This window comes from Sphingobium agrisoli (assembly GCF_041877245.1).
GTDB lineage: Bacteria > Pseudomonadota > Alphaproteobacteria > Sphingomonadales > Sphingomonadaceae > Sphingobium.
The window spans coordinates 55755-154454 of the sequence record NZ_JBHDJI010000011.1 but is presented as its reverse complement, the minus strand read 5'-3'; the positions used below and the strand labels follow the sequence as shown (position 1 = coordinate 154454).

The 98700-nt window shown below is 65.8% G+C and carries 96 protein-coding genes, 1 other RNA gene and 1 pseudogene (1 of these 98 cut by a window edge); 47 read left to right on the top strand and 51 right to left on the bottom strand.

Annotated elements, in window-relative coordinates; all coding sequences use genetic code 11:
* Positions 1–75: 75 nt before the first annotated feature.
* The 6 genes from egtD to gluQRS all read right to left on the bottom strand — a co-directional run bounded on the left by egtD (position 76) and on the right by gluQRS (position 5332).
* Positions 76–1032 carry an L-histidine N(alpha)-methyltransferase gene (gene egtD / locus ACETPF_RS17015; RefSeq protein ID WP_373935737.1) on the bottom strand — a complete coding sequence of 319 codons (957 nt, stop codon included), beginning with the start codon at positions 1030–1032 and terminating at the stop codon, positions 76–78.
* A gap of 3 nt (positions 1033–1035) precedes the next feature.
* The gene (gene egtB / locus ACETPF_RS17010) at positions 1036–2304 is read right to left on the bottom strand and encodes an ergothioneine biosynthesis protein EgtB (protein ID WP_373935736.1); all 1269 of its coding nucleotides are present in this window, start codon (positions 2302–2304) and stop codon (positions 1036–1038) included.
* 85 nt (positions 2305–2389) lie between these two features.
* Complete coding sequence (locus ACETPF_RS17005; RefSeq protein WP_373935735.1) at positions 2390–3244, bottom strand: GGDEF domain-containing protein; 855 nt, start codon at positions 3242–3244, stop codon at positions 2390–2392.
* A gap of 130 nt (positions 3245–3374) precedes the next feature.
* Positions 3375–3944 (bottom strand): cob(I)yrinic acid a,c-diamide adenosyltransferase, encoded by a 570-nt coding sequence (locus tag ACETPF_RS17000; protein WP_373935734.1) that lies wholly within the window; start codon positions 3942–3944, stop codon positions 3375–3377.
* A gap of 199 nt (positions 3945–4143) precedes the next feature.
* Entirely contained in the window at positions 4144–4380 is a 237-nt protein-coding gene (locus tag ACETPF_RS16995) for a twin transmembrane helix small protein (protein WP_373935733.1), read from the bottom strand.
* 10 nt (positions 4381–4390) lie between these two features.
* Complete coding sequence (gluQRS, locus tag ACETPF_RS16990; RefSeq protein WP_373935732.1) at positions 4391–5332, bottom strand: tRNA glutamyl-Q(34) synthetase GluQRS; 942 nt, start codon at positions 5330–5332, stop codon at positions 4391–4393.
* Positions 5333–5428: 96 nt separating this feature from the next.
* Here gluQRS and ACETPF_RS16985 point away from each other — a divergent pair, with 96 nt between their 5' ends.
* Together ACETPF_RS16985 and ACETPF_RS16980 are read left to right on the top strand one after the other, a co-directional pair.
* Complete coding sequence (locus tag ACETPF_RS16985) at positions 5429–5995, top strand: HNH endonuclease (protein ID WP_373935747.1); 567 nt, start codon at positions 5429–5431, stop codon at positions 5993–5995.
* The gene (locus ACETPF_RS16980) at positions 5992–6255 is read left to right on the top strand and encodes a hypothetical protein (RefSeq protein WP_373935731.1); all 264 of its coding nucleotides are present in this window, start codon (positions 5992–5994) and stop codon (positions 6253–6255) included. Before ACETPF_RS16985 ends, ACETPF_RS16980 begins: the two co-directional genes overlap by 4 nt.
* Positions 6256–6266: 11 nt before the next feature.
* On the opposite strand, the gene ACETPF_RS16975 is transcribed toward ACETPF_RS16980, so the two are convergent.
* The 8 genes from ACETPF_RS16975 to ACETPF_RS16940 all read right to left on the bottom strand — a co-directional run bounded on the left by ACETPF_RS16975 (position 6267) and on the right by ACETPF_RS16940 (position 16331).
* Entirely contained in the window at positions 6267–7796 is a 1530-nt protein-coding gene (locus ACETPF_RS16975) for a TadA family conjugal transfer-associated ATPase (RefSeq protein ID WP_373935730.1), read from the bottom strand.
* A gap of 97 nt (positions 7797–7893) precedes the next feature.
* Entirely contained in the window at positions 7894–9465 is a 1572-nt protein-coding gene (locus ACETPF_RS16970) for a hypothetical protein (RefSeq protein ID WP_373935729.1), read from the bottom strand.
* A 74-nt stretch (positions 9466–9539) separates the two neighbouring features.
* Positions 9540–9794, bottom strand: a complete 255-nt coding sequence (locus tag ACETPF_RS16965) for an ATP synthase F1 subunit epsilon (RefSeq protein ID WP_373935728.1) — start codon at positions 9792–9794, stop codon at positions 9540–9542.
* A 139-nt stretch (positions 9795–9933) separates the two neighbouring features.
* Positions 9934–11379, bottom strand: a complete 1446-nt coding sequence (gene atpD / locus ACETPF_RS16960) for a F0F1 ATP synthase subunit beta (RefSeq protein WP_373935727.1) — start codon at positions 11377–11379, stop codon at positions 9934–9936.
* Between the two features lie 98 nt (positions 11380–11477).
* Entirely contained in the window at positions 11478–12362 is an 885-nt protein-coding gene (locus ACETPF_RS16955) for a F0F1 ATP synthase subunit gamma (protein WP_373935726.1), read from the bottom strand.
* Between the two features lie 131 nt (positions 12363–12493).
* Positions 12494–14023 carry a F0F1 ATP synthase subunit alpha gene (gene atpA / locus ACETPF_RS16950; RefSeq protein ID WP_373935725.1) on the bottom strand — a complete coding sequence of 510 codons (1530 nt, stop codon included), beginning with the start codon at positions 14021–14023 and terminating at the stop codon, positions 12494–12496.
* Positions 14024–14025: 2 nt separating this feature from the next.
* Positions 14026–14580, bottom strand: coding sequence for a F0F1 ATP synthase subunit delta (locus ACETPF_RS16945; protein WP_373935724.1), 555 nt, complete (start codon positions 14578–14580; stop codon positions 14026–14028).
* A 203-nt stretch (positions 14581–14783) separates the two neighbouring features.
* Positions 14784–16331: a S1C family serine protease gene (locus tag ACETPF_RS16940; protein WP_373935723.1), complete on the bottom strand. Its 1548-nt coding sequence runs from the start codon at positions 16329–16331 to the stop codon at positions 14784–14786.
* Positions 16332–16447: 116 nt separating this feature from the next.
* On the opposite strand from ACETPF_RS16940, the gene ada reads away from it, so the two are divergent.
* Together ada and ACETPF_RS16930 are read left to right on the top strand one after the other, a co-directional pair.
* Positions 16448–17509, top strand: coding sequence for a bifunctional DNA-binding transcriptional regulator/O6-methylguanine-DNA methyltransferase Ada (gene ada, locus ACETPF_RS16935; protein ID WP_373935722.1), 1062 nt, complete (start codon positions 16448–16450; stop codon positions 17507–17509).
* 70 nt (positions 17510–17579) lie between these two features.
* Positions 17580–19082, top strand: coding sequence for a hypothetical protein (locus ACETPF_RS16930; protein ID WP_373935721.1), 1503 nt, complete (start codon positions 17580–17582; stop codon positions 19080–19082).
* Here the strand turns inward: ACETPF_RS16930 and ACETPF_RS16925 are convergent.
* Together ACETPF_RS16925 and ACETPF_RS16920 are read right to left on the bottom strand one after the other, a co-directional pair.
* Positions 19012–19206 (bottom strand): DUF1289 domain-containing protein, encoded by a 195-nt coding sequence (locus tag ACETPF_RS16925; RefSeq protein WP_373935720.1) that lies wholly within the window; start codon positions 19204–19206, stop codon positions 19012–19014. The genes ACETPF_RS16930 and ACETPF_RS16925 overlap by 71 nt on opposite strands.
* Complete coding sequence (locus ACETPF_RS16920; protein ID WP_373935719.1) at positions 19206–21374, bottom strand: primosomal protein N'; 2169 nt, start codon at positions 21372–21374, stop codon at positions 19206–19208. Before ACETPF_RS16920 ends, ACETPF_RS16925 begins: the two co-directional genes overlap by 1 nt.
* An 82-nt stretch (positions 21375–21456) precedes the next feature.
* Between ACETPF_RS16920 and fsa the strand changes: the two genes are divergently transcribed.
* Positions 21457–22110, top strand: a complete 654-nt coding sequence (gene fsa / locus ACETPF_RS16915) for a fructose-6-phosphate aldolase (RefSeq protein WP_373935718.1) — start codon at positions 21457–21459, stop codon at positions 22108–22110.
* 12 nt (positions 22111–22122) lie between these two features.
* Here the strand turns inward: fsa and ACETPF_RS16910 are convergent, their stop codons facing one another.
* Positions 22123–23298 carry a vWA domain-containing protein gene (locus ACETPF_RS16910; RefSeq protein WP_373935717.1) on the bottom strand — a complete coding sequence of 392 codons (1176 nt, stop codon included), beginning with the start codon at positions 23296–23298 and terminating at the stop codon, positions 22123–22125.
* Positions 23299–23434: 136 nt separating this feature from the next.
* On the opposite strand from ACETPF_RS16910, the gene ACETPF_RS16905 reads away from it, so the two are divergent.
* Positions 23435–24799 (top strand): methyl-accepting chemotaxis protein, encoded by a 1365-nt coding sequence (locus ACETPF_RS16905; protein ID WP_373935745.1) that lies wholly within the window; start codon positions 23435–23437, stop codon positions 24797–24799.
* Here ACETPF_RS16905 and ACETPF_RS16900 read toward each other — a convergent pair.
* The 6 genes from ACETPF_RS16900 to ACETPF_RS16875 form a co-directional block, all read right to left on the bottom strand.
* Positions 24787–25641, bottom strand: coding sequence for a DUF817 domain-containing protein (locus tag ACETPF_RS16900; protein WP_373935716.1), 855 nt, complete (start codon positions 25639–25641; stop codon positions 24787–24789). The two genes, ACETPF_RS16905 and ACETPF_RS16900, sit on opposite strands and share 13 nt — an antisense overlap.
* Entirely contained in the window at positions 25638–26489 is an 852-nt protein-coding gene (locus ACETPF_RS16895) for a sterol desaturase family protein (protein WP_373935715.1), read from the bottom strand. Before ACETPF_RS16895 ends, ACETPF_RS16900 begins: the two co-directional genes overlap by 4 nt.
* Positions 26490–26558: 69 nt before the next feature.
* The gene (locus ACETPF_RS16890) at positions 26559–27593 is read right to left on the bottom strand and encodes a hypothetical protein (RefSeq protein WP_373935743.1); all 1035 of its coding nucleotides are present in this window, start codon (positions 27591–27593) and stop codon (positions 26559–26561) included.
* 90 nt (positions 27594–27683) lie between these two features.
* A complete protein-coding gene (locus ACETPF_RS16885) occupies positions 27684–28097 on the bottom strand; it encodes a GFA family protein (protein WP_373935714.1) in 414 nt (137 codons plus the stop codon).
* A gap of 3 nt (positions 28098–28100) precedes the next feature.
* Positions 28101–28946: an AAA family ATPase gene (locus ACETPF_RS16880; RefSeq protein ID WP_373935713.1), complete on the bottom strand. Its 846-nt coding sequence runs from the start codon at positions 28944–28946 to the stop codon at positions 28101–28103.
* 74 nt (positions 28947–29020) lie between these two features.
* The gene (locus ACETPF_RS16875) at positions 29021–29701 is read right to left on the bottom strand and encodes a DUF6975 family protein (RefSeq protein ID WP_373935712.1); all 681 of its coding nucleotides are present in this window, start codon (positions 29699–29701) and stop codon (positions 29021–29023) included.
* Between the two features lie 408 nt (positions 29702–30109).
* Between ACETPF_RS16875 and ACETPF_RS16870 the strand changes: the two genes are divergently transcribed.
* The 5 genes from ACETPF_RS16870 to msrA all read left to right on the top strand — a co-directional run bounded on the left by ACETPF_RS16870 (position 30110) and on the right by msrA (position 35339).
* Positions 30110–30976: a UDP-2,3-diacylglucosamine diphosphatase gene (locus tag ACETPF_RS16870; RefSeq protein WP_373935711.1), complete on the top strand. Its 867-nt coding sequence runs from the start codon at positions 30110–30112 to the stop codon at positions 30974–30976.
* A 117-nt stretch (positions 30977–31093) separates the two neighbouring features.
* Entirely contained in the window at positions 31094–32122 is a 1029-nt protein-coding gene (locus tag ACETPF_RS16865) for a glycosyltransferase family 4 protein (RefSeq protein ID WP_373935710.1), read from the top strand.
* 114 nt (positions 32123–32236) lie between these two features.
* On the top strand, positions 32237–32920 hold the full coding sequence (locus ACETPF_RS16860; RefSeq protein WP_373935742.1) for a DUF1013 domain-containing protein: 684 nt from the start codon (positions 32237–32239) through the stop codon (positions 32918–32920).
* 138 nt (positions 32921–33058) lie between these two features.
* On the top strand, positions 33059–34765 hold the full coding sequence (locus ACETPF_RS16855; protein ID WP_373935709.1) for a long-chain-fatty-acid--CoA ligase: 1707 nt from the start codon (positions 33059–33061) through the stop codon (positions 34763–34765).
* A 40-nt stretch (positions 34766–34805) separates the two neighbouring features.
* On the top strand, positions 34806–35339 hold the full coding sequence (gene msrA / locus ACETPF_RS16850; protein WP_373935708.1) for a peptide-methionine (S)-S-oxide reductase MsrA: 534 nt from the start codon (positions 34806–34808) through the stop codon (positions 35337–35339).
* A 42-nt stretch (positions 35340–35381) separates the two neighbouring features.
* Here msrA and ACETPF_RS16845 read toward each other — a convergent pair whose 3' ends face one another.
* The 4 genes from ACETPF_RS16845 to ACETPF_RS16830 all read right to left on the bottom strand — a co-directional run bounded on the left by ACETPF_RS16845 (position 35382) and on the right by ACETPF_RS16830 (position 39982).
* Complete coding sequence (locus ACETPF_RS16845) at positions 35382–36737, bottom strand: amidohydrolase (protein ID WP_373935707.1); 1356 nt, start codon at positions 36735–36737, stop codon at positions 35382–35384.
* An 86-nt stretch (positions 36738–36823) separates the two neighbouring features.
* Entirely contained in the window at positions 36824–37942 is a 1119-nt protein-coding gene (locus tag ACETPF_RS16840; protein ID WP_373935706.1) for a hypothetical protein, read from the bottom strand.
* A 73-nt stretch (positions 37943–38015) separates the two neighbouring features.
* The gene (locus ACETPF_RS16835) at positions 38016–38807 is read right to left on the bottom strand and encodes a 3-hydroxybutyrate dehydrogenase (RefSeq protein WP_373935705.1); all 792 of its coding nucleotides are present in this window, start codon (positions 38805–38807) and stop codon (positions 38016–38018) included.
* Positions 38804–39982 carry a patatin-like phospholipase family protein gene (locus tag ACETPF_RS16830; protein WP_373935704.1) on the bottom strand — a complete coding sequence of 393 codons (1179 nt, stop codon included), beginning with the start codon at positions 39980–39982 and terminating at the stop codon, positions 38804–38806. Before ACETPF_RS16830 ends, ACETPF_RS16835 begins: the two co-directional genes overlap by 4 nt.
* Positions 39983–40128: 146 nt before the next feature.
* Here ACETPF_RS16830 and ypfJ point away from each other — a divergent pair, with 146 nt between their 5' ends.
* Positions 40129–41010: a KPN_02809 family neutral zinc metallopeptidase gene (gene ypfJ, locus ACETPF_RS16825; RefSeq protein WP_373935703.1), complete on the top strand. Its 882-nt coding sequence runs from the start codon at positions 40129–40131 to the stop codon at positions 41008–41010.
* Between the two features lie 6 nt (positions 41011–41016).
* Here the strand turns inward: ypfJ and ACETPF_RS16820 are convergent, their stop codons facing one another.
* Positions 41017–41346 carry a hypothetical protein gene (locus tag ACETPF_RS16820; protein WP_373935702.1) on the bottom strand — a complete coding sequence of 110 codons (330 nt, stop codon included), beginning with the start codon at positions 41344–41346 and terminating at the stop codon, positions 41017–41019.
* Between the two features lie 364 nt (positions 41347–41710).
* On the opposite strand from ACETPF_RS16820, the gene ACETPF_RS16815 reads away from it, so the two are divergent.
* The 6 genes from ACETPF_RS16815 to xth all read left to right on the top strand — a co-directional run bounded on the left by ACETPF_RS16815 (position 41711) and on the right by xth (position 47766).
* Complete coding sequence (locus ACETPF_RS16815) at positions 41711–44395, top strand: bifunctional [glutamine synthetase] adenylyltransferase/[glutamine synthetase]-adenylyl-L-tyrosine phosphorylase (RefSeq protein ID WP_373935701.1); 2685 nt, start codon at positions 41711–41713, stop codon at positions 44393–44395.
* A gap of 2 nt (positions 44396–44397) precedes the next feature.
* Positions 44398–44859 (top strand): thioredoxin-dependent thiol peroxidase, encoded by a 462-nt coding sequence (bcp, locus tag ACETPF_RS16810; protein WP_373935700.1) that lies wholly within the window; start codon positions 44398–44400, stop codon positions 44857–44859.
* Positions 44856–45665 carry a ferritin-like domain-containing protein gene (locus ACETPF_RS16805; RefSeq protein ID WP_373935699.1) on the top strand — a complete coding sequence of 270 codons (810 nt, stop codon included), beginning with the start codon at positions 44856–44858 and terminating at the stop codon, positions 45663–45665. Before bcp ends, ACETPF_RS16805 begins: the two co-directional genes overlap by 4 nt.
* Positions 45666–45771: 106 nt before the next feature.
* A complete protein-coding gene (locus tag ACETPF_RS16800; RefSeq protein WP_373935698.1) occupies positions 45772–46488 on the top strand; it encodes a M23 family metallopeptidase in 717 nt (238 codons plus the stop codon).
* Between the two features lie 80 nt (positions 46489–46568).
* On the top strand, positions 46569–46895 hold the full coding sequence (locus tag ACETPF_RS16795) for a HesB/IscA family protein (protein WP_373935697.1): 327 nt from the start codon (positions 46569–46571) through the stop codon (positions 46893–46895).
* Positions 46896–46989: 94 nt separating this feature from the next.
* Entirely contained in the window at positions 46990–47766 is a 777-nt protein-coding gene (xth, locus tag ACETPF_RS16790; protein ID WP_373935696.1) for an exodeoxyribonuclease III, read from the top strand.
* Between the two features lie 63 nt (positions 47767–47829).
* Here the strand turns inward: xth and rpoH are convergent, their stop codons facing one another.
* Together rpoH and ACETPF_RS16780 are read right to left on the bottom strand one after the other, a co-directional pair.
* On the bottom strand, positions 47830–48741 hold the full coding sequence (gene rpoH / locus ACETPF_RS16785; RefSeq protein WP_373935695.1) for an RNA polymerase sigma factor RpoH: 912 nt from the start codon (positions 48739–48741) through the stop codon (positions 47830–47832).
* Between the two features lie 75 nt (positions 48742–48816).
* Positions 48817–49770 carry an RluA family pseudouridine synthase gene (locus ACETPF_RS16780; RefSeq protein ID WP_373935694.1) on the bottom strand — a complete coding sequence of 318 codons (954 nt, stop codon included), beginning with the start codon at positions 49768–49770 and terminating at the stop codon, positions 48817–48819.
* A 17-nt stretch (positions 49771–49787) separates the two neighbouring features.
* Here ACETPF_RS16780 and ACETPF_RS16775 point away from each other — a divergent pair, with 17 nt between their 5' ends.
* On the top strand, positions 49788–50189 hold the full coding sequence (locus tag ACETPF_RS16775; RefSeq protein ID WP_373935693.1) for a M67 family metallopeptidase: 402 nt from the start codon (positions 49788–49790) through the stop codon (positions 50187–50189).
* Positions 50190–50282: 93 nt separating this feature from the next.
* A complete protein-coding gene (locus tag ACETPF_RS16770; protein WP_373935692.1) occupies positions 50283–50936 on the top strand; it encodes a histidine phosphotransferase family protein in 654 nt (217 codons plus the stop codon).
* A gap of 239 nt (positions 50937–51175) precedes the next feature.
* Here the strand turns inward: ACETPF_RS16770 and glnA are convergent, their stop codons facing one another.
* From glnA to map, 3 genes are all read right to left on the bottom strand, one after another.
* Complete coding sequence (glnA, locus tag ACETPF_RS16765; RefSeq protein WP_373935691.1) at positions 51176–52588, bottom strand: type I glutamate--ammonia ligase; 1413 nt, start codon at positions 52586–52588, stop codon at positions 51176–51178.
* Between the two features lie 98 nt (positions 52589–52686).
* Positions 52687–53025 carry a P-II family nitrogen regulator gene (locus ACETPF_RS16760; RefSeq protein ID WP_155179550.1) on the bottom strand — a complete coding sequence of 113 codons (339 nt, stop codon included), beginning with the start codon at positions 53023–53025 and terminating at the stop codon, positions 52687–52689.
* Between the two features lie 241 nt (positions 53026–53266).
* The gene (gene map, locus ACETPF_RS16755; RefSeq protein ID WP_373935690.1) at positions 53267–54097 is read right to left on the bottom strand and encodes a type I methionyl aminopeptidase; all 831 of its coding nucleotides are present in this window, start codon (positions 54095–54097) and stop codon (positions 53267–53269) included.
* Positions 54098–54177: 80 nt separating this feature from the next.
* Between map and ACETPF_RS16750 the strand changes: the two genes are divergently transcribed.
* A complete protein-coding gene (locus tag ACETPF_RS16750; RefSeq protein WP_373935689.1) occupies positions 54178–54939 on the top strand; it encodes a competence/damage-inducible protein A in 762 nt (253 codons plus the stop codon).
* 6 nt (positions 54940–54945) lie between these two features.
* On the opposite strand, the gene ACETPF_RS16745 is transcribed toward ACETPF_RS16750, so the two are convergent.
* On the bottom strand, positions 54946–55332 hold the full coding sequence (locus ACETPF_RS16745) for a c-type cytochrome (protein ID WP_373935688.1): 387 nt from the start codon (positions 55330–55332) through the stop codon (positions 54946–54948).
* 232 nt (positions 55333–55564) lie between these two features.
* On the opposite strand from ACETPF_RS16745, the gene ACETPF_RS16740 reads away from it, so the two are divergent.
* Together ACETPF_RS16740 and ACETPF_RS16735 are read left to right on the top strand one after the other, a co-directional pair.
* Complete coding sequence (locus tag ACETPF_RS16740; protein ID WP_373935687.1) at positions 55565–56650, top strand: DUF3182 family protein; 1086 nt, start codon at positions 55565–55567, stop codon at positions 56648–56650.
* The gene (locus tag ACETPF_RS16735; RefSeq protein ID WP_373935686.1) at positions 56647–57390 is read left to right on the top strand and encodes an alpha/beta hydrolase family protein; all 744 of its coding nucleotides are present in this window, start codon (positions 56647–56649) and stop codon (positions 57388–57390) included. Before ACETPF_RS16740 ends, ACETPF_RS16735 begins: the two co-directional genes overlap by 4 nt.
* 55 nt (positions 57391–57445) lie before the next feature.
* Here the strand turns inward: ACETPF_RS16735 and ACETPF_RS16730 are convergent, their stop codons facing one another.
* Positions 57446–58732 (bottom strand): citrate synthase, encoded by a 1287-nt coding sequence (locus tag ACETPF_RS16730; RefSeq protein ID WP_373935685.1) that lies wholly within the window; start codon positions 58730–58732, stop codon positions 57446–57448.
* 20 nt (positions 58733–58752) lie between these two features.
* Positions 58753–60174 (bottom strand): glutamate--tRNA ligase, encoded by a 1422-nt coding sequence (gene gltX, locus ACETPF_RS16725; protein ID WP_373935684.1) that lies wholly within the window; start codon positions 60172–60174, stop codon positions 58753–58755.
* Positions 60175–60243: 69 nt separating this feature from the next.
* Here gltX and ACETPF_RS16720 point away from each other — a divergent pair, with 69 nt between their 5' ends.
* A complete protein-coding gene (locus ACETPF_RS16720; protein ID WP_373935683.1) occupies positions 60244–62406 on the top strand; it encodes a ComEC/Rec2 family competence protein in 2163 nt (720 codons plus the stop codon).
* A gap of 20 nt (positions 62407–62426) precedes the next feature.
* On the opposite strand, the gene lexA is transcribed toward ACETPF_RS16720, so the two are convergent.
* The 5 genes from lexA to trpD all read right to left on the bottom strand — a co-directional run bounded on the left by lexA (position 62427) and on the right by trpD (position 66600).
* Positions 62427–63098 carry a transcriptional repressor LexA gene (lexA, locus tag ACETPF_RS16715; RefSeq protein ID WP_373935682.1) on the bottom strand — a complete coding sequence of 224 codons (672 nt, stop codon included), beginning with the start codon at positions 63096–63098 and terminating at the stop codon, positions 62427–62429.
* A 76-nt stretch (positions 63099–63174) separates the two neighbouring features.
* Positions 63175–64356 (bottom strand): molybdopterin molybdotransferase MoeA, encoded by a 1182-nt coding sequence (locus ACETPF_RS16710; RefSeq protein WP_373935681.1) that lies wholly within the window; start codon positions 64354–64356, stop codon positions 63175–63177.
* Positions 64353–64826: a cyclic pyranopterin monophosphate synthase MoaC gene (gene moaC, locus ACETPF_RS16705; protein ID WP_373935680.1), complete on the bottom strand. Its 474-nt coding sequence runs from the start codon at positions 64824–64826 to the stop codon at positions 64353–64355. Before moaC ends, ACETPF_RS16710 begins: the two co-directional genes overlap by 4 nt.
* Positions 64823–65611 carry an indole-3-glycerol phosphate synthase TrpC gene (gene trpC, locus ACETPF_RS16700; RefSeq protein ID WP_373935679.1) on the bottom strand — a complete coding sequence of 263 codons (789 nt, stop codon included), beginning with the start codon at positions 65609–65611 and terminating at the stop codon, positions 64823–64825. Before trpC ends, moaC begins: the two co-directional genes overlap by 4 nt.
* Entirely contained in the window at positions 65608–66600 is a 993-nt protein-coding gene (gene trpD / locus ACETPF_RS16695; protein ID WP_373935678.1) for an anthranilate phosphoribosyltransferase, read from the bottom strand. Before trpD ends, trpC begins: the two co-directional genes overlap by 4 nt.
* 170 nt (positions 66601–66770) lie before the next feature.
* Here trpD and ACETPF_RS16690 point away from each other — a divergent pair, with 170 nt between their 5' ends.
* The gene (locus ACETPF_RS16690; protein ID WP_373935677.1) at positions 66771–67334 is read left to right on the top strand and encodes a fasciclin domain-containing protein; all 564 of its coding nucleotides are present in this window, start codon (positions 66771–66773) and stop codon (positions 67332–67334) included.
* 63 nt (positions 67335–67397) lie between these two features.
* Here the strand turns inward: ACETPF_RS16690 and ACETPF_RS16685 are convergent, their stop codons facing one another.
* The 3 genes from ACETPF_RS16685 to ACETPF_RS16675 all read right to left on the bottom strand — a co-directional run bounded on the left by ACETPF_RS16685 (position 67398) and on the right by ACETPF_RS16675 (position 70521).
* Positions 67398–67745 carry a GFA family protein gene (locus ACETPF_RS16685; RefSeq protein ID WP_373935676.1) on the bottom strand — a complete coding sequence of 116 codons (348 nt, stop codon included), beginning with the start codon at positions 67743–67745 and terminating at the stop codon, positions 67398–67400.
* Positions 67746–67837: 92 nt separating this feature from the next.
* Positions 67838–69421, bottom strand: a complete 1584-nt coding sequence (locus ACETPF_RS16680) for a cisplatin damage response ATP-dependent DNA ligase (RefSeq protein WP_373935675.1) — start codon at positions 69419–69421, stop codon at positions 67838–67840.
* A gap of 107 nt (positions 69422–69528) precedes the next feature.
* A complete protein-coding gene (locus tag ACETPF_RS16675; protein WP_373935674.1) occupies positions 69529–70521 on the bottom strand; it encodes a ligase-associated DNA damage response exonuclease in 993 nt (330 codons plus the stop codon).
* A gap of 146 nt (positions 70522–70667) precedes the next feature.
* Between ACETPF_RS16675 and ACETPF_RS16670 the strand changes: the two genes are divergently transcribed.
* Both ACETPF_RS16670 and ACETPF_RS16665 read left to right on the top strand, forming a co-directional pair.
* A complete protein-coding gene (locus ACETPF_RS16670) occupies positions 70668–71888 on the top strand; it encodes a BtaA family protein (RefSeq protein ID WP_373935673.1) in 1221 nt (406 codons plus the stop codon).
* Positions 71885–72529 (top strand): class I SAM-dependent methyltransferase, encoded by a 645-nt coding sequence (locus tag ACETPF_RS16665; protein ID WP_373935672.1) that lies wholly within the window; start codon positions 71885–71887, stop codon positions 72527–72529. Before ACETPF_RS16670 ends, ACETPF_RS16665 begins: the two co-directional genes overlap by 4 nt.
* Here ACETPF_RS16665 and ACETPF_RS16660 read toward each other — a convergent pair.
* Positions 72526–72879, bottom strand: coding sequence for a YbaN family protein (locus ACETPF_RS16660; protein WP_373935671.1), 354 nt, complete (start codon positions 72877–72879; stop codon positions 72526–72528). The genes ACETPF_RS16665 and ACETPF_RS16660 overlap by 4 nt on opposite strands.
* An 85-nt stretch (positions 72880–72964) precedes the next feature.
* Between ACETPF_RS16660 and ACETPF_RS16655 the strand changes: the two genes are divergently transcribed.
* The 5 genes from ACETPF_RS16655 (at position 72965) to ACETPF_RS16635 (ending at position 77360) form a co-directional block, all read left to right on the top strand.
* Positions 72965–73663 carry a VIT1/CCC1 transporter family protein gene (locus ACETPF_RS16655; RefSeq protein ID WP_373935741.1) on the top strand — a complete coding sequence of 233 codons (699 nt, stop codon included), beginning with the start codon at positions 72965–72967 and terminating at the stop codon, positions 73661–73663.
* A 38-nt stretch (positions 73664–73701) separates the two neighbouring features.
* Positions 73702–74247: a glutathione peroxidase gene (locus ACETPF_RS16650; RefSeq protein ID WP_373935670.1), complete on the top strand. Its 546-nt coding sequence runs from the start codon at positions 73702–73704 to the stop codon at positions 74245–74247.
* Entirely contained in the window at positions 74244–75569 is a 1326-nt protein-coding gene (locus tag ACETPF_RS16645) for a M20/M25/M40 family metallo-hydrolase (RefSeq protein WP_373935669.1), read from the top strand. Before ACETPF_RS16650 ends, ACETPF_RS16645 begins: the two co-directional genes overlap by 4 nt.
* 75 nt (positions 75570–75644) lie before the next feature.
* A complete protein-coding gene (locus tag ACETPF_RS16640; protein ID WP_373935668.1) occupies positions 75645–76298 on the top strand; it encodes a trimeric intracellular cation channel family protein in 654 nt (217 codons plus the stop codon).
* Between the two features lie 141 nt (positions 76299–76439).
* The gene (locus ACETPF_RS16635) at positions 76440–77360 is read left to right on the top strand and encodes a glucokinase (protein ID WP_373935667.1); all 921 of its coding nucleotides are present in this window, start codon (positions 76440–76442) and stop codon (positions 77358–77360) included.
* Positions 77361–77362: 2 nt separating this feature from the next.
* Here the strand turns inward: ACETPF_RS16635 and hemA are convergent, their stop codons facing one another.
* Together hemA and murI are read right to left on the bottom strand one after the other, a co-directional pair.
* A complete protein-coding gene (gene hemA, locus ACETPF_RS16630; protein WP_373935666.1) occupies positions 77363–78589 on the bottom strand; it encodes a 5-aminolevulinate synthase in 1227 nt (408 codons plus the stop codon).
* A 175-nt stretch (positions 78590–78764) separates the two neighbouring features.
* Positions 78765–79568: a glutamate racemase gene (gene murI / locus ACETPF_RS16625; RefSeq protein ID WP_373935665.1), complete on the bottom strand. Its 804-nt coding sequence runs from the start codon at positions 79566–79568 to the stop codon at positions 78765–78767.
* A gap of 358 nt (positions 79569–79926) precedes the next feature.
* Between murI and plsY the strand changes: the two genes are divergently transcribed.
* Both plsY and dprA read left to right on the top strand, forming a co-directional pair.
* Positions 79927–80526, top strand: a complete 600-nt coding sequence (gene plsY, locus ACETPF_RS16620; RefSeq protein ID WP_373935664.1) for a glycerol-3-phosphate 1-O-acyltransferase PlsY — start codon at positions 79927–79929, stop codon at positions 80524–80526.
* On the top strand, positions 80523–81605 hold the full coding sequence (gene dprA / locus ACETPF_RS16615; protein ID WP_373935740.1) for a DNA-processing protein DprA: 1083 nt from the start codon (positions 80523–80525) through the stop codon (positions 81603–81605). Before plsY ends, dprA begins: the two co-directional genes overlap by 4 nt.
* A 33-nt stretch (positions 81606–81638) precedes the next feature.
* Here dprA and ACETPF_RS16610 read toward each other — a convergent pair whose 3' ends face one another.
* Both ACETPF_RS16610 and ACETPF_RS16605 read right to left on the bottom strand, forming a co-directional pair.
* Complete coding sequence (locus tag ACETPF_RS16610; protein WP_373935663.1) at positions 81639–81908, bottom strand: hypothetical protein; 270 nt, start codon at positions 81906–81908, stop codon at positions 81639–81641.
* Entirely contained in the window at positions 81898–82137 is a 240-nt protein-coding gene (locus tag ACETPF_RS16605; protein WP_373935662.1) for a hypothetical protein, read from the bottom strand. The genes ACETPF_RS16610 and ACETPF_RS16605 overlap by 11 nt, the downstream gene beginning before the upstream one ends.
* A gap of 218 nt (positions 82138–82355) precedes the next feature.
* Here ACETPF_RS16605 and ACETPF_RS16600 point away from each other — a divergent pair.
* From ACETPF_RS16600 to topA, 3 genes and pseudogenes are all read left to right on the top strand, one after another.
* A pseudogene (locus ACETPF_RS16600) lies at positions 82356–82644 on the top strand (GIY-YIG nuclease family protein).
* A gap of 109 nt (positions 82645–82753) precedes the next feature.
* On the top strand, positions 82754–83395 hold the full coding sequence (locus tag ACETPF_RS16595) for a YoaK family protein (RefSeq protein WP_373935661.1): 642 nt from the start codon (positions 82754–82756) through the stop codon (positions 83393–83395).
* Between the two features lie 72 nt (positions 83396–83467).
* On the top strand, positions 83468–86023 hold the full coding sequence (gene topA / locus ACETPF_RS16590) for a type I DNA topoisomerase (protein ID WP_373935660.1): 2556 nt from the start codon (positions 83468–83470) through the stop codon (positions 86021–86023).
* Positions 86024–86070: 47 nt separating this feature from the next.
* Here topA and ACETPF_RS16585 read toward each other — a convergent pair whose 3' ends face one another.
* Positions 86071–88746, bottom strand: coding sequence for a coiled-coil domain-containing protein (locus ACETPF_RS16585; RefSeq protein WP_373935659.1), 2676 nt, complete (start codon positions 88744–88746; stop codon positions 86071–86073).
* 79 nt (positions 88747–88825) lie between these two features.
* Between ACETPF_RS16585 and ACETPF_RS16580 the strand changes: the two genes are divergently transcribed.
* From ACETPF_RS16580 to ACETPF_RS16565, 4 genes are all read left to right on the top strand, one after another.
* Positions 88826–89128 carry an Hpt domain-containing protein gene (locus ACETPF_RS16580; protein ID WP_373935658.1) on the top strand — a complete coding sequence of 101 codons (303 nt, stop codon included), beginning with the start codon at positions 88826–88828 and terminating at the stop codon, positions 89126–89128.
* An 87-nt stretch (positions 89129–89215) separates the two neighbouring features.
* A complete protein-coding gene (locus ACETPF_RS16575) occupies positions 89216–90382 on the top strand; it encodes a hypothetical protein (protein WP_373935657.1) in 1167 nt (388 codons plus the stop codon).
* Positions 90383–90438: 56 nt separating this feature from the next.
* Positions 90439–91524 (top strand): DUF2336 domain-containing protein, encoded by a 1086-nt coding sequence (locus ACETPF_RS16570; RefSeq protein ID WP_373935656.1) that lies wholly within the window; start codon positions 90439–90441, stop codon positions 91522–91524.
* The gene (locus tag ACETPF_RS16565; RefSeq protein ID WP_373935655.1) at positions 91521–92897 is read left to right on the top strand and encodes a sensor histidine kinase; all 1377 of its coding nucleotides are present in this window, start codon (positions 91521–91523) and stop codon (positions 92895–92897) included. Before ACETPF_RS16570 ends, ACETPF_RS16565 begins: the two co-directional genes overlap by 4 nt.
* An 83-nt stretch (positions 92898–92980) precedes the next feature.
* Here the strand turns inward: ACETPF_RS16565 and ACETPF_RS16560 are convergent, their stop codons facing one another.
* Positions 92981–93637, bottom strand: a complete 657-nt coding sequence (locus ACETPF_RS16560) for an alpha/beta hydrolase (RefSeq protein WP_228166973.1) — start codon at positions 93635–93637, stop codon at positions 92981–92983.
* 153 nt (positions 93638–93790) lie between these two features.
* Here ACETPF_RS16560 and ACETPF_RS16555 point away from each other — a divergent pair, with 153 nt between their 5' ends.
* The 6 genes from ACETPF_RS16555 to ACETPF_RS16530 form a co-directional block, all read left to right on the top strand.
* Complete coding sequence (locus tag ACETPF_RS16555; RefSeq protein ID WP_373935739.1) at positions 93791–94900, top strand: cysteine desulfurase family protein; 1110 nt, start codon at positions 93791–93793, stop codon at positions 94898–94900.
* Positions 94897–95991 carry a cysteine desulfurase family protein gene (locus ACETPF_RS16550; RefSeq protein WP_373935654.1) on the top strand — a complete coding sequence of 365 codons (1095 nt, stop codon included), beginning with the start codon at positions 94897–94899 and terminating at the stop codon, positions 95989–95991. The genes ACETPF_RS16555 and ACETPF_RS16550 overlap by 4 nt, the downstream gene beginning before the upstream one ends.
* 17 nt (positions 95992–96008) lie before the next feature.
* Positions 96009–96344 (top strand): 2Fe-2S iron-sulfur cluster-binding protein, encoded by a 336-nt coding sequence (locus ACETPF_RS16545; protein WP_373935653.1) that lies wholly within the window; start codon positions 96009–96011, stop codon positions 96342–96344.
* An 8-nt stretch (positions 96345–96352) separates the two neighbouring features.
* Positions 96353–97312, top strand: a complete 960-nt coding sequence (gene blaSGM, locus ACETPF_RS16540) for an SGM family class A beta-lactamase (protein ID WP_373935652.1) — start codon at positions 96353–96355, stop codon at positions 97310–97312.
* Between the two features lie 44 nt (positions 97313–97356).
* Positions 97357–97452, top strand: an RNA gene (gene ffs / locus ACETPF_RS16535) — signal recognition particle sRNA small type.
* Positions 97453–97504: 52 nt separating this feature from the next.
* Positions 97505–98700 carry the 5' portion of a DNA polymerase III subunit gamma/tau gene (locus ACETPF_RS16530; protein WP_373935651.1) on the top strand. It continues 415 nt past the right edge of the window, so 1196 of the gene's 1611 nt are visible here — the first part of the coding sequence; the start codon lies at positions 97505–97507; its stop codon lies beyond the right edge, outside the window.

Genomic DNA, 98700 nt, shown 5'->3' with positions numbered 1-98700 from the left:
GATACCTTCAGTCCCGCCGAATGCCGCAATTATCTCACCAACTCGGGGTACGGATCAATCTAATGTCATCCGACTCTAGGCGGACTTCGCCAGCATCAGCGAAAACAGACCCTCTGCGTCGGTCCATTCCTCGACCGGCTCCCATCCACCCGCGCGTAACAGCAAACGTTCGTCGCGCGGGCCATACTTATGACTGCTCTCGGTATGGATGGTCTCGCCCGCGTCCATGAGGAAACATTGGCCGGCAACGTGGAAGTGGAGCGGCCGCACCGCCTCCAGATGCATTTCGATTCGCGCCTTTTCGTCGTTCCAGCGCGCCCGGTGGGCAAAGCCGTCGATCGGCAGGTCGCCCTCCAGCTCGCGGTTGATCCGCTCGATGAGGTTCAGGTTGAACGCCGCCGTCACCCCGGCCGCATCGTCATAAGCAGCGATCAGCCGGTCCCGATCCTTGATCCGGTCCATCCCGATCAGCAGCATAGCGTCATCGCCGAGCAGCGCGCGCATCGCGCGGAGGAGGTCGACCGCGGCATCGGGCTCCATATTGCCGATGGTCGATCCGGGGAAGAAGCCGAGCCGCGGCTGCCCCTCGATCGCAGCCGGCAGATTCAGCGGTCCGTTGAAGTCGCCCACCACGGGAAGCACCGGCAGTCCCGGAAAGGCGCTTGCCAGCTGCGCGCTGCTGGCGTGCAGGAAGTCGCCGCTGATGTCGATCGGCACATAGGCGGCGGGTTGAATCGCGCGCAGCAGGTGCGGCGTCTTGCGCGAGGAGCCCGCGCCAAATTCCACCACGGCGCGGCCTTCACCCACCGCCGCCGCAAAGTCAGGCCCATGGCGTTCCAGCAGCGCGGTTTCGGTGCGCGTGGGATAATATTCGGGGAGCTCGGTGATCTGCTCGAATAGTTCCGATCCCTTGCGGTCGTAGAACCAGATCGGCGGCGTCGCCTTTGGGCTGCGCGTCAGCCCTTCCAATATGTCGCGGCGAAAGGCCGGGTCGATGCGGCTAACGGAAGGGGCTTCATCGGTCAGCAGCATCGCTCAAAGATCCTTCGCCAGCCGCAGCCCGGTGAACTGCCAGCGTTGATGGGGGTAGAAGAAATTGCGGTAGCTCGCCCGCACATGGCCTCGGGGGGTGGCGCAGCTGCCGCCCTTCAGCACGAACTGGCCGGACATGAATTTGCCATTATATTCGCCCACCGCGCCCGGTGCGGCGCGGAAACCGGGATGGGGGCGATAGGCGCTGCCGGTCCATTCCCATACGTCGCCGAACATCTGCGTCAGCGCCGATCCCGTTTCGGCGGGGCGAGGCCGGGGGCAGCCGGGGCCGTCAAGCTGATTGCCGCTCACCGCCGCGATATTTTGAGCGCCGCATTCCCATTCCGCCTCGGTCGGCAGCCGCGCGCCCGCCCAGCTGGCATAGGCATCCGCCTCATACAGGCTGATATGCGTGACCGGCGCGGCGGGATTGACCGGTTGGCGCCCGTCGAGGCCAAAGCGGGTCCAACCCTGCTCGCCCTGTCTCCAATAGAGCGGCGCGTCGATCCCCTCGCTCTGCACCCAGGCCCAGCCATCCGACAACCAGTGGGCCGCGGTGCGGTATCCGCCATCCTCGATGAAAGCGATCCATTCGCCGTTGGTTATCGGGCGATGCGCCAATGCGTGCGGCCGCAGCACCGCCTTGTGACGCGGCCCCTCGCAATCGAAGGTGAAGCCGGAGTGCCCGTCATCGCCGATCTCGACCAGCCCCTCGCGCCCTTCGATCCAGTGAAGCGGCCCTGGAAGGTCGACAGGTGTCGCCGGCGGAGCATTGAACAGCGCGGGCTCCAGCGGATTGAGCGAGAAAAGATGGAGGAGGTCGGTCAGCAGCAATTCCTGATGCTGCTGCTCATGATGGAGCCCCAGCGTCACCAGGGCCCGAGCCGGTTGCGGCAACATGCCCATCGCCGCCATCATCGCGGAGTCGACATGGGCGCGATAGGCGCGCACCTCGGCCAGCGTCGGGCGCGTCAACATGCCCCGCAACGGGCGGGCGTGCCGCGCGCCTTCCGCCTCATAATAGCTGTTGAAGAGGAAGGCGAAGCGCGGATCGAAAGGGTGATAGGAAGGCACATGGTCGCGCAACACGAAGGTTTCGAAGAACCAGCTGACATGGGCAAGGTGCCATTTGGCGGGCGATGCGTCGGGCATCGATTGCACCGTCGCGTCGGCGTCCGACAAGGGCGCGGCCAGCGCTTCGGTCAACGCGCGCACGGCACGGTAGCGATCTGGCAAGTCGTCTTGCCAGGCATCTGTCCAGCTTTTCGCCACGCCCGCCCTTTCCCGACAGGGTTGCGCCCCTCTCGTAAGGACAAAAGCGCATGAGACGGCGGGTGGTTCCGTTATGCCCCTTCGGTCATGCGGCGGTCAGGGCAGGGGCGGCGCGGCAGATGCGGTCGCGCCCTGCTTGCTTGGCATCGTAAAGTGCCTCGTCGGCTTGGGCGAACGCTTCGTCCAACGGCCCGCCCACCCAGCGGCTGATGCCGGCGGAAAAGCTGATCGGGCGGCCATGGATTTCGCCGATTGGGTCGCTACGCAGCCGCGCCGCGATCCGCGCCAGCGACCAACTCGCCTCATCCTCGATACAGTCCTGGAAAAAGACCGCGAACTCCTCGCCGCCCCAGCGCGCGACGATGTCGGCGCGCCGCACCAGCGCCGCCAGCCGCGCCGCGAAGGCAGCGAGCACCCGGTCGCCTTCCTCATGCCCCTTAAGGTCATTCACCCGCTTAAAATAGTCGATGTCGATGATCGCAACGCACCCCTTGCGCCGATCAGCGGGCAGTGCGTCGAGCGCCGCCAGGAAGCCGCGCCGGTTGGCGATCCCGGTCAGACTATCCTCGTGTGCGGCCTGATACAGCGTGTCCATCCGCGCTTGCGTGGTGTCGGCGGCGCGCTGCACCCCGGCATAGAGGGTGCGGATGACGTCGCCGACCTGGGGCAGGGCAGGGGGGGCGCCTTCTTCGTCGTGCAGCGCGTCGGCAAGCGCATGGATGGGGCTCAGCAGCGCGCCGATGCCGACCAGCGCGATGCCGGTCCCGATCACCGTCATCGCGGTCAGCAGCACGAACTCCGCCAGCATGATCCGCCCGGTGGCAAAGCCCCAGCCAACATAGCCGATCAGCGGCAGGTGCGTGGCGACGAAGCAGAGCGCGAACAGCCGCAGCCGCAGCGAACGCGGGAAGATGAAGGATGTGGTGAGGTAGAATTGCACGGTGGTCCCCCCTTTATGATGCGACGCCGCGCAAATTTGGCCGGGTGCCTCAACAGCGCCTTACCAAGCAGGGTTAACGCGGCGCTACCGGTCGAACCGTGCATCGGGTGAGTCGAATTGACGCGCCGGATCAGCGTGACGCACCCGGCACCCATTTGACGTCGCCCGCGCCGTCACCGTTCAGCCGTCGCGCGAGCACGAACAGCAAGTCGGACAGGCGGTTGAGATAGGCGAGCGCCTGCGGGTTGAGCGCCACGTCGACCGTTGCCGCCGTCGCGCTGCGCTCGGCCCGGCGCGTGATAGCGCGGGCGAGGTGGACCGATGCCGCCGCCGCCGACCCGCCGGGCAGGATGAAGCTGTCCAGCGGGCTCAGCGTCTCGTTCATCAGATCGATCTGCGCCTCCAGCCGCGCGACCTGGCTCGCGACGATCCGCAGCGCCCAGGGCTCGTCCGGCCCATCGGGGATCGGTGTCGCGAGGTCTGCGCCCAGATCGAACAGGTCGTTCTGGATCGTCGTCAGCCAGTTCGCTTCCTCACGCGCGCCCATCGCGACGATCGCGACGCCGATGGCGCTGTTCGCTTCGTCCACGTCCCCGACTGCCTGCATCCGAGGCGCGTGTTTGGCGATGCGCGATCCGTCGACGAGGCCGGTGGTGCCGTCGTCCCCGGTGCGGGTGTAGATTTTGTTCAGCTTGACCATGTTCGCCCTAAACATTCCTCCCCTGCAAGGGGAGGGGGACCACGAAGTGGTGGGGGGGTGAGCAGGTTCAGATTTCCCCCGGCAATCTGAAGGTCATGCCGGGGGCATGACCGACCTGCTCAACGCTATCGAGGGGGTGACACCCCTCCGTCACGGCTTCGCCCTGCCACCTCCCCTACTAGGGGAGGATCAACTCAGGTTACCCATTCCCCTTCGCCAGCAGCAGGATCGCAACGATGATGATCGCCGCCGCCTGGAACAGCACGCGGTTCATCATCATCTTGTTCTGCTTGAGGCGCGAGGGGCTGGGGCCGCTGCCTTCGGGCATGTTCAGATCCTCCTTGGTGGTCTGGAGGAAGGCGATGATGCCCCGCACCAGCGCCACCAGAGTCGCGATCATGGCAAGGATGAGGGCAATGACGAGGATCGTGTTCATGTCCGCCAAGCTAGGCGTTTGCGAGGCGGATTCCAACCGGAAAGCGCCTGTCTCTTAGGGCATCGGCCAGCGCCTGCGGCGCCATGCCCTGCGCGCGCAGATCGGCGATCGCGATCGACCCGTCGCGCTTGGCGAGCCGCCGCCCGTCCGCGCCCACCAGCAGCGGATGGTGGATGTAAGCTGGGGAGGGGAGGTCGAGCAGCGCCTGGAGCAGCCGATGAATGTCGGTTGCCGCGCGCAGATCCTCGCCGCGCAGGACATGGGTCACGCCCATGGCCGCATCGTCCAGCGTGCAGGAGAGATGATAGCTCGCCGGCGCATCCTTGCGCGCCAGCACCACGTCGCCATGGGCGAGGGGGTTGGCCATGACCTCCGTTCGGTTCGAGCTTGTCGAGAACCCGCGCGCAAGGTTCTCGACACGCTCGAACCGAACGGGGAGAGGCAAAGCACTCCACTTCACCACCCCTATCTTCGCCACCGCCGCCGCCATGTCGATCCGCCAGGCATGTGGCTCCCCCGCCGCGATCCGCCTCGCGCGCTCATCCTCGCTCAGGGCTCGGCACGTCCCCGGATAGACCGGCCCCTCCGGTCCATGCGGCGCGGTGAGGCTGGCCTGAATGTCCGCCCGCGTGCAGAAACAGGGATAGAGCAGGCATTGTGCCCGCAGCCGCGCCAGCGCCGCTGCATAGGCATCCAGCCGAGCAGACTGGAAGACGATCTCTCCGTCCCATTCCACGCCCAGCCAGCGCAGATCCTCGATGATCCCCGCGACATGTTCGGGCCGGCTCCGGGTGCCGTCGATATCCTCGATACGCAGCCTGAACGCCCCGCCTGCCGCCCGCGCCATATCCATCGCCATCAGCGCCGACCAGCCATGGCCGACATGCAGCCGGCCGGTCGGGCTGGGTGCGAAGCGGGTCACAATATGCTGTGGCGCGACGGGCGGAGTCATACAGGCTCTTGACGGGTCATATTCGTTAATGCTGTCATGGCGCTGTCACGTTGCTGGGTGAAGAGCGGCGTCGGCAAGGGGGTAGAAGGCGTTTCTATGTACCATCCCGACCTCATACGACATCCGGAAAACTGTCCGGCGCTTGTTCTGAACGCAGATTACACGCCGCTCAGCTATTATCCCTTGAGCCTCTGGCCCTGGCAAACCGCCATCAAGGCGGTTTTTTTGGATCGGGTGGACATCATCGCCAGCTACGAGCGGGAGGTGCACAGCCCCAGCTTCCAGATGAAAATCCCGTCGGTCATCGCGCTCAAACAATATGTGAAGCCGTCCGAACATCCCGCCTTCACGCGCTTCAACCTGTTCCTGCGCGACAAGTTTGCCTGCCAATATTGCGGATCGACCAACGACCTGACTTTCGACCATGTCGTACCGCGCCGGGCCGGCGGCCGGACTACGTGGGAAAATGTCGCGACCGCCTGTTCGCCCTGCAACCTCAAAAAGGGGGGGCGGACGCCGAAGGAGGCGCATATGCATCTTCATGTCCAGCCGATCCGCCCGACGAGCTGGCAGTTGCAGGAACATGGCCGCGCTTTCCCGCCCGGCTATCTGCACGAAAGCTGGCACGACTGGCTCTATTGGGATGTCGAGCTGCTGGCGTGAGGGCGTGGCTCCTCCCGCTCGCGCTGCTTCTGCCAGGGGTGGTGCAAGCGCAGGAGGATCATAGCGGCCTTACCCGCGCCCGCTATGTGCAACGCTGCCTGATGTGCCACAACCGTGCCGCGCCCGAAGGCATATCGCCCGCAGTCCTGGCGCGACTGCTCCCCGAACGCGGACTGACGCCAGCCGCCGCCATGCCCGGCGTCACCTGCTGGCGTCGCTGCGAAAGCTGCTTTCCGCCGGATGGGAAAGCAGCGAAGTAAGCGCCGAATATCTACAGGCAGGCTTCCAGGAAAGGCTGGTCGAACCCGAACTGCCGCGCCTTGTCGAGCGTGTACGGACGCAGGCCCATGGAGCGATATTCGCCCACGATCTTCCCGCTGTCGTCTTCGTCATGATATTCGAACTTGAACAGTTCCTGCGTGACGATGACGTCGCCTTCCATGCCGATCACCTCTGTGATGTTGGTGACGCGGCGCGAGCCGTCGCGCAGGCGCTTCACCTGCACGATGAGGTCGACCGAATCGGCGATCTGCTTGGAGATCGCCTCCTTCGGGATCTTGATGTCGCCCATCAGGATCATGTTTTCCATACGGCCCAGGCACTCGCGTGGCGAGTTGCTGTGCAGCGTACACATGGAGCCGTCATGGCCGGTGTTCATCGCGGCGAGCAGGTCGAAGCATTCCGCGCCACGAATTTCGCCCAGGATGATGCGGTCGGGGCGCATACGCAGGGCGTTCTTGACGAGGTCGCCGATGGTGATCGCGCCCTGGCCCTCCAGGTTCGGGGGGCGGGTTTCAAGCGGCAGCCAGTGCGGCTGTTGAAGGCGAAGTTCCGCGGCGTCCTCGATCGTCAGCACGCGCTCGCCAGGGTCGATCATCTTCGACAGGGCGTTGAGCATCGTCGTCTTGCCCGAGCCGGTGCCGCCTGAAATGACGATGTTGAAGCGGCAGGCGCCGGCAATTTTGAGCGCCGTCGCCATCTTCTGGTTCATCGCACCCCATTGGGCGAGCATGTCGATGGTGATCGGCTTGGCGGAGAATTTACGGATCGAGATGGCGGTGCCGCGCAGCGAAAGCGGCGGCACGATCACGTTGACGCGGGAACCGTCGGGCAGGCGGGCGTCGGCCAGCGGCGTGGTCTGATCGACGCGGCGGCCGACCTTGTTCACGATGCGCTGCGCGATCTGGAACAGATGCTCCTCGTCGCGGAACTTGATCGGCGCGATCTGGAGCTTGCCCTTCTTTTCGATATAGGTCTGTTCCGGACCGTTGACCATGATGTCGGTGACATCCGGGTCGGACAGCAGCTCCTCGAGCGGACCCAGGCCAAGCAGCTCGTCCACCAGCACCTTTTCCAGCGCGAACTGCTCGCGCCGGTTGAGGGTGAGCTTCAGCTCGGCGAGCACTTCCATGATGATCGGGCGGAATTCTTCCGCCAGCTCGTCTTTGGTCAGCGTCGCCGCCGCTTCGGGGTCGACGCGCTCCAGCAGGCGGGGAAGCACCTGCTCCTTGATCTTGTGGACGCTCGCCTCGAACCCCTGCGGGCCATTGTCAGCCACATGCTCGGCATTGGCGCGATCGGACAGGCGCGCCATCGCATCGGCATTGCGCTGCATCTGGCTGGTCGGCGCGGAAAGCGGATCGAAGGGCGTTTCACCAGGCAGGGACGCTATATCCAGCGGCGGGAACTGGTCGCCGCCGCGCGGCGCTTCCTGCGCCGCGCCGCCGCCCTGCATCGGCTTGGCCACGCCAAAGCCGGCTTTCATGCCGGCAGGTCCATTCTTCCGTCCAAAGGCGCTCATAGGTCTCCGCCACCAAGTCGCGACCGGGCGATCGGCATCATGCAACGCCCCCGATCTGATCCATGAAGGTGAATAAGCCGGAAACTTTGACAAATGGCTAATGGGCGGACGCGCGCCTTTCCGCCAATATCCCCGCTTCGTTGGGATGATACCAGTGGCCGTCCCAGCAATGGCCCGGCGGGTCCGCGCGCACCGGGGCGGGGTGCGCCGGGCGGATGATCCGGGGTAGGCCGCCGAGTGGCGCAAGATAGGTGCCCTTAGGCGAAGGCGGATCGCCCGCCACGCGCATTCCCAGTTCCAGCGCCTGAAAGTCCCAGGCGGTGACGAGGTTGCAGCGCACCGCAGGCGCGGCCGGATGAAGGAAGGCGCGCCTGATCTCATGCCAGCCTGTCACCGATCCGGCGAGCAGGACGACCGCCAGCCAGACCCGCAGGCGGGGGACAGTGAGCAGCGCCTCCGCCGTCAGCACCGCAAGGATGGCAAGCGCGCAGATCGAGGCGCGCATCATGAAGTCGATCGACCAGCCGACCTGGATGAAGGGCGCCGCCAGCAGGCACAGGATCGCGAGGAGCAGACTGTCCCGCCCGAAGCGGCCGCCGGGCGCGGCGAACAGCAGCGGCAGCGCGTAGATGCCGACCTCCAGCAGTTCGAACAGGCCCCATTGCGCGGGCGGCAGCGGAACGATGTGCAGCCCCACTCCGTCGCCGGCGCCGGCCGACAGATAGAGCAACGACGGGATGCTAAGCAGGGTCGCAAGCGCAGGCAGGAGGATGTCGGCCGGGCGCAGGCTGCGCGACAGCAGGCTCCGCAGCCCCGCCAGCGCCACGAACGGCAGGCCGCCCGCAAGGCCCAGCGGCGACCACAGCGCCGCGAGCGGCATCAGCGTGAGCCAGGGAGCGAGTGCTATCCTGCCGCTGCGCCACAGCAGGAAGCCCAGCGCGCCGACCCACCCCGCCAGCGCATGCTGCGGCACCCAGAACAGCAAGGTGATCGTGGAGGAAAATTGCAGATAGGCCCAATGTTCCAGATGATCGGACAGCGATCCATGCACCAGCAGGCGGCCGATCGCGTCGAGCCCGCTGAAGGCGAGGAACAGCGCCAGCGCGATCCATCGGGCGCGCCGGCCGTCGAACAGCATCGACCCCAACGCCAGCATCGTGCCGATCAGCAGCGCGTTCTGGACCAGCAACGCGATGTCTGCCGCGGCTGGCCCCGCCGCCTTGCCGATGACGGCGGGCAGCAGGAACATCCCGATCGGCGCGCGCAGCATCAAGCCCCCGTCCGCGCCGGGATAGACGAAGGGCCACGGATTCGATTGCAGGTCGCGCAGCACCGCGAAGCGGACCTGCCAGTCGATATTGGCGTAGAAGAAACGTCCCTCGCCGCTCAGCAGCAGCAGCAGCGCGGTGACCCCGACGCAGCAGAGCAGCGTGCCGATCGGGACGCGCTGTTCCGCCGCGACGCTCCGCACCGTCGCCCGGCAGAGAAGGGCGATCGCCAGCGCGCCCGCGCCATAGGCCCAGAGCGGCATCGCATCCAGGAAGCGCCACAGCAGAAGCTGGTCGACGCCCAGCCAGCCGACCAACAGCGCAAGCAGCCAGGACGCAGGGACGGTGCGCTGGAGCGGCCGGCTCCAAGGACGCGGAATGGGAAGGGCAGCCCCGCTCATCGCGCCATCATGGCAAAGAAAAAGGGGCACGGAAAGCGCCCCTGTCTCTCGTCATCTGTGCGGACAGGCGGGCGTCAGCCGGCCTTTTCGGCAAGGACGGTCAGGCCCTTCTCATTGACTTCGGCAAAGCCGCCCTGGACCGGGATGACTTCCGGCGCGGCGCCGGCGCTGGCAAAGACCTGAATGCTGCCGTCGCGAACGGTCGACATGAAGGGCGCATGCCCTTCCAGCACGCCGAAATCGCCGTCGGTGCCGGGCACGACAACCTGCCACACCTCCTGCGATCGGACGAGTTTCTCGGGCGTCACCAGTTCAAAATGCAGTGCCATTTTTTCTTCCTAACTCCCTATCCCCATCAGGGGAAAGGGCCGGGGAGAGGGAGCTGGAGTGATGCTGGCTCTACGGCCCCCACTCCCGCCTTCACTTCGCTCGGCACCCTCTCCCCTGGGAGGGGAGAGGGAATATCGCTTATGCCGCCTCTGCCGCCAGCTTCTTGGCCTTCTCGACCGCTTCGTCGATGCCGCCGACCATGTAGAAGGCGTTTTCGGGCAGGTGGTCATATTCGCCCTCGACCACCGCCTTGAACGAGCGGACGGTGTCCTCGATCTGGACGAACTTGCCGCTGATGCCGGTGAAGACTTCGGCGACGTGGAAGGGCTGCGACAGGAACTTCTGGATCTTGCGCGCGCGGGCGACGGTCAGCTTGTCCTCTTCGGACAGCTCGTCCATGCCCAGGATCGCGATGATGTCCTGAAGCGACTTGTACTTCTGCAGGATCGACTGGACCGCGCGGGCGGTGTCGTAATGCTCCTGCCCCACGGTGCGCGGCTCCAGAACGCGGCTGGTGGAGTCGAGCGGATCGACCGCCGGATAGATGCCGAGTTCCGAGATAGCGCGGTTGAGCACGGTCGTGGCGTCAAGGTGCGCGAACGAGGTCGCCGGCGCCGGGTCGGTCAAGTCGTCCGCGGGGACGTAGACGGCCTGCACCGAGGTGATCGACCCCTTGTTGGTCGAGGTGATGCGTTCCTGAAGCGCGCCCATGTCGGTCGACAGGGTCGGCTGATAGCCCACGGCCGAGGGAATACGGCCGAGCAGCGCCGACACTTCCGCGCCCGCCTGGGTGAAGCGGAAGATGTTGTCGACGAAGAACAGCACGTCCTGGTTCTCGACGTCACGGAAATATTCGGCGATCGTCAGGCCCGACAGCGCCACGCGGGCACGCGCGCCCGGCGGCTCGTTCATCTGACCGTAGACGAGCGCAACCTTCGACCCTTCGCTGATCGCGTTGCCGTCGGCGTCCTTGGCGATGACGCCCGCGTCGAGGAACTCGTGATAGAGGTCGTTGCCCTCGCGGGTCCGCTCACCCACGCCCGCGAACACCGACGTGCCGCCATGGCCCTTGGCGATGTTGTTGATCAGCTCCTGGATCAGCACGGTCTTGCCGACGCCCGCGCCGCCGAACAGGCCGATCTTGCCGCCCTTGGCGTAAGGAGCGAGCAGGTCGATGACCTTGATGCCGGTAACCAGGATCGATGCATCGGTCGACTGATCGATGAACTCGGGGGCCTTGGCGTGGATGGGCGACTTGAGGTCGGTCGCTACGGGTCCGCGCTCGTCGATGGGCTCGCCAACGACGTTGAGGATGCGGCCGAGCGTTGCCGGGCCGACGGGCACGCTGATCTGCGCGCCGGTGTCGGTCACTTCCTGCCCGCGGGTCAGGCCGTCGGTCGAGTCCATCGCGATGGTGCGGACGGTGTTTTCGCCGAGGTGCTGGGCGACTTCCAGCACGAGGCGCTGGCCGTTGTTGCTGGTTTCCAGCGCCGAAAGGATCGCCGGGAGCGCATCGGGGAAGGTCACGTCGACGACGGCGCCGATGACCTGCGAAATGCGGCCTACATTGTTGGTGGTTGCCATTGCTTCGTTCCTTGCCTTCTTCGTCTCTTCCGTGCTCCCGCGAAAGCAGGAGCCTAGGGCCCTGGGCTCCTGCTTTCGCAGGAGCACGCGGCATCCGGTTACAGCGCCTCCGCGCCCGAAATAATTTCGACCAGTTCCGTCGTGATCGCAGCCTGGCGGCTGCGGTTATACTGGATGGTCAGCTTGTTGATGAGGTCGCCGGCGTTGCGGGTCGCATTGTCCATGGCGGTCATCGACGCGCCCTGTTCCGACGCATTGTTTTCCAGCAGCGCCTTGAACAGCTGGATCGCGACGTTGCGCGGCAGCAGGTCGTCCAGAATCGCTTCCTCGCTCGGTTCATATTCCACCGTCGCGCCGATGGCGTTGCGGTCGGCGGTCGCGGGGATCTTCACCGGAATAATCTGCTGCTCGGTGGGAATCTGCGCCAGCGCGGACTTGAAGCGCGAATAGAAAAGGTGCGCGATGTCGAACTTGCCGTTCAGATACATGTCGGTCAGCTCGTGCGCGATCGCCTGCGCCTGGGCGAAGCCCGGCTCCTTGACGCCCGTGGTGTCGAACTGCGCGACGATCTTCCCCGGATAGGTGCGGTTGATGACCGGACGGCCTTTGCGCCCAATAAGATAGAACAGCACCTTCTTGCCATCGAGTTCCAGCTCACGCGCCTTGGCGAGCGCGGCCTTGACGATATTGGCATTGAACGCGCCGGCGAGGCCACGGTCGGAGTTGGCGACGACCAGCAGATGCACGTCATCCTTGCCGGTGCCGGCCAGCAGCGGGGAGGCGCCTTCGCCTGATCCACCCGCGATCTTGCTGGCGAGGCTCGCGACCACCGCTTCCAGACGCTCGCTGTAGGGGCGTGCGGCTTCGGCGGCGGCCTGCGCCTTGCGCAGCTTCGCGGCGGCGACCATCTGCTTGGCCTTCGTGATCTTCTGGGTCGATTTGACCGACCCGATCCGAATTTTCAGTTCCTTGAGGCTGGGCATGACGAACCTTTTGGTTCGTCATCCTGACGAAGGCTGAAACGAGTCACTTGCCTCATTTCAGGATCTCGTGCCGCCAGGTCGGACCTGTGTGGCCTGAGATCCCGGCCTTCGCCGGGATGACGGATTAACTGTTACGCAAACGTCTTGCCGAAGCTGTCGAGCGCGGCTTTCAGCTTGCCCTTCGCGTCGTCGCCCAGATCCTTGCTGTCGCGGATCGCAGCCAGCACATCGGGGTGATCGTGGCGGAGGTAAGCCAGCATCAGTTCCTCGTAGCGATTGACGTCCTTGACCGGGATCGCGTCCAGATAGCCGTTCGTGCCCGCGAAGATCGACGCGGTCTGCTCCTCGAAGGGCAGGGGCGAGAACTGCGCCTGCTTGAGTAGTTCGGTCAGGCGCGCGCCGCGGTTCAGCAGCTTTTGCGTCGAAGCGTCGAGGTCAGAGCCGAACTGGGCGAAGGCCGCCATTTCGCGATACTGCGCCAGCTCCAGCTTGATGCTGCCCGACACCTTCTTCATCGCCTTTGTCTGCGCGGCCGAACCGACGCGCGACACCGAGAGGCCGACGTTGATGGCCGGGCGGATGCCCTGGTAGAAGAGGTTGGTTTCGAGGAAGATCTGGCCGTCGGTGATCGAGATCACGTTGGTCGGAATATAGGCCGACACGTCGCCCGCCTGCGTCTCGATGATCGGCAGCGCGGTCAGCGACCCGGCGCCATTGGCGTCGTTCATCTTGGCCGCACGCTCCAGCAGGCGGCTGTGCAGGTAGAAGACGTCGCCCGGATAGGCTTCGCGGCCCGGCGGGCGGCGCAGCAGCAGCGACATCTGGCGATAGGCGACCGCCTGCTTGGAAAGGTCGTCATAGACGATGACCGCGTGCATCCCGTTGTCGCGGAAGAACTCACCCATGGTGACGCCGGTATAGGGCGCCAGATACTGGAGCGGAGCCGGCTCCGAAGCGGTCGCGGCGACGACGATCGAATATTCCATCGCGCCATTTTCTTCGAGCTGCTTGACGATCTGCGCGACAGTCGAGCGCTTCTGGCCGACCGCGACGTAGATGCAGTAGAGCTTCTTGCTCTCGTCGTCGCCCGCGTTGATGCCCTTCTGGTTGATGAAGGTGTCGATCGCGACGGCAGTCTTGCCGGTCTGGCGGTCGCCGATGATCAGCTCGCGCTGGCCACGGCCGACGGGGACCAGGGCGTCGATCGCCTTCAGGCCCGTCTGCACCGGCTCATGCACCGACTTGCGCGGGATGATGCCGGGCGCCTTCACCTCGACGCGCTTGCGTTCGGTATACTGGATCGGGCCCTTGCCGTCGATCGGGTTGCCAAGGCCGTCCACGACACGGCCCAGCAGGCCCTTGCCCACGGGCACGTCGACGATGGTGCCGGTCCGCTTGACGGTGTCGCCTTCCTTGATCTCGGCGTCGGAGCCGAAGATCACGACGCCGACATTGTCGGCTTCGAGGTTGAGCGCCATGCCCTGAACGCCGTTGGCGAACTCGACCATTTCGCCCGCCTGGACATTGTCAAGGCCATGGACGCGGGCGATGCCGTCACCCACGGTCAGCACGGTGCCGACTTCGCTCACCTGCGCTTCGGTGCCGAAATTGGCGATCTGGTCCTTGATGACCTTCGAAATTTCTGCGGCGTTGATATCCATTTTCAGCCTTTCATCGCCAGGGCGAGCGTATTCAAACGGGTGCGGATAGAAGAATCGATCATCTGGCTGCCGATCTTGACGACCAGCCCGCCCAGGATCGCGGGGTCGACCTTCGTTTCGAGCGAGACGTCGCGGCCGACGCGGGCGCGAAGGCTGCGCTGCAGCGCGGTGACTTGGTCGCTGTCGAGCGGATGGGCGCTCGTCACTTCGGCCCGCGCCTCGCCCTTGTGATTCGACAGCAAAGTCTCATAGGCGCGGATGACCGAGGGCAGCTGGGCGAGGCGGCGGTTGGTCGCCAGCACGCCCAGGAATTTCGTGGTGAGATCGTCCAGTCCCATAGAGGATGCGACCGCGCCGATCGTCTTGCCCGCTGCATCGCGGCTGAGGACGGGGCTGTTGATCAGCCCCTTGAAGTCCGCCGACTGCGCGATCGCGGCCTTCAAGGCTGCAAGGCTGCCAGCCACCGTGTCGAGCGCGTTCGAATCGCGCGCCAGATCGAACAGCGCCACTGCGTAGCGGCCGCTGAGACTGGCCTGAATACCGCCGCTCGTCTCCACGCTTTACCGTCCTCCAATTGACGGACCGACCCTGTCGTTCATGCCGGTCATGCAAAAAGGGGGCGCGGTCTGTTGCCGTCCCGAGCCCCTGTCGCCCGGCCGGTTAGCAGCGCGATTATGACTATGCAAGTCATGTGACGCGATTCGATCTTAAGTACCAAATAGCCTGTGTTTAGTGGGCTGGCGCGGCGGCCGGATGCCAATCAGGGCGCAGAATCGGCCGGAGCGAGCCGGCCCTTCTGACATAGGTAGACGATCCGTTCGTTGGGCTGGGCCGGAAGCAACGCTGTCACGTCCCCGCGCAGCGCCGCCACGCGCGCCAGCAGCGTGGCGTCCGCGCTACATCCCTCGACCGGCTTGTCCCTGGTCAACGCGCGCAGCTTTTCCATCGTGTCGAGATCGGGCAGCCACCGCTTGACGCGCAGCGTGCCGCTCGCCGGGTCGAACTGGCTTGCCGTCGCATAATTGCCCTCGTCCGGGATGGATGTGCGCTGCCACTGCGATCCGATGGCGACATATTGTGTGTCCCCGTCCACGCAGCCGCCGTCGGACCAGTTGAAGCCTATATCGTTGGGCTGCGACACGGTGAGGCGGCTGCGGTTAAGGTCCACCTTGCAGACATTGTCGCCAGCCCATGCGAACGCCCCGTTGCTGGTGACCCCGTCGTCATCGGGCAGCTTCACCCGCTCGTCGATGCTGGCGAAGCTCGGCCTCAGAAAGAAGAGGCCCAGCGCCGCCAGCAGCGCCACGCCGCCGCCGGCCAAGAACCACGTCGCCTGCTTTTCCTTGCCCTGGGTGTAGAATAACCCGCCCGCGCCCAGGCCCAGCGCCGCGAGCGCCAGCAGCACCGCTGCGCCCGCCATCGCATTTTCGCGCGCGGTGATGACATCGCGCTCGGCATCGTCGCGCGCTTTTGCCAGCGCCTGGTCGCGCGCCTGGCTCGCTGCCCGGTCCTTCTGCTCGCTCGCCTGGGCTTGCCGCTGGGTCAGCGCCGCCTCGGCCGCGTCCGCTTCCGCCATTGACCGGCACGGAACGACCGTATGCAGCGAAGAGACGCCGGCCTGCCGCAGGAAGGAGGCGATCTCGCGCCATGACACGGCGAAGCCGAACTCGGCGTCGTTGCCATCCGATACCGACCCGAAGCTGTTGACCCCCAGCACCCGCCCGCAATCATCCACCAGCGGCCCGCCGCTGTTCCCCGCCGCAAGCGGCGCGGTATGCAGGATCGTGTCGAAGCTCTGGCTCGCCCGGCCCGACGAGATATTGCCGCTGGTCTTGACCGTAGCCAGCGGCTCGACCAGCTGCTTGAGGCCAAGCCCCTGCGCTCGGTCGACCGCACCGGGATAACCGATCGCGGTGACGTGGCTGCCGTCGCTCACCGCGCCGGCGAAGAAGGTGCTGACCGGCAGGCGCCCCTCTTCCAGCTGGATGAGGGCCAGGTCGTTGCCCGGCGAATAGGCGATGATGCGCCCGCCATAGGTCTTGGTGCCCTCGGACGGGATGACGCCGATGACGAGGTTCTTCTCCTCGCGTGCGAGTTCGACGACATGGGCGTTGGTCAGCACCTTGTCAGGCGCGACGGCAAAGCCGCTGCCATGGCCGACGAAATAGGCGTCCGATCCGTCCGTCGCAACCAGCGCCACGCGCACCACGCCGCGCGCGGCGGCAGCGATATCCTGTTGCTCGGCCCGCGCCATGGCGGGCGCGATCAGGGCGAGAAGCAGGGCGAAACGGCGAAGGAGGGCGAGCATCGTCGCGCAGTCATAGGCAAAGCAGCCGCGCGCGCAATCGGGAAAAAGGGCAGCGGTTTGCTTTGACCGCAAGGCGCGGGAGGCATGGCGCGCGGGCGCGGTTTATAGCATAGCGCATGAACCAGATGACCGCCTTTGCGCCCCCTCCGCCTGTCCCGCCGGATGCCGACACCTGCTGGGACGCCTTCCTGCGCCGCGACCGCGCGTTCGACGGGCTGTTCGTCGGCTGCGTCGCTTCGACCGGCATCTACTGCAAGCCGAGTTGCGCCGCCCGGCACCCCAGGCGGGAAAACATGACCTTTCTGCCCGATGGCGCGGCGGCGCGCGCGGCGGGATATCGCGCCTGCCTGCGCTGCCGCCCGGACGAGCTTGGACGCGACAGGCGCGCGATTGAGGCCGCGATCGCATTTTTGCGGCAAGCGGAGGAAACGCCTGCGCTCGACGCGCTCGCCGCTCATGCCGGCTATGCCCCGCACCATTTCCACCGCCTGTTCAAGCGCGAGACCGGCCTTACTCCCGCCGCCTATGCGCGGGCTCTCCGCGCCGACCGATTGAAGACGGCGCTGACAGGGGAGGGCAATGTGACCGACGCTATTTACGAAGCGGGCTACAACGCCCCCAGCCGTGCCTATGCCGACGCGCGCGCGCATCTCGGCATGACGCCCAGCGCGTGGAAGGATGGCGGGCGCGGCGTCGTCATCCGCTGGCGGGTTGTGAACAGCAGCCTCGGCCCGGCGCTGGTCGCCGCGACCGACAAGGGACTGTGCCGCATCAGCTTCGGCGAAGGCGAGGCGGAATTGCGCGCGCGTTTCCCGAAGGCGGAACTGCGCTGCGCCGACGCCGCGCTCGACGCCATGGCGGCGGCGGTCGCCGCGCTGATCGATGATCCGGTGGCTGTGCCCGACCTGCCCATGGACGTCGCCGGCACAGCCTTCCAGCAGGCGGTCTGGGCCGCGCTTTGCGCCATTCCGCCCGGCGAGACGCGCAGCTATGCTGAGCTCGCCGCCGCCGTCGGCCGCCCTGCCGCCACCCGCGCGGCGGGCAGCGCGTGCGGCGACAACAGCCTCGCCGTCCTCATCCCCTGCCACCGCATCCTGCGGAGCGATGGCACTTTGGGCGGCTACGCCTGGGGGCTGGAACGCAAACAGGCGCTGCTGGATCGGGAAAGGGGTGGCTGAGACTCACATAAGCTCTTCTCAATCCCCAATTTTTGCGTCACCTTGGCGAGCGGGCAAGGGGGAGAGACGCATGGGCGATTGGACGAAGCTGCTAGTCGGCGTGATGCTGGCCTCCGCTATGCCTGGAGCCGCCCGCGCGGCTTGGTATCAGGCGCGGACCCAGCATTTCACGGTATATGCCGAAGGCAATGACCAGAAACTTCGCGGTTTCGCCGAGCGGCTCGAGAAGTTCGACTATCTGCTGCGGAAGCTTACCGGCGTCGATGATCCGCAAGCGGGCGCACCGGTGAAAGTGTTTCTGCTGTCGAGCGAAGACAAGGTGAAGAAGCTCGCACTCAATCCCAACATCGCCGGCTTTTACTCCACGTCCGACCGCAACGCTTTTGCGGTGCTTTCGCGCGAGGCAAAAAATGGCGAGTTCGATTTCGGCGCGGAAGAGGTGCTCTTTCACGAATATGCGCATCATTTCATGCTGCATCATTTGCCGGCAGCTTACCCCGCTTGGTATGTCGAGGGCTTTGCGGAATTCTTTTCCGTCGTGAAATTTCCGCGGGACGGGTCGATCCAGTTCGGCAATGTGCCGATGGCTCGCGTGCCAGGTCTGGTTCTGGCGTCGCCCTATCCGGTGAAAAACCTGTTCGCGCGCGACGCCGATGGTCTCAGCCTGCGTGATGGTGACCGCTACTACGGTACGGCTTGGCTACTGACCCATTATTATCAGTATAACAAGACCGGGCGGCGCCCGGAAATTCAGCGCTATCTTGATGACGTGGCCAAGGGCACGCCAAATTTGCAGCCGGACAGCTATTTTGCCGGAGGCCTCGACGGTCTTGAGAGGGATCTCAAGGCCTATATGCGTCACCGCCTGTCCGCGTCGAAATTTACCAGCAACGAAATGAAGATCGGCGCGATTGACGTGCAGCCGGTTGAGGCTTCGCAAGGCGCGCTGATCGAGGACGAACTTCGCCTGATCGACCGGCCGCGCAGTGAAGACTTGCCCGGCATCGTCACCGCCATTCGCGCCGCAGCCGCGCGCTATCCGTCCAGCCCCTATGCGCTCGCGCTGCTGGCGGAGGCGGAATGGGCGGCCGAGCAGAAGGACGCTGCACTTGCAGACGCAGACCGAGCCATCGCGCTCGACCCCAAATCCGCCCGCGCGCAGGCCGTCCGCGCTGAAGCGCTGCTCGACAAGGCACAGGGCAGCGACAGGGCCGAGGACTGGAAGGCGGCGCTCACCGCCATCGTGCGCGCCAATCGCGCCGATACCGAAGATCCTGTGCCGCTCGCGCTCTTCTATCGCTATCACGCGATGCGGGGCGGCAAGATGCCCGACATCGGCTATGACGGGCTCTACAAGGCCCATATGCTGCTGCCGCAGAACCCCACCTATCGCATGAAACTCGCCCACGCTCTTTCGGTGCGTGGCGACTATGCGCAGGCATCTGCGCTACTCGATCCGATAGCCTATTCGCCGCACGGCTCCGACATGAGCGAGACGGCGCTCAGGCTGAAGGCGGATCTGGACGCGCAGGCGGCAGCGAAGGCGAAGGGAAATCCCGCACCCGCGCCATGACCGCCGCGCGCTGTGCGTCGGTCATGCTGCGCCAGTGTACGATCTCGGTCATGGTGCGGCCGCAGCCCGTGCAACTGTCTCGCTCGCTGTTCAACGCACAAAGATTGCGGCACGGCGTTTCCATCACATGAAGCTGTAGGGATCGACGTCCACCGCGACGCGCGTGCCCGATTTCCAGGCGATATTGCCGAGCCACTCGCGGATCGCGCCCTGCACGTCCACCTGCCGGCCGGCGTGGATCAGCAGCCTGTGGCGGTGCCGCCCGCGCAGCACGGCGAGAGGAGCGGGCGCGGGGCCATAGACGCGCATCCCCTCGATCGCCGGCGCGGACTTGCCGATCAGGCGCGCGGTCTGTGCGGCCTCGTCGGCATCTTCGCTCGACACGATGATCGCGGCGAACCGGCCGAAGGGCGGGGCGTTGGCGCGCCGCCGGTTCTCCGTCTCGACCTCGTAGAATCGCTCCGTATCCCCGTCGATCAGCGCCTTGATGACCTCGCTCTCGGGCATCCGCGTCTGGATATACACCCGCCCTGGTTTCTGCCCGCGCCCGGCGCGCCCGGCGACCTGCACGATCTGCTGGAAGGTTCGCTCCGCCGCGCGCAGGTCGCCGCCCTCCAGTCCCAGGTCCGCGTCGATCACGCCCACCAAAGTCAGGTTGGGGAAATGGTATCCCTTCGTCACCAGCTGCGTGCCGATGATGATGTCGACATCGCCGGCCTCCACCGACTTCACGAAGTCCGCGACCTTGGCCGGCGACCAGAGCGTGTCGGAGGTGACGATGGCGGTACGCGCGTCGGGCCATAGCGCCTTCACCTCGTCCGCAATTCGCTCGACGCCGGGACCGCAGGCGACGAGGCTGTCGTCCTCCTTGCATTCCGGGCAAAAGCGCGGCGCGGGGATCACGTGGCCGCAATGGTGGCAGGCGAGGCGGTGGGTCAGCCGATGCTCGACCATCCAGGCGGTGCAGTTGGGGCACTGAAAGCGATAGCCGCAATGGCGGCACAAGGTCAGCGGCGCATAGCCCCGCCGGTTGAGGAACAGCAGGCTTTGTTCGCCCTTCGCCCGCGTTTCGTCGATCGCCGCCACCAGCTCCGGCGCGATCCAGCGGCCTCGTTCGGGCGGATCGGTCAGCAGATTGATGCCGTGGATGTCAGGCATCTCCGCCCCGCCATAGCGCGAGGGCAGCTTGATCTCGGCATAGCGGCCGAGGTCCACCTGATGCCGCGTCTCGATCGCCGGGGTGGCGGACGCCAGGATGACCGGGAACTTCTCGATCAGGCCGCGCATCACCGCCACGTCGCGCGCGTGATAATGGACGCCGTCCTCCTGCTTGAAGCTCGCCTCATGCGCCTCGTCCACGACGATGAGGCCAAGGTTCGGGTAGGGCAGGAACAGCGCCGATCGCGCGCCCACCACCACCTGCGCCTGCCCGCTGGCGATGGCGCGCCACGCCCGACGCCGCTCGCTCTGTCGCAGCCCGCTGTGCCAGTTCACCGGGATCGTCCCGAACCGCTTCTCGAACCGCTCCAGGAACGGCTCGGTCAGCGCGATCTCGGGCAGCAGGACCAGAACCTGCCGCCCGGCGCGGATCGCCGCGGCGATCGCCTCGAAATAGACCTCGGTCTTGCCCGATCCGGTCACGCCGTCGAGCAGGAAGGGCGCGAAGTCGTGGGCGCACACCGCATCCGCCATCTGGGTCGCGGCGGCGCTTTGCGCTTCCGACAGGGCAGGTGGCGCATGGTCGGGATCGGGCATGGGGAAAGGCGTGTCAACGCTCACCTCCACCGCCTCGAAAATATCCTGCTTGATGAGACCGCGTATCACCGCGTCGCTAACCCCGCCGATCATGGCCAGCTCGCGGATCAGCCCCTGCCGCTCGCCGATCCGCTCCAGCGCCTGCGCGCGCTGCTCGGTCATCCGCTCGGGAACCGCCCCGGTGGCCTTATATTCGATCACCGTCCGCGCGCCCTCCAGCGCCGACATGGACGACAGCGCCATGCGGAGCACGGCGGCGGGCGGCGAGAGATAATAGTCAGCCGTCCATTCGATCAGCCGCCGCAGCGGCTCCGGGATCGGCGGCGCGTCCACCACCTCCAGCAGGTTGCGCAGGCGATTGTCGCCCACGCTCTCCACATCGGGGAAGCGATCCTCCTCCCAAACCACGCCGATCAACTGACGCGGCCCAAGCGGCGCGACGACGATGCTGCCCGGCTCCACCCGCATCCCGTGCGGGACGCGATAGTCGAGCGGGCCGAGGGCGGCGTTCAGGAGGAGGACACGGGCGCGGGACATTTGCCGCCCCATGTAGGACATGGGGGGCGGGGGACGCTATAGGCAGCGCCAACGAATCACTTTGCCGTCAGGGGACCGCGCCATGAAATTCTTCGTCGACACCGCCGACATCGCCGAAATCCGCGAGTTGGAGGCGACCGGCCTGCTCGACGGCGTCACCACCAACCCGACCCTGATCCATAAGTCGGGCCGCAAGTTCCTGGAGGTGATCGAGGAAATCTGCGGCGTAGTGGATGGTCCGGTTTCGGCGGAAGTCGTCGCTCTCGACCATGAGACGATGATGAAGGAAGCGGAAATCCTGCGGAAGATCGCCGACAATGTCTGCATCAAGGTGCCTCTCACCATTGACGGCCTTAAGACCTGCAAGGCGCTGACCGGCGAGGGGACTCAGGTCAATGTCACGCTCTGCTTCTCCGCCAACCAGGCGCTGCTGGCGGCGAAGGCGGGCGCGACCTTCATCTCGCCCTTCGTCGGTCGCCATGACGATAACGGGTTTGACGGCCTTGCGCTGATCGAGGACATCCGCCTGATTTACGACAATTATAGCTTCAAGACCGAAATTCTTGCTGCCTCGCTGCGCCACCCGATCCACGTGCTGGATTGCGCTAAGATCGGCGCCGATGTCATCACCGCGCCGCCTTCGGTCATCAAGATGCTGTCGAAGCATGTGTTGACCGACAAGGGGCTTGAGGGCTTCGCTGCCGATTGGGCCAAGACGGGCCAGACGATCCTCTGACCTACGGCGCGCTCAGCGCTTGCGCGTGAGTTCCCGCATGGCCGCGTCGATCCCGGCGATGGTCAGCGGGAACATGCGGTCGTTCATAAGCTCGCGGATTATCTTGGTCGATTGGCTGTAGCTCCAATAGCCTTCCTGGGTCGGATTGAGCCACACCGTAGCAGGATAGGTGTGGGCAACGCGCTGGAGCCAGACGGCGCCCGGCTCCTCGTTCATATGCTCCACCGATCCACCCGGATGGCTGATCTCATAGGGACTCATCGCCGCGTCGCCGACGAAGATGACCTTGTAATCATGCCCATATTTGTGGAGAATGTCCCAGGTCGGCGTCCGCTCTGAAAAGCGGCGGCGATTATCCTTCCAGACGCCTTCGTAGAGGCAGTTGTGGAAGTAGAAGAATTCCATATTCTTGAACTCGCCGGTCGCGGCGGAAAATAATTCTTCCGTCAGTTTGATGAACGGGTCCATCGATCCGCCTACATCCAGAAAGAGCAGCAGCTTGACCGCATTATGCCGCTCGGGCCGCATTCGGATGTCGAGCCAGCCCTGCCGCGCCGTGCCCCGGATCGTCTCATCGAGGTCCAGTTCATCTGCCGCACCCTCGCGCGCGAACCGGCGCAACCGGCGCAGCGCCACCTTGATATTGCGCGTCCCCAGTTCCCGGCTGTTGTCCAGATTGGCGAATTCGCGCTTTTCCCAAACCTTGATCGCACGCTTGTGGCGGCTTTCTCCGCCGATCCGCACCCCTTCGGGATTATAGCCGCCATTGCCAAACGGCGATGTGCCGCCGGTGCCGATCCATTTGTTGCCGCCCTGGTGCCGCTCTTTCTGTTCTTCCAGACGCTTCCTGAGCGTTTCCATGATCTCGTCCCAGTCGCCGAGCGACTTGATCTTCTCCATCTCCTCGGGACTGAGAAATTTTTCTGCGACAAGGCGCAGCCATTCATCGGGTATCTCGACGTCGATTCCCTCTCCGCCGATCACGCCCTTGAACACCTTGGCGAACACCTGGTCGAAGCGGTCGAGCAGCCCTTCGTCCTTCACATAGGTGGCGCGGGCGAGATAATAGAAATCCTCCGGCCGCCGGGCGATCACTTCGTGGTCGAGCGCTTCGAGCAGCAGCAGATGTTCCTTGATCCCCGCCGGGATACCGGCGGCGCGCAGCGCGTCGAGGAAGTTGAGCAACATGGCGCCGATTGTCGACCAGCATCGCCACGGATGCAAGCCACGCCGGTTGTCCGAATATTAAGTGTTGCAGTGCATGGTTAATACGTCACTATCCGCGTGACGGGGCAGCGGCGGGGCGAGCTTGGAAAACAGGGATTTGCTGGCGGACTTGGGGGAACGGTCCGGCGACATCGCATTGCAGTGCAGCGAAACGGCTGGCTATCTCAGCGAGCTTAACCGCCGGATTCAGGGCGACCGCGCGCATCTGGACGAATTGCAGGCGCATATGGATCGGCTGGCCGCCAGTCAGGCGGAAAGCGTCGCGGCGGCGCAGGAATTGAATCTCACAGCCCGCCGCGCCGGCCGCATCATCGCCGAAGGGCATGATGTCGTCGGCCTGTCGATCAACGAAATCGCCGGGCTGGTCGATCATGTGACGGGGCTGGAGGGGCATCTGCGCCAGTTTCTGTCGGTCATCGAGGCAGTCGGCGGCATATCCGACCAGCTGAGCGCCATCGCCCGCCAGACGCGCCTGCTGGGCGTCAACGCGGCGATCGAGGCAGCGCGCGGCGGCGAGGCGACGCAGGGTTTCGCCGTGGTCGCCGACGAAATCCGGCGGCTGGCGGGGCAGGCGGGCGATTATGCCGCCTCGGTCGGGGACAAGCTCGTCCAGCTCGATCAGGACGCCCGCACGCTGATCGGCGGAGTCGAATCGAACATCGTGCGCGGTCGCGACGTCGGCACCCATATCGACCGATTGCGGCTCAGCATGACGGAAATAGCCTCGCTCGTGTCCCAGTTCAGCGACCGGTCGCAGGCCATCGTATCCTGCACCGATGCAGCCGATGGCGACATTGCGGCATTGCGGCACGGGCTGGGCAGCTTCAGCCGCTCGGCGAATGAGAGCGCGACGCGGGTCGACGGCGCGCGCCGGCAGCTCGAACAACTGGAGGGCATGGCGAACGCGATGCTCAACGGGTCGGCGCACGGGCAGCAGAAAACGCGCAACAGCCGCTATATCGCGCTGGCCGAAGAGGGCGCGGCGGAGGTTGGGGCCGTGATCACGCAGGCGCTGGCGGAAGGGGCGCTGACGCTCGACGCTCTATTCGACACCGATTATCGCCCGATCGGCGGTGCTGACCCTGTGCAATATCTGAACGACTTCACCGCCTTTGCCGACCGGCGGATTCAGCCGCTGCTTGATCGTCACACGGCGCAGGATGCGGCAGTGGTGGGATGCTGCGTCATCGACATGAACGGCTATCTCCCGACCCATATCACCCCCCGGTCACAGCCGCAGCGGCCTGGCCAGTCGGTCTGGAATATGGAGCATGCGCGCAACCGGCAGATTTTCATGGACAGTCAGACCCGCCGCGCTTTGGACGGAGAGGGCGATTTCTTCCTCTTCACCTACCGGCAGGATCTGGGCGAGGGGCGTTATCGGGCGCTGCGCAGCGTGTTCGTGCCGCTGATGTTCGCCGGGCGGCGCTGGGGACTGTACGAGGTCGGCTATCTGATCTGATCGTCGCGGCTGATGCCGTGCACCAGCGACACGAGCACGAAAGAGATGATCATCAGCAGATACCAACTGCCGAGCTTGGCGATGCTCACCATCTGCCAGCCATGGCGCTGGTCCGGGTAGGTCCAGGCATTGGCGAAGGTGCCGATATTCTCCGCGAACCAGATGAACAGCGCGACCAGGAAGAAGCCGACGAGCAGTGGCATCCGGCGCGGGTGCCGCCAAGGCGTGTAAATGACCCAGGTCCGGCCGAACAGCAGGATCGCCGCTCCGAACAGCGCCACCCTTATGTCGGGGAACCAGTGATGGGCGAAGAAATTGACGTAGATGGCGGCCGTGAGCAGGATCGTCATCCAGACCGGCGGGTAATGGGCGAAGCGGAAGCCAAAGATGCGCCAGATGCGGGCGATATAGCTGCCCACCGCCCCATACATGAAGCCCGAGAAGAGTGGCACCGCCCCGAGATGCAGCAGGCTTTGTTCGGGGTAGATCCAGGAGCCGGACTGCGTCTTGAACAATTCCATGATCGTGCCTATGACATGGAAAGCGAAGACCACCTTCGCTTCCGCCCAGCTTTCGAGCCGGCAAGCCAGCATCGCCGCCTGAATGGTGAGCGCCGCGATCGTCAGGAAATCATAGCGGTGCAACGACACATCGGATGGGTAGAAAAGATGCGTCGCCAGTAACAGCGCCAGCATCAGCCCGCCGAACAGGCATGCCCACCCCTGCTTGAAGCCGAACAGCAGGAACTCGAATGCCCATGCCTGCGGCCCTGGCGTGACATGTAGTCCCTCCAACCGTGCGCGAATGCGCGCAAAGCGGGTCGCCCCGTGTCTTCGGCTCACGCGGGGGTTGGCGCCTGCGCCGGTGATTCGACCGCATTTTTATCCCGGCGAAAGGGCAAGATGATCGCTTCCCAAACCGACCGAACTTCGTGCTGACCATCGACGCCGGTAGGGGGGAACTCGCCAGGGGCGGGGTGATGATAGGTTCCGAACAGCCGATCCCACACGGGAAAGAAGGCCGCGAAGTTGCGGTCGTGATGCATTTTGAGGCGGCTGTGGTGAATGCGGTGAACCTGCGGCCCGGCAACCAGCAGGCTGGCCCAGCCGAATTCGAAACGCAGATTGGCGTGGATGAAGGCGGTCCAGAAGGTGACGACCACCGCGATAAAGCCGGCATGGACAGGCAGGTTGAACAGGAAGGCCATGGGCAGGAAGATGGTCGCGGTGCGGCCGATCTCCTCCAGCCAGTGCACCCGCATGTTTGTCGACACCCCCAGCGTCTCGTCCATATGGTGAAGGCTGTGAATACGCCACAGCGGCCTCCAGCTATGCTGCCAGCGGTGCCACCAATAATAGAAGAAGTCCCAAATAAAAATCGTGAGGATGCAGCCGCCGATCATCGCGACTAAGCCCGCCGGATAAACGAAAGGCGCGGCATCCCACAGCGCCCCTCCGCCATAATGGCGAGCCTCGGCCACCAACGCCTTTATCCAGACGCCAAGCATCGTGGGGATGCTGAGATAAACCAGCATCAGCCGGAGGTTGAGCCACCATCCCTGCGCCGACTTCAGTGGCCCGGCGGGAACCAGCCGCTCAAGGATGCCGAAGAAAAGAAAGGGCAGGAGCAGCGGAGCCAGAGCCTTCGCCACAAAGAAGAAGCCTTCAATCCCGGTATTAACGCTCGGCATTGGCTCCTCGGCGCTGTTGCGCGGCGCTGTCTAGCACCCGGCGCGGCCTTTGTCGCGCCGGTTTTTGCGTCAGCGCGGCGCGGCAGCGGTGTATCGGCTGACCGTGACTTGGCCGCTTGCGGCATATTCGGCCGTGGCCTGCGCCTGTGCCGTCTGCGGGTCTTTGCCGTCGATGATCGCGGCGATCTGACTTGGGCTCGGCACCTTGTCATAGGTGCCGTAAAGATCGGTCTGTCCGACCATGTGGATGGCAAGGCTGTAGCCGCGTCCGTTAGCGGTAGGGTCGAAGGCCAGGACAGTGCCACTGTCATCGACTGGCACGATCACCGCGCCGTCACCGCGCCCCGTCTGCTGGAGCATGTCGAACCGTCCTTCGCCACTCGCTACCGTCCCGCGAATGCACAGGCTGTTCTTGCCGTCGCGCGGGATGCGTGGTTCCTGCGCGGCTGCCGATGCCGCTATTTTGCTAAGCCGGGCTTCGCCGCGATCCGTGCTTGGGCAGGCGGCGAAGCTGGCAGGGGCGGCGGTATGGAGCGACGCCCTATCATCGAACGCCAACCGCGCCAGCATCCCATCGAGCCCGGCGAGGACCTCCGCCCGGCGTTCGGTCGGCCCGGTCACCCGCAGCTTGACGATCCAGCGACCGGCATGGACGAAGCCCGCCGCCGTGGTCAGCGCGCCGTCGGCTGCATCGTCATAGACCGCGCGGATGGCGCGTCCCGGCTGGCCGGCCGCTGGCGCGCTCTCATAAGCGGTGCGGCGGGTTTTCGCCCCGAACCGCTCCATCACCGCCTTGTCAGTCATGTAGGCCGCCAGCGACGCATCGGCATAGGTCGGCATATACACGTAGAAGGTCGCCTGGATTGCGCCATCTTCCGAAAGATATTGCGCGTAATTGTCGACCGCCCGCCCACCATTGGAGGCTTCGCCGCTCTTGCTCAGCGACAGGCCTGCCACCGTCTGCGGCAGCGAAACGCCGGCCCCATTGGCGCGAATCATGGTGTCGCTCGGCGTCCACGCCTCTGCATCCCCGGCCGCCTGCGCCAGCGATGGCGCCGCAAGGTCGAGGAGGGCAAAAAGCAGGATCAAGGCGCGCTTCAGCATCGGCATCCCTCTCCAGATCAGACCGTCTTGGCGCGGCCTTGAACTATGAGAGGGAGGCTATCGCCTAAACCGGCGCGCGCAAGCGGCTTTTCAGCCGACCGGCGGAATTTGCGCGGGATAATGCGGCAGATCGGGGTCGAGATGCGCCCATTCCGGCGCGGCGCTGGTCCAGATGATTGCCTGCGGACCGATCAGCGACGGGTCGTCGAGCGCGCCTGCGCGGATGAAAGTCAGGTGCGGACGCGATTCGGCGAGGCTGAAGACAGGCGTCCCGCATTCCGGGCAGAAGCCGCGCCGCATCGGCGTGCCACTGTCAGCGGTGCTGGCATGCCAGCTCAGCTTGCCATCCATCGTCACCTTGTCGGAGGGAAAGGCGACATTCACCGTTGCCGATCCGCCGCCAAGATATTGGCACAGCCGACACCAGCACATGCGCGCGGCAATCGGATCAGCATCAATGGTGATGCGGACCTGGCCACAGAGACATCCTGCCATATGGGCCATCCGTCAGCGCCCCTGTCGGCGCGCCATGAAGGCGAGGCGCTCGAACATCATGACATCCTGCTCATTCTTGAGCAGCGCGCCGTGCAACGGTGGGATCGCCTTGGCGGGGTCGCTGTTCTGGAGCACGTCCAGCGGCATGTCCTCGTTCAGCAGCAGTTTAAGCCAGTCGAGCAGTTCCGACGTGCTCGGCTTCTTCTTGAGGCCCGGCACGTCCCGGATCTCGTAGAATATGTCCATCGCACGCGACACGAGGATCTTCTGGATGCCCGGAAAATGGACCGAAACGATCCGCTCCATCGTCTCGCGGTCGGGGAATTTGATATAATGGAAGAAGCATCGGCGCAGGAAAGCGTCGGGCAGCTCCTTCTCGTTGTTGGAGGTGATGACGACCACTGGCCGTTCCGCCGCCGCGATCGTCTCGCCCGTTTCATAGACGTGGAAGGTCATGCGATCGAGTTCCTGCAACAGGTCGTTGGGGAATTCGATGTCGGCCTTGTCGATTTCGTCGATCAGCAGGACGGGAAGGCGCGGCGAGGTGAACGCCTCCCACAATTTGCCCTTGCGGATATAGTTGGAAATATCGTGGACGCGCGGATCGCCGAGCTGCCCGTCGCGCAGCCGAGCGACGGCGTCATATTCGTAGAGCCCCTGATGTGCCTTCGTCGTGGATTTGACGTTCCATTCGATCAGGGGGGCGTTCAGCGCATGGGCAATTTCCTGCGCCAGGACCGTCTTGCCGGTGCCCGGTTCGCCCTTCACCAGCAGCGGGCGGCGCAGCAGCACGGCGGCGTTGACCGCGACCTTCAGGTCGTCAGTGGCGACATAATCCTGCGTGCCTTCAAAGCGCATATTCGCTAGTCCACTCCGTTGCCGATGGCAACCGGACTAGGGAAAGCGGCGGAGTGGCGCAATAACGAAAGGGTTTAGCCCTGCCTGGCGCGCAGGTCGGCGCGGGCGGCGAGCAGATCCCAGAGGCCGCGATGCTGGTTCAGAAGCTGACGCGCGCCGAACTGGATCGCGCGATCGATGGCGTCGTCTCCGCCCACCGCGCGCGCCACCGCCAGCGTGGCGGCGCGGTCGGGCAGGGTGCAGGTCTGCGGCTCCAGCCCTGCGCGGATCGCCGCCATGTCGAGCACATGGCGCACCGCGCGCCAGTCGAGCACCAGCGCCATCGCCGCGCCCATGGCGCAACCGCGCCGGTCCGACTGGGCCAGCATGTCGAGCGCGTGGCGCTGCTGGCTGACCACCGTCTCGCAATCGGCCTGACCTGCAGTGCTGGGAGCGGGGCCGGCCGCAACAGTTACCTGCGTCAGATAGGACCGCTCGCGTGCAAAGCCGTCCGCCGCCTCGATCAGCCACTGACGCGCATCATTGTCGGCGGATCGGGTTGCGGCGTGGTCGATAACGCCTGGATGCCGCCCATGGAGCAGGCAAAGATAATAGGCCGCGTCGGCCAGATCGGCCAGCGACAGCAGCGCTTCGCGCGATACGCCGGTGCTGGCCCGGGTGGCGTAGGCGTGCGCGGCAGTGCCGTCAGCGGCGACCAGTGCCTCCAATATGCGCGCGATGTCGCCGAACTGATATCGCGGTGCCGCTTCACTCATGCCGAACCCCTGTGCTGCCCCACGCAAGCGGGGTTTAGGCGGCACCATAGGCGGTCTGAGTAAACGTCCGGTGTATAAATGCTGATCGGGCGGCCGTGTAAGCCGCGCTTTTGCGTCGAGCTTGGTTAATTTGGCTTTACCGGTTTGAATTATTCCGCCGATCGCATGAAGCTGCCGTTAGCGATTCTGCTGCGACTGCCGCTGCGCCGCGTTGTGACGGTGCAGTCATCGATCCCCCGCCCGCCCGGAAGGCAGCATGGCCGAAATGTGGTTTGGGGTTTTGCCTAAGCTTGTTTGCTTGGTGCGCAAGGCCCGAAACGTCGCATTTCCGTCACATATGGTGCGGAGTTGTAACATTGCGGCGCTAAGGATTCGTTCCCGAGGATAGAGTATTCCGGGGAACGCATCATGAATGCCATCACGCGCCTGCCCTTCCTGGCGGACATGGACGAAGGTGCCGATGACAGGCTCCACATTCCCGAGCGGGAAGGGCAACGGCGGCGTTTTCGCACGATCTGGATTTCGGACATCCATCTGGGCACGCGCGGATGCAACGCGGCGATGCTGATCGATTTTCTCGACAGCGTCGATAGCGACACCATGTATCTGGTCGGCGACATCATCGACGGATGGCGGCTGAAGAAGCGTTTCTACTGGCCGCAGACGCATAATGACGTGGTGTGGCGAGTGATGAAGCGGGCGAAGCGCGGCACGCGCGTCGTCTATATTCCCGGCAATCATGACGAGATGTTCCGCCAGTTTACCGGGATGAGCTTTGGCGGGGTCGAGATTAGGCGCAAGGCGATCCATGTCACCGCCGATGATCGCAAGCTGCTGGTGCTGCATGGCGACGAGTTCGACACGATCATGCTGGCGCACCGCTGGCTCGCCTTCGTGGGCGACGCGGCCTATACGATGATGATGCGCCTCAACGTCGCTGTAAACGCGGTGCGGCAGCGCATGGGGCTTCCCTACTGGTCGCTGAGCAAGATGGCCAAGCACAAGGTCAAGAACGCGGTCGAATTCATTTCCAAGTTCGAGGATGTGGTGGCGCACGAGGCGGCGATGCGCGGCGTCGATGGCGTGGTGTGCGGCCATATCCACAATGCCGAGATGCGCCAGATCGCCGGGGTCGATTATTATAATGACGGGGACTGGGTGGAGGGCTGCACCGCGCTGGTCGAGCATTTCGACGGGCGCATGGAAGTGCTGCACTGGGCCGACGAGATCGCCAAGCGGGACAAGGTGGAAGAGCCGGCCCGGATCGCGGCATAAACTTTCCGTCACCCAGAGCTTGCCCCGGAGGCGCGCTGCTTCCCTCGTGGCACGAAGGAAGCGGGACCCCGGATCAAGTCCGGGGTGACGGTGGAAATGAATTGAAGGACTGAACCGATGCGCATCGCCATCGTCACCGACGCCTGGAGCCCGCAGGTCAATGGCGTGGTGCGCACGCTCCAGACGATCCGGGCGGAGGTGGAGCGGATGGGGCATGTGGTGCAGGTGATCTCGCCCGACCTCTATGGCTCCATTCCCTGCCCGACCTATCCTGAAATACGGCTGGCGCTGGTGCGGCCGGCGGTGGTGGGGCAGGCGATCGCTGCATTCCGGCCCGATGCGGTGCATCTGGCCACCGAAGGGCCGCTTTGCCTGGCCGCGCGGCGCTGGTGCCTGCGAGGGAAAGTGCCGTTCACGACAGCCTATCACACCCATTTCCCGGACTATGTGGCGCAGCGCACCGGGCTGCCCGCTGCCTGGTTCTGGCGCTATATACGTTGGTTCCATGGGCCGGCGCAGGCGGTACTGGTGTCGACGCGGTCGGTGCGAGAGCAGTTGCGCGCCCATGGCCTGCCCAACGTGCGACCATGGGGCCGGGGGGTGGACCTGAGCGCCTTCACGCCTGACGCGACACCGCCGGAGGTCTTCGCCGGCCTGCCGCGCCCGATCATGCTTTATGTCGGCCGGGTAGCGGTAGAGAAGAATCTGGAGGCGTTCCTGGCGACCGACCATCCTGGGACCAAGGTGGTGGTGGGAGACGGGCCCGCGCGTGCCGCGTTGGAGCGGGCTTATCCGCAAGCGCGGTTCCTGGGGTCGATGTTCGGCACGGAGTTGGCGGGGGCCTATGCAGGGGCGGACGTGTTCGTCTTTCCCAGCCGCACCGATACCTTCGGACTGGTGATGATCGAGGCGCTGGCGTGCGGCACGCCGGTTGCCGCCTATCCGGTCTCGGGGCCGGTGGACATCGTCACGGCAGAGACGGGCGCTCTGTCCGAGCAACTCGGCGGGGCGATCGGCGCGGCGTTGGCGAAGGATCGCGCGGCATGCGCTGCATATGGCCGTAGCTTCAGTTGGGAGCGCAGCGCGCAGGAATTCCTGTCCGGTCTGCATGCGATAAATCCTGAGGTGATGGACAGCGCCGCCTGACGCTTTTTCTTGCCGGAAAGGCGGGGATGGACTATCTCAGCAGCGTCACGGCCGCCCTGCTTGGGCGGCCCTTATCGTTTTTACGCCGGAGAGGTCCCTGTGTCCCAGCCCCTGATGCCCCATGCCACCGCCAGCTGGCTGGTCGACAATACCGCGCTCAGCTTCGACCAGATCGCGGAATTCTGCGGGCTTCACATCCTTGAAGTGCAGGCGATCGCCGATGATACCGCCGGCACCAAATATACCGGCCGCGATCCGGTGCGCGCGCACGAAATCACAATGGAAGAAATCCACAAGGGTGAAGCGAACCCGGATTACAAGCTCAAGATGCTGAAAGGCCCCGAGCCTGTCCGCCGCACAAAGGGGCCGCGCTACACGCCGGTCAGCAAGCGGCAGGACAAGCCAGACGGCATCGCCTGGATTCTGCGTAACCATCCCGAAGTGTCCGATGGCGCGATCGGGAAACTGATCGGCACCACGCGCACGACCATTGCCGCGATCCGCGACCGGACGCACTGGAACATCAGCAACATCACTCCGAAAGACCCGGTGACGCTCGGCCTCTGCTCGCAGCGCGAGCTGGATGCTCTGGTGGCGAAGGCGGCGAAGAAGGCGGGGATCGAGGCACCGACCGATTCGCGACTGGACGGCGACCGCGAGGCGCTGATCGAGGAACTGCGGCGCGAGCGCGAGGACAATGCCCGGCGGGCTGAAGAGGCGCTGAAGGGCGAGTCCGAATTTATTTCCGGCGCGGCAACCATTCTCGATCCGTTCAGGAGCAGCAACAGCGACGCTTGATGCCGTAGCGTTATCGCGGACACCGCCAATAGGCCGCAACAAAGCGGCAATTATTAAGGGGCCGGGCCAGCAGATGGCACGGCCCCTTCGCTTTGCTTGACGCTTGCGTAAAGCACCAAGCCTTCATAGACTTCACCCATGGAGAGCATAGAAAAAATCTGGAGAGAGCGGTACCAGCACCCGACGGCCTGGGACCAGACATTCCCCCCTTTGTCGATGGGCGAAATGGTGAGCGCGAGCGCGGCCGCCCACCCTAACGCTCATATGATCGACTTTATGGGCCGGAAGTTCAGCTATGGCGACATGATGGCGCAAATCCGCCGCATTGCCTGCGGATTGCAGAGCATGGGCGTGAAGAAGGGCGACCGGGTCGGCCTTTATCTGCCCAACACGCCGCATTATGTCGCGGCCTATTATGGCGCGCTGATGGCCGGTGCCATCGTCGTAAACTTCTCGCCACTCTATACCGCCGCAGAGCTGGAGCATCAGGTAGAGGACAGCGGGACTAAGATTCTCTTCACTCTGTCGGCCAAGGCGCTACTGCCTACCGCACTCAAGGTGCTGAACGAAAGCAGTCTCCAAAAGCTGGTCGTGGGATCGGTGGCCGAGGTGCTCTCGCCCGTCAAATCGCTGCTGTTCCGTTGGTTCAAGGCGAGCGAGAGCGTTCCAATACCGGACGATCCGCGGGTGCTGCGCTACGACGCGCTGATCGCCAATGCCGGCGATTGCGTGGTGGCGGACATCGACCCGGTCAACGACGTCGCGCTGCTGCAATATACCGGCGGGACGACCGGCACGCCCAAGGGCGCGATGCTGACTCACCAGAATCTCACCGCCAATGCGCGGCAGGCGCAGGCGATCGATCCCCATCAGCATGAGCCGGACCGCATCATCGCGGTGCTGCCCTTCTTCCATGTGTTCGCCAATACCTGCACGCTCAACCGCACGGTGGTGAACGGGGGCGAAATGGTCATGCTGCCGCGCTTCGACGCGGCGCAGGTGCTGGCCGCCGTGCAGCGGGTCAAGGCGACCTCCTTGCCCGGTGTGCCGACCATGTTTCAAGCATTGCTCGATCATCCGGCGATCCGCAACATCGACTTCTCCTCGCTGCGCGCGTGCATTTCAGGCGGCGCGCCGCTGCCGATCGAACTCAAGCAAAGGTTCGAGGCGGCCACGGGGGCGCAACTGATCGAAGGCTATGGCCTCACCGAAACCAGCCCGATCGTGTGCACCAATCCCTATGAGGGTCTGAACAAGAGCGGCACGGTAGGCCAGCCGGTGCCTGGGACGCGCGTCAAACTGGTGGATCGCGAAGACCCCACGAAGCCGCCGCCGGACGGCGAGCCGGGCGAGCTGCTGTTCGCCGGGCCGCAGATCATGAAGGGCTATTGGAACCGGCCAGATGCCGACGCCGAGGTGTTCATCGGCGAATATGTCCGCACCGGCGACGTCGGCCTGATCGACGAGGACGGCTATGTGAAGATCGTTGATCGCCTGAAGGACATGATCGCCGTTGGCGGCTTCAAGGTGTTTCCGAGCCAGGTCGAGCAGGTTCTCTACCATCACCCGGCGGTCAAGGAGGCGCTGGTGATCGGCGTGCCCGATCGCTATCGCGGGGAACAGCCCAAGGCGTTCGTGACGCTGAACGAAGGCTTTGAGATCGACGGCGCGGCGCTCAAGGAATGGGTCAACCCGCAACTCGGCAAGCACGAGCGGGTGTGCGACGTGGAAGTGCGCCTCAACCTGCCCAAGACGCTTGTGGGCAAGTTGTCGCGCAAGGAACTGGTGGCGGAGGAGCGGGTCAAGGCGGAACTGCGCGCGCGTGAGGCTGGAACGGCGGCTTGAGCCTTCCTATCTCTGCGGTCAATCGAACGAAGGAATGACGATGGCGCAAGAGATCGCAACGCTGGCGGGTGGCTGCTTCTGGTGCACCGAGGCGGTGTATCAGAATTTGAGGGGCGTAAGCTCGGTCGAGAGCGGTTATATCGGCGGCGCGAAGCCGAACCCGACCTATGAGCAGGTCTGTTCGGGCAGCACAGGCCATGCCGAGGCAATCCGGGTGACCTTCGACCCCGATGTTATCTCCTATGCGGACCTGCTGGATATCTTCTTCGAGACGCATGACCCCACGACGCTCAATCGCCAAGGCAACGACATCGGCACGCAGTATCGATCGGCGATCTTCCCTCATTCACCGGAGCAGGAAGCGCAGGCGCGCGCCGGCATCGAGCGTGCGCAGGCAAACCAGAGCGCGCCGATCGTCACAGCGATCGAGCCGGATGCACCATGGTATCCGGCGGAGGATTATCACCAGAAATATTGGGAACGGGTCGGTGACCGGAATCCCTATTGCATGGCGGTGATCCCCCCCAAGCTGGCAAAGCTGCGGAAGGGATTTGCGGAGCGAATCGAGGGGTGACGGCTGCACTCTGACCCGATCCGCTGCGGCCGATCGGCGTTTTCAGTCCTTCTTCAATATGTCGAGCGCCAGCAGCGTCATCGCTTCGCTGGCGGTCGCGATGACGGCGTCGGCCTGGGGCGCCCAAAAGGGGCTGTGGAGCGAGGGAAGGGCGGTCTGGCCAGCCTGTGCCGCCGCCATCTTGTCCACAGGCACGCCGCCGACCCAGAAGATGAAGCTGCTGATGCCCTTGTCGGCGCGATAGAAGCGGCCGAAATCCTCGCCGCCCATGACGGCGGGGGTCTTGACGACACGGCCTTCGGGGAAGTTCGCCTTCAGCAGCGTCGCCATTTTCTCTGCGAATTCCGGCGGGTTGTAGGTGGAGGGGGTGAATTCGTCCTTGACGGTGACGACCGGCATCCGGTCCTCCGGCACGCCCGCTGCGATCGCCTCGCCGCGTGCGACGCGCCTGATGCCCTCGATCAGCTTCGTGCGGGTCTCGTCGGAATAGCTGCGGACGGTGAGCAGTAGCTTCGCTTCGTCGGGGATGATATTGTGCTTGGCCCCGCCCTGGAAGCTGCCGACGGTGACGACGGCGGGATCCTGCGGCTCCTGCTCGCGACTGACGAGGGTCTGGAGCGTCGTGACGATCCGCGCGCCCAGCACGATCGGGTCGCGGGTCGTCTGCGGATAGGCGCCATGGCCGCCTACGCCCTTCACCAGCACATCGACGCTGTCGACATTCGCCAGCGCATAGCCGGGTGTATAGCCGATCGTGCCGGCGGGCAGATTGGCCGCGTCGTGAAAGGCGATGGCGTGGGTCGGGCGTGGGAAGCGGGTATAGAGCCCGTCCTCCAGCATGTCGCGCGCCCCTTTGCCGACTTCCTCGGCGGGCTGGAGGATCATGACGAGCGTGCCCTTCCACCGGTCTTTCCACGCGGCGAGCAGGCGGGCAGTCTCGATGAAGGCGGTCATGTGCGTGTCATGACCGCAGGCGTGCATGACGCCGGTTTCGACGCCTTCGGGCGTCTTGGTGCGGACCTTCGACGCGAAATCGAGGCTGGTCTGCTCGACCACCGGCAGCCCATCCATATCGGCGCGGATGAGGAGGGTCGGGCCGGAGCCGTTCTTCATCACCGCGACGACGCCGGTGCCGCCGACCTTTTCCGTCACGTCATATTTGAGCGCCTTCAGCCTCTTGGCGAGCTTGGCGGCGGTGTTGACTTCCTGGAGGGAGAGTTCGGGATTGGCGTGGAGGTCGCGGTAGAGGGTCATGAGCCCGTCCATGTCCTTCGCCACGGCCGCGCCGATCTCGCTCTGAGGGGTCGGCGCTGGCGGCGGCGCGGAAGGCGGCGTTTGCGCGGCGGCGATGGACGATAGGCTGGCGGCGGCCAGAACGGCCGTGAGCGCGTGGCGCATGTTGCGGTGTCTCCCTTGCTGGCCGGGGAGCATAAGGGGATTTTGCAGGCGGGGAAGGGGTCACGTGCCTAAGGGGCGCGAAGGCTCTATCGATTAGGCGCCACGCCGACCGAGATCGACTGATAGCCTGACCAGGCTGGCGGTTCGAAAGCGATGGTTTTGACTGCGTCCGCGGGCTTGGCAGCGAGTGCGGCCACGTCCCTAACCCGGATTGCCCGAACCTCGTTTGAGAACATAACCAGCGTGTCGGCATCCAGCTTTGACAACTCGGCAATCACAGCTCCGGTAGCGACCTTGCTTGACCGCCCCCACAGGGGACTTGTTTCAACCGGATTATCGGCCCCCCAACTCGAAAAACGATGATGTATGATCTTCAACTCGTCGTTCGAAGGCTGTGCTGCTGGTGGGGTGGAAAGATATAGCCACCACAGGTAACCGGCCTCATCCAACGTGACCGGTGGTTGATTGTAGAGTTTCCCCAAGGCCAACAAGACGTTGGCATGATCACGGACGCTGGTTCCCAGCATGGATGCTCTGGTTTCGCGCGCAGCGATCCTGCCGGCCTGGATGGCATCGCGGCTCAGCGCCAGTATGTGGACTGGCCTGCAAAGGGCCTGATGATCGGTGAGGTGAAGGATTACGCTGTCAAATGTCCGAGGATCGGTCTTCAGCACCGCCGTTCGATGCTCAGACAGCGCGTCCATGGTGAGACTTCGGACGGCGTCGATATTGTCCGCGCCGAACAGGAAATGCTCTTCATATATGTCGATAGTTGCGCCCGCTGCTGCAGAACCTAATGCTATGTATTTCAGATAGTTTTGCAAAGTGTCCGGCTTGTCCGACAATAAAGCCAAGACCCCGCTAGTTAGCGTGACGAGGGGTGGCAGAGCGCTGCGCCCCAATCTCGCAAAGGTCTGGTGTCTGGATTTTGCCCAGAAAAAATCGTCACATCGCAATTGAGCCAATGCAAAGCCAGTCGTAAGCAGACGCCGTGCAGCAATGACATCGTCTGGCGCGGCTGCCGATGTACACAGCGCCCTATGGAACACCCTATTTATGCTGGTGTCGGATACTGCGATGGGACATGCGCCGTCGTCGCCCTTGTCAAGGCTGGCCCCTTGCGGCGTGACTAAAGATGATGGACCACTAAAACCCGCGCAACCACTTAAGCACAGCAAAATAGCTCCAGTCGTTAAAAAACGCATTCATCCGATCCCCCGAGCAAATATTGTCGGAAGTTAGAATGAATTTAGTTCATGCGCAAAGCTATTTTTGCTGTTACTGCGCCGTCCAGCCGCCGTCGATGCTCATATTGGCGCCGGTGATGTTGGCGGCGGCATCGCTGCACAGGAACAGCGCCATGGCGGCGACCTGCTCGACGGTCACGAACTGCTTGGTCGGCTGACCGGCAAGCAAGACGTCGTTCATCACCTGCTCACGGGTCATGCCGCGCGCCTTCATCGTGTCGGGAATCTGGTTTTCGACGAGCGGCGTCCAGACATAGCCGGGCGAGATGCAGTTGGCGGTGATGCCGTCGGTCGCGACTTCCAGCGCAACCGTCTTGGTTAAGCCGGCGAGGCCGTGCTTGGCCGTCACATAGGCGCTCTTGAAGGGCGAGGCGGTGAGCGAATGGGCCGAGGCGGTCTGGATGATGCGGCCCCATTTCTTCGACTTCATATAGGGAATGGCAAGCCGCGTGGTGTGGAAGGCGCTGGTGAGGTTGAGCGCGATGATGAGGTTCCACTTGTCGACCGGGAACTCTTCGACCGGGGCGACATGCTGCGTGCCCGCATTGTTGATGAGGATATCGACGCCGCCGAACGCGTCGGCCGCTTCCTGCATCATCGCCTCGATCTGATCGGCCTTCGTGAGGTCATGGCCGGAATAGAGCGCCTTGCCGCCCGAGAGCGCTTCCAGCCCGACCCTTTCCTTCTCGATCGCGTCCGCGTCGCCGAAGCCGTTGATGACGATGTTCGCGCCCTCGCCGGCCAGCGCCTTGGCATAGGCGAGGCCGATGCCCGAGGTCGATCCGGTGATGAGGGCGGTCTTGCCGGACAGGGTCTTGCTCATGCGGACTTCTCCTTGAGGTGATCGGGTGAATCGAGGTCGAAGGTGGAGCTTTTGCCGCTCAGGATATTGCGGGCAATGAGGTCGCCCTTGTGCATCACTTCCTCCACCGCTTCGCGGCCCTGGCTCCAGTGATCCAGCATGGTCGAGCGGGAGAATTCGAAGTCCTTCGCGCCGCTTTCCCAGTTGCGGGTGCGGTAGATCAGGTGAACAATGTTGACCGACCCCCGGTCCAGGCACTGTCGGAGCGCTTGCGCTTCCGGCGCGTCCTGAAGATCGGGCGGCAGTTTGTCGAGCAGCGCCTTGATCGCGCCATGCTCGCGGCGCAGGCGCAGATACTGGTCGGTCACCTGGCGGGTGCGGCTGCTATACTGAATGTCCTTCTGGCGCGAATAGACGTCGGTCATCTGGCGCGGCATCGGCCCTTCCGCAGGGAAAAGATCGACCTGGAACACCAGCATGTCCTCGCTCTGATGGTCGAGAACATGGGCGAGCGGAGTGTTGGAGACGATGCCGCCGTCCCAGTACCAGCGCCCGTCTATCTCGACCGGCGGAAGGCCCGGCGGCAGCGCGCCAGAGGCCATGATGTGGCGGGCGTCGATGCGCGTGTTGCCGCCGGGGCCGCGCGTGTCCCAATAGGCGAAGTTGCCGGTTTCCACATCCACTGCCCCTACTGAAAGGCGGACGGGGCCTTCGTTCAGCAGATCCCAGTCCACGCAGGCGTTGAGCGTTTCCTTGAGCGGGGCGCTGTCATAGAAGCTGATTGCGCCGGGCGAGCCTTCCGGCATCAGCACAGCGGGCCAGAGACGCGGGCGGAACATGCCCGGCACCCCGAAGCCGGCAACCACGCCAGCCGCCGTCAGATGCGCGACTTCGCGGACCGGATCGATATCCGGCAGGATGACATTGGGCATACCGCCCGAGACGGTGTACCAAAATTTCTTAAGCCGGCTGAGGCGACGATGGGGCGGGTTGCCGGCGATGATCGCGGCGTTGACCGCGCCGATCGAGATGCCCGCAACCCAAGTGACGTCGATCGCCAACTCGTCCAGCCGTTCATAGACGCCCGCCTGGAAAGAACCGAGCGCGCCGCCGCCCTGCAACAGCAAGGCGACTTCACGGGGAAGCGGGAGCGGGGTGCGGGCGCGGCGCGGCGGGCGCGGATCGGTATCTGCCATGTCGCAGTGCAATATAGGCTTTGGAGATGGCATTCCAATGTTAAGTCGCCGGCAAATTCATTGCGCGGCGGCAACCTTCGCGCGACTGGGCGGTTCCCCGATCGAATGGAATCGCCTAGGTAACGACCGGGACAAGGGAGGGCGCGATGCGGCTCGACGACGAACAGGAAAGCAGCCATTTCGAAGTGCAGGACGGCCGGGGCGGAGGCGGCTTCGGCGGCGGTCTGGGCGGCGGCTTGGGGATGTTGCTGCCGCTGATCGGCAGCCGGTTCGGCTGTGGCGGGATCGTGGTCGTGCTGGTCATCATGGTCGTGATGGGCATGAACCCGCTGAGCTTGATCGGCGGCGGTGGCAGTGGTCCGCAGGTGCAGACCGAGCGCCCGGCCACCAGCGAGCTCAGCGACGTTCAGCGCACTTCCCTCAAGGTGCTGGGATCGACCGAGCGGCGATGGGCCGACATCTTCAAGGCGGAGGGGCAGCAATATCCACCGCCGACATTGGTTTTCTACAAGCAGAACGGCCAGTCGGGCTGCGGCGCGGCGATGTCCGCCATGGGGCCATTCTATTGCCCGGCCGACCAGCGCATCTATCTCGATACCGACTTCTTCAACGAGATGAAGACGCGCTTCAACGCGCCAGGGGATTTCCCGATCGGCTATATCATCGCGCATGAGGTGGGCCACCATATCCAGACGATCACCGGTGAGGCCGACCGAATCCGCAAGGCGCAGCAGCGCGCCAGCGAGGCGGAGGGCAACGAACTACAGGTGAGGATGGAATTGCAGGCGGACTGCTATGCCGGAGTGTGGGCCGCTAGGGACGAGAATCTGATGGAGGCGGGCGATCTGGAGGAAGGTATGCGCGCGGCCGAAGCGATCGGCGACGATACGCTGCAAAGGGCGGCGGGGCGACGGCCGGTGCCGGAAAGCTTCACCCATGGGACGAGCGCGCAGCGGATGGAATGGCTGCGCAAGGGGCTATCGACCGGCGACCCGGCGCGGTGCGATACGTTCAAGGGGGCGATCTGAGCCGCGCTAGATTTCGGCGTTGGGAGAACCGGGGGGCGCGTCGGCTGGGTTCACCGGCATGGGTGCCGTGACGCTATCGGTTCCGCTGGTCGTCAGCATTGGTTCGCCCGCGCCTGACACCGGCTTTCCGGCGTCATTGGGGGCGCTGTAGGCAGGCGCCGCGGTCGGAGCGACCGGGACGACTGGCGGCGGCGTTCCGGGAGTCGGCGGCGCCGCGATCTGTTCGGCCGCTCCAAGCTGCTCGCCCGGCGGGGTCTGAGGTACGAAATTCTGGATCGCCATGACGATGAGCGGCGCGGCGATCAGCGTTCCGATGGCGAAGGTGCGATACATCATGGCCCTGGCTTTACGACAATATGCGAAGTTTCGGGCCGGAATTTACCCAAAAAGGGTAAACGAAACGCTGCGCTATTGATGCGCGTCAAGTTTTGACAGCAGCGCTATCATATCGTCGGGCAGTGCGTCGCGACCGGGCGCGAAAGTGGAGCGGAGCGCATTGCCGACCCCCTCATAGGGGTTTGGCAGAGCGATGTTCACGATCCGGGCGTTGCCGGTATCGCGCCCATTTGCCGATCGGCCAAAGGGTTTGCGCTGCATTTCCATAAGCCGATAACGGGTGAGGCGACCAAAAGTTTCTGGCCTTTGTCCCAAACGGGGGCGATAGGATCGATAACCGGAGCCCGGCGAGCGGAGGAGAGGCGTGATCGGGTGGACTGAAACAGAAGCGCAAATCCGGGGCCACTCGCCGTTTCTCTCGCGCGCGCTCGATCGCTATCCCGATGTTGCGGCGCTGCTGGCGGGCGGCGATTTTGATGCGGCGCTCCGGCGCGCGCAGGCGTTGGGCGGCGCGGACGAAAGCGTCGCTCGATCGCTGCGTCGGCGGCGCGGGGCGATCGCGCTGACGGTCGCGGCAGCCGATCTGGCGGGCGCGTGGAACCTTGATCGGGTGACGCGCACCCTGTCCGACTTCGCCGATCAGGCGCTGGAGGAAGCGCTGAGCGCCGCGATGCATGAACGCTATCCCGATGCTGATCCGGGCGGCTTCGTCGTGCTGGCGCTAGGCAAGCATGGTAGCCGGGAGCTGAATTATTCGTCGGACATCGATCCGATCCTGCTCTACGATCCGCGCACCATGCCGCATGGCGCGCGTGAGGATGCGGCCGACGCCGCCGTGCGGATCGGGCGGCGGGTCAGCGAATTGCTGACGACGCGCGACGGCGACGGCTATGTCTTTCGCGTCGACCTCCGGCTCCGTCCCTCGCCAGAGGCAACGCCGATCGCGCTGCCGGTGGAGGCGGCGATCGGCTATTATGAATCGACGGCGATGGGATGGGAGCAGGCGGCCTTCATCCGCGCGCGGCCGGCGGCGGGCGACATGGCGCTGGGCGACTATTTCCTGCGGCAGATACGCCCGTTCGTGTGGCGGCGAAGCCTGGACTTTGGCGCGATCGATGCGATCGTCGATATCAGCCGTCGTATCCGCGATCATTATGCCCAGGGGCAGGCGTTCGGGCCGGGCTATGATTTGAAGCGCGGACGTGGCGGGATACGCGAGGTCGAGTTTTTCGCGCAGGTGCATCAGCTGATCCATGGCGGACGCGATCCGGCGCTGCGGTCGGGCAATACGCGCGAGGCGCTGCGGGCGTTGGCAGTGGCGGGTGTGATCGAGGGCGAGGTCGCAGAGCGGCTGGACGACGCCTATGTGCTGTTCCGCACGATCGAGCATCGGTTGCAGATGGTCGAGGACCGGCAGACGCATGAGTTGCCTAAATCGCCGGGCGCGTTGGATAATGTGGCGCGACTGCATGGGCTCAGCGATGGGTCAGCGCTGCTCGACCTGCTGTGGCCGAAGGTCGAGTGGGTCGGCCTCAATTATGACCGGCTGACCCCGGACAAGGCCGACACGTCGCTGTCGCAGGATGAGGATCGGTTGAAGGCGCAACTGGCGGAGATGGGATTTGCCGACGCCGACACGCCGGTGGCGCGCATCGGGCGGTGGCGGAGCGGCACGATCCGGGCGCTCCGCAGCGCGCCTTCGCGCGAGGCGCTGGAAGCGCTGCTGCCGGGACTGATGCGGACGCTGGCGAAGGCGCCCGATCCCAGCCGGGCGCTCAACCGGCTGGACGATATGATCGCGCGACTGCCGAGCGCGATCAATTTCTTCAAGCTGCTGGCCGCGCGGCCGGCGTTGCTGGAACTGCTCGCCGAGATATTGAGCCATGCGCCGACGCTGGCCGACGCTCTGGGGCGGCGGGCGGAGTTGATCGACGGGCTGATCGACGCGTCGGCGTTCGATCCGCCGCCGGCGGTGCCGGCGCTGGCCGCGCAACTCGCCGCGCTGGAGCCTGGGGAGGATTATCAGGCGCTGCTCGACCGGGTGCGGCAGCGTGTGGGCGACCGGCGCTTTGCCTTGGGCGCGCAGATCATCCGGGGCGGCGATCCGCTGAAGGCGGGGCGGGGCTATGGCCGGGTCGCGGAGGCGGCGATCGAGGTGCTTGCCAAGGGCGCGGTGCGCGAGTTCGAGGCGGTGCATGGCCGCGTGCCGGGTGGCGAAATGCTGATCCTGGCGCTGGGACGGCTGGGCGGCGGGGTGCTGACCCACGCGTCGGACCTTGACCTCGTCTATCTCTTTACCGGCGATTTTGCGGCCGAATCCGACGGCGCAAAGTCACTGGGCGCGACGCAATATTTCAACCGACTGGCGCAGCGCATCACCAACGCGCTGTCGGTGGCGACGGCTTCCGGCCCTCTCTACGACGTGGATACGCGGCTGCGGCCTTCGGGGGCGCAGGGCTTGCTGGCGGTCAGCCTCGACAGTTTCGCGCGCTATCAGCGGGAAGAGGCATGGACATGGGAGCATCTGGCGCTGACGCGGGCGCGGCCGGTGTTCGGATCGGCGGCGGCGCGCGAGGCGCTGGCGGCGGTGCTGGAGGAGGTGCTGCAACGGCCGCGGGACATGGACGCGCTGGCGCGGCAGGCGGTGAAGATGCGCGGAGACATTGCCCGGCACAAGCCGCCGGCGGGCGATCTGGACGTGAAACTGGTGCCGGGTGGATTGGTCGATCTGGAGTTCCTGATCCATGTCACCCAGTTCCGGCATCGCATGGCCTTCCATCCCGACCTGTCGCTGGCGTTGGGTGAGTTGGTGCGGGCGGGACACTTGCCGCGCGATCTGATCGCCGCGCACGACCTCATCACCCGCTTCCTGATCGTATCGCGGCTGGTTTCCCCCGGGTCGACCGAGCCGCCCGAAGCAACGCGGCCGCTGGTCGCGCGCGCCTGCGGCGCTGACACTTGGGACAGGCTGCTTGCAAGCTATTCAGAGGCGCGGCAAAGCGTGGGTGAGGCCTGGGCTGCGCTCGCCGCGCCCTTCGAGGAGGAATGACCATGCTGGAACAGGGAGACGCGCTTCCCGCCGTCGCGCTGAAGGATGCGGACGGCGCGGACATTGCTTTGGACAGTTACCATGGCAAGCCGCTGGTGATCTATTTCTACCCCAAAGCGGATACGCCTGGCTGCACCAACGAAGCGAAGGATTTTACCGAGCAGCACGACGCCTTCGTCGCCGCCGGCGCGAGCGTGATCGGGGTGTCGAAGGACAAGCCGGGCAAGCTCAAGAAGTTCGCCGACAAATATGGGCTGCGGGTGATCCTCGCCTCCGACGAGGAGGGCGGGGCGTGCGAGGCGTTCGGCACCTGGGTCGAAAAGTCGCTCTATGGCCGCAAATATATGGGGATAGAGCGTGCGACGTTCCTGTTCGATACCGACGGCAAGGTCGCGAGGGTGTGGCCCAAGGTCAAGGTGAAGGGGCACGCGCAGGAGGTGCTGGAGGCGGTGCGGGCACTTTGAGCCTGTCTGGGGCCATCGATAGCGTGGGTGCTGCGTGCGTCCATGTGCTGACGACGCCCGATCCGGTGCCCAAGCTGATGGCAGCGCGGGCGGTGGCGCGGGCCTGGCGGCAGGGAGGCATGGCGCATCGCTTTGATGTAGCGATGCCCGATCGTCCTGCGCGTCCGCATGCGCCTGCGCTGCTGCCGCCCAATCAGATGCCCAAGCGCGGAAAAATGGGGTCGGAGCGCGCGCGGATCGCGATGCTCCATGCGCTCGCCCATATCGAGTTCGTCGCGATCGATCTGGCGTTCGACCTGATCGGGCGGTTCGGCGGCGAATTTCCGGTCGCCTTTACCGACGAATGGATGCGGGTGGGGGCGGAAGAGGCGATGCACTTCGCGCTGCTTGACCGGCGGCTGCGACAGATGGGCAGCCATTACGGCGCGCTGCCGGCGCATGACGGCCTGTGGGAAGCGGCGGAGGAGACCGGGCGCGATGCCCTTGCCCGGTTGGCGATCGTGCCGATGGTGCTGGAGGCGCGGGCGCTTGACATCACGCCTGGAACCGTCGCGCGGTTCGAAGCGGCCGGCGACGCCGTATCCGCCCGGATGCTGCGGCGCATCATGCAGGACGAGATTCGCCATGTGGCGGCGGGGACGAACTGGTTCGGCTGGGCGACGAACAGAGCGGGCGTTAACCCTGTCGAATCTTACCAAATCCTTGTGAAACGCCATTTTCGGGGCAGCCTGAAGCCACCGTTCAACGACTCGGCGCGTCGACAGGCCGGTTTGACTGAAGAATTCTACGCTGCGCTTGCAAGCTGAGCGGCAATTTGCAGTCTGCCCTCAGCGGGGGCGATCAAGGTCGCCAAAAGGTTAACACGGGAAGCGCCGAGAAACACAAGTTTCCGGTGACATAGTCGGGGTCTGCATGTCGGTTCTTCATACGAGTAATGCGCGCGGGTCGCTTCGGTTCCAGCCCGCCAAGATTTTCGCCAGCATCGGACTTTTCGGCGCGCTCTGCGCGGCCGCACCGGCGCAGGCCACCGAAAGCGACGATCCTTACGGCGACGCTTCGGAAATCAACACCAGCGCGCTCGGCCCGGCTGATGTCGGGTTCGCCAACCTTTTCTCCAGCCTCCAGCGGATGGACGGCAATGCGAAGACCGCCGCTTACATCCCCTCGGGCCGGCCGGTCGAGAAGCTGACCCTGACCTCCAATTTCGGCGTCCGGTCCGATCCGTTCAACCGCAGCGCGCGGATGCACAAGGGCATCGACATTCCGGGTCCGATCGGCACCCCGATCCACGCGACCGCCGATGGTATCGTCAGCCGTTCGGGCTGGGCCAGCGGTTATGGCAACCTGGTACAGATTTCGCACGGTAGCGGCATGGAAACGCGCTACGGCCATATGTCCAAGCTGCTCGTCGCCGAAAACAGCTATGTGCGGCGCGGCCAGATCATCGGCCTGATGGGGTCGACCGGCCGCTCCACCGGCAGCCATCTTCACTATGAAGTGCGCGTCGACGGCGCGGCGATCAATCCGCTGCCCTTCGTCGCTGGCCCAGATTATCTGGTGGCGATGAACACCAAGCCGCCGGTTGCCATGGGTGGCCCGACCGGCGCGCAGGAAAAGGCGGTCGACTGATCCTTCCGCATTCCGGTAGTTTGCAAAGGCTCGGCAGCAGTGCTTGCCGGGCCTTTTGCTTGACCCTATCTAGGGGGTATATGGCTGACATCGATCTTTCCCCCTCTGCTGCCGCGCGCGTAGCGGCTATCGCCGCCAAGCAGGGCAAGCCCGCCATCCTCCGCTTGTCGGTGGAAGGAGGCGGCTGTTCGGGTTTCCAATATCGGTTCGGCTTGGCTGATGGGATCGAGCCGGACGATGTCTCGGCCGAGCGCGATGGCGTCACCCTGGTGGTGGATGATGTGTCGATCGACCTCGTGCGGGGATCGGCGGTGGATTTCGTGTCGGACTTGGGCGGGCAGGCTTTCAAGGTGACGAACCCCAATGCGACTGCCGGGTGCGGTTGCGGCACGAGCTTTTCGGTGTAGAGCCCCATCCGTGCGGGCTGAACTTGCTTAAGCCCTTTAATTGCTGGAGAAGGTGGATCCTCGACAGGCTCAGGGCGGACAGGGTTAGTTTTTCATGCGCATCGCCACCTTCAACATCAACGGCATCAAGGCGCGGTTGCCCCGGCTGCTGGAATGGCTGGACGAGACGCGGCCCGATGTCGCCTGCTTGCAGGAGATCAAGACCAGCGACGAGACCTTTCCGGTGAAAGATATCGAGGATGCCGGCTATGGTGCGATCTGGCACGGGCAGAAGGGGTTCAACGGCGTCGCCATCCTGGCGCGCGGGGAGACCCCGGTCGAGGTGAGGCGGGGGCTGGAAGGCGAACCCGAGGATGAGCACAGCCGATATCTGGAAGCCGATGTGAAGGGCGTGCGGATCGCCTCCATCTATCTGCCCAACGGCAATCCGCAGCCTGGCCCAAAGTTCGACTACAAGCTGCGCTGGATGAAGCGGCTGCGCGCGCGGGCGGCTGAAATCTGGGCGGAGGAAGTGCCGGCAGTGCTGGCTGGCGATTATAATGTCATCCCGCGCGATGTGGACGTCTATTCGGTCAAGGCGATGGCCGACGACGCTCTGATGCAGCCGGAAAGCCGGGCCGCCTATCGCCGGATGCTGGGCGACGGATGGACCGACGCGATCCTGTCGCGCCATCCGGCGGGTGGGGTGTGGACCTTCTGGGATTATCAGATGAACGCCTGGCCACGTGATGCGGGTTTCCGCATCGACCATCTGCTGCTCAGCCCCGCCGCCGCCGACCGGATGATCGACGCGCAGGTCGACCGCGATTTTCGCGGGCGGGAAAGGGCCAGCGACCATGCGCCGACATGGGTGGAATTGCGGCCTGAATGATTGTCGTGGACAAAAGAAAGCCCCGGATCGCTCCGGGGCTTTTTGTTTTGGGTCGAGATTCTGTCAGGCGACCGCGAGGCGCGCCATTTTTTCGAGGCGACCGCCGGCGATCCGCATCATCGCCTTTTGCAGCTTCTCGAAAGCACGGACCTCGATCTGGCGAACGCGCTCGCGGCTGACGCCATAGACCTGGCTCAGTTCCTCCAGTGTCTTGGGTTCCTCGGCGAGACGGCGCTCGGCCAGGATATGCTTTTCCCGGTCATTCAGATCGGTCATCGCCTCGACCAGCATCTCATGACGCTGTGTCTTCTCCTGCTCGTCGGCGACGCGCTCGTCCTGGAGCGGATCATTGTCCTGCAACCAGTCCTGCCACTGACCCTCGCCATCCTCGCGCATCGGCACGTTGAGCGACGTGTCGCCGCCCATCGCCATGCGACGGTTCATCGACACAACGTCATCTTCCGACACGCCGAGGTCGGTCGCGATCTTGGTCACGTCCTCGGGGCGAAGATCGCCATCCTCGAACGCTTCGATGCTGTTCTTCATCCGGCGAAGGTTGAAGAAGAGCTTCTTCTGCGATGCCGTGGTGCCCATCTTCACGAGGCTCCACGAGCGCAGGATAAATTCCTGGATCGAGGCGCGAATCCACCACATGGCGTAGGTCGCCAGGCGGAAGCCGCGATCCGGCTCGAACTTCTTTACGCCCTGCATCAGGCCGATATTGCCTTCGCTGATGAGTTCGCTGACGGGCAGGCCATAGCCGCGATAGCCCATCGCGATCTTCGCCACGAGGCGCAGGTGCGAGGTCACAAGCTGCGCCGCAGCCTCAGGGTCCTGATGCTCCTGATAGCGCTTCGCCAGCATATATTCCTGCTCAGGCGTCAAAAGCGGAAATTTGCGGATTTCCGACAGATAGCGGTTGAGGCTGGCTTCACCGCCCAGCGCCGGAACCGCGGGGACATTGCTCCTGGCCATGTCGTCACCTTTCCCTTTCATGCGCGGCGGGACCCAGAAGAGGCGTCGCTGCGCCGTCGCAAAACTTGTCCAAAACTATACGTGAAGCTCGCTTAACAGTTCCTGCATGTCGGGGGGCAGTGCACTTTGGAACAGAAGGGGCTCGCTTGATACAGGATGTATGAACCCCAGCGTTTTCGCGTGCAATGCCTGCCTTTTGAAACCCAGCGTTTCCAGTATCGATTTGAAACCTTTTCTCTCTCTACCGTATAGCGGGTCACCAATCAAGGGGTGGCCGATATGCGCCATATGCACGCGAACCTGATGCGTACGGCCGGTTTCCAGCCGGCATTCCACCATGGCCGCGCCGCGAAGCCGGTCGGTCATCTGATAATGGGTGACGGCATGTTTGCCGCGCCCTTCCCGATGAACCGCCATCTTCTTTCGATCAGCGTCCGATCGTCCGATCCAGCTGTCCACCGTGCCGGTGGGGGGCAGGGGATGGCCATAGACGATCGCGGCGTAGAGCCTAGCGATGCTGTGGTCCTTGAACTGGCGGGCGAGGCCTTCATGAGCCTTGTCGGTCTTCGCAACGACCAGAAGCCCGGACGTATCCTTGTCGATGCGATGGACGATGCCGGGCCGCGCCACGCCGCCGATGCCGGAAAGCTGCCCGGCGCAATGGTGGAGCAAGGCGTTGACCAGCGTGCCGTCGAGGTTGCCGGCGGCGGGATGAACGACCAAGCCGGCGGGCTTATCCACGACGATGAGGTCGGCATCCTCATGCACGATCGTCAGCGGTATGTCCTGCGCCACCGTGCCGAGTGGGGTGGCTTCGGGCAGGGCGACGGTGAAGGACTGCCCTTCGGTCACCTTCATCGAGCCGCTGATCCGGCCCGGCTGCTCGCTGCGGACATGACCATCGGCGATCAGCGCCTTGAGCCGCTCGCGCGACAGATCGGGCAGAAGGTCGGCCAGTGCGCGATCCAAGCGAAGGCCGTGCTGGGCCTCGCCGATCGCTGCTTCGATGATGGAAACCCCCGAACCCATGTCCTACAGATGTAGGCATGCGGGTAGCGGTATCAAGGGCAGTGCTGGAACAGATAATGACCCTGTGCACTGGACGGGACGCGGAGGCGTGCGGGTTGTTGCTCGGGGTGGCGGGGCGGATCGAGGCGATCCTGCCGGCCGCCAATGTCGCGCCGGACCCTGCGCGCCATTTCGAACTCGACCCGGCCGTGCTGATCGCCGCCCATCGGGCAGCACGACGTGGCGGGCCGGTGGTGTTGGGTCACTATCATTCGCATCCTTCGGGCGTCGCGGAGCCGTCGTCGACCGACGCAGAAAGTTCGGCGCCCGATGGCAGTCTCTGGCTGATCGTGGCGGGCGGTGTGGCGCGTTTGTGGCGGGCAGAGCCGCATAGCGCGGTAAAGGCGCGGTTCACCGAAATTCCGCTCGACCATGAGTGACGGAAAGGCGGCGGACCGGGCTTGCATCGCGGGTCACGGAGGCGCATTAGCCCTTCATTCCCCTATCGATCCAATCCGGTGACACGCCACATAATGACCAATCCGACCGACAGCATCGAATTTGCCAGCCTGCTCTGCTCGCGGCTCTGCCACGACCTGTTGAGCCCGGTCGGGGCGCTCAACAACGGCCTCGAACTGATGGCGGACGAAACCGACCCGGACATGCGGGCGCGTTGCCTGGAACTGCTGGGCGACAGCGCACGGACATCGGCCAACAAGCTCAAATTCTTTCGCCTGGCGTTCGGATCGGCGGGCGGCTTCGGCGACGCGGTGCCGCCGCACGAGGCGCGAGTCGCGATCGAGGGCATGTTTTCCAGCGCCGGCCGGGTGAAAATCGGCTGGATGGTCGAGGAGCAGCTGCTCGACAAGCTGGCGGCGAAGATCCTGCTGAACCTGGCGCTGATCGCGGGCGATGCGCTGGTGCGCGGCGGGCAGCTCGACATCGGCGCGGAAACGCGGCCGGGCGTGACCGAGATCGTGGTGCGCGCCGAAGGGCCGAAGCTGGTGCTGGACCCCGACCTGCGCGCGGCGCTGGCCGGCACGCTGCCGATCGAGGGGCTGGCTTCGCGCACGGCGGCCGCTTGGATGGTGCGGCAGCTGGTGGAAGAGGTTCGCGGCGAGATCGCTTTGTCGCCGCCGGGCGAGCCGGTGTTGTTGTTCGGAGCGTCTATTCCCGACCGGGGGTAAACGCAGACCTGTGAGCTTAGATGTTGAGCTGAACTCTGGTTGTCTTTACCATGTGAGCAGCCTCCGGTCCTGGGCCTCATTCCCAGGGTAGCTGGAGGCAACTTTTCTTTTCCTGAAGCCTTTCCCAATGCTTTCGGCCGGCTGCACGTTTGGCAATGGGGAGTATCAGGCAGACATAAATTAAAAAAGGCCCGGCCGCATCGCTGCGACCGGGCCTCCTTCATTGCCTGAGAAAGGGTTCAGGCGCTGTAATACATGTCGAATTCGACCGGCGAGGGGGCCATTTCCCAGCGGTACACTTCGGGCCACTTCAGCTCGATATAGGCTTCGATCTGGTCCTTGGTGAACACGTCGCCCTTCAGCAGGAAGTCGTGATCGGCCTCCAGGCTGTTGAGCGCTTCGCGGAGCGAGGCGCAGACGGTCGGCACCTGGCTCAGTTCCTCGGGCGGCAGGTCGTAGAGATTCTTGTCCATCGCGGCGCCCGGATGGATCTTGTTCTCGATGCCGTCGAGGCCCGCCATCAGCAGCGCCGAATAGCAGAGATAGGGGTTCGCCATCGCGTCGGGGAAGCGGAATTCCACGCGCTTCGCCTTGGCGCCCGCGCCATAGGGGATGCGGCAGGAGGCCGAGCGGTTGCGCGCCGAGTAGGCGAGCAGCACCGGCGCTTCAAAGCCCGGCACCAGACGTTTGTAGCTGTTGGTGGTCGGGTTGGTGAAGGCATTCAATGCCTTGGCGTGCTTGATGACACCGCCGATAAAATAGAGGCACATGTCGGAGAGGCCCGCATAGCCGTCGCCGGCGAACAGCGGCTTGCCGCCGTCCCAGATCGAGATGTGGGTGTGCATGCCGCTGCCGTTGTCCTGCGCGATCGGCTTGGGCATGAAGGTCGCGGTCTTGCCGTAGGCCTGGGCGACGTTCCACACGACATATTTGTAGATCTGCATGCGGTCGGCGGTTTGCACCAGCGTGCCGAAGGTGAGGCCGAGTTCGTGCTGCGCGGCGGCGACTTCATGGTGATGCTTGTCGCAGGGCAGGCCCATTTCGAGCATGGTCGAGACCATCTCGGCGCGGATGTCGGTGCAGGGATCGACCGGCGCGACGGGGAAATAGCCGCCCTTGGCGCGGGGACGGTGGCCCAGGTTGCCGCCCTCATATTCCTTGCCGGTATTGGTCGGCAGTTCGATGTCGTCGATCTTGTAGTAGCTCTGCGAATAATCGTTTTCGAAACGCACATCGTCGAACATGAAGAATTCGGCTTCGGGACCGACATAGACGGTGTCGCCGAACCCGGCCGACTTGACGAAGGCTTCGGCGCGCTTGGCGGTCGAGCGCGGATCGCGGGCGTAGAGTTCGCCGGTGTCCGGCTCCACGATGTCGCAGAAGAGGATCAGCATCGGGGTCGCGCTGAACGGATCGACATAGACGGCGTCCAAGTCGGGCTTGAGGATCATGTCCGATTCGTTGATCGTCTTCCAGCCCTCGATCGAGGAGCCGTCGAACATCAAGCCATCGGTCAACTCATCCTCGCCCAGCACGCTCGACACCATGGTCAGGTGCTGCCACTTGCCCTTTGGATCGGTGAACCGGACATCGACCCACTCGATCTCCTTTTCCTCGATCATCTTCAGGATGTCTTTTGGCGTGTTGGCCATGTGCTCTTGCCCTTCTTTCGTAAGAAAGCCCCCCCGAAGGGGCCGTTTGACGTTGCCGACTTTCCGCCGCCTCTGTTGAGGCCGGCGGGGTGAAAGGATCAGATCGCGTCGCTGTCGCGCTCGCCCGTGCGGATGCGGACCGCGCCCTCGATATTGGAGATGAAAATCTTGCCGTCGCCGATACGGCCGGTCTGGGCAGCCGAGCAGATGGCTTCGACAACGCGGTCGGCCAGGCTGTCGTCCACCACCACTTCCAGCTTCACCTTGGGCAGGAAATCAACGACATATTCTGCGCCGCGATAGAGTTCGGTATGGCCCTTCTGCCGGCCGAACCCCTTGGCTTCAGTGACGGTGATGCCGGAAACGCCGACTTCGTGCAGCGCTTCCTTCACCTCGTCCAGCTTGAAGGGCTTTATGATCGCCTCGATCTTTTTCATCACTAACATTCCCAACCCATGACGCACGCCGTAGCAGCGGGAGCGACCCGCAGCCCATGTTCCTCGAAAGGCGGCCGTCATGCCCCCCGAAAGGCAAGCGCCGTCTCCCTTAACAATCAATTACCGTGCCAAATGGCGAATCGCTAGGACATGCTTTCGGCGATGCAGCAATCTTTGTCCATATTGCCCGCTTTCCGGGCAATGACATGGCTATCTGCCCATAATTTGAGCAGGACCGAGATCAGCCGGTATAGGGCGGGCAGTCGAGCCCGGCCGGGCTCTTCGTGAAGATCTCGCAGCCGGTGGCGGTGATGCCGATGCTGTGCTCGAACTGCGCGGATAGGGTCCGGTCGCGGGTGACGGCGGTCCAACCGTCGTCCAGTATTTTGACCCCCGGCTTGCCGATGTTGATCATCGGTTCGATCGTGAAGAACATGCCGGGCTTGAGTTCCGGCCCGGTGCCCGGACGGCCGACATGCACGACCTCCGGGCTGTCGTGGAACACGCGGCCGAGACCGTGGCCACAGAAGTCGCGCACCACGCCGTAGCGATGCTTTTCGGCGTGACGCTGGATCGCATGGCCGATGTCGCCGAGATGGTTGCCCGGCTTCGCCTGCTCGATGCCCAGCATCAGACATTCATAGGTGACTTCGACCAGCCGCTTGGCCTTTATCGAGGTTTCGCCAGCGATATACATGCGGCTGCTGTCGCCATGCCAGCCATCGACCAGCGGCGTGACGTCGATATTGACGATGTCGCCGTCCTTCAGGCGATAGTCGCCCGGGATGCCGTGGCAGATGACATTGTTGAGGCTGGTGCAGCAGCTATGGGTGTAACCGCGATAGCCGAGCGTCGCCGGAACGCCGCCGCCATCCAGCGTCATCCGGCGGACGATGTCGTCCAGTTCGCCAGTGGTGACGCCAGGCACGACATGAGGCACCAGCGCGTCGAGTATCTCGGCGGCGAGGCGGCCGGCTTTTCGCATGCCGGCAAAACCGGTCTCGTCATGCAGCTTGATCGCGGCGGATCGCGTTACCGGCGCGTCGGCCGTCATCGTCATATAGTCGGTCATCCTGCCCTTATAGGCATCGGGCGGGCATTTTGCGAGAGGCTGCTAGGCAGGATGAACAGCGCAGGCTATGGCCTCACGCCATGACCGACCCATCCCGCATCTGGACCGCAGCACTGATCGTGATCGGCGACGAGATTTTGTCGGGCCGAACCCAGGACAAGAACATCGCGCAGGTGGCCACGTGGCTCAATGTCCAGGGCATCCGCCTGCGCGAGGTGCGGGTGGTCCCCGACGTGACCGAAGCGATCGTCGAGGCGGTCAATACGCTCCGGGCGCGCAACGACTATCTTTTCACCACCGGCGGCATCGGGCCGACGCATGACGACATCACCGTCGATGCAATCGCCGAGGCTCTGGGGGTCGGCGTGGTCGTCCATCCGCAAGCACGGGCTGTGCTGGAACGTTATTATGAGACGCGCGGGGGCCTTACCGAAGCGAGGCTGCGAATGGCGCGGGTGCCCGAGGGCGCGAGCTTAATCGAAAACCGCATGTCGGGCGCGCCGGGCATCCGACATGGCAATATCTTCATCATGGCGGGCGTCCCGCACATCACCGCGGGAATGCTGGATCAGCTGACGGGGACGCTGGAGGGCGGCTTGCCGCTGCTGTCGCACACGATCGGCTGCTGGGTCGCGGAAAGCGAAATCGCCGAGTTACTGGGCGCGACCGAACGCGCCTATGACGGAGTGCAGATCGGCAGCTATCCCTTCTTCCGTGATGGACGGACGGGCGCGAATTTCGTCGTTCGCTCGACCGAGCCGGCGACGCTGAAGGCCTGCGTCGCCGACCTTGCCGCCGCGCTGAAGCGCGGCGGCTGGGCCGTCACCGACGGCGGTATTTAAAAGGGCTTACTTTGCCTCGGCCTTGAGGTAGGCAATCAGGTTCGCGCGGTCAGTGGCGTCGGGGATGCCGGGAAAGGCCATGCGGTTACCGGGCACCAGGCCGCTGGGCTTGGTGACGAAGGCGTCGATCGTCTTGGCGTCCCACTTGATCTTCGCCTTCTGCATCGCGGGCGAGTAGGCGAAACCGGCCTGAGTCCCCGACGTGCGGCCGAAAATGCCGGCAAGGTTCGGCCCCATCTTCTTGGGCCCCGGCTTGACGTCATGGCAGAGCGCGCACCGGGCGAAGACTGTCTTGCCCTTTGCGGCGTCGCCTGCCTGGGCGAGGACGGGCGTGGCGACGGCAAGGGCGGCAAGGGCAAAAAGTGCGGACTTGGACGCAAGCGATAAGTGCATGAACGAACCCTTTGGCAAAACGGCAATCGGAATGCGGCCTGATCGCCCTGATGGCCCCTAGCCCGCGCTGGCTGAATGGGAGTTTAAGCGTATCGACCTTCCGACGCCTGCACCTTTAGCCTGCTCGGCCCGCCGACAAAAGGGCGGAAACATAATTGCGACCTGCCGCGTTCCCCTCCCGCGCCGCTTTACCAGATACCAGACCCATGGCTTTCGGCGCGAGGAGGCAGATGTGGATCTTGGCCAGCAGCCGCACGTAGCGCCTTATTTCAGCCCAAGCGCGACCATGACCAATGAGCATGACCGCGCCTCCCGCGAGGAGATGGTGCGGCGGATTGCGCTGCTGGGCCATGGTCGGGTGGCGGGCGGCAATGGTCAACGGCCGACGTTTCTGGTGCCCGACGGTGTGCTGGACGCGGCCGAGGCCGCGAGCATCGGCGTGGGGCAGGAGGCACAGCTTTATGGCGGCGTTGTGCCGCATGGCTTCGTCGCCACGAAGATCATCACCCATGGAGTCGTGGCCGAAGGCGCGACCACACCGGCGGGCTGGTCCGATGATTTGGGCCGCGCGCTGAGCGGCAGCGTTCTTGCCGGCTTCTCGGTCTTTTCGGTGGCCGATGCACGCGCAGCCGGGCGGCTGCTGTTGGAACAGGGGTCGGCGCGGCTCAAGGATGTGGATGGCACCGCTGGGCGGGGCCAGACGGAAGTTGCCGACCATGCCGCGCTTGATGCCGCAATTGCCGATCGCGACCCAGCCGAAATCGCCGCGAAGGGGCTGGTGATCGAGGAGAATCTGGAGGGTGTCGTCACCTTCAGCGTTGGCGAAGTGCGGCTGTTCGGGCAGAGCATCGCCTACTGGGGTACGCAGCGGCTGACCATGAACAATCATGGCGAGACCGTTTATGGCGGGTCGCAACTGCATGTCGTGCGTGGCGGGTTCGACCGGCTGGCGCACGAGGAACTGGCCCCGGAATTGAGCGAAGCGGTGGCGAAAGCGATCGCATACGACCGGGCGGTGTTCGCCGCCTATCCGGGGCTGATCGCGTCGCGCCGCAACTATGATGTCGCGTTCGGCCGCAACATGCGTGGCGAGCGGCGGATCGGGGTTCTGGAGCAGAGCTGGCGGCCGGGTGGCGCGAGCGGGGCGGAGATCGCCGCGTTCGAAGCGTTTGCGCGCGATCCCTCGCGTGACAGCATCACCTGCGCGACGGTCGAGGTGTATGGCGATGTCGACGCCGCGCCGCCGCACGCGACGCTTTACTATAGCGGGGTCGATCCGGTCGCCGGTCCCATGACCAAATATGCAGTGGAGCAATGACGCAGACGCACGGACGGGTTTCGATCAAGGTCGCAGGCGAGCATCTCGACGGGACATTGCTGGCACCCGCCAAACTCATCCCCGGCGTATTGTTCATTCATGGCTGGGGCGGCAGCCAGGAACAGGACATGGTGCGGGCCGAGGAGATCGCGCAGCTGGGCTGCATCTGCTTCACCTTCGACCTGCGCGGCCATGCGCGGCTCGCTAACGAGCATAACATCGTGACCCGGAATGATGGATTGACTGACGCCATCGCCGCCTATGATTTTCTGGTGGCGCAGGATCAGGTCGATCCGTCCGCAATCGCGGTGGTGGGCACCAGCTATGGCGGCTATCTGGCAAGTCTGCTGACGGCGGAGCGGCCGATCAACTGGTTGGCGCTGCGGGTGCCTGCGCTGTACCCCGACAGCCATTGGGACGTGCCCAAGGCGCTGATCGACCGCGACGAGATCAACCATTATCGGGGCGCGCCGCGAACGCCGGCGGAGGATCGGGCGCTGGCCGCCTGCGAGCGGTTCACCGGGGACGTGCTGATCGTGGAATCGGAAAAGGACAGCTATGTCCCGCACATGGCGATCAGTTCCTACATAGGCGCCTTCCATCGGGCGGCTTCGCTGACGCACCGTATCATGAAGGGCGCGGACCATTCGCTACGCGACGAATCCTGCCGCCGTGCCTATAACCGGCTGCTGGTCGGCTGGGTCGAGGAAATGGTCCGCGGCGGCCGGCGCATCCCATGAAAAACGGCGCCGATGGCGGCGCCGTTCTCCTGTCTGTCGCCAGGTCGTCGCTGGCTCAGCGGTTGCTGACCGGCACGTAATCGCGCTGCGTTGGGCCAGTGTAAAGCTGGCGCGGGCGGCCGATCTTCTGCGCTGGATCGGAGATCATTTCGTTCCAATGCGCCACCCAGCCGACGGTGCGGGCAAGGGCGAAGAGCACGGTGAACATTTCGGTCGGGAAGCCGATGGCCGACAGGATCACCCCCGAATAGAAGTCCACATTGGGGTAGAGCTTCTTTTCGACGAAATAAGGATCGTTGAGCGCGATCTGCTCCAATTCCTTCGCCACGTCGAAAATGGGATCGTCGACGCCGAGCTTTTCCAGCACGTCCTTCGCGGTCTTCTGCATCACGGTCGCGCGCGGATCGTAATTCTTGTAGACGCGATGGCCAAAGCCCATCAGGCGGAATGGGTCGTCCTTGTTCTTGGCGCGGGCGATATATTCCGGGATGCGATCGACCTTGCCGATTTCGCGCAGCATGTTGAGCGCGGCTTCGTTCGCGCCGCCATGCGCCGGACCCCAGAGACAGGCGATGCCGGCCGCGATGCAGGCGAAGGGATTGGCGCCCGACGAACCGGCCAGACGCACGGTCGAGGTCGAGGCGTTCTGCTCATGATCGGCGTGGAGGATGAAAATCTTGTCCATCGCATCGACGATCACCGGATCGACGACATATTCCTCCGCCGGGACCGAGAAGGTCATGCGCAGGAAGTTGGCGGTGTAGCTGAGGTCGTTTCGCGGATAGACGAACGGCTGGCCGACCGAATATTTATACGCCATCGCCGCAATCGTCGGCATCTTGGCGATCAGTCGATGGCTGGCGATCTTGCGCTGCTCGGGATCGTTGATGTCGGTCGAGTCATGGTAGAAGGCCGACAGCGCGCCGACCACCCCGCACATGATCGCCATCGGATGCGCGTCGCGCCGGAAGCCGCGATAGAAGGTGGTGAGTTGTTCATGCACCATCGTGTGGCGCGTGATCGTGCGGGTGAAGTCCTCCAGTTCTCCAGCCGAGGGCAGATCGCCGTTCAGCAGGAGATAGCAGACCTCCATGAAGCTTGACTGTTCGGCAAGCTGGTCGATCGGATAGCCGCGATGCAGCAGGACGCCCGCGTCGCCATCAATATAGGTGAGGCCGGAATCGCAGCTGGCCGTCGAGGTGAAGCCGGGATCATAGGTGAACATGCCGGTATTGGCGTAGAGCTTTCGGACGTCGATCACCTGCGGCCCAACGCTTCCGTCCAGGACGGGATAGCTGTGCGAGGCCTCTCCGATCGTCAATTTGGCATTGCTATCCGACATATTGTTCTCCTTGTGTGCCATCAACCGGCCGTTGCGTGCCCTGCAGCGGCTAGTCGTTCCAAGCTTTCCTTTTTTCCGAGCAGGAAAAGGACATCGAAAATACCCGGCGAGGTTGTACGGCCGGTGAGCGCCGCGCGGAGCGGCTGCGCAACCTTGCCCAGCCCCAGGCCGGCATCCTCTGCCACGCGGCGTATCGATTCCTCGATCGCTTCGACCGTCCAGGACGGAACGGTCGCGAGAGCGTCGGCTGTTTTGCCCAGCAACGCGCGTGCGGAGACGTCTAGCAGAGCCGACGCCTTCTCGTCAAAATCCAGAGGACAATTTTTGAACAGAAACTCCGCGCCCTCGGCAATTTCGTTAAGCGTCTTGGCCCGGGGCTTGAGCGAGGGCATCGCGTCGGTCAGGGTCGCGCGCTGATCGTCGGTGAGGGTGAGGGCGAGGCGCGCCTCCACCCGAGGCGCGACGAGGGCGGCGAGCCGCGCGTCGTCCGCCTCGCGCAGATAATGGCCGTTAAGATTTTCCAGCTTCTTGACGTCAAAGCGCGAGGGCGAACGGCCGACGCCGTCGATGTCGAACAGTTCGATCGCGCGCGCGACAGGAATGATCTCCTCGTCGCCATGGCCCCAGCCCAGGCGCAACAGATAGTTAAGCACCGCTTCGGGCAGCATCCCCATCTCGTCGCGATAGGCGTCGACGCCGAGCGCGCCGTGGCGCTTCGACAGCTTAGCGCCATCTGACCCGTGAATCAGGGGAATGTGGGCATAGGTAGGCTCTTCCCAACCCATCGCGCGGATGATGCTGAGCTGGCGGAACGCATTGTTCAAATGATCGTCGCCGCGGATCACATGGGTGACGCCCATGTCATGATCGTCCACGACGACCGCCAGCATGTAAGTAGGCGTGCCGTCCGAGCGGAGCAGGATCATGTCATCCAGTTCGCTGTTCTGGACGACGACGCGGCCCTGCACTGCGTCCTCGATCACGGTCTCGCCCTCGCGCGGCGCCTTGATGCGGATGACGAAGGGGGCGCCGTCTGGCGCTTCGCCGGGATCGCGGTCGCGCCAGCGCCCGTCGTAGCGCAGCGGCTGCTTGGCCGCGCGCTGCTGTTCGCGCAGGTCCGCCAGCTCCTCAGGCGTGGCGAAGCATTTATAGGCATGGCCGGTCGCGAGCAGCTGGTTGGCGACCTCGGCATGGCGCGGGGTACGTGCGAACTGGAACACCGGCGGCTCGTCGCCGGCCAAGCCCAGCCATTCGAGGCCGTCGAAAATTGCTGCGACTGCGTCCTCGGTGGAACGGGCGCGGTCGGTATCCTCGATCCGCAGCAGGAAGGTGCCGCCATGGTGGCGCGCGAACAGCCAGTTGAAGAGCGCAGTGCGTGCGCCGCCAATATGCAGATAGCCAGTGGGCGACGGAGCGAAACGGGTCACCACAGCCTTGTTCATTCCCGTTGCACTTCCCGTCATATTCTTTGACATTCGTCCTGCCGACCCATGGATGCGACGCCCCCTAGCATGGCTTTTGCGCCGCGACAAACCTCCCCTCTGGGGAAGGGAGCGGCGTGGGCGCGGACGGCCTTCGACGCAATCGAAGCCTGGCTGGAGCGGGAGCAGGAGCAGATCGGCCTCTGGGCGCCGGTGGCGCTGGGCGCGGGGATCGCCGCGTGGTTCTTCCTGCCCAACCCTATGGCCTGGCTGGCTTTTTGCTGCGTCGCGCTGGGAGCGGCGTGTCTGGGCGCGGTGCTGCCCGATGGTGGACGGCTGCGGCGGATGGTCGCGGTAGGCGGTGTACTCGCTTGCGCCGGCTGCCTGCTGGTTTGGGGAAAGGCCGCGCTGCTAGGGCAGCAACCGCTCGCCCGGCCGGTCTTCACGCAAATGGCGGGAACGGTTGAGTCGGTGCGGCCCGTGCCGGCGCAGCAGATGGTGCGGGTGGTGCTGCGCCCGGTGGACGCGCCGACGCTGCCGGCGGTTGTGCGGGTCAATATCGCTGAAGCTGACATGCCGGCGGGGGTGGGCGAGGGCGCGCTGATCCGGTTTCGGACGCGGTTGATGCCGCCCGCGCCGCCGAGCGTGCCGGGCGGCTATGACTTTGCCGCGCGCGCTTATTTCCAGGGGATCGGCGCGACGGGTAAGGCGCTCAAGCCCGTGGAGGTGCTCCGCGCCTCGACCGCCGGGCCGCCGCTGAGAGGGCGTCTGTTCGAGCATATCCGCGCGCAGTTGGACGGACCGGCGCAAGGCATCGCCGTGGCGCTCGCGACCGGGGATCAGGGCGCGATCAGCGAGGCGGACGCCGAGGCGATGCGGCGGAGCGGGCTCGCGCATCTCCTGTCGATCAGCGGGCTGCACGTGACGGCGCTAATAGGAGCGGTCATCTTCCTGCTGCTTCGAGTGCTGGCGCTCAGTCGGCGAGCGGCGCTGGGCCTGCCCCTGATGCTGATCGCGGGGGCGGGCGGCGCGCTGGCGGGGATAGGCTACACCTGGCTGACGGGCGCGGAAGTGCCGACGGTGCGGTCCTGCGTCGCGGCGCTGCTGGTGCTGTGCGGCATGGCGATGGGGCGCGACGCGATCACCCTGCGGCTGGTGGCAACGGGCGCGCTGATCGTGCTGTTGCTGTGGCCGGAGGCGCTCGTGGGACCGAGCTTTCAGATGAGTTTCGGGGCGGTGACCGCGATCGTGGCGCTGGCCGAGCATCCGCGCTTCCGTGCCTTTGCGGCGGCACGGGACGAAGGGTTGGGGCGGAAGGCGGCGCGGGTGCTGGCGGTGACGCTGGCGACAGGGATTGCGGTCGAACTGGCGCTGATGCCGATCGGGCTGTTCCATTTCCACAAGGCGGGGCTGCTGGGGGCGTTCGCCAACCTGGTCGCGATCCCGCTCACCACCTTCGTCGTCATGCCGCTGGAGGCGCTGGCGCTGCTGTTGGACGTGGTGGGGCTGGGCGCGCCCTTCTGGTGGGGGACCGAGCAGGCGCTCGACCTGCTGCTGCTGATCGCCCACGGCGTGGCGGCGAGCCCGATGGCGACGATGGTTGCGCCGGTAATGCCGGTGCTGCTGTTCGGGCTGATCGCCGGCGGGCTGCTCTGGTGCCTGTTATGGCGGACGGCCATGCGCTGGGCGGGGCTGGCGCCGGTGGGCATCGGCATGACGCTGGCGCTGCTCACGCCAGCGCCTGACGTTCTGGTCACGGGGGACGGCCGGCATGTTGCGGTGCGGAGCGGGGCTGGCATGGCCCTGCTGCGCGAGCGGGCGGGGGACTATGTGCGCGACGTGCTGGCCGAAAGCGCGGGCTATGCGGGCGAGCTCGGCGCCATTGCCGACCTGCCGGCGGCGCGCTGCTCGACCGATCTCTGTGCGCTGGAGATGGAGCGGCATGGGAGGCGGTGGCGGCTGCTGCTGACGCGGAGCGACATGCTGATCGAGCGGGCCACCTTTGCGCGGGATTGCGCGGCGGCGGATATCGTGATCAGCGACCGGCGGCTGCCGCGCTGGTGCCGGCCGCGCTGGCTGAAGGTCGATCGGCGGCTGCTGGCACGGACGGGGGGATTGTCGATCGACCTGGCGCGGGCCGAAGTTCACACCGTCACAAGGCCCGGTGACGCGCATCCGTGGATTGTTGGGCCGGCGCGAAAACCCACGCCTAGCGCTTCGAACCCTGGGCCCCGGCTTTCGCCGGGGAGCTAAGGGGTCATGAGTTCGCCTGATTAGTTATAACGCCGCAGCAGCCCGGCGAGCTTGCCCTGGATGCGGACCTGGCGCGGATCGTAGATTTGCGGTTCGTACGCGGCGTTGGCGGGATCGAGCCGTACCTTCGCGCCGTCGCGGCGGAAATATTTGAGCGTCGCTTCGGCCTCATTAATCAGCGCGACAACGATCTGCCCCTCGCGCGCGACCTCTGTCCGCTGGATCAGCGCGAAGTCGCCGTCGAGGATGCCTGCCTCGACCATCGAGTCGCCGGATACTTCGAGCGCATAATGGTCGCCCGCGCCGAGCAGGGCAGCGGGGACGGACAGCATCGTCTGCCCCTCCATCGCCTCGATCGGCACGCCGGCGGCGATGCGGCCGTGCAGCGGGATTTCGACCACGTCATTGGCGGCGATCGGGAGCGCCGGCGCGGCCTTTGGCTTCAGTTGCACGACCGGCGCGGGCGCGCGATGCATTGCTTCAGGGAGCTTCAGCACTTCGAGCGCGCGGGCGCGATTGGGCAGGCGGCGGATGAAGCCGCGCTCCTCCAACGCGTTGATGAGCCGGTGGATGCCCGATTTCGAGCGCAGGTCGAGCGCGTCCTTCATCTCCTCGAACGACGGCGACACGCCGCCTTCCTCAAGCCGGGTCTGGATGAAGCTCAGCAATTCCTGCTGCTTGGGCGTCAACATCGCGGTCCTCCATGGAACGTATGAGGAACGCATAGGAAACACATGCGGATTAGTCAACGGGTTTCCGCGGTAACATTCAGCCAAGCGGCAGGATTGTGACGCGACCGCCGGCATGCGCCGGAGGCGATCCGGCGGGGCGCAAAATCAGGCAGTCGGCGCGTGCCATCGCGGCGGTGGCGGCGCTGTCCTGCGAGGTGGCGGAGACGATGCCCTCCCCGGTGCGGAAGGCGCGGAGATACTCGTCGCGCTCGGCCGTGGCGGGGAGCGGTGAAGCCAGTGGCGCGTCGCTGGTCTGCGGCAGGGGCCGGGCCGCACCGGACAGGTGGCGCACCAGCGGCAACAGGAAGAGAGTGGCGGTGACGAAGGCGGACACCGGATTGCCGGGCAGGCCCAGGAAGAGCGCGTCGCCCATCCGGCCCGCCATCAGCGGTTTGCCGGGCCGCATCCTTATCTTCCAGAAATCCAGCGTGCCGCCCGCCGCCGCGAGGGCCGGGCGGATGAGGTCATGATCGCCCACCGACGCGCCGCCGGTCGACACGATGAGGTCGGCCGATCGCGCACTGTCCAGCGCGGCGGTGGTGGCGTCGAGATCGTCGGGGACGATGCCGAGGTCGGTGACGTCGCAGGGAAGGGCCGCGAGCAGCGCGGCCAGCATGGGCGCGTTCGAGGATGGGAGAAAGCCGGGCGGGGTCGGCGCGCCGGGCGGGACCAGTTCGTTGCCGGTGGACAGGATCGCGACGCGCGGGCGGCGGCGGACCGGCAGCGCGCCATGGCCCGCGAGGACCGCGAGCGCGATCTGGGCAGGGCCAAGATGCGTGCCGGCCTCCAGCAACGTCGCGCCGCGCGCGAAATCGGAGGCGGCCGGGCGGACATGGCGACCGGCTGGTAGAGGGTCATCGCTCGCGGTCAGACGATAGCCGTCGCGAGTGGCGTTTTCCTGCATCAAAATGGCGTCGGCGCCGGGCGGCAGGGGCGCACCGGTGAAGATGCGGCAGGCTTCGCCGGGACCGATGCGCGCGAGGGCGGCCGCACCAGCCGCGCTTTCCTGCGTCAGGCGCCAAGGGCCAGGATAGTCGGCCGCGCGCACGGCATAACCATCCATCGCCGAAAGGTCGGCCCAGGGCTGGTCGCGCAAGGCCTTGATGTCCTGCGCCAGCCAGCGGCCGGTCGCCTGCGCGATCGGCACGGTCTCGGCCGGCAGCGGGGGCGCAAGCGCGAGCAGTCGGGCCTGCGCCTCGGCGACCGGGAGCAGGCTCATGGAGCGCGTCGCCAGTCGCCCGACTTGCCGCCGGTCTTGGATTCCAGACGGACGCCGCCGATGACCATGGCTTTGTCGAGCGCCTTCGCCATGTCGTAGATGGTGAGGAGGGCGACCGAGGCGGCGGTCAGCGCCTCCATCTCTACCCCGGTCTGGCCGGCGGTGCGCGCGGCGGCGGTGACGGTGACGCCGCCATCGTCCAACGTGAAATCGACCGTCACGGCGCTGAGTGCGATCGGGTGGCAGAGCGGGATGAGGTCGGCAGTGCGCTTGGCCGCCATGATGCCTGCGACGCGCGCGACGGCCAGAACGTCGCCTTTCTTGACCAGGCCCTGCGCGATGGCGGCGGCGGCCTGCGCGCTCATGTCGATGTGGCCCGAGGCGATCGCTTCGCGCGCGGTCGTCGCCTTGGCGGAGACGTCCACCATGCGCGCCGCGCCGTCTTCGTCCAAGTGCGTGAGGCCGGTCATGCCCCGGTCAGCAGCGTGCGGGTAGCCACCTCGACATCCGCCTGGCGCATGAGCGTTTCGCCGACGAGGAAGCAGCGCACGCCATGGTCGGCCATGGCGGCAAGGTCGACATGGCCGGTCAGGCCACTTTCCGCGATGAAGGTGCAGCCTTCAGGCGCTTTGCCGACCAGATCGTAGGTGCGGGCGAAATCCACCGAGAAGTCGCGCAAATCGCGATTATTGACGCCGATCAGCCGCGAGCGCAGCGCCAGGGCTCGCTCCAGTTCGGCTTCGTCATGCACCTCGATCAGCGCGTCCATGCCAAGGCCCAGTGCGGCATCCTCGATCTCGCGCATTTGCCCGTCTTCGAGCGCCGCGACGATGATGAGGATGGCGTCCGCACCCAGCGCCCGGCTTTCCAGCACCTGCCAGGGATCGACCATGAAATCCTTGCGGAGGACCGGGAGCGAACAGGCGGCGCGGGCGGCGACCAGATAATCGTCATGCCCCTGGAAATAAGGTTCGTCGGTGAGGACCGAGAGGCAGGCCGCGCCGCCGGCTTCATAGGCGGCGGCGTGGGCGGGCGGATCGAAATCGGGGCGGATCAGCCCCTTGGAGGGGCTCGCCTTCTTGACCTCCGCGATGAGGCCGAATCCGGTCGCGGCGGCGGCGTCCAGCGCGCGGCGAAAGCCGCGGGGTGGGGTCTGGCCGGCGGCGCGGGCTTGCAGGTCGGCGATGCCGGTCGCCGCCTTGCGCCGCAGAACATCCTCGCGCTTGAAGGCGCAAATCTCGGTCAGCTTGTTCATGAATAGGTTATCCAGCAATTGAGCAGCGCGTTGGCAAGGCCGCGATCGATGGTTTCGGCGGCTTCCTCGACGCCTTCCTTAATGTCCCGAACGGCTCCGGCGACCAGCAGGGCGGCGGCGGCATTGAACAGCACGGCGTCGCGATAGGGGCCGGCCTCGCCCTGGAGCAGCGCGCGCAGGGCAGCGGCATTGTGGGCGGCGTTTCCGCCCCGGATCGCTTCGACCGGATGGGTGGCGAGGCCCAGTTCGGCGGCGGTCAGGCGGCGCATGGCGACGAGGCCGTCGGCCGTCACCTCCGCGATGTCATTACCCGCGGCCAGCGAGAGTTCGTCCAGCCCCTCATCGCCCGACACGATCATCGCATGATCGACGCCGAGGTCGGCCAGCGCCTGTGCGTAGATGGGGACATAGGCGGGTCGGGCAATGCCGATGAGCTGGCGGCGGACGCGCGCGGGGTTGGCGAGCGGACCCATGAGGTTGAAGATGGTGCGCTCACCGATTGTCCGGCGAATGGGGCCGAGGCGTTTTAGCGCGGGGTGGTAATTCTGCGCGAAAAGGAAGCAGATGCCGAGGTCGGCGAGTGTGGCTTCGGCGGTGGCGGCGGCCTTGTCGAGGTTCACGCCCAGCGCTTCCAATGTGTCGGCGGCGCCTGCCTTGGACGAGGCGGCGCGATTGCCGTGCTTGGCGACCGGAACGCCGGCGGCCGCGACGACGAGGGCGACGGCGGTGGATACGTTGAGCGTATGATGTCCGTCGCCCCCGGTGCCGCACACGTCGATCGCGCCTTCCGGCGCTGTAACCGGGATCATGCGCGCACGCATCGCCCGGGCGGCGGCGGCGATCTCGGTCGCGGTCTCGCCGCGTCGTGCCATGGCGACGAGGAAAGCGGCGGTGTCCGCTTCGGGCAGGTCGGCGTCGAACAGCAGATCGAAGGCGCGGGCGGCCTCATCCGCATCGAGCGGCGTCGAAGGGTCGGGCAAGGGAGTCATCGCCGTCGCCTTATGCCGCGCGGGCCGGATGAGTCGAGAGGCGATATCTTCCGTGGGCGGGTGCTTCATCAGACCCCTGTCTTTTGGGGCAGGGATGCAGCCAGCGGCTTCTTCAAACGTAGGGGCGGCATCCCCGGGAGGCGGGGTGTGGATGAGGAAGGACGATCGTGATGAAATTCTCTACTCTGTCGCTGGCGCTTGCGGGCGCGCTGATGAGCGTCGGTGGCGCGGCGGTCGCCAACCATCATGAGGGCAAGAACCCGATGGTCGGCGGCGCGGCGATGTATCCGACCAAGGACATCATCGACAATGCGGTGAACTCGAAGGACCACACCACGCTGGTCGCGGCGGTCAAGGCGGCGGGTCTGGTCGAGACGCTGAAGGGGCCGGGGCCGTTCACCGTCTTTGCGCCGACCAATGCCGCTTTCGCCAAGCTGCCCGCCGGCACTGTCGATACGCTGCTGAAGCCTGAGAACAAGGCGCAACTGACCGGCGTGCTCACCTATCATGTGGTGGCGGGCAAGCTTTCCGCCGCCGACCTGATCGCGCAGGCCAAGGCCAATGGCGGCAAGGCGACGCTGACCACGGTTCAGGGCGAACCGCTGACCGCCTGGGTGCAAGGCTCCGACGTCTGGTTGCAGGACGCCAAGGGCGGCAAGTCCAAGGTGACGATCGCCGACGTCAATCAGTCCAACGGCGTGATCCATGTCATCGACACGGTGCTGATGCCCTGACCGATACGGTGACGGGAGGAGCGGCCGGACCTCATGACGGGTCCGGCCGCTTTTTCTTGCGGGTCAGAAACTGGCGCCGTCGACCTTCAAGATGGTGAGGCTGTCGAGATCGACCGAGGGCACGCAGCGCAGGTTGATCGCGCGCATGTCGCCCTGGGGCGACTGGCCGAGCGCGAAGGCTTGCGTGCCGCAGGTCTTGCAGAACTGATGCGTGATCTTGTGCTTGTAGAACAGATAGTCGGCGAGGTTTTCCGCGCCGCTTTCCAGAGTGAACTGATCGGCGGGGACGAATGTCAGCACGAAGCCCTTGCGGCTGCAGTGCGAGCAGTTGCAGGTCATGGCCTCGGCCGGCGGATCGCCATCGACGCTGAAGGTGACCGCGCCGCAGTGGCAGCTTCCCTGATAAGCCATGTTTCGCCTCGTCGATTTGGGGGGATCTGGGGTCTCAAGTGTATCGCGCCAACGCCCAAGATGCCAGCCTGCGCTGGCATGACGGCATGCGTTCAACTGACCAGCTTCTTCAACCCCATCACCGTGTCCGCCTCATGCGCCGGCTTGTCCTTGCGGATGCGCGAAATCCTGGGGAAGCGCATCGCTAAGCCCGACTTGTGCCGTTTGCTGTCGTGGATGGAGTCAAACGCCACCTCAAGCACCAGCGTCTTTTCGACCTCCCGCACCGGGCCGAAGCGATTGAGCGTGTTCTGGCGGACGAAGCGGTCAAGCCATTTCAGTTCTTCGTCGGTGAAGCCGCTATAGGCCTTGCCCACGGGCAGCAGCTCGCCATCCTCGGTCCAGCAGCCGAATGTATAGTCCGAATAGAAGGACGAGCGTTTGCCGTGGCCGCGCTGGGCGTACATCATGACGCAGTCGGCGGTCAGGGGATCGCGCTTCCATTTGTACCAGAGCGCGGCCTTGCGCCCGGCGACATAGGGGCTGTCGCGGCGCTTGAGCATGACGCCTTCGATCGCGGCATCGCGGGCGCCGGCGCGGATGTCCGCGAGGGTGGAGAAGTCGGGCGCATCGATCAGTTGCGAGAGGTCGAAGCGGTGGGCGTTCAGGGTCGGCGCGAAGGCTTCGAGGCGCGCGCGGCGATCGGTCCAGGGGAGAGCGCGCAAATCGTCCTCCCCCTCGATCAACAGGTCGTAGAGGCGCACGAAGGCAGGGAAATCCTCCATCATCTTCATGGTGACGGCCTTGCGACCGAGGCGCTGTTGCAGGGCATTGAAGCTGGCGGCCTCACCGCCCTGAAACTCGCCCTTCACCAGCAATTCTCCGTCGAGGACGGCATGGCCGGCAAAGGCGGCGGCGATTTCGGGGAAGCTGCCGGAGATGTCGTCGCCCGCGCGGCTGTAGAGGCGGGTCTCGCGGCCAGTGCCGACGATCTGAATGCGGATGCCGTCCCATTTCCATTCGGCGGCATAGTCGGCGAGGTCGACGCTGTCGGCTTCGAGCGGGTGGGCAAGCATGAAGGGCCGGAAATAGGGTGTGCCTTCGGGGTCGGGGCGGCCGCTGCGGCCTTCGGCCCAGTCGAACAGGGCGGCGTAGGGTGGCGCAAGGGCGTGCCAGACCTGCTCCACGTCATCGACATCGAGTCCGAAGCCTTGCGCGAACCCGGTCTTGGCGAGGCGGGCGGAGATGCCGACGCGAAGGCCGCCGGTGGCTAGCTTCAAGAGGGCGAAGCGGCCCGATGCGTCGAGATGGTCCATCATCTGCGCCAGCGCATCCGGGGCGGCGGCGCGGCTGACATTGTGAAGCCGGTCGATGACGGCGGCCAGGCTCAGGGAGCCGTCGTCGATCTCCGGGGGCTGCTCCTCGCGCTTGGGCCAGAGCAAAGCGACGGTTTCGGCGAGGTCGCCGACATAGTCGCGGCTCATTTCGAACAGGACGGGATCGGTGCGGGCGCGGATCATCTCGCCGATGGCGGAGGATTTGACCGCCTTGAGGTCGAGATTGCCGGTGAGGGCGGCGAGCGCCCAGCCGCGATCGGGGTCGGGGGCGCTGCGCATATAGGCGGCGATCAGGTCCAGCTTGCCGTTGCGCGAGCGGGTATAGACGAGGCCGTCGAGGAGTTGGGAGAAAGCGCGCATGCTCTCAATCCGCCGTGCTCCGGCGAAAGCCGGAGTCCAGGGTTTGCGAACGCGGCGCTATCCGGCCCTGGGCTCCTGCTTTCGCAGAAGCACGGTGGTGCGAACGTCTATCCTTCATCTTCGTCCTCACGGCCGACGAGCGCAAGGGCGCGGGCGCGGATCTGGTGGGTCATGCACCAGTGCAGCAGCGCTTCCTCGCGGCCGTGGGTGATCCAGGTTTCCGTCGGGGCCACTTCACGGATAGTGTCGGTGAGTTCGTCCCAGTCGGCATGATCGGAGATAACCAGCGGCAGTTCGACATTCTTCTGCCGGGCGCGTTGCCGCACCCGCATCCAGCCCGAAGCCATGGCGGTGATGGGGTCGGGCAGGCGGCGGCTCCAGCGGTCGTTGAGGGCGGAGGGCGGCGAGACGATGATGTGGCCGCGCATGTCCTTGGCGGCAACGCCGGTGGCGGGGCGGAGTTCGCCCAGATCGACGCCGAAATCCTGATAGAGGGCGCACATCCGTTCCATCGCGCCGTGGATGTAGATGGGATCGTGATGGCCGCGCCCGCGCAATTCCTTGATGACGCGCTGCGCCTTCCCCAGCGCATAGGCGCCGACCAGCACGCAGCGGTCGGGATGAGCGTGGAGCGCGGCGAGCAGGCGATCCATCTCGCTGCCCGTATCGGGATGTCGGAAGACGGGAAGGCCGAAGGTCGCCTCTGTCACGAAGATGTCGCAGGGGATCGGCTCGAACGGCAGGCAGGTGGGATCGGGACGGCGCTTGTAGTCGCCGGTCACGACGACGCGCTCGCCGGCATGTTCGAGCAGGATTTGCGCCGATCCCAGAACGTGGCCGGCGGGGACGTAGCGGATCGTCACGCCGCCCATCCGCACTTCATCGCCATAGGCCACCGCCGTGCCGCTGGCGGTGCCGTAGCGCAGCGCCATGATCGCCAGCGTCTCGCGCGTCGCCCAAACGTGGCCGTGCCCGCCGCGCGCATGATCGGCATGGCCGTGCGTCACCAGCGCGCGCGCCTGCGGCAGCGATGGGTCGATCCACGCGTCGGCGGGCCGAACATAGATGCCGGTGGGGTGGGGCTCGATCCAGTGGTGCATATTAGGCACAAGATGGGACGGGTCGTTTCGGTTCCGCAAGGCCGCTGTCCCAAGGGGAGTCATCGCAGCGTAACCCGCGCGTCATGCAGGCGACACGCCATTGCCCTATGCGCGCGGCGGACGACCCGGCAGCGAGGAGTGCGGACATGGCGGCTTCAACCCACAAGACGATCACCAAGGCCGTTCACAAGCATCGGCACCTGTCGAAGCAGGGGCTGTTGGAGCGCGCCTTTACCTTCGCGTTTCGGGGGCTGGTCTATGCCCAGATTTGGGAAGACCCGGCGGTGGACATGGAGGCGCTGGCGATCGCGCCCGACAATCATGTCGTGACGATCGCATCGGGCGGCTGCAATGTCCTGTCCTACCTGACCGCCGACCCAGCCAAGATCACGGCAGTCGACCTCAACACCGCCCATATCGCGCTCAACCGGCTGAAGCTGGCGGCGGCGCGGCATTTGCCCGACCATGAGAGCTTCCACCGCTTCTTCGCGCGGGCCGACGACAAGGCGAATGTCGCGGCCTATAACGACATCGTCGCGCCGCATTTGGACGAGGCGACGCGGCGCTATTGGGAAGGGCGAGACTTGATCGGACGGCGGCGGATCGGCGGGTTCGCGCGGGGGATCTACAAGCATGGGCTGCTCGGCCGCTTCATCGGCGCGGCGCATCTGCTGGCGCGGCTGCATGGCGTCAACCCCAAGCGGATGCTCGACGCGCGGAGCCGCGAGGAGCAGGTTGCGATTTTCGAGGCCGAACTGGCGCCGATCTTCGACAAGGGGTTCGTGCGCTGGCTGACCAGCCAGCCCGCTTCGCTCTTCGGCCTCGGCATCCCGCCCGCTCAGTTCGAGGCGCTGGCCGGCGACGACCGGATGGACAATGTGCTGAAGGCCCGGCTCAAGAAACTGGCGTGCGACTTTGATCTCAAAGACAATTATTTCGCGGTGCAGGCGTTCGGACGGGGCTATGCAGGGGGTGAGGGTCCGCTGCCGCCTTATCTGCAAGCCGTCAACCATGACGCGGTGCGGAGCCGGGCCGAGCGGGTCGAGGTGCGGCATGTCAACTTCACCGACTTCCTCGCCAGCCAGGCGGAAGCGTCGTGCGACCGCTACATCCTGCTCGACGCGCAGGACTGGATGGATGACGCGCAGCTTAATGCGCTGTGGGCGCAGATCACGCGCACGGCGCGGCCGGGGGCGCGGGTCCTGTTCCGCACCGCCGGCGAGCCGAGCATATTGCCGGGCCGGGTGGCTGACGCCGTGCTCGACCGATGGGAGTATCGGGCGGACCAGTCGTTCGACTACACCGCGCGCGACCGTTCGGCCATTTATGGCGGGGTCCATCTCTATGTGCTGAAAGGCGCGGCGTGAGCGATCACAAGGCGCTGATGGACGGCGTCTATCGCTGGCAGCGGCATTTCTACGACATCACGCGCAAATATTATCTGCTGGGGCGCGACGGGCTGATCGCCGATCTGTCGCCGCCTGTGGGCGGGAGCGTGCTGGAGATCGGGTGCGGCACCGGGCGCAACCTGATCGCAGTGGGCAAGGCGTGGCCGCAGGCGCGGCTCTATGGCGTCGATATTTCCGAGGCGATGCTGGAGACGGCGCGGGCGTCGGTCGGGAAGGCAGGAATGGCGGATCGCGTGACGCTGGCGCAGGCGGATGCGTGCGGGCTCGATGCAGAGGCCCTGTTCGGACAGGCGACGTTCGACCGCGTGTTCATCAGCTACGCGCTGTCGATGATCCCCGACTGGGAGGGAGCGCTGGCTCAGGCGGCGCGGTGCGTCGGGCCGGGTGGGCGGCTGGAGATCGTGGATTTCGGGCAGCAGGAGCGGTTGCCGGGGGTCTGGAAGCGGGCGCTGTTGGGCTGGCTCGCGCAGTTTCACGTGTCGCCGCGCCGGGAAGTTGGGACCGCGATGGATCGGTTGGCGGTCGAGCTGGGCGGGTCGGCGCGGAGTCGGACGCTGTATCGCGGCTATGCGGTGCGGGGCGCGCTGCTGCGCGGTTAGGATTCGGGGCGGGTCCAGATCCAATTGCCGCCGATCAGCGCGGCGGCGACCGGCAGCAGAAACCAGGGCCAGGGTGAGAGGATCAGCGCGAGGAGGATGCTGAAGGCGAAGGCGGCGAGCGCGGCCTGCTTGCCGCGCCGGCTGATCGCGCCGCGCTCTCGCCAGCGACGGATGTGCGGGCCGAAATGCTGGTGGTCAAGCAGCTTGGCCTCCAGTCGAGGGCTGGAGCGGGCGAAGCAGAAGGCCGCGAGGATCATGAACGGAACGGTCGGCAGCAGCGGGAGGAACGCCCCGATCGTGCCGAGGCCGATCGAGACGAAGCCGGCGATGAGATAGAGATGTCGCCGCATGGGTGCGGGCTTCGCAGGGCGACAGGTCGTTGGCAAGGGCGATCATCCGCCATATGACGGGAGCCAGGCCGACAAGGGGATCGTCATGGAAGCGCAGCCGCATCACGCCGTCCATTATGTCAATCGCGTCGGATGGCTGCGCGCCGCCGTGCTGGGGGCCAATGACGGGATCGTGTCGACCGCCAGCCTGATGACCGGCATCGCCGCGTCGGGGGCTGACGTGCAGACGATTTTGCTGTCGGGCGTCGCCGCTCTGGTTGCGGGCGCGATGTCGATGGCGGCGGGCGAATATGTGTCGGTAAGCGCGCAGTCGGACACCGAGCGCGCCGACCTGGCGAAGGAAAGACAGGCGCTGGCGGACCAGCCCCATGCCGAATGGGCGGAATTGCGCGACATCTATGTCGAACGCGGGCTGACGCCTGTGCTGGCGGAACAGGTCGCCGAGCAACTGATGGCGGCCGATGCGCTGGGCGCCCATGCGCGCGACGAGCTGGGCATATCGGATATAGCGACGGCGCGGCCGGTGCAGGCGGCGCTGGCTTCGGCCGCGAGCTTCGCGGTGGGCGCCAGTCCGCCGATCCTGGCGGCGGCGGTCGCGCCGGGGGGACAGGCGATCCCGGCGATCGTGGGGATTTGCCTGCTTTGTCTGGTCCTGCTGGGTTATGTCGGCGCGCGGCTGGGCGGGGCGAAGCCTGTGCGATCGATCCTGCGGACGCTGTTGTGGGGCAGCCTTGCGATGGCGGCGACGGCGGTCGCGGGGCATCTGTTCGGCGCGGCGATATGATGGCAAGGTCCGCGCCCTAGCATCGAGGGAGACCGATCATGACCGATATCCAGTCCATTCCGCTCAAGACGATCAAGGGCGATGACGCGACGCTGGGCGATTATGCCGGAAAGGTCGTGCTGGTCGTCAATGTGGCGTCCAAATGCGGGCTGACGCCGCAATATGAGGGGCTGGAGAAGCTCTATGCCGCGCACAAGGACGAGGGGCTGGTGGTGGCGGGCTTCCCGGCCAATGACTTCGGCGCGCAGGAGCCGGGCAGCAATGACGAGATCGCGACCTTTTGCACCACGAATTTCGGGGTCGAGTTTCCAATGTTCGAGAAGATCGTGGTGACGGGGCCTGACAAGCATCCGCTCTACGCCGCGCTGACGAGCGCCAAGCCGGATGCGGCCGGCGACGGGGCAGCGTTCCGCGAGAAGCTGGTCGGCTATGGCATCACCCCCAATCCCGAACCGGAAGTGCTCTGGAATTTCGAGAAATTCCTGATCGGCAAGGATGGGGAAGTGAAGGCGCGTTTCGCGCCGACGACCGCGCCCGACGATCCGGCGCTCAAGGCAGCGATCGAGGCGGAACTGGCGGCATGATGCTGCGGCTGGTCGCGGCCGCGCTGCTGCTGTGCGGCGCGCCGGTGGCGCACGCGGCGATGTCTCCGGCCGAGCGGACGATCGGGACGAGCGTGGAGGCGGGCTATGAGCCGGCGGTCGCGCTGCTCGAACGGCTGGTGAACCAGAATAGCGGGTCGATGAATCTCGCGGGGGTGAAGGCCGTGGCCGACATGCTGCGGCCCGAGTTCGAGGCGCTGGGCTTTACCGTTACCTGGAAGCCGATGGATGCGGTCAAGCGCGCCGGGCATCTGATCGCAGTGCACAAGGGCAAAGCTGGTACGACCAAGATGCTGCTGATCGGGCATCTGGATACCGTATTCGAGCCGGATTCGCCATTCCAGACCTTCGTGCGCGAAGTCGGCGCTTCCGGTGGTGATTGGGCTCGCGGGCCGGGCGCGGCCGACGACAAGGGTGGGGTCGTCACCATGTTGCTGGCGCTCAAGGCCATGCAGGCGGCCGGCACGCTGAAGGCCGCGAATATCGAGGTGGTGCTGACCGGCGACGAGGAGGATTCGGGCGAGCCGGTGAGCGTGGCGCGCGGCGACCTTATCGCGGCGGGGAAGCGGGCGGACGTGGCGCTCGATTTCGAGGGGCTGTCCCAAGAGGACGGCAGGGATATGGGATCGATCGCGCGGCGATCGTCCAACAGCTGGACGGTGACCGCGACCGGCAAGTCGGGGCACAGTTCGGGCATCTTTTCCGCCAGCGCGGGAGACGGCGCGATCTATGAGCTGGCGCGGATCGTCAGCGCCTTCCGCAAGGAGCTGCCCGAGCCGAACCTCACCTTCAACGTCGGGCTGATCGGCGGCGGGCAGAGCGCGGACGTGGACAAGGACGGGGTGCGTATCGCGGTGACGGGCAAGACCAACATCATTCCGCCGATCGCCGTCGCCAAGGGCGATTTCCGCACGCTGAGCGAGGAGCAGACTAAACGGGTTCAGGCCAAGATGCAGGAAATCGTGGATGCGGGGCATCTGCCCGGCACGTCTGCGACGATCGCGTTCGACCTCGGCTATCCGTCGATGGCGCCGACGGCGGGGAACCGGGCTCTGCTCGACCGGCTGAACGGGGTCAATCGCGACCTGGGGCTGGCGGAGATGGCGGCGCTCGATCCGCTGAAGCGCGGGGCGGGCGACATCAGCTTCGTCGCGGCGGACGTGGACGGGCTGGTGGGGCTTGGTCCGGCATCGAGCGGGGATCATAGTCCCGCGGAGAAGGTCGACCTCGCCAGCATGAAGCGGCAGGCGACGCGGGCGGCGATATTGATGGGCCGGCTGGCGCGCGAGAAGGGGAGGAAATAGGGGGGGGGAACCGGTTCTCGACTTCGCTCGAAACGGCTTCTCGACTTCGCTCGAAGCGAACGGGTAAGGTAGATCATGATCCCTCATTCGCCTTCGCTTGCCACCTCGATCGGCCCGGTGCTGGAGACGCTGAGCATCGGGGGCACGTTCGTGTTCGCGGCGTCGGGGGCGCTGGCGGCGGCGCGGTTGCGGCAGACGCTCGTCACCTTCGCCTTTTTCGCGCTGGTGACGGGCGTGGGCGGCGGTACGGTGCGCGACCTGTTGATCGGCGCGCCGGTCTTCTGGGTGGTGAACCCGGTGCCGGCGATCGCCTGCATGGTCGCGGCGGTCGTCGTATGGTTCACGCCCCGCCGCTGGTGGAGCGAGCGGGCGCTCGACTGGCTCGACGCGATCGGGCTGGCGGCGTTTGCCGTATTCGGCGCGGCCAAGGCGATGAGCTTTGGCGTGCCGCCCTTCGTCGCGGCGATGATGGGCGTGGTGACGGGGTGCGTCGGCGGCATCATGCGCGACCTGCTGGCGGGCGAGCCGTCGATCCTGTTGCGGCCGGAGCTTTATGTGACGGCGGCGGCCTTTGCATCGGGTTTGTTCGTGGGGTTGCGCTGGGCCGGGCTGGATGTGCCGGTGGCGGGTGTGACGGCGGCGCTGTTCGGCTTTCTGCTGCGCGCAGTGGCGATCTGGCGGGGCTTGGCGCTGCCGGGCTACAGCATCGACAAAGACAACATAGGATAAGGTTGCGCAATCAAACTGCGCCGTTTGAGATCAAATCACCGATTTATCATCGGAAATTCATAAACTTCATTGTGTTCTGCCGTTCTCTCGCTAGGTCTGCTTGACAAGGGTAAAGATACCGCTAACAGGGGAGGGGATGGCGTGCAGCCAGCGGCAGCGCCTATCGGTCTTAGGGGCCGGGCGATATTGGCCTATGTCGGGTCGGACGGGGTGGATTTTGCCCTGCCGTCTTCGGCACCGGGCGACGTGGTCGGCGTGGAGCGGATCGGCGCGGCGGACTGCCCGACCTTCACCGATGCGCTGATGCGCTTTGCCGCGCGCCATGCCCTGCCGCTGCGCGAATGCCGGCTGTTCATGTCGATCGCGGGCGCAGTGAATGGCGCGACGGTGCGGACCACCAACGGGCGCTGGTTCATATCCCTGTCGGGATTGCAGGCGGTAACGGCGGGCGAGCCGGTCATCGTCAACGATGTGGCGGCGATGGCCTGGGCGACGGCGGAACGGCCGGCGGCGAAACCTTTCGGTGCGGCCGGCGACCTGTTCCGTGGGCAAAAGGGGCGGCATGCGGTCGTGTCGGCCTGGCGCGGCGGGCTGGGCGCGGCCTGCGTGGACAGGCGCGACGGGTTTCTGAAGATCGTCGAGAGCGAGGCCGGGCATACGCCCTTCGCCGTCGAGAGCGAGGCGGATTGGCAGATCGCCAAGGCCAGCATCGCGCGGCATGGCGACGCATCCTATGAGCGCATCCTGTTCGACCTGATGGACGGGGTGACGCTGCACCGGGCGGTCGCGGGGGCGGAGCTGGACACGCTGTTCGTGACGCTGCTTGGCCGCTACAGCGCGACGATCGCGCTGACCTTCGCGGCCTGGGACGGGCTGTATCTGTTCGGGACCGTGTTCGACCGGATCGGGGTGCCGCACAACGCGCCGGCCTTCCGCGCGGCATTCGAGGGCAAGGGCAAGCTGCGCGGGCTGCTGCAACAGACACCGACGCAGCTCATTCAGATGCGGCACGGATCGCTGAGCGGGCTGTCGATCCTCTACAGCCGCACGCGGTCTGGCTGACCTCAGGCAGCCTGTCGTTCTTCCAGTTCCAGTTCCAGCCGGTCCCAGATTTCGACCAAAGCACTGACGAGGTCGCGCATCATCGCCTCGTCATGCGCCGGGCCGGGGGTGAAGCGCAGCCGTTCGGTGCCGCGCGGAACGGTGGGATAGTTGATGGGCTGCACATAGGCGCCATATTCGGCGAGCAATATGTCGCTGATCCGCTTGGCCTTGACCGGGTCGCCGACCATCAGCGGGACGATGTGGGTGACAGACGGCATGACCGGCAGGCCCGCATCGGCCATCAGCCGCTTGAGCAGGGCGGCGGACGCCTGCTGCCCTTCGCGTTCCTCGTTCGAACCCTTGAGGTGGCGGACGCTCGCCAGCACGCCGGCGACCAGCACGGGCGAGAGCGAGGTGGTGAAGATGAAGCCCGGCGCGTAGCTGCGGATCACGTCGACGATCATCTGGTCGGCAGCGATATAGCCGCCCATGACGCCGAACGCTTTGCCGAGCGTCCCTTCGATGATCGTCACGCGGTCGGCGACCGCGTCCCGTTCCGAAATGCCGCCGCCGCGCGGGCCGTACATGCCGACGGCGTGAACCTCGTCCAGATAGGTGAGGGCGTTATACTCGTCCGCCAGGTCGCAGATGGCGGCGATGGGGGCGACGTCGCCGTCCATCGAATAGACGCTTTCGAACGCGATCAGCTTGGGCGCTTCGGGATCTTCGGCCGCCAGCAACTCGCGCAGATGATCGACGTCATTGTGGCGGAAGACGCGCTTTTCGCAGCCCGAGTTGCGGATGCCCGCGATCATGCTGGCGTGATTGAGTTCGTCGGAAAAGACGATGCAGCCGGGCAGCAGCTTGGCGAGGGTGGACAGGGTCGCTTCGTTCGAGACATAGCCCGAGGTGAAGAGCAGGGCCCCTTCCTTGCCGTGCAGGTCGGCGAGTTCGGCCTCCAGATCGACATGATAATGGGTGTTGCCACCGATGTTGCGCGTGCCGCCCGATCCCGCGCCGACATCATGGAGCGCTTCCTCCATCGCGGCGACGACCTTGGGATGCTGGCCCATGGCGAGATAGTCGTTGGAGCACCAGACGGTGATCGGCTTGGGACCATTATGGCCGTGGAAGCAGCGGGCGTTGGGGAAAGCACCCTTGTTGCGGAGGATGTCGATGAAGACGCGATAGCGGCCTTCGCTGTGGAGCCGGTCGATCGCCTGCGAGAATATATGCTTGTAGTTCACTACGCCCGTCTTCCCATATGCTCGCGCGGCCTTTGTCCGCTGCGCCATCCTCTGCCGAGGAGCCGCGTTTACCCGCGCGAGGGCCGCTTTACCAGCGATAACCGCTCGCAGGACTAGGTAGAATCCCTATCAGTCTGATCGAGCCTGCCCGCCATTGGACAAATGGCCCATGGCGTTACAACGCCTCCACGCGGTCGAGGCCATAGCCGGCGAGCGCGGCGCCGAGGGGGGCGATGCCGTCGTCGAGCCGGGTGAAGACGGCGACGCCGGGCGCGGGCGCGGCCGGCCAGGGCTGGCCCTGGGTCAGGTGGAGAATGCGGCGGGCGATGCCGTCGCCGCCATGGACGAAGCCGATGGGATGCGGCGCGGCGGCGGCGAGTTCGGCCTCCACCAGCGGGAAATGGGTGCAGGCGAGCACGACCATGTCCATGCGGTCGCCGCCCGGCTGGTCAATGAGGCCGGCGAGCGCGGTGCGGGCGACGGCCGGATCGAGCGGGTGGCCGCGCAGCTTCGCTTCGGCAAGCTGCACCAGCGCCGCCGAGCCGTGGCGCAGAACGGTGCAGTCGGCGCCATGTTCGGCGGCGAGGCGATCGACATAGGGCTGCCGCACGGTGGCGTCAGTGCCGAGGACGCCGAAGACGCGGCTTTTCGACAGGAGCGCGGCGGGCTTGATAGCCGGGACGGTGCCCACCACCGGGATGTCGAGCGCGGCGCGGACAGCCGAGAGCGCGATGGTGGACGCGGTGTTGCAGGCAATGACGGCAAGGCGGGGGCGGTAGCGTTCGACCAGGCGACCGAGCAGCGCGGGTACGCGGGCGGCGATTTCAGCCTCGCTCTTCGTGCCATAGGGGAAGCCCGCGCTGTCGGCGGCATAGACGATCGGCGCGGTGGGCAGGGCGGCGCGAGCCGGGCCAAGGATGGAAAGGCCGCCGACGCCGGAATCGAAGAAGAGCAGGGGAGCGTCTGGAGCGACCGTCATCGCCGCTGTGTCGTTACCTGCGCTGGCGCTGTCAACCGGGTTGGTCAGCCAGCAGGCCTCGCAGCGCTTCGAGACATTTGGCGTAGCGGGCCTTGTCCTTGGGCTCGCGCTAGGCGCGCAGGGTTGTGGACGGGGGTGTCGGTCATCACGGCCTTCGGCACTGGGCGAAGGTAAGGACGAGACGGGGATGGCAAGCGCGGCCGAGTTGTACAGCGAGTTGTACAGTTGATTCGTGGGTTCGGGTCGCAGTCATTCTGGATAAGCCATTGAAAGATTGATGAAATAGGATTTATGGTACGGCCATTGCTCCGGGGCGCTGTCACGCTATGGTCGCGGGCATCTCTTACCGGCGGATCGCATGACACCTCCCTGGCTTCTCCCTGCTTTCGTGCTCCTTCTGGGCTACCTGCTCGGCTCCATTCCCTTCGGCATCATCCTGACGCGGATCGGGGGGGCGGGCGACCTGCGGCAGATCGGGTCGGGCAATATCGGCGCGACCAACGTGCTGCGGACGGGGCGCAAGGGGCTGGCGGCGGCGACGTTGCTGCTCGACCTGCTGAAGGGGGCCGTTGCGGTGCTGGCGGGCGCGGCCCTGCTGGATGGGGGCGGGCCGATGGCGGGCGCGATGGCGTTCATCGGTCATTGCTATCCCGTCTGGCTGCGCTTTGCCGGGGGCAAGGGCGTGGCGACGATGATGGGGGTGGTGAGCGCGCTCTTCTGGCCGGCGGGGATCGTGTTTGCGGTGACGTGGCTGGGGATGCTGTTCGGCACGAAATGGTCGTCGGTGGGCGGCATGTCGGCGGCGGTGAGCGCGCCGGTCGCGATGTGGGCGTTCGGGCGGATGGACCTCGTGCCCGTGAGCCTTGCCATGGCGCTGATCCTGTTGTGGCGGCACCGGGAGAATATCGCGCGGCTGGCGAAGGGCGCGGAGCCGAAGATCGGATCGAACAAGGCGTGAGCGAGGGCGAGCGGTTCGACCGGCTGCGGCTCATCCGCTCGCCGCGCATCGGGCCGGTCAGCTATCGGCAGTTGCTGGCGCGCTTCGGGTCGGCGGGTGAGGCGTTGCGCGCGATCCCCCTGCTGGCGGAGCGCGGTGGCGGGCGCGCGAGCGTGGCGGAGGCGGGTGCGGTCGAGCGGGAGATCGCGGCGTCGCGGGCGCTGGGCGCGCGCTACCTGCTGATGGGGGATGCGGATTATCCGGCGATGCTCGACCAGATGGAAGGCGCGCCGCCGGCCTTGATCGTGAAGGGCGAGGGCGCGCTGGCGGCGCGGCCGTGCGTGGCGATGGTGGGCGCGCGCAATGCGTCGGCGGCGGCGTGCCGGTTCGCGCGGACGCTGGCGCAGGATCTGGGGCAGCGCGGCGCGGTAGTGGTGTCGGGGCTGGCGCGGGGGATCGATACGGAGGCGCATCGCGGGTCGATCGAAAGCGGGACGGTCGGGGTGATCGCCTGCGGGGTCGACGTGGTGTTTCCGCCGGAGAACCGGGATTTGCAGGGCGAGGTGGCCGAGCGCGGGCTGCTGGTGACCGAGCATCCGCCGGGCGTGCAGCCGCTCGCGCGGCATTTCCCGGCGCGCAACCGGATCATCGCGGGGCTGGCGCTCGGCACGGTGGTGGTGGAGGCCGCGCCCAAATCCGGATCGCTGATCACCGCGCGGCTGGCGGGCGAGGCGGGGCGCGAGGTGATGGCGGTGCCGGGATCGCCGATCGACCCGCGCGCGCAGGGGTGCAACGAACTGATCCGGCAGGGCGCGACCCTGGTGCAGAATGCGGCGGACGTGATGGAGGCGATCGGCGGTTTCGACACGCGGATGGTGCGACAGGGCAGCTTCGAGTTTCTGGGCGAGCCGGTGTCGAGCGACGTGGTGGCGGGCGAGCGGGCGGCGGTGGTCGCGCTGCTGGGCCATGCCGCGGCGCCGGTGGATGAGCTGATCCGGCTGTCGGGCCTGTCGCCGGCGGTGGTGCAGACGGTGCTTCTGGAGCTGGAGCTGGGCGGGCGGCTGGAGCGGCACGCGGGGGGACGGGTGAGTTTGGTGTGACCTTCCAGAGATAGATGCTCAGCGAGTCCGGTTCTACGGTCGGTGGTTGGCGTCTGCCCAATTGAGTGCAGCTTGAACCGCAGGCGAGAGATCGTGATTCCACGCCAAAATAAAGTTACCGATCATAATATACATCTCTCCCATCGGGGGGTTTGGTATCTGATTTCCCACCATTTCTACCATCACACCATCATGATGGTGTGTCACGATTCCCCAGCCTAGCCACGCTTCACCGTGCTCAACCAGCAGTCCTTTTTCTGTCGTCTTTAAGTGACAAAGGCAGTTGCGAAACTTACGGATCATCTCGGTGACGTCGCCTGAAAAATTTTGTTTTTTTGTAAAACACCTCCGGTGAGTATCTGTCTGATTTTTTATTCATGGTCTGCAGGAGATCATTTAGCTCGATCATCAATTGAGTGAAGGCTGGTTTGAATAGGGTGTGTTCCGGTTGATTAAAGATACCGGTACGAAATAGCTCTCTAATACTGTTTGCTGTCCATTTATTGAGGTGGATAACCGGCTGGGTTTTCACGGCACGCTCCTGGCTCACGTAGCAGATGCTACCACACTCTTCCTTTATGGCCGCCTCGCTATTCACTTTTGCTGGCTATCGGAAGAAGAAGAGACATGCCAGCCTGCGCTGGCATGACGGGGGTAGGCTGGATGTTTGCGTTCTGGTGGTCGCAGCAAAATGCTTCCGTCATGCCAGCGCAGGCTGGCATCTCAGGCGGCGGCGGGTAACGTCGCGTTATGCGTGAGGGCTGGACCTATATCATGACCAACAAGCCGCGCGGCGTGCTGTATGTGGGTGTGACCAATGCGCTTCATGTTCGGGTGGATCAGCACAGGCGCGGCGTGGGATCGGAATTCTGCCGGCAGTATAATCTTCACCGTCTTGTCTTGGCCGAACGCCATGAGGATATTCGGGAGGCTATCGCGCGGGAGATAGGCATTGAAGGCGTGGAAGCGAGAATGGAAGATCAGGTTGATCGAGGAGGCGAACCCGGAATGGCGCGATCTGTTCGACCTTCTCGCCTAGCGGCCTGAGATGCCAGCATTCGCTGGCATGACGTTGGTAAAAACGGGGGGCGCCGCTTGACGCCGCTTCCGCCCCTCCACACTCGCGAGGCGGGAAAGATGGTCCGATCATGATCCGTTTCGCGCCGTCCATGCGCGCGTTGGCTGTGTGTCTCGCTTTTCTGGCGGGCTATGTCGATGCGCTGGGGTTTCTGGCGACGTCGGGGTTCTTCGTGTCCTTCATGAGCGGCAATTCGACGCGGCTGGCGGTGGGGCTGGCGGGCGCTCGCACGGAAGCGGTGGCGGCGGGGACGTTGATCCTGTGCTTCGTTGCGGGGGTCGTTCTGGGCGCGGTCGCGGGCGCGAAGGCGGGGCGGCGGCAGAGCGGGGCGGTGTTGCTGCTGGTCGCGCTGCTGCTGGCTGGCGCGGCGGCGGCGAGCGGCTGGGGCGGGCTGTGGACGCCGGGGCTGCTGGCGATCGCGATGGGGGCGGAGAATGCGGTGTTCGAGCGGGAGGGGGAAGCGCCGCTGGGCGTCACCTATATGACGGGCAGTCTGGTGCGGGTGGGTTTCGGCCTGTCTGGCCTCGTCACCGGGCGGCGGCATCCCGGCTGGGCCGGCTATGCGCTGCTGTGGGTGGGACTGGTGGCCGGGGCCTTGGCTGGGGCGGCGCTGTTCCCCATGTTGCGGCAGGACGCGATGCTGCTGGCGAGCGGGGCCGCCTGTGCGCTGGCGGCATGGGCGTGGATTGCGGCGGCGCGGGCGCCATCCTAGACGCTTGACGCGCGCCGTCCTTTCTTTCCACCCTCGCGCGTGTACGTGAGAGATTATTAAATCGGGGCATTCATGCAGCTTGTCATCGTCGAATCGCCTGCCAAGGCGAAGACCATCGAGAAATATCTGGGCGGGGATTTTCACGTCCTTGCAAGCTATGGTCATATCCGCGACCTGCCGGCCAAGGACGGGTCGGTGGACCCCGACAACGGCTTTGCGATGTCGTGGGAAAATTATGGCGACAAGGGCAAGCAGCTGAAAGCCATCGCCGACGAGGCGAAGAAGGCGACGCGCCTGATCCTCGCCACCGACCCCGATCGCGAGGGGGAGGCGATCAGCTGGCATGTGCAGGAGGTGCTGCGGGCCAAGAAGGCGCTGCCGCAGACGGTCGACCGGGTGACGTTCAACGCGATCACCAAGGCGGCGGTGCTGGACGCTATGGCAAAGCCCCGCGCGCTCGACGAGGATCTGATCGACGCCTACCGCGCGCGGCGGGCGCTGGACTATCTGGTGGGCTTCACCCTGTCGCCGGTGCTGTGGCGCAAGCTGCCGGGCGCCAAGTCGGCGGGGCGGGTGCAGTCGGTGGCGCTGCGGCTGGTGGTCGAGCGCGAGCGCGAGATCGAGAGCTTCAGCCCCCAGGAATATTGGTCGGTCGCGGCCGAGATGGAACAGGGCGGGCAGGGCTTCACCGCGCGGCTGGTCCGCTGGAAGGGCGAGAAGATCGAGCGGCTGACCATCGGCCGCGAGGGTGACGCCATGGCGGCCAAGGCCGATGTGGAGGCGGGGCGCTTCACCGTCGACAAGGTGGAGACCAAGCCGCTCACCCGCAATCCGCCCGCCCCGTTCACGACATCGACCTTGCAGCAGGAAGCCGCGCGCAAGCTCGGCTTCTCCGCCAGCCATACGATGCGGATCGCGCAGCAGCTGTATGAGGACGGCGCGATCACCTATATGCGGACCGACGGCGTGCAGATGGACGGCAGCGCGATTTCGGCGGCGCGCAAGGCGATCGCGGAGCGCTATGACGGCGGCTATCTGCCCGAAAAGCCGCGCCAATATCAGACCAAGGCCAAGAATGCGCAGGAAGCGCATGAAGCCATCCGGCCGACCGAATTCGGGCGCGACAAGGTGGGTTCGGGCGATCATGCGCGGCTGTACGACCTGATCTTCAAGCGGGCCCTGGCTAGCCAGATGGCGAGCGCAAGGCTGGAGCGGACGACGGTCGATCTGGTCGATCAGACCGGGCAGCATGGGCTGCGCGCGACGGGGCAGGTGGTGATCTTTCCGGGCTTCCTGGCGCTCTATGAAGAGGGCCGGGACGACAGCGAAGATGATGATTCCAAGCTGCTGCCGCGCATGGCGGCGGGCGATGCGCCGGCCAAGAAAGCTGTTACCGCCGAGCAGCATTTCACCCAGCCGCCGCCGCGCTATTCCGAAGCGTCGCTGGTCAAGCGGCTGGAGGAGCTGGGGATCGGGCGGCCGTCCACCTACGCCTCGACGTTGCAGGTGCTGAAAGACCGCGACTATGTGCGGATCGAGAAGAACCGCTTCTTCGCCGAGGAGAGCGGGCGGCTGGTGACAGCGTTCCTGGAGCGCTTCTTCGAGCGTTATGTGTCCTACGACTTCACGGCGGGGCTGGAGGAGGAGCTGGACGATATTTCGGGCGGCCGCGCCCAGTGGCAGGCGGTGCTGGAAGCCTTCTGGCGCGATTTCAAGCCCAAGACCGCCGAGGTGATGGAGCAGAAGCCGAGCGACATCACCGCCGAGCTCGACAAGTTTCTGGAACCGATGCTGTTTCCGCCGAAGGCCGACGGCAGCAATCCGCGCGCGTGCCCGCTATGCGGCGACGGGCAGCTTTCGCTGCGCGGCGGCCGGTTCGGGGCGTTCATCGCCTGCTCCAATTACCCCGAGTGCAAATATACGCGCAAGTTCGGGCAGCCGGGCGGCAAGGAAGGCGAGGATACAGGGCCGGAGGTGCTGGGCCAGCATCCCGAGACCGGGCAGGACATCACGCGCAAATCCGGGCGCTTTGGTCCCTATATCGAGATGGGCGAGGGCAAGGAGGCCAAGCGCGGGTCGATCCCCAAGGATCTGCCCGATGGGGAACTGACGCTCGACTGGGCGGTGAAGCTGCTGAGCCTGCCGCGCGAGGTGGGGATGCACCCGGAGACGGGGAAGCCGATCGTTGCCAATATCGGGCGGTTCGGGCCCTATCTGCTGCATGACGGCAAATATGGGCGGCTGTCCTCCACCGCCGAGATTTTCGAGGTGGGCATGAACAGCGCGGTCGCGAAGCTGGCGGACGCGGCGAACAAGGGCGGGCGCGGGGCATCCTCGCGCGAGGCTTTGAAGGTGCTGGGCAAGCATCCGCGAACGGAAGCGGAGATCAAGCTGATGGCGGGGCGCTATGGTCCCTATGTCACCGACGGGACGACCAATGCGACTCTGCCCAAGACGATCGAACAGGAGGCGCTGACGCTGGAGGAAGCCGCGCAGCTGATCGACGCGCGCGCGGCGGCGGCGCCGGCCAAGAAGGGTAAGAAGGCGCCGGCGAAGAAAGCGGCCGCGAAGAAGGCCCCGGCGGCGAAGAAGGCTCCGGCCAAGAAGAAGGCCGCTGCGGCGGAGTGACGGGGTGACGGGTGACGGATTGTCCGTCGCCCGCTGCCTTCCGCTTCCTACTGCCGGAGCCGTTCGATCGCCTGGGCGAGGGCGACGTAGAGCTTGCCCATGTCCGACGAGAGAATGGCGACGCCCAGCGCGTTGCCGTCGCGCGCCGACAGGATGATCCGCAGCATCGATTCGAAATCGTGGATGTAGCGGTTCACATGATCGCGGAATTCGGCGTCGTCATCGTAATGGAGGGCGATTTCGCGTGATTCGCCGGCGTCCAGCAGCTTGACCGCGCGCCGGGTGAAGACGCCGCGATCGCCCTTCAGATAGGCGGACCAAGCGGAGTCGGTCACGTCGTTGGACAATATCTTGGCGACGTCGATCGCGGTGCTGTTGAGCGATTCGATCAGCAGCGCGGAGCGGCGGGCGAAATGGTCGCGGTCGCGATCCTCCGACGCCTGCGCCGCGTCGTTGATCCGCTGCTCCACGCTGGCGCTGGTATCGGCGATGGTCAGGAGCTGGCGGGTGAGGCGTTCCGACGCCTGATGCGCGGCCTTCACCGCTTCCTCCGCCACGCGGGAGAGCTGCGCGATCTGCGCCGTCACCTTTTCGCTGACGATGCCGGTCAGCGCTTCGTCGCTGGCGGCGGCGAGTTGCTGCGCGGCTTCGGGAATGGCGCGGCCCAGCGCCTGGCGCGCGCGTTCGGCCGCTTGGTCTGCAGTGTCCTTGACGCGGAGCAGGGCGGTGACGAGCAACGGCCCGGCCCCTTCGGTGATGCGCCGCGCGTCCTGATCCGCCGCGTCCAGCGCGGCGCTCAGCCGGTCGACCAACTCGCGATTGGCCTTGAGGCCGCCGGCCGTGCTTTCGAGCCATTCGGTGAGGCGGCTGCCCTGGCCGCGCAGCATCGTTTCGGCTTCCTCGGCGCGGCCGACCAAGGCTTCGGAAATCGCCTCCAGCCGCTCCATCTCGGGCGTCGCCGCGCCGAGCAGCGCACGGCTCTGTTCGACCCGCGCGTCGAACCGTTCGAGCGCGCCGGGATAAGTCTCGTCCAACTCGCGCACGCTCGAATCGAGCGCGACCAGCAGCGTCTCTGCGCTGCCGATCAGCTTTTCGGCGGTCAGGCCGCCGGCACCAAGCGCTGCGTCGATCCGCTGCGTTTCCTGCGTCATGCGGCCCAACGCGGCGATCAGCCGGTCGGTGCGGGCGAGGGCAGTTTCCTCCAGCGCGGCGAAGCGGGTCTCGGTCGCGCCGATCGTTTCGCCCAGCGTATCGTGCAGGCCAGCCATCAGGCTGCGCTGCCCATCCATCAGCGCGTCGAACTGATGCAGGCGGCTTTCGATGTCGCTGATCGTTTCGCTGAGGCCGGCCACCGTCTCCTGGCTGATGCCGTCCAGCGTGTCGCGCGCGCGGGTGACGAGCGTATCGAGCGCGGCCGCTTGCGCCGACAGACCCTGGTCGGTGGCCGTCAACGTCTCACGGACCCGGCCGAGAACGGTGTCCAAGCGGCGGCGCAGGTCTTCGTCGATCGCATCGCCGTTACGCTCCAGCGCGGCGAGCGCGTCCTCGCTCGCGGCGGCGATCGACTGGCCGGAGGCGGCGACCAGAGTTTCGACCGCCATGGTGCGGCGGACCAGATCGGCGTCGGTCGCGGCGAGCGCGGCGCGGACCCGTTCCGACGCATCGTCCAGGCGCTGGCCGAGCGAGTCGCCCATCGCCTTGAGATCGGCATCGAGCCGGCCGCGCACCGCGTCGCCCGTATCGGCGACGCCGGCCTGGGCGGCATCGATCAAGGCAGTGAGCGCGGCGGCCTGCGCCTCGATATCCTGCCGGCTGCGGTCCATCGCCGCGCGCGCGCCCTGCGCGGTGGCATCGATCCGGCCGGAGACCATATCCGCCATGCCGGTGACTTCCTCGGTCGCGGCGCGGCTCGCCTCGCGCAACTGGGACATCTGGGTCGCCAAGCTCTTGGTCGCCGCGAGGGTGCGGGCGCGCGCTTCGTCCGATAATTCGGTCAGCGCATTCAGCCGGGTTTCGAGCGTATCGATCCGCTCGGCAAGGGCATGGCCATTGTCCATGATGGTCGCCGCCATCCGGCCGCTGCGATCCTCCAGTTCGGGCATCGCGCCGATCAACGTTTCCATCTGGCGGACCAGCGCCAGTCCCGCCTGTTCGGCGGCTTCGGCGCGCTGGGCGGTCGATTGGGCGCGGGCGGCGATCAGTTCGGCCGACGCCTCCATATTGCTGCTGGCCGCAGCGCCATAGCTGTCGAGCAGTTCGGCCTGGTCCTGCATCGTCTGGCGCGCGGCTTCAAGCTGAGCGCCGATGCGGCCGAGCCGCAGTTCCAGAAGGTCGGCCTCCGCCCGCAGCGCGCGGGCGGTGTCGAGATAGCGGCGCGATTCGGTGCGGCCGTTGCGGGCGACGAGCAGATAGACGAGGCCGAGCAGGATCAACGGCGCGGTGAGCGTCACCACCGCATTGGCCCAGGCGGAAGGTCCGGCGGTGAGGTCGCCCGACACGATGATCGCCCAGCCGGCGAACCCCAGCCAGGCGACCGCGACGAGCGTCAGCGCGATGCGGACCCGCGCCAGCAGCGCGTCGGTCGCGCCGGGCGCGGCGTCATCCGGTTCGTCTATGTCGAGAACCGCCTGTTTCAATAGCAAGATATCTTCCGCCCGCGAATCGTTGCCGATCGCCTCTTGGTCGTCGCGCCAGAACTCGACGATGGTGCTGCCCCCTGTCATGCGCGCATCCTATCATCTTTTCGGGCCACGAAAATGCCTTGTTACCAAAACTTAACCCGCTGGCCCTAGGATTCATCCCATGTCCTATGATCCTGGCGCCCTTCATGCCGCTCTCGCGGCCGCCGTCGGCGAAGACAGCGCGCTGATCGCGGACCTGCGCGTCGCCTTCATGGAAAGCGCGGCGCGGCAGATCGACCTGCTGGGGCGGGCGCGCTGCGACGCCAATTGGGAACTGGCCGCCTGGCGGCTTAAAGGGTTGGCGGCGAGCTTCGGCCTCACGGCGCTGATGGCCCTGGCCGACGAAGCGGCGCAGGCTGCGCCGGGCGACCCGGCCGTGATCCGCCGTCTGCGTGCAGCGCTCGCCGGGCTGGAGCAGGGCTGAGCCCTCCCGACAATGCGCGACTTGCGCTTATGGGCCGGCCTTGCGAAAAGGTCGCCACAATAACAATCGGGTCATCTGCGTAACGACATGAGTTTCGCCGCCATTCTTAGCGCCAGCCGCACGACGGCCGATTCGCCGGCGGGGTTGCGGGCGAGTCTGCATTTCGCCGGGCAGACGCTGGTCGAATATCAGGCGCGGCAGGCGGCGCGGGCCGGCGCGGACCGGATCATGATCCTGGTGAGCGTCATCACCCCCGCCATCTCGCAAGCGGTCGACCGGCTGAGCGCGGATGGGATCGCGGTCGCGCTGGTGCGCGACATGGTGTCGATGGTGCGCGACGCGCCGCGCGACAGCGACGTGCTGCTGGTCGCGGACGGCGCGATCGTGTCGCAGGCGCATATGGACGGCATCGGCGCGGCTGAGGGCGACGCGCTACTGGTGACAGACGATAGTCGCGCCGCCGCGCCGTTCGAGCGGATCGATGCGGGACAGCGCTGGGCCGGGCTGGCGCGGATCAGCCCGGCACTGCTGTTCGGCACGCTGGACATGATCGGCGATTGGGATCTGTCGCTGACATTGGTGCGCGCGGCGGTGCAGAAGGGCGCGCGGCGGTTGACGGTGCCGCAGGACGATCTGCTCGAAGGGCGGGTCGCGCTGGTCGAGACGCAGCAGCAGGCGGATCTGGTCGCGCAAGCGGTGACGGCGGCGGGATCGGGCCGGGGGCCGGCGCGGGGCGGGATCGATCATTATCTGATCGCGCCGCTCGCCCGCCTTGCCAGTCCGTCGCTGATGCGGATGCAGGTGCCGGCGCTCCAATTGCGGATCGCGGCCATAGCGCTCGGCGTCGTGGCGCTGGTGCCGATCGCGCTGCAATGGCCGCTGACGGGATTTGTGCTGCTGCTCGCGGCGTTGCTGCTGTCGGAGATCAGCGATCGGCTGGATGCGTTGGCGCTGCGGTCGCCGCCGAGCGGATGGATCGCCTTCTGCGCGCCCGCCGCCGCGCTGATCGGCATCATCATCGCGGCGGCGACGCCGATGGCGGCGGACCTGGCGATCCTGCTCGGCATATTGGCCGTGGCGGAACGCTGGCGGCGGACCGGGCAGGCGCGGCCGTGGATGATATTGACGCCCGCGACCGCTTTGCTGCTGCTGATCGGCGCGGGGCTGTTCGGGCTGCTGGCGGCGGGGCTGCGGATCGCGACCTTGCTCGCGATCCTGTCGGCCGGCGCGATCGTCCTGCGGCGGACGGACTGAATATTTCCGCTTCAGGGTTTAGTGCATTTTAAGGACGTGCCCCTATTCTCGCCGGCATGAGCGCCACTTCGACCCTTACCGGCACGGGCATGGCGGGCAGCTGGCCGATGGCGCGGGTCATGGCCGGCGCGTCCGCCGTGCCTGTCGGTCATGCCATCGACCTGGCGTTTTTCCTGTCGGAAGAAGGCGTTGCGCCGCATGATTCGCTGGTGGCGGAAACGCGCCGGCATCTGGGCGGTTGCGCGCAGGCGATCGAGATGGCGCTGCGCCTGTCTCTCACCCATCCGCCCGAGATCGCCGCCGCGCTCGACCATGCGTCGGGCGCGATCGCATGGCCGATGATCCGCGCGCGGCCGACTTTGCTGAGCCCCGCGCTGCTCGGTCACATGAAGATGCGCGCCGCGCTGACGCTGATGTTGCGCCAGCATGGGCAGGCTGACGTCGAGCAGGGGAGCGAGCCTGTCTCGCGCCTGCCCGCCACCGACGATCCGGTGCTGGGCGATGCCGCCGCCGCGCTCGCCATCGCCGAGGGACGCTGGCTGATGCCCGGCGGCGAAGATCAGCCGATGCGGCCCGATCTGCCCGCCGAGCATGTCGCCGAACTGGTGTGGACCGTTGCCGCCTGCCTCGCGCTGCGCCTGGAGCCTGCCTTCGCGCACGCGCGCGACCGGCTCTATGCGGCGATCGAGCGGGCGGGCTGGGCGCTGCTTGCCGACCATGACGAGGGGGCCAGCCCGATCCTGCTGGCGCAGCAGCTGGTGCGGCGGATGGGCGACGCGGCGGACCATCCCGAGCTGCTGGGCATGGCGCTGGAGCAGAGGCGGTTCCTGCTGTTCGCCGCGCTCGCCGCGCGCCATTTGCGGCTCGACTGCGCGCAACTGATCGACATGCTGCTGCTGGGGCCGGTCGCGCAGGTGGGGTTGCTGTGCAAGGCGCTGGGCGGATCTGACGCCGATTATCGCTACATGCTGCTGGCGTTGCGCCCGGCGCGGCCTTCGCTGTCGGACGCGGCGGTGCTGGCGGAGGCCGAGCGTTATGGCGCGCTGGGCGAAGCGGAGGCGGACGCCGTTCTCGGGACGTTGCGGACGCCCGAGCCGTTTCGCGCCAAGATCGGCCATTTGCGCGCGCTGGCCGGCGCATGACCGTCGCGGCGCATCCCGTTATCGTCCGGGCAACACTGTCGATCGACGGGCGGCTGCTGAGCGCCGACGCGCCTCTGCTGTCGCTCCAGCAGGAGGCTGGCGCGGATTTGGGCGTTGCGCTGGCGGTGCCGCAACTGGCGGCGATCGCGCGGCTGGCGGGGCGGCTGGGGGTCGCGGTGTCGCGCCCGGTGGTCGCGGCGGCCGAGCGCGGCGACATCGACATGTGGGTGCGCGCGCGGCCGGAGGGACATGGGGTCAGCCTGTCGATCGTCGACTGGCGCGAGCGTCCGGCTGCCGCCTTTCCCGCCGACGCGGGCGGGCGCGACGGCGATCTCGCCGCACTGGGAGAGGGCTGGGCGTGGCAGATCGACACACAGCTGCGCTTTCAGCTCGTGCTGCCGGGACAGGGGGAGGATGGGGCGTTACCGGCCGATCCGCCGGTGCCAGGGAGCCGATTTTCCGCTTACTTTCAGCTTCAGCCCGACGAGGAGGGCGACATGGCGATGCTGCGCGGCTTTGCCCAGCGCCGCGCCTTTCGCGATCAGCAGGCGGTGCGCGCTGGCGATCCGGCCCGCGCTTTCCTGCTCTCCGCCTATCCGACCTTTGACCTCGGCGGTCAGCTGACCGGCTATCGCGGCACCGCGTTTCCGCAGGAGCGGGGCGTCGTCGCGCCGCTGGTCGATGAGGCGCCGCTCACCCTCTATCCCGGCGATTTTAGCCGTCGGCTGGATCGTTCGCTGCGCCAGCCGCTGGGGCGGATCATCGCGAACGCCGACACGATCAGCGCGCAACTGGAAGGGCCGCTGCGCCCGGACTATGCCGGCTATGCCAGCGATATCGCGGCTGCGGGGCGGCATTTACTGGCGCTGGTGGACGATCTTGCCGACCTTCAGGCGATCGACCGGCCCGATTTCAGCGTGGTCAAGGAAGAGATCGACCTGGCCGACCTTGGCCGGCGCGCGGCAGGGTTGCTGTCGGTCAAGGCGCTGGACAAGCAGATCGCGCTCGTGCCGCCGCCCGCCGACGCATCGCTGATGGCGACGGGCGAGTTCCGGCGGGTGCTCCAGATCCTGGTCAACCTGATCGGCAATGCCGTGCGCTATTCGCCCGAGGGGACGCAGGTTCGGATCGCGACCGAGTGGGAAAATGGGCAGGCGCGGATCGCGGTCATCGACCAGGGACCGGGCGTGGCGCAGGCCGACCGCGAGCGTATTTTCGAGAAGTTCGAGCGACTAGGCCGCGACGATGCGGGGGGGAGCGGGCTTGGCCTCTATATCTCCCGCCGACTGGCGCGGGCGATGGGCGGCGACATCATCATCGGCGGCGCGCCGGGCGAAGGCGCGCGGTTCATTCTGACGTTGCCGGCGGCCTGAGCCGCACGCCCGTTCGGTTCGAGCTTGTCGAGAACGGCGCGCGGGGTTCTCGACAAGCTCGAACTGAACGGAGAGCGGAGGATTCAGCGGATCGGCGAATCCGGGGACAGGCGCATGTCGAGATAATTGTCGACCGACTTCATCAGCTGGTCGAGTTCATGCTCGAAGAAATGGTTCGCGCCGCGAATTTCGTCATGATGGATCGTGATGCCCTTCTGGGTCCGCAGCTTGTCCACCAGCTTCTGCACCGCGCTTGCGGTCACGACCTCATCGGACGTGCCCTGCACGATGATGCCGCTCGATGGGCAGGGCGCGAGGAAGGAGAAGTCGTACATGTTGGCCGGCGGCGCGACCGAGATGAAGCCGCGGATTTCCGGGCGGCGCATCAACAGTTGCATTCCGATCCACGCGCCGAAGGAGAAGCCGGCGATCCAGGTGGTCTGCGCCTCGGGATGGAAGCTCTGCACCCAGTCGAGCGCGGCGGCGGCGTCCGAGAGTTCGCCGATGCCGTTGTCGAACGTCCCCTGGCTGCGGCCCACGCCCCGGAAATTGAAGCGCAGCGTCGCGAAGCCGCGCTTGACGAAGGTCTTGTACAGCGCCTGGGTGATGCGGTCGTTCATCGTGCCGCCGCCCTGCGGATGCGGGTGCAGGATCATGGCGACCGGCGCGCGGGGGCGGGGCGGGGGGCTGAAGCGGCCTTCGAGGCGACCTTCGGGTCCGGGGAAAATGACGTCGGGCATGGCACCTGTTATCGTTCTGGGCCGCTGAGGCGCGGCGGGGACATGGATCGGCGCGCCTGGGGCCAAGCCGCGTAAGGCTTCGCGCTGGCGCGGCGCGGCAAGTCGCCTATATAGAAGTCGCCGCCATTTCCGCAATCAATGAGTAACATGCCCTTGGCTGCCCCGCGCCTTTACCTCGATCATGCCGCGACGACCCCCATGCTGCCGGCAGCGCAGGTCGCTATGGTGGGCGCGATGGCGGATTGGGCCAATCCGTCCAGCCCGCATGCCGATGGTCGCGCGGCGCGCGCGGCGCTGGAGGACGCGCGGGCGCGCATCGGAGCGGCGCTGGGGTGGGACGGGCATGTCATCTTCACCTCCGGCGCGAGCGAGGCGATCGCCATTGCGCTGACGCGGGCGAAGGCGCGGCGGGTCGTGACCTCGCCGGTCGAGCATGATGCGGTGCTCAGGGTCACGAAGGACGCGGAACGGCTGGCGGTGGATGGGAGCGGCTTGGTCCAAGACCCCGTTCGCCCTGAGCCTGTCGATGCCTGTCCTGAGCGACGCCGAAGGGGGCGCGCGCGTGCTTCGACAGGCTCAGCACGAACGGATGTTTCTCATGTCCTCGCCATCCAGCATGTGAACAATGAGACGGGTGTGATCCAGCCGCTCGACCGGATCGAGCGCGGCGGCGCGATCCTGTTCGCCGATTGCGCGCAGAGCGCGGGCAAGCTGCCGCTGCCCGACGCCGACATGATCGCGGTGAGCGCGCACAAGTTCGGCGGGCCGCCGGGAATCGGCGCGCTGCTGATTCGCGATCTGGCGCTGATCGAGCCGAGCGGGGGGCAGGAGCAGGGCTATCGCGCGGGGACGGAAAACTTGCCCGCCATTCTCGGCATGGCGGCGGCGCTGGAGGCGGGGGAAGAGTGGATGGCGCGCGCGGCGGACATGCGCGCGCGGCTGGATGCGGCGATCGAGGCGGCAGGCGGGATCGTGGTGGCGCGTGACGCGCCGCGTATCCCCACCATCGCCAGCTACCGGATGCCGGGTCTGTCGGCGCGCGCGCAGCTGATCCAGTTCGATCTGGCCGGCATATCGGTGTCGGCGGGGAGCGCCTGTTCTTCGGGATCGCTCAAGACCAGCCATGTGCTGGGGGCGATGGGGTGGGACGAGGTCGCCGCATCGGAGGTGGTGCGGGTGAGCTTGGGTCCGCAGACTTTGGACAGCGAGTTGGACAGCTATATCGCGGTTTGGCGGCGTATGGCCGAGCGGTTATCTATATGATATATCTGGATTATCAGGCGACAACGCCCCTCGCGCCCGAAGCGTTCGAGGCGATGGTGCCGTTGCTGCGCGATCAGTTCGCCAATCCGCATAGCGCCCATCGGCTGGGCCGCGCCGCCGCCGCGCAGGTCGAGGTGGCGCGGGAGGAGATCGGCAAGCTCCTGCCCGGCGGCGGGCGGCTGGTCTTTACCTCCGGGGCGACCGAAGCGCTCAACATCGCGATCCAGGGCGCGCCGCCGGGCGGGATCGTCACCATCGCGACCGAACATGCCGCCGTGCTCGACACGGTGGAGGCGATGCGGCGGCGGGGGCGGGCGGTGACGGTGCTGCCGGTCGGGGTGGACGGCCTTGTAGATGCCGACGCCGCTGCGCGGGCGATCGTTCCAGGTATCTCGCTGGTCGTCGCGATGCTGGTGAACAACGAGATCGGCGTGATCCAGCCGGTCGCTGCGCTGGCGGACCTCGCCCATCGCGTCGGCGCGCTGTTCCTGTGCGATGCGGTGCAGGGTTATGGGCGCGAAGCCATCCCGGAAAGCTGCGACATGGTGGCGATCAGCGCGCACAAGGTCCATGGGCCAAAGGGCATCGGCGCGCTGTGGCTGCGCGATGGCGTGTCGGTCGATCCGCTGATCCATGGCGGGGGGCAGGAGCAGGGGCTGCGGTCGGGCACGCTTTCGCCGGCACTATGCGCGGGGTTCGGCGTCGCCGCCCGGCTGATGCGCGAGCGGGCCGAGGCGGACCGCGCCCATGTCGCGGCGCTGGGCGCTCTCGCCCGCGACCTGTTCGCCGGCTGGACACTGAACGGCAGCGCGGCGCAGCGTTACCCCGGTAACGTCAATGTGCGAAAGGACGGATTGGACGGCGCGCGACTGTTGTCCTATTGCCGCAACATCGCCTTTTCGCTCGGCAGCGCTTGCGCGAGCGGGTCCGGGCGGCCTAGCCATGTGCTGCGCGCGCTGGGCCTGACGGACTCACAGGCGCGCGGATCGGTGCGGATCGGCTTTGGCCGGTACACGCAGCGGCAGGAATTGGAGAGGGCAGCCGAGGCGTTGAACGAGGCGGCGGCCGCGCAACGCGGCGTCGCAGGATAAGGGAGCGTCGCACGTCCATGACCAGGATCACCTTCATCAGCGCCGATGGCGAGCGCCGGCAGGAGGTCGACGCGCCCGCAGGTGCCGTGCTGCTGGACGTGGCGCAGGCCGCCGGCCAGCCGCTGGAGGGGACATGCGAGGGCCAGATGGCCTGTTCGACCTGCCATGTGATCGTCGATGCGCAGGATTTCCCCCGCCTGCCGCGCGCCACGGAGGATGAGGAGGATATGCTGGACCTTGCCGCTGCCGCCACCCGCACCAGCCGCCTGTCGTGCCAGATCGTGCTCGACGGCAAGATCGACCGGCTGACGGTCCGCATTCCGAGCCAGTCCTATAATATGCAGGGCATGTGACGATCCCCATGAAACGCCTGTCCGCCCTGTTGATGATGGCGCTGCTGGCCGCGCCTGTCCCGGCCGCCGAAAAGAAGCAGGCGAAGGAGCCGGTGCCGACCGGGCGGCTCGATTCGCTGATGCCGGCTGCGCCGCGCTATCTGGTGCCGCAATCGGCGCTGGCGCAGGTCCGCAATCCCAAGGAGATCGAGGCGGAGACGGGCGGGCGGCTCGGCGTTGCGCTGGTCGACAGCAAGGGCGCTTTGCTGCTGGGCTTCAACCGCGACGATCGCTTCGCCCTATGCTCGACCTTCAAGGCGCCGCTGGCCGCGGCCGTGCTGGTAGGCGCGGATGGCGGCAAGTTTGGGCTGGAGGGGACCATCCCGTTCGGCAAGGCCGATGTGCTCGACTATGCGCCGGTGGTGAAGAAGAACCTGAAGCGCGGCCGGATGGGCATGGGCGAACTGGCGCAGGCGGCGGTGGAGGTGAGCGACAACAGCGCCGCCAACCTGTTGCTGCCGATGCTGGGCGGGCCGGAGGGGCTGACCGCCTTCATGCGCGCGCATGGCGATACCGTCTCCCGCCTCGACCGGACCGAGCCGGACCTTAACGAGAATAAGGAAGGCGACCCGCGAGACACGACATCGCCCGCCGCCATGGCCGGGCTGATGGGGCGGCTGATCTTCCGCGACATGCGGCCCGAAAGCGCGGGCACTTTGCGCGCCTGGCTCAACGCGAGCAGCACCGGTGACAAGAGGATCAAGGCAGGGCTGCCCGAAGGCTGGACATCGGGCAGCAAGACCGGGACATGCGGCACCGCCTATAATGACGTGGCGCTGGTCAAGTCGCCGGCGGGGGACGAATATATCCTCGCCGTCTATCTCGACCGCCCGACCGTGGACGCGAAGAAGGCGGAAGCCGCGATCGCCGAGACGGCGCGCGCGGCGCTGAGCCTGGTTGCGAAGGCGCAGAAGAGCGGGTTGGAGTAAAGCCAACCCCTTGCCATGGCGCCGGGCTTTCGCCATATGCCGCGCCGGGAGTCGGGCGGACGTGATCGTCGCGAACCTGGTCAGGTCCTGACGGAAGCAGCCACAGTGATTTCGTCACGGGTCGTTCCGGCTCCTACTTTCCCCGCCGCATCCTTCTTCGACAAGGACCGCCCGAGCGGTTAGAAGCTGCCCATGTCCGATTCCCCGCAGCCCTATCGCGTTCTCGCGCGCAAATATCGTCCGCGCAATTTCCGCGAGCTGATCGGGCAGGATGCGATGGTCCAGACGCTGGGCAACGCTATCCGGCGGGGGCGCCTTGCCCATGCCTTCCTGATGACCGGGGTGCGCGGGGTGGGCAAGACGTCGACCGCGCGGCTGATCGCCAAGGCGCTGAACTGCGTCGGCCCCGATGGGCAGGGCGGGCCGACGATCGATCCGTGCGGCGTGTGCGAGCCGTGCCGGGCGATCGCCGAGGGGCGGCATATCGACGTGGTGGAGATGGACGCCGCCAGCCATACCGGCGTCGACGATGTGCGCGAGATAATCGAGGCGGTGCGCTATTCCGCCGTGTCGGCGCGTTACAAAATCTACATCATCGACGAAGTCCATATGCTGTCGAAGAACGCCTTCAACGCGCTGTTGAAGACGCTGGAGGAGCCGCCGGCGCATGTGAAATTCCTGTTCGCCACGACCGAGGTGAACAAGGTGCCGGTGACGGTGCTGTCGCGCTGCCAGCGGTTTGACCTGCGCCGCATCCCGGCCGACCTGCTCGCCAGCCATTTCGCGCATGTGGTGGAGGCGGAAAATGTCGCGGCCGAGCCCGACGCGCTGGCGCTGATCGCGCAGGCGGCGGAAGGGTCCGCGCGCGACGGCCTCTCGATCCTCGACCAGGCGATCGCCCATGCCGAGATGGGGGAGGGCGACCCGCGCGTCACCGCGAGCCAGGTGCGCGACATGCTGGGCCTGTCGGACCGGGGATCGACGCGGCGGCTGCTGGGGTTGCTGCTGGAGGGCGATACCGCCGCGCTGCTGGGCGCGGTGCGCGATCAACATGCGCTGGGGGTGGAGCCGCTGGCGCTGATGCGGGGGCTGATGGAACTGGTCCATGCCGTGACGCTGATGAAGGCGGGGCGGGACATTGCCAGTCCCGGCCAGTCGGCCGAAGAGCGCGAGGCGCTGGCCGACTGGGCGGCGCAACTGGGCTTCGCGCCGCTGCATCGCCTATGGCAGTTGCTGATCAAGGGCCATGACGAGGTGGCGAGCGCCGTGCTGCCTATCGAAAGCTGCGAAATGGCGCTGCTGCGGGTGATGCACGCCGCGACCATGCCCGATCCGGGCGAACTGGCGCGGTTGCTGCGCGAAGGCGGCGGCGTTGCGCCGGGTGGAGC

Excerpts from the sequence above, each read along its gene's own strand:
- egtD (WP_373935737.1), bottom strand. The coding sequence starts at position 1,032 with ATGCTGCTGACCGATGAAGCCCCTTCCGTTAGCCGCATCGACCCGGCC.
- ACETPF_RS17000 (WP_373935734.1), bottom strand. The coding sequence starts at position 3,944 with ATGGTCAAGCTGAACAAAATCTACACCCGCACCGGGGACGACGGCACC.
- ACETPF_RS16995 (WP_373935733.1), bottom strand. The coding sequence starts at position 4,380 with ATGAACACGATCCTCGTCATTGCCCTCATCCTTGCCATGATCGCGACT.
- gluQRS (WP_373935732.1), bottom strand. The coding sequence starts at position 5,332 with ATGACTCCGCCCGTCGCGCCACAGCATATTGTGACCCGCTTCGCACCC.
- ACETPF_RS16985 (WP_373935747.1), top strand. The coding sequence starts at position 5,429 with ATGTACCATCCCGACCTCATACGACATCCGGAAAACTGTCCGGCGCTT.
- ACETPF_RS16975 (WP_373935730.1), bottom strand. The coding sequence starts at position 7,796 with ATGAGCGCCTTTGGACGGAAGAATGGACCTGCCGGCATGAAAGCCGGC.
- ACETPF_RS16970 (WP_373935729.1), bottom strand. The coding sequence starts at position 9,465 with ATGAGCGGGGCTGCCCTTCCCATTCCGCGTCCTTGGAGCCGGCCGCTC.
- ACETPF_RS16965 (WP_373935728.1), bottom strand. The coding sequence starts at position 9,794 with ATGGCACTGCATTTTGAACTGGTGACGCCCGAGAAACTCGTCCGATCG.
- atpD (WP_373935727.1), bottom strand. The coding sequence starts at position 11,379 with ATGGCAACCACCAACAATGTAGGCCGCATTTCGCAGGTCATCGGCGCC.
- ACETPF_RS16955 (WP_373935726.1), bottom strand. The coding sequence starts at position 12,362 with ATGCCCAGCCTCAAGGAACTGAAAATTCGGATCGGGTCGGTCAAATCG.
- atpA (WP_373935725.1), bottom strand. The coding sequence starts at position 14,023 with ATGGATATCAACGCCGCAGAAATTTCGAAGGTCATCAAGGACCAGATC.
- ACETPF_RS16940 (WP_373935723.1), bottom strand. The coding sequence starts at position 16,331 with ATGCTCGCCCTCCTTCGCCGTTTCGCCCTGCTTCTCGCCCTGATCGCG.
- ada (WP_373935722.1), top strand. The coding sequence starts at position 16,448 with ATGAACCAGATGACCGCCTTTGCGCCCCCTCCGCCTGTCCCGCCGGAT.
- ACETPF_RS16930 (WP_373935721.1), top strand. The coding sequence starts at position 17,580 with ATGGGCGATTGGACGAAGCTGCTAGTCGGCGTGATGCTGGCCTCCGCT.
- ACETPF_RS16925 (WP_373935720.1), bottom strand. The coding sequence starts at position 19,206 with ATGGAAACGCCGTGCCGCAATCTTTGTGCGTTGAACAGCGAGCGAGAC.
- ACETPF_RS16920 (WP_373935719.1), bottom strand. The coding sequence starts at position 21,374 with ATGTCCCGCGCCCGTGTCCTCCTCCTGAACGCCGCCCTCGGCCCGCTC.
- fsa (WP_373935718.1), top strand. The coding sequence starts at position 21,457 with ATGAAATTCTTCGTCGACACCGCCGACATCGCCGAAATCCGCGAGTTG.
- ACETPF_RS16910 (WP_373935717.1), bottom strand. The coding sequence starts at position 23,298 with ATGTTGCTCAACTTCCTCGACGCGCTGCGCGCCGCCGGTATCCCGGCG.
- ACETPF_RS16895 (WP_373935715.1), bottom strand. The coding sequence starts at position 26,489 with ATGCCGAGCGTTAATACCGGGATTGAAGGCTTCTTCTTTGTGGCGAAG.
- ACETPF_RS16890 (WP_373935743.1), bottom strand. The coding sequence starts at position 27,593 with ATGCTGAAGCGCGCCTTGATCCTGCTTTTTGCCCTCCTCGACCTTGCG.
- ACETPF_RS16885 (WP_373935714.1), bottom strand. The coding sequence starts at position 28,097 with ATGGCCCATATGGCAGGATGTCTCTGTGGCCAGGTCCGCATCACCATT.
- ACETPF_RS16880 (WP_373935713.1), bottom strand. The coding sequence starts at position 28,946 with ATGCGCTTTGAAGGCACGCAGGATTATGTCGCCACTGACGACCTGAAG.
- ACETPF_RS16875 (WP_373935712.1), bottom strand. The coding sequence starts at position 29,701 with ATGAGTGAAGCGGCACCGCGATATCAGTTCGGCGACATCGCGCGCATA.
- ACETPF_RS16870 (WP_373935711.1), top strand. The coding sequence starts at position 30,110 with ATGAATGCCATCACGCGCCTGCCCTTCCTGGCGGACATGGACGAAGGT.
- ACETPF_RS16865 (WP_373935710.1), top strand. The coding sequence starts at position 31,094 with ATGCGCATCGCCATCGTCACCGACGCCTGGAGCCCGCAGGTCAATGGC.
- ACETPF_RS16860 (WP_373935742.1), top strand. The coding sequence starts at position 32,237 with ATGCCCCATGCCACCGCCAGCTGGCTGGTCGACAATACCGCGCTCAGC.
- ACETPF_RS16855 (WP_373935709.1), top strand. The coding sequence starts at position 33,059 with ATGGAGAGCATAGAAAAAATCTGGAGAGAGCGGTACCAGCACCCGACG.
- msrA (WP_373935708.1), top strand. The coding sequence starts at position 34,806 with ATGGCGCAAGAGATCGCAACGCTGGCGGGTGGCTGCTTCTGGTGCACC.
- ACETPF_RS16845 (WP_373935707.1), bottom strand. The coding sequence starts at position 36,737 with ATGCGCCACGCGCTCACGGCCGTTCTGGCCGCCGCCAGCCTATCGTCC.
- ACETPF_RS16840 (WP_373935706.1), bottom strand. The coding sequence starts at position 37,942 with ATGCGTTTTTTAACGACTGGAGCTATTTTGCTGTGCTTAAGTGGTTGC.
- ACETPF_RS16835 (WP_373935705.1), bottom strand. The coding sequence starts at position 38,807 with ATGAGCAAGACCCTGTCCGGCAAGACCGCCCTCATCACCGGATCGACC.
- ACETPF_RS16830 (WP_373935704.1), bottom strand. The coding sequence starts at position 39,982 with ATGGCAGATACCGATCCGCGCCCGCCGCGCCGCGCCCGCACCCCGCTC.
- ypfJ (WP_373935703.1), top strand. The coding sequence starts at position 40,129 with ATGCGGCTCGACGACGAACAGGAAAGCAGCCATTTCGAAGTGCAGGAC.
- ACETPF_RS16820 (WP_373935702.1), bottom strand. The coding sequence starts at position 41,346 with ATGATGTATCGCACCTTCGCCATCGGAACGCTGATCGCCGCGCCGCTC.
- bcp (WP_373935700.1), top strand. The coding sequence starts at position 44,398 with ATGCTGGAACAGGGAGACGCGCTTCCCGCCGTCGCGCTGAAGGATGCG.
- ACETPF_RS16800 (WP_373935698.1), top strand. The coding sequence starts at position 45,772 with ATGTCGGTTCTTCATACGAGTAATGCGCGCGGGTCGCTTCGGTTCCAG.
- ACETPF_RS16795 (WP_373935697.1), top strand. The coding sequence starts at position 46,569 with ATGGCTGACATCGATCTTTCCCCCTCTGCTGCCGCGCGCGTAGCGGCT.
- xth (WP_373935696.1), top strand. The coding sequence starts at position 46,990 with ATGCGCATCGCCACCTTCAACATCAACGGCATCAAGGCGCGGTTGCCC.
- rpoH (WP_373935695.1), bottom strand. The coding sequence starts at position 48,741 with ATGGCCAGGAGCAATGTCCCCGCGGTTCCGGCGCTGGGCGGTGAAGCC.
- ACETPF_RS16780 (WP_373935694.1), bottom strand. The coding sequence starts at position 49,770 with ATGGGTTCGGGGGTTTCCATCATCGAAGCAGCGATCGGCGAGGCCCAG.
- ACETPF_RS16775 (WP_373935693.1), top strand. The coding sequence starts at position 49,788 with ATGCGGGTAGCGGTATCAAGGGCAGTGCTGGAACAGATAATGACCCTG.
- ACETPF_RS16770 (WP_373935692.1), top strand. The coding sequence starts at position 50,283 with ATGACCAATCCGACCGACAGCATCGAATTTGCCAGCCTGCTCTGCTCG.
- glnA (WP_373935691.1), bottom strand. The coding sequence starts at position 52,588 with ATGGCCAACACGCCAAAAGACATCCTGAAGATGATCGAGGAAAAGGAG.
- ACETPF_RS16760 (WP_155179550.1), bottom strand. The coding sequence starts at position 53,025 with ATGAAAAAGATCGAGGCGATCATAAAGCCCTTCAAGCTGGACGAGGTG.
- map (WP_373935690.1), bottom strand. The coding sequence starts at position 54,097 with ATGACCGACTATATGACGATGACGGCCGACGCGCCGGTAACGCGATCC.
- ACETPF_RS16750 (WP_373935689.1), top strand. The coding sequence starts at position 54,178 with ATGACCGACCCATCCCGCATCTGGACCGCAGCACTGATCGTGATCGGC.
- ACETPF_RS16745 (WP_373935688.1), bottom strand. The coding sequence starts at position 55,332 with ATGCACTTATCGCTTGCGTCCAAGTCCGCACTTTTTGCCCTTGCCGCC.
- ACETPF_RS16735 (WP_373935686.1), top strand. The coding sequence starts at position 56,647 with ATGACGCAGACGCACGGACGGGTTTCGATCAAGGTCGCAGGCGAGCAT.
- ACETPF_RS16730 (WP_373935685.1), bottom strand. The coding sequence starts at position 58,732 with ATGTCGGATAGCAATGCCAAATTGACGATCGGAGAGGCCTCGCACAGC.
- gltX (WP_373935684.1), bottom strand. The coding sequence starts at position 60,174 with ATGAACAAGGCTGTGGTGACCCGTTTCGCTCCGTCGCCCACTGGCTAT.
- ACETPF_RS16720 (WP_373935683.1), top strand. The coding sequence starts at position 60,244 with ATGGCTTTTGCGCCGCGACAAACCTCCCCTCTGGGGAAGGGAGCGGCG.
- lexA (WP_373935682.1), bottom strand. The coding sequence starts at position 63,098 with ATGTTGACGCCCAAGCAGCAGGAATTGCTGAGCTTCATCCAGACCCGG.
- ACETPF_RS16710 (WP_373935681.1), bottom strand. The coding sequence starts at position 64,356 with ATGAGCCTGCTCCCGGTCGCCGAGGCGCAGGCCCGACTGCTCGCGCTT.
- moaC (WP_373935680.1), bottom strand. The coding sequence starts at position 64,826 with ATGACCGGCCTCACGCACTTGGACGAAGACGGCGCGGCGCGCATGGTG.
- trpC (WP_373935679.1), bottom strand. The coding sequence starts at position 65,611 with ATGAACAAGCTGACCGAGATTTGCGCCTTCAAGCGCGAGGATGTTCTG.
- trpD (WP_373935678.1), bottom strand. The coding sequence starts at position 66,600 with ATGACTCCCTTGCCCGACCCTTCGACGCCGCTCGATGCGGATGAGGCC.
- ACETPF_RS16690 (WP_373935677.1), top strand. The coding sequence starts at position 66,771 with ATGAAATTCTCTACTCTGTCGCTGGCGCTTGCGGGCGCGCTGATGAGC.
- ACETPF_RS16685 (WP_373935676.1), bottom strand. The coding sequence starts at position 67,745 with ATGGCTTATCAGGGAAGCTGCCACTGCGGCGCGGTCACCTTCAGCGTC.
- ACETPF_RS16680 (WP_373935675.1), bottom strand. The coding sequence starts at position 69,421 with ATGCGCGCTTTCTCCCAACTCCTCGACGGCCTCGTCTATACCCGCTCG.
- ACETPF_RS16675 (WP_373935674.1), bottom strand. The coding sequence starts at position 70,521 with ATGCACCACTGGATCGAGCCCCACCCCACCGGCATCTATGTTCGGCCC.
- ACETPF_RS16670 (WP_373935673.1), top strand. The coding sequence starts at position 70,668 with ATGGCGGCTTCAACCCACAAGACGATCACCAAGGCCGTTCACAAGCAT.
- ACETPF_RS16660 (WP_373935671.1), bottom strand. The coding sequence starts at position 72,879 with ATGCGGCGACATCTCTATCTCATCGCCGGCTTCGTCTCGATCGGCCTC.
- ACETPF_RS16655 (WP_373935741.1), top strand. The coding sequence starts at position 72,965 with ATGGAAGCGCAGCCGCATCACGCCGTCCATTATGTCAATCGCGTCGGA.
- ACETPF_RS16650 (WP_373935670.1), top strand. The coding sequence starts at position 73,702 with ATGACCGATATCCAGTCCATTCCGCTCAAGACGATCAAGGGCGATGAC.
- ACETPF_RS16645 (WP_373935669.1), top strand. The coding sequence starts at position 74,244 with ATGATGCTGCGGCTGGTCGCGGCCGCGCTGCTGCTGTGCGGCGCGCCG.
- ACETPF_RS16640 (WP_373935668.1), top strand. The coding sequence starts at position 75,645 with ATGATCCCTCATTCGCCTTCGCTTGCCACCTCGATCGGCCCGGTGCTG.
- murI (WP_373935665.1), bottom strand. The coding sequence starts at position 79,568 with ATGACGGTCGCTCCAGACGCTCCCCTGCTCTTCTTCGATTCCGGCGTC.
- plsY (WP_373935664.1), top strand. The coding sequence starts at position 79,927 with ATGACACCTCCCTGGCTTCTCCCTGCTTTCGTGCTCCTTCTGGGCTAC.
- ACETPF_RS16610 (WP_373935663.1), bottom strand. The coding sequence starts at position 81,908 with ATGATCCGTAAGTTTCGCAACTGCCTTTGTCACTTAAAGACGACAGAA.
- ACETPF_RS16595 (WP_373935661.1), top strand. The coding sequence starts at position 82,754 with ATGATCCGTTTCGCGCCGTCCATGCGCGCGTTGGCTGTGTGTCTCGCT.
- topA (WP_373935660.1), top strand. The coding sequence starts at position 83,468 with ATGCAGCTTGTCATCGTCGAATCGCCTGCCAAGGCGAAGACCATCGAG.
- ACETPF_RS16585 (WP_373935659.1), bottom strand. The coding sequence starts at position 88,746 with ATGACAGGGGGCAGCACCATCGTCGAGTTCTGGCGCGACGACCAAGAG.
- ACETPF_RS16580 (WP_373935658.1), top strand. The coding sequence starts at position 88,826 with ATGTCCTATGATCCTGGCGCCCTTCATGCCGCTCTCGCGGCCGCCGTC.
- ACETPF_RS16575 (WP_373935657.1), top strand. The coding sequence starts at position 89,216 with ATGAGTTTCGCCGCCATTCTTAGCGCCAGCCGCACGACGGCCGATTCG.
- ACETPF_RS16570 (WP_373935656.1), top strand. The coding sequence starts at position 90,439 with ATGAGCGCCACTTCGACCCTTACCGGCACGGGCATGGCGGGCAGCTGG.
- ACETPF_RS16565 (WP_373935655.1), top strand. The coding sequence starts at position 91,521 with ATGACCGTCGCGGCGCATCCCGTTATCGTCCGGGCAACACTGTCGATC.
- ACETPF_RS16560 (WP_228166973.1), bottom strand. The coding sequence starts at position 93,637 with ATGCCCGACGTCATTTTCCCCGGACCCGAAGGTCGCCTCGAAGGCCGC.
- ACETPF_RS16550 (WP_373935654.1), top strand. The coding sequence starts at position 94,897 with ATGATATATCTGGATTATCAGGCGACAACGCCCCTCGCGCCCGAAGCG.
- ACETPF_RS16545 (WP_373935653.1), top strand. The coding sequence starts at position 96,009 with ATGACCAGGATCACCTTCATCAGCGCCGATGGCGAGCGCCGGCAGGAG.
- blaSGM (WP_373935652.1), top strand. The coding sequence starts at position 96,353 with ATGAAACGCCTGTCCGCCCTGTTGATGATGGCGCTGCTGGCCGCGCCT.